General features: G+C 73.2%; 97 protein-coding genes, 2 tRNA genes and 1 pseudogene (1 of these 100 running past the window's edge). 52 read left to right on the plus strand and 48 right to left on the minus strand.

All coding sequences use genetic code 11. The features are described from left to right. Positions 1 to 779 precede the first annotated feature (779 nt). Both J4557_RS37695 and J4557_RS52275 read left to right on the plus strand, forming a co-directional pair. On the plus strand, positions 780 to 971 hold the full coding sequence (locus tag J4557_RS37695) for a hypothetical protein (RefSeq protein ID WP_208271595.1): 192 nt from the start codon (positions 780 to 782) through the stop codon (positions 969 to 971). A 30-nt stretch (positions 972 to 1001) separates the two neighbouring features. Beyond that, entirely contained in the window at positions 1002 to 1649 is a 648-nt protein-coding gene (locus tag J4557_RS52275; RefSeq protein WP_372442577.1) for a Crp/Fnr family transcriptional regulator, read from the plus strand. Positions 1650 to 1965: 316 nt separating this feature from the next. On the opposite strand, the gene J4557_RS37705 is transcribed toward J4557_RS52275, so the two are convergent. From J4557_RS37705 to J4557_RS37715, 3 genes are all read right to left on the minus strand, one after another. Next, positions 1966 to 2784 (minus strand): phosphotransferase family protein, encoded by an 819-nt coding sequence (locus tag J4557_RS37705; RefSeq protein WP_208271597.1) that lies wholly within the window; start codon positions 2782 to 2784, stop codon positions 1966 to 1968. Between the two features lie 21 nt (positions 2785 to 2805). After that, positions 2806 to 3279 carry a UCP032817 domain-containing protein gene (locus tag J4557_RS37710; protein WP_208271598.1) on the minus strand — a complete coding sequence of 158 codons (474 nt, stop codon included), beginning with the start codon at positions 3277 to 3279 and terminating at the stop codon, positions 2806 to 2808. Positions 3280 to 3913: 634 nt separating this feature from the next. Then, complete coding sequence (locus J4557_RS37715) at positions 3914 to 4165, minus strand: hypothetical protein (RefSeq protein ID WP_208271599.1); 252 nt, start codon at positions 4163 to 4165, stop codon at positions 3914 to 3916. Positions 4166 to 4837: 672 nt separating this feature from the next. Here J4557_RS37715 and J4557_RS37720 point away from each other — a divergent pair. From J4557_RS37720 to J4557_RS37745, 6 genes are all read left to right on the plus strand, one after another. Further along, a complete protein-coding gene (locus tag J4557_RS37720; protein ID WP_243776988.1) occupies positions 4838 to 6046 on the plus strand; it encodes a helix-turn-helix domain-containing protein in 1209 nt (402 codons plus the stop codon). Positions 6047 to 6059: 13 nt separating this feature from the next. Then, positions 6060 to 6644 (plus strand): HD domain-containing protein, encoded by a 585-nt coding sequence (locus tag J4557_RS37725; RefSeq protein WP_208271600.1) that lies wholly within the window; start codon positions 6060 to 6062, stop codon positions 6642 to 6644. Positions 6645 to 7079: 435 nt separating this feature from the next. Next, positions 7080 to 7499 (plus strand): plasmid mobilization protein, encoded by a 420-nt coding sequence (locus tag J4557_RS37730; protein ID WP_208271601.1) that lies wholly within the window; start codon positions 7080 to 7082, stop codon positions 7497 to 7499. After that, positions 7496 to 9043 (plus strand): relaxase/mobilization nuclease domain-containing protein, encoded by a 1548-nt coding sequence (locus tag J4557_RS37735; protein WP_208271602.1) that lies wholly within the window; start codon positions 7496 to 7498, stop codon positions 9041 to 9043. The genes J4557_RS37730 and J4557_RS37735 overlap by 4 nt, the downstream gene beginning before the upstream one ends. Positions 9044 to 9238: 195 nt before the next feature. Then, positions 9239 to 9778, plus strand: coding sequence for a hypothetical protein (locus J4557_RS37740; RefSeq protein WP_208271603.1), 540 nt, complete (start codon positions 9239 to 9241; stop codon positions 9776 to 9778). 12 nt (positions 9779 to 9790) lie between these two features. Then, on the plus strand, positions 9791 to 9988 hold the full coding sequence (locus J4557_RS37745) for a helix-turn-helix domain-containing protein (RefSeq protein WP_208271684.1): 198 nt from the start codon (positions 9791 to 9793) through the stop codon (positions 9986 to 9988). 242 nt (positions 9989 to 10230) lie between these two features. On the opposite strand, the gene J4557_RS37750 is transcribed toward J4557_RS37745, so the two are convergent. Continuing rightward, positions 10231 to 10301, minus strand: a tRNA-Gly gene (locus J4557_RS37750). A gap of 156 nt (positions 10302 to 10457) precedes the next feature. Here J4557_RS37750 and J4557_RS37755 point away from each other — a divergent pair. After that, positions 10458 to 10531: transfer RNA gene (locus J4557_RS37755), tRNA-Pro, on the plus strand. A 258-nt stretch (positions 10532 to 10789) separates the two neighbouring features. On the opposite strand, the pseudogene J4557_RS52280 reads toward J4557_RS37755, so the two are convergent. After that, positions 10790 to 11239, minus strand: a pseudogene (locus tag J4557_RS52280) (ATP-binding cassette domain-containing protein); the annotation flags it as partial. A 152-nt stretch (positions 11240 to 11391) separates the two neighbouring features. On the opposite strand from J4557_RS52280, the gene J4557_RS37765 reads away from it, so the two are divergent. Next, positions 11392 to 12432 (plus strand): NAD(P)-dependent alcohol dehydrogenase, encoded by a 1041-nt coding sequence (locus J4557_RS37765; RefSeq protein ID WP_208271604.1) that lies wholly within the window; start codon positions 11392 to 11394, stop codon positions 12430 to 12432. A 170-nt stretch (positions 12433 to 12602) separates the two neighbouring features. Beyond that, complete coding sequence (locus J4557_RS37770; protein ID WP_208271605.1) at positions 12603 to 13682, plus strand: hypothetical protein; 1080 nt, start codon at positions 12603 to 12605, stop codon at positions 13680 to 13682. A gap of 70 nt (positions 13683 to 13752) precedes the next feature. Here the strand turns inward: J4557_RS37770 and J4557_RS37775 are convergent, their stop codons facing one another. The 3 genes from J4557_RS37775 to J4557_RS37785 all read right to left on the minus strand — a co-directional run bounded on the left by J4557_RS37775 (position 13753) and on the right by J4557_RS37785 (position 16743). Further along, positions 13753 to 14493 carry an SDR family NAD(P)-dependent oxidoreductase gene (locus J4557_RS37775; protein WP_307800438.1) on the minus strand — a complete coding sequence of 247 codons (741 nt, stop codon included), beginning with the start codon at positions 14491 to 14493 and terminating at the stop codon, positions 13753 to 13755. 104 nt (positions 14494 to 14597) lie between these two features. Continuing rightward, entirely contained in the window at positions 14598 to 15110 is a 513-nt protein-coding gene (locus tag J4557_RS37780; RefSeq protein ID WP_208271685.1) for a Dps family protein, read from the minus strand. Positions 15111 to 15303: 193 nt separating this feature from the next. Continuing rightward, positions 15304 to 16743 carry an FAD-binding oxidoreductase gene (locus tag J4557_RS37785; RefSeq protein WP_243776989.1) on the minus strand — a complete coding sequence of 480 codons (1440 nt, stop codon included), beginning with the start codon at positions 16741 to 16743 and terminating at the stop codon, positions 15304 to 15306. A gap of 226 nt (positions 16744 to 16969) precedes the next feature. Here J4557_RS37785 and J4557_RS37790 point away from each other — a divergent pair, with 226 nt between their 5' ends. Beyond that, positions 16970 to 17770: a class I SAM-dependent methyltransferase gene (locus J4557_RS37790; RefSeq protein WP_307800439.1), complete on the plus strand. Its 801-nt coding sequence runs from the start codon at positions 16970 to 16972 to the stop codon at positions 17768 to 17770. Here the strand turns inward: J4557_RS37790 and J4557_RS37795 are convergent. Both J4557_RS37795 and J4557_RS37800 read right to left on the minus strand, forming a co-directional pair. Then, positions 17767 to 18405 (minus strand): TetR/AcrR family transcriptional regulator, encoded by a 639-nt coding sequence (locus J4557_RS37795; protein WP_208271609.1) that lies wholly within the window; start codon positions 18403 to 18405, stop codon positions 17767 to 17769. The two genes, J4557_RS37790 and J4557_RS37795, sit on opposite strands and share 4 nt — an antisense overlap. A gap of 73 nt (positions 18406 to 18478) precedes the next feature. Continuing rightward, positions 18479 to 18952, minus strand: coding sequence for an RrF2 family transcriptional regulator (locus tag J4557_RS37800; RefSeq protein ID WP_208271610.1), 474 nt, complete (start codon positions 18950 to 18952; stop codon positions 18479 to 18481). A gap of 87 nt (positions 18953 to 19039) precedes the next feature. Between J4557_RS37800 and J4557_RS37805 the strand changes: the two genes are divergently transcribed. Then, the gene (locus J4557_RS37805; protein WP_208271611.1) at positions 19040 to 19780 is read left to right on the plus strand and encodes an SDR family oxidoreductase; all 741 of its coding nucleotides are present in this window, start codon (positions 19040 to 19042) and stop codon (positions 19778 to 19780) included. A 19-nt stretch (positions 19781 to 19799) separates the two neighbouring features. Here the strand turns inward: J4557_RS37805 and J4557_RS37810 are convergent, their stop codons facing one another. Further along, complete coding sequence (locus tag J4557_RS37810; RefSeq protein WP_208271612.1) at positions 19800 to 20759, minus strand: alpha/beta hydrolase family protein; 960 nt, start codon at positions 20757 to 20759, stop codon at positions 19800 to 19802. A gap of 108 nt (positions 20760 to 20867) precedes the next feature. On the opposite strand from J4557_RS37810, the gene J4557_RS37815 reads away from it, so the two are divergent. Then, on the plus strand, positions 20868 to 21251 hold the full coding sequence (locus J4557_RS37815; protein ID WP_372442576.1) for a MerR family transcriptional regulator: 384 nt from the start codon (positions 20868 to 20870) through the stop codon (positions 21249 to 21251). Here J4557_RS37815 and J4557_RS37820 read toward each other — a convergent pair whose 3' ends face one another. The 3 genes from J4557_RS37820 to J4557_RS37830 all read right to left on the minus strand — a co-directional run bounded on the left by J4557_RS37820 (position 21252) and on the right by J4557_RS37830 (position 23200). Further along, a complete protein-coding gene (locus J4557_RS37820) occupies positions 21252 to 21572 on the minus strand; it encodes a DUF3237 family protein (RefSeq protein ID WP_208271613.1) in 321 nt (106 codons plus the stop codon). It abuts the gene before it with no gap. 47 nt (positions 21573 to 21619) lie between these two features. Beyond that, complete coding sequence (locus tag J4557_RS37825) at positions 21620 to 22585, minus strand: helix-turn-helix transcriptional regulator (protein ID WP_372442578.1); 966 nt, start codon at positions 22583 to 22585, stop codon at positions 21620 to 21622. Between the two features lie 78 nt (positions 22586 to 22663). Then, a complete protein-coding gene (locus tag J4557_RS37830; protein WP_208271615.1) occupies positions 22664 to 23200 on the minus strand; it encodes a cysteine hydrolase family protein in 537 nt (178 codons plus the stop codon). A gap of 171 nt (positions 23201 to 23371) precedes the next feature. Between J4557_RS37830 and J4557_RS37835 the strand changes: the two genes are divergently transcribed. Together J4557_RS37835 and mftR are read left to right on the plus strand one after the other, a co-directional pair. Continuing rightward, complete coding sequence (locus J4557_RS37835) at positions 23372 to 25237, plus strand: bifunctional metallophosphatase/5'-nucleotidase (RefSeq protein WP_208271616.1); 1866 nt, start codon at positions 23372 to 23374, stop codon at positions 25235 to 25237. Between the two features lie 80 nt (positions 25238 to 25317). Further along, positions 25318 to 25959, plus strand: coding sequence for a mycofactocin system transcriptional regulator MftR (gene mftR, locus J4557_RS37840; protein WP_307800440.1), 642 nt, complete (start codon positions 25318 to 25320; stop codon positions 25957 to 25959). A gap of 38 nt (positions 25960 to 25997) precedes the next feature. Here the strand turns inward: mftR and mftG are convergent, their stop codons facing one another. Beyond that, positions 25998 to 27536: a mycofactocin dehydrogenase MftG gene (mftG, locus tag J4557_RS37845; protein WP_208271617.1), complete on the minus strand. Its 1539-nt coding sequence runs from the start codon at positions 27534 to 27536 to the stop codon at positions 25998 to 26000. 138 nt (positions 27537 to 27674) lie between these two features. On the opposite strand from mftG, the gene mftA reads away from it, so the two are divergent. From mftA to mftF, 6 genes are all read left to right on the plus strand, one after another. Continuing rightward, a complete protein-coding gene (gene mftA / locus J4557_RS37850) occupies positions 27675 to 27797 on the plus strand; it encodes a mycofactocin precursor MftA (protein WP_190865215.1) in 123 nt (40 codons plus the stop codon). A gap of 10 nt (positions 27798 to 27807) precedes the next feature. Further along, the gene (gene mftB, locus J4557_RS37855) at positions 27808 to 28095 is read left to right on the plus strand and encodes a mycofactocin biosynthesis chaperone MftB (RefSeq protein ID WP_208271618.1); all 288 of its coding nucleotides are present in this window, start codon (positions 27808 to 27810) and stop codon (positions 28093 to 28095) included. Beyond that, positions 28092 to 29333, plus strand: coding sequence for a mycofactocin radical SAM maturase (gene mftC, locus J4557_RS37860; RefSeq protein WP_208271619.1), 1242 nt, complete (start codon positions 28092 to 28094; stop codon positions 29331 to 29333). Before mftB ends, mftC begins: the two co-directional genes overlap by 4 nt. A 62-nt stretch (positions 29334 to 29395) precedes the next feature. Then, on the plus strand, positions 29396 to 30586 hold the full coding sequence (gene mftD, locus J4557_RS37865) for a pre-mycofactocin synthase MftD (RefSeq protein ID WP_208271620.1): 1191 nt from the start codon (positions 29396 to 29398) through the stop codon (positions 30584 to 30586). 1 nt (position 30587) lies between these two features. Beyond that, positions 30588 to 31361, plus strand: a complete 774-nt coding sequence (mftE, locus tag J4557_RS37870) for a mycofactocin biosynthesis peptidyl-dipeptidase MftE (RefSeq protein WP_307800441.1) — start codon at positions 30588 to 30590, stop codon at positions 31359 to 31361. Continuing rightward, positions 31358 to 32875 (plus strand): mycofactocin biosynthesis glycosyltransferase MftF, encoded by a 1518-nt coding sequence (gene mftF / locus J4557_RS37875; protein ID WP_208271621.1) that lies wholly within the window; start codon positions 31358 to 31360, stop codon positions 32873 to 32875. The genes mftE and mftF overlap by 4 nt, the downstream gene beginning before the upstream one ends. A gap of 10 nt (positions 32876 to 32885) precedes the next feature. On the opposite strand, the gene J4557_RS37880 is transcribed toward mftF, so the two are convergent. The 3 genes from J4557_RS37880 to J4557_RS37890 form a co-directional block, all read right to left on the minus strand. Further along, positions 32886 to 33692: a mycofactocin-coupled SDR family oxidoreductase gene (locus J4557_RS37880; RefSeq protein WP_208271622.1), complete on the minus strand. Its 807-nt coding sequence runs from the start codon at positions 33690 to 33692 to the stop codon at positions 32886 to 32888. A 161-nt stretch (positions 33693 to 33853) separates the two neighbouring features. Next, complete coding sequence (locus J4557_RS37885) at positions 33854 to 34042, minus strand: hypothetical protein (protein WP_208271623.1); 189 nt, start codon at positions 34040 to 34042, stop codon at positions 33854 to 33856. 157 nt (positions 34043 to 34199) lie between these two features. Next, positions 34200 to 34781 (minus strand): N-acetylmuramoyl-L-alanine amidase, encoded by a 582-nt coding sequence (locus J4557_RS37890; protein WP_208271624.1) that lies wholly within the window; start codon positions 34779 to 34781, stop codon positions 34200 to 34202. A 147-nt stretch (positions 34782 to 34928) separates the two neighbouring features. On the opposite strand from J4557_RS37890, the gene J4557_RS37895 reads away from it, so the two are divergent. Continuing rightward, a complete protein-coding gene (locus J4557_RS37895; protein ID WP_208271625.1) occupies positions 34929 to 35450 on the plus strand; it encodes a DUF1269 domain-containing protein in 522 nt (173 codons plus the stop codon). Between the two features lie 52 nt (positions 35451 to 35502). On the opposite strand, the gene J4557_RS37900 is transcribed toward J4557_RS37895, so the two are convergent. From J4557_RS37900 to J4557_RS37915, 4 genes are all read right to left on the minus strand, one after another. After that, positions 35503 to 35817 (minus strand): hypothetical protein, encoded by a 315-nt coding sequence (locus J4557_RS37900; protein ID WP_208271626.1) that lies wholly within the window; start codon positions 35815 to 35817, stop codon positions 35503 to 35505. Positions 35818 to 35827: 10 nt separating this feature from the next. Next, complete coding sequence (locus J4557_RS37905; RefSeq protein ID WP_208271627.1) at positions 35828 to 36658, minus strand: hypothetical protein; 831 nt, start codon at positions 36656 to 36658, stop codon at positions 35828 to 35830. 172 nt (positions 36659 to 36830) lie between these two features. Next, positions 36831 to 38270 (minus strand): MFS transporter, encoded by a 1440-nt coding sequence (locus tag J4557_RS37910; protein ID WP_307800442.1) that lies wholly within the window; start codon positions 38268 to 38270, stop codon positions 36831 to 36833. Continuing rightward, on the minus strand, positions 38267 to 39475 hold the full coding sequence (locus tag J4557_RS37915) for a M20 metallopeptidase family protein (RefSeq protein WP_208271628.1): 1209 nt from the start codon (positions 39473 to 39475) through the stop codon (positions 38267 to 38269). Before J4557_RS37915 ends, J4557_RS37910 begins: the two co-directional genes overlap by 4 nt. Before the next feature lie 70 nt (positions 39476 to 39545). Here J4557_RS37915 and J4557_RS37920 point away from each other — a divergent pair, with 70 nt between their 5' ends. From J4557_RS37920 to fdh, 6 genes are all read left to right on the plus strand, one after another. Continuing rightward, complete coding sequence (locus J4557_RS37920) at positions 39546 to 40643, plus strand: Lrp/AsnC family transcriptional regulator (protein WP_208271629.1); 1098 nt, start codon at positions 39546 to 39548, stop codon at positions 40641 to 40643. A 124-nt stretch (positions 40644 to 40767) separates the two neighbouring features. Beyond that, a complete protein-coding gene (locus J4557_RS37925) occupies positions 40768 to 41307 on the plus strand; it encodes a MarR family winged helix-turn-helix transcriptional regulator (RefSeq protein ID WP_208271630.1) in 540 nt (179 codons plus the stop codon). 216 nt (positions 41308 to 41523) lie between these two features. Then, on the plus strand, positions 41524 to 42771 hold the full coding sequence (locus tag J4557_RS37930; protein WP_208271631.1) for a PP2C family protein-serine/threonine phosphatase: 1248 nt from the start codon (positions 41524 to 41526) through the stop codon (positions 42769 to 42771). A 32-nt stretch (positions 42772 to 42803) separates the two neighbouring features. Then, complete coding sequence (locus J4557_RS37935; protein ID WP_208271632.1) at positions 42804 to 43547, plus strand: SCO6745 family protein; 744 nt, start codon at positions 42804 to 42806, stop codon at positions 43545 to 43547. A gap of 146 nt (positions 43548 to 43693) precedes the next feature. Continuing rightward, a complete protein-coding gene (locus tag J4557_RS37940; RefSeq protein WP_243776990.1) occupies positions 43694 to 45457 on the plus strand; it encodes a hypothetical protein in 1764 nt (587 codons plus the stop codon). Positions 45458 to 45549: 92 nt separating this feature from the next. Further along, on the plus strand, positions 45550 to 48798 hold the full coding sequence (fdh, locus tag J4557_RS37945; RefSeq protein WP_208271633.1) for a formate dehydrogenase: 3249 nt from the start codon (positions 45550 to 45552) through the stop codon (positions 48796 to 48798). 67 nt (positions 48799 to 48865) lie between these two features. Here the strand turns inward: fdh and selD are convergent, their stop codons facing one another. From selD to selA, 3 genes are read right to left on the minus strand one after another with little or no spacing between them, the layout of a single operon-like run. Next, entirely contained in the window at positions 48866 to 49879 is a 1014-nt protein-coding gene (gene selD / locus J4557_RS37950) for a selenide, water dikinase SelD (protein WP_208271634.1), read from the minus strand. Further along, complete coding sequence (locus J4557_RS37955) at positions 49876 to 51639, minus strand: SelB domain-containing protein (protein ID WP_208271691.1); 1764 nt, start codon at positions 51637 to 51639, stop codon at positions 49876 to 49878. Before J4557_RS37955 ends, selD begins: the two co-directional genes overlap by 4 nt. A 2-nt stretch (positions 51640 to 51641) precedes the next feature. Then, positions 51642 to 52979 carry an L-seryl-tRNA(Sec) selenium transferase gene (gene selA, locus J4557_RS37960; RefSeq protein ID WP_208271635.1) on the minus strand — a complete coding sequence of 446 codons (1338 nt, stop codon included), beginning with the start codon at positions 52977 to 52979 and terminating at the stop codon, positions 51642 to 51644. Positions 52980 to 53137: 158 nt separating this feature from the next. On the opposite strand from selA, the gene J4557_RS37965 reads away from it, so the two are divergent. From J4557_RS37965 to J4557_RS37975, 3 genes are all read left to right on the plus strand, one after another. Further along, a complete protein-coding gene (locus J4557_RS37965) occupies positions 53138 to 53707 on the plus strand; it encodes a MarR family winged helix-turn-helix transcriptional regulator (RefSeq protein ID WP_208271636.1) in 570 nt (189 codons plus the stop codon). After that, positions 53704 to 54564 carry an EamA family transporter gene (locus J4557_RS37970; protein ID WP_208271637.1) on the plus strand — a complete coding sequence of 287 codons (861 nt, stop codon included), beginning with the start codon at positions 53704 to 53706 and terminating at the stop codon, positions 54562 to 54564. Before J4557_RS37965 ends, J4557_RS37970 begins: the two co-directional genes overlap by 4 nt. A gap of 272 nt (positions 54565 to 54836) precedes the next feature. Continuing rightward, positions 54837 to 56177: a PucR family transcriptional regulator gene (locus J4557_RS37975; protein ID WP_243776992.1), complete on the plus strand. Its 1341-nt coding sequence runs from the start codon at positions 54837 to 54839 to the stop codon at positions 56175 to 56177. Positions 56178 to 56196: 19 nt separating this feature from the next. On the opposite strand, the gene J4557_RS37980 is transcribed toward J4557_RS37975, so the two are convergent. The 3 genes from J4557_RS37980 to J4557_RS37990 all read right to left on the minus strand — a co-directional run bounded on the left by J4557_RS37980 (position 56197) and on the right by J4557_RS37990 (position 60423). After that, a complete protein-coding gene (locus J4557_RS37980) occupies positions 56197 to 58002 on the minus strand; it encodes a fatty acyl-AMP ligase (protein ID WP_208271639.1) in 1806 nt (601 codons plus the stop codon). A 32-nt stretch (positions 58003 to 58034) separates the two neighbouring features. Then, positions 58035 to 59051: an acyl-CoA desaturase gene (locus J4557_RS37985; protein ID WP_208271640.1), complete on the minus strand. Its 1017-nt coding sequence runs from the start codon at positions 59049 to 59051 to the stop codon at positions 58035 to 58037. 97 nt (positions 59052 to 59148) lie between these two features. Beyond that, the gene (locus J4557_RS37990; protein ID WP_208271641.1) at positions 59149 to 60423 is read right to left on the minus strand and encodes a lipase family protein; all 1275 of its coding nucleotides are present in this window, start codon (positions 60421 to 60423) and stop codon (positions 59149 to 59151) included. A gap of 174 nt (positions 60424 to 60597) precedes the next feature. Here J4557_RS37990 and J4557_RS37995 point away from each other — a divergent pair, with 174 nt between their 5' ends. Continuing rightward, positions 60598 to 61197 carry a MarR family winged helix-turn-helix transcriptional regulator gene (locus tag J4557_RS37995; protein ID WP_208271642.1) on the plus strand — a complete coding sequence of 200 codons (600 nt, stop codon included), beginning with the start codon at positions 60598 to 60600 and terminating at the stop codon, positions 61195 to 61197. A 25-nt stretch (positions 61198 to 61222) separates the two neighbouring features. Here the strand turns inward: J4557_RS37995 and narI are convergent, their stop codons facing one another. The 4 genes from narI to J4557_RS38015 are packed head-to-tail and all read right to left on the minus strand — an operon-like array spanning position 61223 to position 67998. Then, positions 61223 to 61993: a respiratory nitrate reductase subunit gamma gene (gene narI / locus J4557_RS38000; protein ID WP_208271643.1), complete on the minus strand. Its 771-nt coding sequence runs from the start codon at positions 61991 to 61993 to the stop codon at positions 61223 to 61225. After that, on the minus strand, positions 61990 to 62661 hold the full coding sequence (gene narJ / locus J4557_RS38005) for a nitrate reductase molybdenum cofactor assembly chaperone (protein ID WP_208271644.1): 672 nt from the start codon (positions 62659 to 62661) through the stop codon (positions 61990 to 61992). The genes narI and narJ overlap by 4 nt, the downstream gene beginning before the upstream one ends. Continuing rightward, positions 62658 to 64262: a nitrate reductase subunit beta gene (narH, locus tag J4557_RS38010; protein WP_243776993.1), complete on the minus strand. Its 1605-nt coding sequence runs from the start codon at positions 64260 to 64262 to the stop codon at positions 62658 to 62660. The genes narJ and narH overlap by 4 nt, the downstream gene beginning before the upstream one ends. 1 nt (position 64263) lies before the next feature. Continuing rightward, positions 64264 to 67998 carry a nitrate reductase subunit alpha gene (locus J4557_RS38015; RefSeq protein WP_208271645.1) on the minus strand — a complete coding sequence of 1245 codons (3735 nt, stop codon included), beginning with the start codon at positions 67996 to 67998 and terminating at the stop codon, positions 64264 to 64266. A gap of 597 nt (positions 67999 to 68595) precedes the next feature. Here J4557_RS38015 and J4557_RS38020 point away from each other — a divergent pair. The 4 genes from J4557_RS38020 (at position 68596) to J4557_RS38035 (ending at position 71426) form a co-directional block, all read left to right on the plus strand. Further along, positions 68596 to 69687, plus strand: a complete 1092-nt coding sequence (locus J4557_RS38020; RefSeq protein WP_243776994.1) for an RNA-guided endonuclease InsQ/TnpB family protein — start codon at positions 68596 to 68598, stop codon at positions 69685 to 69687. Further along, entirely contained in the window at positions 69639 to 69998 is a 360-nt protein-coding gene (locus tag J4557_RS38025; protein ID WP_208271646.1) for a hypothetical protein, read from the plus strand. Before J4557_RS38020 ends, J4557_RS38025 begins: the two co-directional genes overlap by 49 nt. A 101-nt stretch (positions 69999 to 70099) precedes the next feature. Continuing rightward, positions 70100 to 70378 carry a hypothetical protein gene (locus J4557_RS38030; protein WP_208271647.1) on the plus strand — a complete coding sequence of 93 codons (279 nt, stop codon included), beginning with the start codon at positions 70100 to 70102 and terminating at the stop codon, positions 70376 to 70378. Between the two features lie 40 nt (positions 70379 to 70418). After that, positions 70419 to 71426: an LLM class flavin-dependent oxidoreductase gene (locus J4557_RS38035; RefSeq protein WP_208271648.1), complete on the plus strand. Its 1008-nt coding sequence runs from the start codon at positions 70419 to 70421 to the stop codon at positions 71424 to 71426. Positions 71427 to 71549: 123 nt separating this feature from the next. Here the strand turns inward: J4557_RS38035 and gabT are convergent, their stop codons facing one another. Next, the gene (gabT, locus tag J4557_RS38040; protein WP_208271649.1) at positions 71550 to 72902 is read right to left on the minus strand and encodes a 4-aminobutyrate--2-oxoglutarate transaminase; all 1353 of its coding nucleotides are present in this window, start codon (positions 72900 to 72902) and stop codon (positions 71550 to 71552) included. A gap of 115 nt (positions 72903 to 73017) precedes the next feature. Here gabT and J4557_RS38045 point away from each other — a divergent pair, with 115 nt between their 5' ends. Together J4557_RS38045 and J4557_RS38050 are read left to right on the plus strand one after the other, a co-directional pair. After that, on the plus strand, positions 73018 to 74511 hold the full coding sequence (locus J4557_RS38045; protein ID WP_208271650.1) for a PucR family transcriptional regulator: 1494 nt from the start codon (positions 73018 to 73020) through the stop codon (positions 74509 to 74511). A gap of 4 nt (positions 74512 to 74515) precedes the next feature. Then, positions 74516 to 75943, plus strand: coding sequence for an aldehyde dehydrogenase family protein (locus tag J4557_RS38050; protein WP_208271651.1), 1428 nt, complete (start codon positions 74516 to 74518; stop codon positions 75941 to 75943). A gap of 71 nt (positions 75944 to 76014) precedes the next feature. Here J4557_RS38050 and J4557_RS38055 read toward each other — a convergent pair whose 3' ends face one another. Both J4557_RS38055 and J4557_RS38060 read right to left on the minus strand, forming a co-directional pair. Next, the gene (locus tag J4557_RS38055) at positions 76015 to 77046 is read right to left on the minus strand and encodes an alpha/beta hydrolase (protein WP_208271652.1); all 1032 of its coding nucleotides are present in this window, start codon (positions 77044 to 77046) and stop codon (positions 76015 to 76017) included. 123 nt (positions 77047 to 77169) lie between these two features. Continuing rightward, entirely contained in the window at positions 77170 to 81813 is a 4644-nt protein-coding gene (locus J4557_RS38060; RefSeq protein ID WP_208271653.1) for a serine/threonine-protein kinase, read from the minus strand. A gap of 597 nt (positions 81814 to 82410) precedes the next feature. On the opposite strand from J4557_RS38060, the gene J4557_RS38065 reads away from it, so the two are divergent. Next, on the plus strand, positions 82411 to 83346 hold the full coding sequence (locus J4557_RS38065) for a LysR family transcriptional regulator (RefSeq protein WP_307800445.1): 936 nt from the start codon (positions 82411 to 82413) through the stop codon (positions 83344 to 83346). A gap of 1180 nt (positions 83347 to 84526) precedes the next feature. On the opposite strand, the gene J4557_RS38070 is transcribed toward J4557_RS38065, so the two are convergent. Together J4557_RS38070 and J4557_RS38075 are read right to left on the minus strand one after the other, a co-directional pair. Next, positions 84527 to 85792 carry an HNH endonuclease signature motif containing protein gene (locus tag J4557_RS38070; protein WP_208271654.1) on the minus strand — a complete coding sequence of 422 codons (1266 nt, stop codon included), beginning with the start codon at positions 85790 to 85792 and terminating at the stop codon, positions 84527 to 84529. A gap of 1059 nt (positions 85793 to 86851) precedes the next feature. Next, positions 86852 to 87370 carry an APC family permease gene (locus J4557_RS38075; protein ID WP_208271655.1) on the minus strand — a complete coding sequence of 173 codons (519 nt, stop codon included), beginning with the start codon at positions 87368 to 87370 and terminating at the stop codon, positions 86852 to 86854. 184 nt (positions 87371 to 87554) lie between these two features. Here J4557_RS38075 and J4557_RS38080 point away from each other — a divergent pair, with 184 nt between their 5' ends. The 3 genes from J4557_RS38080 to J4557_RS38090 all read left to right on the plus strand — a co-directional run bounded on the left by J4557_RS38080 (position 87555) and on the right by J4557_RS38090 (position 89952). Beyond that, positions 87555 to 87878, plus strand: a complete 324-nt coding sequence (locus J4557_RS38080) for a hypothetical protein (protein ID WP_208271656.1) — start codon at positions 87555 to 87557, stop codon at positions 87876 to 87878. Between the two features lie 207 nt (positions 87879 to 88085). Beyond that, on the plus strand, positions 88086 to 88658 hold the full coding sequence (locus J4557_RS38085; RefSeq protein ID WP_208271657.1) for a MarR family winged helix-turn-helix transcriptional regulator: 573 nt from the start codon (positions 88086 to 88088) through the stop codon (positions 88656 to 88658). A 1075-nt stretch (positions 88659 to 89733) separates the two neighbouring features. Continuing rightward, positions 89734 to 89952: a hypothetical protein gene (locus J4557_RS38090; protein ID WP_208271658.1), complete on the plus strand. Its 219-nt coding sequence runs from the start codon at positions 89734 to 89736 to the stop codon at positions 89950 to 89952. Between the two features lie 313 nt (positions 89953 to 90265). Here J4557_RS38090 and J4557_RS38095 read toward each other — a convergent pair whose 3' ends face one another. Then, positions 90266 to 91756, minus strand: coding sequence for a carboxyl transferase domain-containing protein (locus tag J4557_RS38095; protein ID WP_208271659.1), 1491 nt, complete (start codon positions 91754 to 91756; stop codon positions 90266 to 90268). Positions 91757 to 91878: 122 nt separating this feature from the next. Between J4557_RS38095 and J4557_RS38100 the strand changes: the two genes are divergently transcribed. Further along, positions 91879 to 93303: an amidase gene (locus tag J4557_RS38100; RefSeq protein WP_243776995.1), complete on the plus strand. Its 1425-nt coding sequence runs from the start codon at positions 91879 to 91881 to the stop codon at positions 93301 to 93303. A 16-nt stretch (positions 93304 to 93319) separates the two neighbouring features. Here the strand turns inward: J4557_RS38100 and J4557_RS51235 are convergent, their stop codons facing one another. Further along, complete coding sequence (locus J4557_RS51235) at positions 93320 to 94684, minus strand: sensor histidine kinase (RefSeq protein ID WP_208271660.1); 1365 nt, start codon at positions 94682 to 94684, stop codon at positions 93320 to 93322. A 406-nt stretch (positions 94685 to 95090) separates the two neighbouring features. On the opposite strand from J4557_RS51235, the gene J4557_RS38110 reads away from it, so the two are divergent. Then, positions 95091 to 96401: a serine/threonine-protein kinase gene (locus J4557_RS38110; protein ID WP_208271661.1), complete on the plus strand. Its 1311-nt coding sequence runs from the start codon at positions 95091 to 95093 to the stop codon at positions 96399 to 96401. Between the two features lie 57 nt (positions 96402 to 96458). On the opposite strand, the gene J4557_RS38115 is transcribed toward J4557_RS38110, so the two are convergent. After that, complete coding sequence (locus tag J4557_RS38115) at positions 96459 to 97577, minus strand: PP2C family protein-serine/threonine phosphatase (RefSeq protein ID WP_208271662.1); 1119 nt, start codon at positions 97575 to 97577, stop codon at positions 96459 to 96461. A gap of 139 nt (positions 97578 to 97716) precedes the next feature. Here J4557_RS38115 and J4557_RS38120 point away from each other — a divergent pair, with 139 nt between their 5' ends. After that, positions 97717 to 97944, plus strand: coding sequence for a hypothetical protein (locus tag J4557_RS38120; RefSeq protein ID WP_208271663.1), 228 nt, complete (start codon positions 97717 to 97719; stop codon positions 97942 to 97944). A 58-nt stretch (positions 97945 to 98002) separates the two neighbouring features. On the opposite strand, the gene J4557_RS38125 is transcribed toward J4557_RS38120, so the two are convergent. The 4 genes from J4557_RS38125 to J4557_RS38140 form a co-directional block, all read right to left on the minus strand. Beyond that, positions 98003 to 98479 (minus strand): ribose-5-phosphate isomerase, encoded by a 477-nt coding sequence (locus tag J4557_RS38125; protein WP_208271664.1) that lies wholly within the window; start codon positions 98477 to 98479, stop codon positions 98003 to 98005. 122 nt (positions 98480 to 98601) lie between these two features. After that, a complete protein-coding gene (locus J4557_RS38130; RefSeq protein ID WP_208271665.1) occupies positions 98602 to 99783 on the minus strand; it encodes an MFS transporter in 1182 nt (393 codons plus the stop codon). 45 nt (positions 99784 to 99828) lie between these two features. Continuing rightward, entirely contained in the window at positions 99829 to 100776 is a 948-nt protein-coding gene (locus J4557_RS38135) for an ATP-binding protein (RefSeq protein WP_208271666.1), read from the minus strand. Between the two features lie 134 nt (positions 100777 to 100910). Next, positions 100911 to 101525, minus strand: coding sequence for a mycothiol-dependent nitroreductase Rv2466c family protein (locus J4557_RS38140; protein WP_208271667.1), 615 nt, complete (start codon positions 101523 to 101525; stop codon positions 100911 to 100913). Positions 101526 to 101700: 175 nt separating this feature from the next. Here J4557_RS38140 and pepN point away from each other — a divergent pair, with 175 nt between their 5' ends. Then, positions 101701 to 104235, plus strand: coding sequence for an aminopeptidase N (gene pepN / locus J4557_RS38145; protein ID WP_208271668.1), 2535 nt, complete (start codon positions 101701 to 101703; stop codon positions 104233 to 104235). Positions 104236 to 104314: 79 nt separating this feature from the next. Then, positions 104315 to 105313: a hypothetical protein gene (locus J4557_RS38150; protein WP_208271669.1), complete on the plus strand. Its 999-nt coding sequence runs from the start codon at positions 104315 to 104317 to the stop codon at positions 105311 to 105313. On the opposite strand, the gene malQ is transcribed toward J4557_RS38150, so the two are convergent. Then, positions 105294 to 107438 (minus strand): 4-alpha-glucanotransferase, encoded by a 2145-nt coding sequence (gene malQ, locus J4557_RS38155; RefSeq protein WP_208271670.1) that lies wholly within the window; start codon positions 107436 to 107438, stop codon positions 105294 to 105296. The genes J4557_RS38150 and malQ overlap by 20 nt on opposite strands. A 51-nt stretch (positions 107439 to 107489) precedes the next feature. Then, on the minus strand, positions 107490 to 108914 hold the full coding sequence (locus J4557_RS38160; protein WP_208271671.1) for an amidase: 1425 nt from the start codon (positions 108912 to 108914) through the stop codon (positions 107490 to 107492). A gap of 223 nt (positions 108915 to 109137) precedes the next feature. Here J4557_RS38160 and J4557_RS38165 point away from each other — a divergent pair, with 223 nt between their 5' ends. From J4557_RS38165 to J4557_RS38175, 3 genes are all read left to right on the plus strand, one after another. Next, a complete protein-coding gene (locus J4557_RS38165) occupies positions 109138 to 109965 on the plus strand; it encodes a nuclease-related domain-containing protein (RefSeq protein WP_208271672.1) in 828 nt (275 codons plus the stop codon). A 426-nt stretch (positions 109966 to 110391) separates the two neighbouring features. Beyond that, the gene (gene ilvD / locus J4557_RS38170; RefSeq protein ID WP_208271673.1) at positions 110392 to 112242 is read left to right on the plus strand and encodes a dihydroxy-acid dehydratase; all 1851 of its coding nucleotides are present in this window, start codon (positions 110392 to 110394) and stop codon (positions 112240 to 112242) included. A 146-nt stretch (positions 112243 to 112388) separates the two neighbouring features. Beyond that, positions 112389 to 112742, plus strand: a complete 354-nt coding sequence (locus J4557_RS38175; protein WP_208271674.1) for a DUF1330 domain-containing protein — start codon at positions 112389 to 112391, stop codon at positions 112740 to 112742. Positions 112743 to 112791: 49 nt separating this feature from the next. Here the strand turns inward: J4557_RS38175 and J4557_RS38180 are convergent, their stop codons facing one another. Both J4557_RS38180 and J4557_RS38185 read right to left on the minus strand, forming a co-directional pair. Further along, entirely contained in the window at positions 112792 to 113010 is a 219-nt protein-coding gene (locus J4557_RS38180; RefSeq protein WP_190864213.1) for an FmdB family zinc ribbon protein, read from the minus strand. Positions 113011 to 113042: 32 nt separating this feature from the next. Next, a complete protein-coding gene (locus J4557_RS38185; protein WP_173095744.1) occupies positions 113043 to 113552 on the minus strand; it encodes an HNH endonuclease in 510 nt (169 codons plus the stop codon). A 299-nt stretch (positions 113553 to 113851) separates the two neighbouring features. Between J4557_RS38185 and J4557_RS38190 the strand changes: the two genes are divergently transcribed. Next, positions 113852 to 115085, plus strand: partial view of a prolyl oligopeptidase family serine peptidase gene (locus J4557_RS38190; protein WP_208271675.1) — the 5' portion only. The gene runs 845 nt beyond the window's last position; the window shows 1234 of its 2079 coding nt (coding positions 1–1234); it begins with the start codon at positions 113852 to 113854; its stop codon lies off the right edge, out of view.

Consider the following 115085-nt stretch of genomic DNA (forward strand, 5'->3'; position numbering starts at 1 on the left):
CTGGTTGGACGGAGGGTTGTGAGAGATCAACCGTCCTACCAGGGGCTCCTTGACGTTCCGGGGCAGATGCACCGACCGCGACCATCATGTGATCAACAGTCACCACACCGCTGCTGAAAAAGGCTCACTGGTGAACGCAACGAGGCGGACGCGTCCGCAAAGAAGCTGAGAGCTGGTGATCCCCTGGAATGCTTCATGAAGATGACCGGGGACCCAACAACACCATTCTCATAACCTCTGAGTTCGCTCACATGCGCCCACAGATGGGATCGAAGTTATCGGTCTTGCCTCTATCGGGAGAATCAACCGCTCGCATCTAATGTGAGGGGCGCTCCCCTGGACGCATCTGAAGCCAGGAAGCCTCACGGCTCCTGGCCCTCCGCGGGCCAGATGGCATGCCCCCGCGCCAATCCACCTGTCACGGGCGTGTCACCGTACCCCTCGGCCGACCCCCGGGACAGGGGTGCATGCTTAACAGCGATGCCGTACTGGTCGGAGGCCCGTGCGGACATGTCTGGGCGGTCCCGATCCTGCCAATGATCAGACTGCGTCTAAAACGTAATTACGGGTGCCCGAATCTTTACGGATCAACTTTTTTCCTCTGCATTGCCGCAGGTCACTCAGGTGCTGGCATGTATTCGTATCACCGGAGATGAGGATCTCGTTCCAGTGATCCGCCATGTGGCGAACGGTGCCCCAGTGATGAGAGCAGAGTCATAGCGTGTCCAAGGAGAGGTTCGCGGAAGGCGGTACCTCACAGTGGCAGCGCGGAGGAGATCTTGAGGTTCGAAGTGATGATGGCGTTCGGTGCGGCCTCTATTACGCTTGCCTTTATCGGCCTGGCTGCTTATGTAGTAGCCAAGGTCTCTGCTCACACTCCCGAGCATCTGCCTCGCTTGTTCGTGTCGATGGCCGTATTCTTCAGTGCCGTTCCAGCTGTGATCTATGCCCTCTACGCTCTTGCGGGATGAGAGATGTATGACGAAACGTTTTGGGCACAGATGCCAGTGGGCGTTAGGCGCGACCTAATACAATGTGGATACGAGCGCGCTTTTCGATCTAATGAAGCATTCCTGTGTCGGGGGGACAAAGCTGAAAAGGTACTAATACTACGCCTGGGGTGGGCTAGGGTCGTAGCCTATCCTTCTCCCGGAACCAGCTTGGTCGTTCACGCCGCATGCGAAGGTGAACTATGTGGCGACTATGAGGCTCTGAACAGTGATCGATATGAATACGACTATGTGGCAGGCGGGGGTGGGGCAACAGTTCTCTCCGTCCCCCTGCGCGCCTTCTCTGGGATGTGCCATAAGTATCCCGACATTCTGATGGCGATACTAAAGACCACCGCTAATCGACTCCAGCGGTCGGAGCGACTGCGCGCCACAAACGACATACGTACACGAACGGCAATTATCCTTAAGATGCTCTGCGTGAGATTTGGAATAGACCTGAATGATCTCCAAACGGAGATTCGTCTAGCAGGCTTCACTCGCGATGACCTCGCTGCACTTGCTGACACTTCGGCCCGATCGCTGGATCGAGCTATTTCTTATCTCTATGCTCAGGGAATCCTACTCGAAGCTAGAGGCGTGTTTGTAGTTGACAGACGAGCCTTATGGCATTTCGTAGGAGAAGAAGGCCCATTTTAGCTAGATGGCTTACAATAATTTCTCGGGTTTGATAGAACCGTAGCCTTTCCAGCCCAACGCAGGCCGAAGCGTGGCAGTCGATGGACATAGGTCCAGGTCAGACTGATTCGGTGGTACCACTGTGAATTCGCCGACCTGGCGGCCCGAGCTGGCCAAACCTGTACTGTTTTCCTGCTGCACTTGCCCAGATGTGCCAGCTCCTGATCGTAGGCTCGCGGACCTGCTCTTCGAGGTGGCCTTAGCTTCTCTGGTCCTACCGAGAACACTCTTTTCGGCGGCCTCGGCACACCCTGTTGCCGTTGCCGTGTGAGGTGATTCAGGGGGAAGAAGAGTGGGCACATCGGTGCGACGCCCACATCTGTGCTGCGGTCGCGTGGGCGAGTGCCCAAGCCTCATTGGTGGTGGCGAGGTTGACTTGCCATTTGCCGGCGAAGGCGCGTGCGAAGAGGTCGATGGTGGCTGGGGCGGTGGTCGTCCAAGCGGGGAACTGTGAGGCCCAGTGTTCGGCTTCGGTCGGGGTGTGGCCGGCCTTGAGTAGCCAGGGGATGAGGAGTGCTAGCTCGAGGAAGGCGGCGCCGCGTCCGGCGAAGGTCCAGTCAACGACGTAGGCGGTGTCGCCGTCGCCGAGGAGGACGTTGGCGGGGTTGAGGTCGGCGTGCAGCAGGGTGTTGCCTGCCAGTGGGGTCATGTCCCCCATCGATTCCCAGCGGCGCTCGACGCGCTTGCGTTCCAGCACATCGGGGAGCGGATGTGCCTGCAGGCTGTCGACGATCTTCGTGAGGATGTCCAGGTCCGGTGAGCCGGGGGTGTAGTCGGCGTGCCGGGCCTGGACGTGTTCGAAGGCCAGGACGAGCCACCCGCCCGCCTCCACGGTGAAGTGGAGGCGGGGGGCGTACTGGGTGACGTGGGGGTTGATCGCGGCTTCCCAGCGCAGCGACCGGACTTCCGGGCCGTCGGTGTCCGGCGCGGTCTTGCGTGCGGCCTTGACGAACAGCCGGCCGTCCGCGGTGTGGATGGTCGCGGCGATGTCGGCGTGGTTGCCGGCGGGCGCGGGCTCGACCCACTGGATGGGGCCGGTGCGCGCCGTGACCGCGCCGAGCACCTCGGGTGGCAGGTCGGACCAGTGGCTGCGCATGGATCAATCCCCGTGGTGGTGTCAGGCGTTCATCGGCGGCTGCGCGCAGTTCTCCGGGCAGCAGGACTCGCCGTCCATCCACCATTCCAGATCGACCCGGTACCCGGTGGCGCGCATCGCCGCCAGGCCGCGCTCGGACGCCTGCCCGGACCGGATGTCCTCGTCCATGATCGGCAGGTGGTGCATGAACCGGCCCGCGACCATGTCACAGACGGCCGCGAATGTGCGCGTGCGCATCATGGAGCGGTGCCAGATCTTGTCGACGGCGGGCGAGGGCGCGAACTTCACCCAGGCGCGGGCGTCGCCGCCGACTTCGGTCATGGTGTCTCCCCACGCCTTCATGAAGACGAGGAACTGCTCGACGCCGCGCTCGGCGTAGGGGCGGGTGACCTTGTCGAAGGTCACCACGTCGTTCACCATCTGGTCGAACAGTTCGGCTGTGACGAGGCCGCGTGGATCTTTGGTGGCGACGGCCAGGTCGGGAGCGAAGGTCATGTGCACCTCCGACGCGCGTTGTGGTTGGTTCTCTCGGCCCAGGTGCGCGTCTGTTGACCTGGGCCGGAGGGCTTTAATGGGGCGGGCGAGCGCCTGGATGCCGTTCTGCCGCGTGCCGCTCCCGGCTTACGGTGCGGATTGCTGGAGAGCGATGTCCGTTGGATCGGCGATCGACCAAGGCGCGGCCTTGTCGTTAGACCGTGTGGAGGGGCTTGGAGCCCCCGGCGGTTGGTCGTGGTCGTGGTCACGCGCCCGCGTGCGGGCGGCGGCACGCTCGATGATGTTGCCGAGGTACTCGATCCGCTCGGGATCTCGCGTCTGCCCAGTAGGTAGTACTGCGATTCGGGAACGACTTCCTGTTCCATGAGCCGGCGGTAGGAGCCCAGCGCGGCGGCCAGTTCTCGCGCCTGGCCGGGATCAAGAGGCACGATGTCTCCTAGCCGAGGGATGTAGGGCGGAGTCGTAGACCACCGAGGTGACGAGGTCAGCCAGGGCCCGCTGAGTTGTGCATGAGGCCATGGGGGTATGGGGGCGCGGCGGCTTCCGAGGGGTGAAGGCCGCCGCGCCCTGTCGCGCATCGCCCTCACGCCGGAGCGGCGATCTGAGGTGGATGCGCGACGACTGGGCCTGCTGGTCATCGCATGAGTCCCAGCGTGTGGATGATCTGTGCTTCGAGCGCCGCCAGAGTGGGGGCGTCCAGGAGCCGGCGGGGGCCGGGAAGCATGACCCACCACGCACGGGTGTAGTGCCCCCACCAGACGATCGCTCCGTATTGGCGGGAGAGGCGGCCGAGTTCGGCATCGCGGATCGACCTGGCGTCCATCCGGCTGGTTGCGGTGCGCAGCTCGTCGGCGGGGACGTGCTGTGGGTAGCCAGCGGGGTTCATGGGGCGGCCACCTCCGAAATGAGGCTGCTGCTTGTGGTGGTCTGCCTGCCGCCTGAGGGGTTCGGGACGCAGGCCTCCTGAGCGGTGAGTCCCTCGATCAGGGCGGCCTCGATGTTGGTCCTCGTGCAGTTATCGGCAGGACGGACGAGCAGGAGCTTGCGTTGAGAGCGCCGCCAGGCCGCTGGACCCTTGATGGCTTCGCACAGCTCACGAGGGTTGGCCGACTCCAGCAACCCAGGTCCGTCCGACAAGGGGACGAGCGCCCGCCAGGCCCTCGTGGCCCGCCGGTACCAGGTCACCGGGTCGGGCGAGGAGTTACCCATGGGCCCGCCCAGCGAGCTTTCCCTTGACCGCTACGACCACCTCGTGCAGGTGTGCGTCATCGGCCGGTGCGATGACGCCACCATCGGAGAACCAGAACCACGGCTCACCGCTGCAGATCGCGCGCAGGTCGCATCGCACCAACACCGGGGAGGAGAAGGCGGCAGGGATCACAAGCAAGGGCTCAGACTCGGCCACCTCTACCGCATAGCCGTGGGACTTGAGCGTCTGGGCGAGCGCCCACACGCGCAACCGGCGCGTCTCTAGCGCTTTCGATGTATCCGTTGACATTACGAGCCCTCTTACCTAGAGGCGTGAATAGTGATCTTCAGTTAAGCTTTTCCTAACGCTATGGCGTTGATTGATGCCGATGAACTGACGGCGAGTACGAGTACGAACGGCGGTAGTGGACTCATGGCGCCAGGTGGACGAGAAACCCTGACTGGCAGTCGGGGTTTCAACGACAGCCCCCGCGAAGGTCGTATTTCGGGCTACCTTCTCAAGGTCATCCGTGAATCGATCGGATTCACTCAGGACGGACTGGCCGAAGACCTTGGAGTCGATCTCACGACTGTGCAGGGCTGGGAGTCTGGGCGTCGGCCTCTCGTCGCCGTGCCCACGGGAAGTTTTCTGGCGATTCGTGCACGATTGCTACGACTCGGGGCGCAGCCGAACTTGCTCGCTCAACTCGAACCGGCGCTTGAGGCTGATCACTTCCTCGCGCAGGTCTTGAGTACCGCACCAGCGAAGGTTCCGCCGGATGAGCATCCGCTCTCCGCGTGGGTGATCACGCGGCCGTTCACTGACATGACCTCATGGGCGGTGTCCGGTCAGCGGCCGTCCTTCCTGGACGATGTTCCGCGTAGATCTTCCCGTCGCGGTCCGGTTTCGAGCGGGCCACGCTTGGCGGTAGACGAGCGGGCTCACTTCTTCGAGCACCTTAAGAGCGCCGCAGAGAGAGCCGATGTCGGCACTGTCGACGGGATGCTGCTTCGTAGGCAAGCACATTACGTCGCGAGCTTCGATGATTCCGTAGAGACGGCGGAATGGCTGGCGGGAATGCAGCGCCAAGAGGAGCGCAGGTCTCAACGATCCGCTGACTGGTCGCTGTCCTGGGCTGTTGTGCGGTCCGGGGCGCACTCCCTTGCTCGCAAGGGAGACCCCGAGGCGCTTCAAGCGTTCATCGGCCAGGCGATGAAGACCGACAGGTGCGAGACGGCCAACCTCAACTACTGGGCGTACTGGCTGGGGGAGATCACCGAGCCGCAGACAGCCGACACGTTCATGGTCGAGTTGCCCACTCGGTCCTGGAGAGGCACGAAGCTGCTTGCTCATCTGGTGGGCAAGCTGGAGCCGAAGAACGTCTACATCGATGTCGTCGCTCATACGGTCTGGGCGCTTCTTCAGCACCGCCCCGCTATCGTCCACGACGAGCCCGGCACGCTCGGTCGGTTGCAGGAACGGGCAGCGCGGGTCCTGGACGAAGCTGCGGTCTCCGTCCAGTCGCGACGGGAGTTGGAAGAGGTCCTCTACGGTCTACGTATCGCGGACGGGCGTTGAGAGAAGGGTGAGCATGGCGAACGAGACGGAGCGGCTGGCGGGTTTCCTGTACGAGATCGGGCTTCTGAAGCGCTACAAGCGCACCGGGTGGCTTGTAGCGGGCGTCAACGATCCCGAGAGCATCGCCGATCACTCGCTCCGTACGGCGATCATCGCGAGCGTCCTGGCCGCGATGGAGGGGGCCAACCCCGAGCGTGCTGCACTACTCAGCCTCTTTCATGACAGCCAGGAGACGCGCCTCACCGACATCCCTTATGTGGCCAAGCCGTACGTGAAGAAGGCGTCCAACGAGCAGGTCACCGAGCGCCAGACCCGCGGTTTGCCGGAGGTGGTCACCGCAATGATCACGGGTGTCGTCGCGGAGTACGAAGGCAAGGCCAGCGCCGAGGCGATGTGCGCCCGTGACGCGGACAAGCTCGAGTGCCTCATTCAGGCCATCGAGTACCGAGAGCACGGCAATCAGAACACCCAACCGTGGGTGGACAGCTCACTCGCCCAACTCCAGACCGCGTCCGCCAAGCGACTCGCCGAGGAGGCGCAGAAGACCGGCTCTCTCGAGTGGTTCATGCGAGCGTTGAACGGCGACGAGGACGCGTAGAGGCGTCCTCGTCCCTAGGGTCCCTGGCCGACATCTGCGGCTTGGCCGAAGCTGGGAAGCTCGTCGGCGGGAGGACCGGCGTGGCTGCCCCTCCTCCTCCTCGCAACCTGTGAGGGCTGAAGCCCTCCCTCATCGGATCGACTGGCCGATTCTGACACCGGAGACGTTCCCGGCGATTCCTGTTCTTGCTGCGCGGACCGGATAGCGAGGAATTTGGCAGCAAGCTGAAGGATGCGATACCGCCCGACAGTAAGCGTCAGAATGGCTCGTCAATTGATACGAGTCGACCTTCGCGAACCGACGCATTATCAGCTCAGTGCGGGATGCAAGATAGCTGGTAGAGCGCTACCTGTTGTGGATAACTTCCGCTCGGAAGATCACACTGGCCGGGCGGGGGACCGAGCGCGGTCGCTCAAAAGCCAGGAGCGGAGGTGCATGACGACATCCAAACGAGGCAGCGACGGGGCGGAGCCGCTGCAGCGCCGAGCGAAGCTCGGTGGAGGGCGGCGGCGAGATCGGGAACTGAGAATCCGCGTCTGCGACCAGGAGTACGAAGAGTTCCACGAGGCGGCGACGCGAGCCGGTCTCGCGTGTAGCGCCTTCGTCGTAAAGACGGTTCAGACTGCGATTCGCGAGCAGCGGCCTGTGGACGGAGCGCTCGTCGCGTTGCATGCCGAACTGCGAAATGCCAGCCGTCAGGTGAACGCGGTCGGGGTCAACCTCAACCAGCTCGTGCGCCATGCCAACGCCTACAACGAGGTTCCGGAGTCGGTGGCGTGGTTGGCGGCGTACTGCTTTCAGGTGGTGCGGCGGGCCGAAGCCGTCATCGTCGAACTCGGCAGACGGCTGCCGTGATCGCCAAGGTCACGCGCGGCGCGGATGTCGGGAACCTGCTGCGGTACCTGTACGGGCCGGGCAAGCGCAACGAGCACGCCAACCCCCACCTCGTCGCCGGATACCGGCACCCGGCCGCACTGGAACCAGCGAAACGCGCGGACGGCAAGCGCGACCTTCGGCCGCTGGGCGAGGCGCTGCGGTCTCCGCTGGACACGATGCGGCGAAGCCGGCCGGAGATGCCTGTCTGGCAGTGCTCGTTGCGGACGGCCCCCACCGACCGGGCTCTGACCGATGAGGAGTGGGCCGACGTCGCCGAGGAGTTGATGCACCAGACCGGCATCGCACCACGCGGAGATCCGGAGGCGTGCCGGTGGATCGCCGTGCGGCACGCCGACGATCACATCCACGTCGTGGCCACGCTCGCTCGAGAGGACGGCCGGCGGCCGAACATCACCCGCGACTACCTCAAGGCGCGGAAGGCGTGCCAGGTCGTCGAGGAACGGTATGGACTTTGCCGTACCGCGCCCGCGGACCGGACAGCGGCGCCCCGACCCTCACGTGCTGAGATGGAACGGGCCGAACGCGCCGGGTTTGAGGAGCCGCCTCGTACCGCGTTGCGTCGGCAGGTGGCCACGGCCGCTGCCTCGTCCGACAGCGAAGACGCGTTCTTCGCCGGCCTGCGCGAACGCGGGCTGACGGTCCGGCTGAGATTCAGCGTCCGCACGCCCGGCGAGGTGACGGGATACGCCGTTGCCGTGCCCGAATACACCAACTCGGAGGGGGCGCCGGTCTTCTTCTCCGGCGGCAAGCTCGCCGATGACCTCACCTTGCCCAAGCTGCGCCTCCGGTGGAACGACGGCGCAATCCGTCGGCCCGCTGCCCCCTCGCGCCGGTGGGCACCGGGTTCGTCCGCCGACCACCGGTTGCAGACCGCGGCCTATCGGGAGGCCGCTCAAGGGGCCGGTACGGCGGCTTGGCAAATGCGCGAGTTCCGCGATCCTGGCGTCCGTGCCGATCTGGCAGCGGCGGCCTCTGATGTCCTGCACGTCACTGCAGACATCACCGGCAACCGCAAACTGGCCAAGGCTGCCGACTTCTACGACCGCGCCACCCGAGAACCGTTCGGCCGCCCGCCACCGGTCACCCCGTACGGAAACGCCCTGCGCGCGGTAGCGCGCACACTCGCGATCACTAACGTTCACTGGGAAGATCGACGCGAACACAAAAGGAACCTCACCGCCGACCTGCTGTTCCTCATCGCCAACCTCGCCGATCTCATCGAAGCGACGGCCGAGCACCGCCTGGCCCAGCAACGCCTCGCCCAAGCCGATGCCGCACGCCAGGCCGCAGGGCGGCTACACGCCGTCCGACGGACGGTGACTGGGCCGACCGCACCGGTGCCGCCACGCGTCGCGGAAACCCTCGACGAGGGCCGGGCGATGGCGAGGCTTGCGGCCGAAGCCTTCCCCGTACCGCTGGCCGAAGGACTGGGCTCGACCGCCGCATCCTCTGCTCGTCCTCCCCAGGTGCCGCAGCGTCGTAGCGGCGGGCCCAAGCGCTGACTTGCCGAGGGCGAGACTCGCCGGTGCCCCTGCAGTGCTGGAGTCAAGATCCAGGCACGGGCACAATCACGGAGCGTAAACAACCTCATGAAGCGGCAGAGCATCTATCTGCCGCTCCTCAACAGGAAGGACGGGCCATGTCCACGAACAGCTCTGGCCCTCCTACAGAGGGTCTGCACCCCAAGGAGTGCACCCATGACCTCCAACCCCAGCGCGATCAGCCGTAACGCCCAGGTTGACCACGAGCCCGAACAGCTCGCTGAGGATCTGGAACGAGCCGTCCGCTCGCTGAAGCAGGCCGTGGAGGAGCCGGACGGCCTTGCCGGACCCGCGACCGTCCACGCCGTTCTGGACGCCGTCCACACAGCCGTCACCGAGCTCGACCACCTTCTCCTTCAACTCGAACGCTTCCTCACGCGCCAGCACGCGGACGGACACCTCGTCCGTGACCACGGCGGGAGCCTCGACGGGGCACTCGACGACTTCGGCCGCGCCATCCTCCACGCCCGCCACCTGGGCGCCGGATGCGGCGAAGCCATCAACCAGGCCCGAAGCGCGATCAACCACGTTCACGGCACAGGATCGCCGCCCGCAACCAGCGCACCACCACTCGGCGGCACTGCCACCGAACCGGCTCCCACGGCCCCGATCCGAAGAGACGCGCCACGGGTGACGCCTCCGGATTGCCGAGGGCTACGGGCGAGATGGTTCGGCATCTTCCGGAAGGGGGTCTGAGCCGTGAAGCAGATGAGCCAGGACGAGCTCCTCGCCCTCCCCACCACCATCAGCGTCGACACCGCCGCCCGAGCCATGGGGCTCGGACGCACGCGCGCCTACCAGCTCGCCCGCCGAGGCGAGTTCCCCTGCAAGGTCATCCGCATCGGCGCCAGCTACCGCGTCGTGACGGTCGACCTCCGCCGGCTTCTCGGGATTGAGCCGAGCTAGCGGGACGTCCGGCGAGCAAAGGTCCGGTTCTCCGTTGGAGGGCCGGGCCTTCGGCGTTGAGGTGCCGGGTCCGTGCCTGTGGTGATCTTTGCCGAGTGTCGCCAGGCCATGATCGTGAAGGTTCGCAGATGAACCAGGATGGTGCTCAGGCGTGCTCGATCCCAGTGACAAATGGGTGACAAATGATCTTGGAAGAGGCTCTCAAGATCGCCCCACGAGGCTCTGACCTGGGAAAACGAGAGAGCGGGCGACGGGAATCGAACCCGCGTAGCCAGTTTGGAAGACTGGGGCTCTACCATTGAGCTACGCCCGCGAGGGGTTGGAGGGCCGGCTGGGCCCTCGATCGTCAACGCTAGCGTACCGGGTGACGGGGAGCGAACGGGTCCGCGGTCGCAATGCCGGGTTGAGCGAGGCGGACGGGCCTGATCGGCATTAGACTTCACGGGTCGCCGGGGACGGCGGCGTGTCGCGGGCTGTAGCGCAGTTTGGTAGCGCACTGGCTTTGGGTGCCAGGGGTCGTGGGTTCGAATCCCGCCAGCCCGACAGTGGAGTGCGCGGGCCGGGCAGGTCCGTGCCCGGGAGCGCGCCGCCCTTCCGGGCGTCGAGGATGGCGACCGCGGGGTACTTCCTCCTAGAGGCGTTTCGCGGGCGGAAGGCGTCCAAGCGCGTGGTGCGGTCCGCCTGGGCGGCTTCGGCGGGGTCGCGGGTGGTCAGCAGGATGGCGGCGCCCGCGCCGGCCAGCGTGCGCAGGGCGCGCCGGACGCGTTGGACCGTTCCGGAGTCCAGGCCGGCCATGGGGTCGTCGAGGAACAGGACGTCCGAGCGGTTCACCAGGGCGAGCGTCAGGTCGAGAAGGCGGCGCTCGCCGGCGTCCAGGCGCTCGAACGGGGTCGTGGAACGGCCGGTCAGACCGGTGAGGAGCAGAGCCTCCTCCCGGGTCAGCGGGTCGAGGGACCAGCGCCGCCAGGAGTCGACGATCTCGGCGGGGGTGAGGCCGGGGAACAGGCCGCCGTCGCGCCAGACGCTGCCGAGGCGCAGGCCGTCCCGCCGGTCGTAGGGGTCGACGCCCTTGACGCGGATCGTGCCGGAGAGGGGGCGGCGGAGCCCCGCCGCCGTTTCCAGCAGCGACGTCTTGCCCGCTCCGGCCGGGCCGAGCAGGGCGTGGATCTCGCCCGCGGCGACGGTGAAGGACAGGCCGTCGGACGGTCCGCCCTGGACGTGGAGGCAGGTGGCCTGTATCGCGGTTCCCATGCTGGTCCCTTCAAGATCACTCGTTGTCCGATCCAACGGGCATCCGCCGCGATTCGCTTCACCGGACGCCGTGGCGTTCGAGGTTCGTAAGAAATCCGGGACGCAGGTGTCGCGCGGTGGGGAGGGGGGATCTCGAGTGGGGAGGGGGTGCCATGAAGGCGTTGCAGTATCGCGAGGTGGGCGGGGCGCCGGAGGTCGTGACGGTGCCGGACCCCGTCGTGGGGCCGGGGCAGGTGCTGCTGAAGGTCACGGCGGCGGGCGTCTGCCATTCCGACATCGTGGTGATGAGCTGGTCGGCGGAGCAGCTCATGTTCCCGCTGCCGCTGACGCTCGGGCACGAGGGCGCCGGGACGGTGGAGGCGCTCGGGGAGGGCGTCGAGGGGGTGGCGATCGGGGAGTCGGTCGCCGTCTACGGGCCGTGGGGGTGCGGGGCGTGCCTGATGTGCGCGCAGGGCAAGGAGAACTACTGCCTGCGGGCGGAGGAGCTGGAGATCCGGCCGCCCGGGCTGGGCGCGCCCGGGGCGATCGCCGAGTACCTGCTGGTCGATGACGCCCGCCACCTGGTGCCGCTCGGCGGGCTGGACCCGGTGCGGAACGTCCCGCTGACGGACGCGGGGCTGACGCCGTACCACGCGATCAAGGGGGCGCTGCCGAAGCTGGTGCCGGGCAGCGCCGCGGTGGTGATCGGGACGGGCGGGCTCGGGCATGTGGCGATCCAGGTGCTGCGGGCGCTGAGCCCGGCGCGGGTGATCGCGCTGGACGTCTCGGAGGAGAAGCTGGAGCTGGCCCGGACGGTCGGCGCGCACGAGACGGTGCTGTCGGACGAGCGGGCGACGGCGCGGGTACGGGAGCTGACCGGCGGGCTCGGGGCGCAGGCGGTGTTCGACTTCGTCGGGGCCCCGCCGACGGTGGCGACGGCGACCGCCGTCGCGGCCGTGGAGGCGGACGTCCTGATCGTCGGGATCGGCGGCGGCATCGCGCAGGTCGGTTTCGGCGTCGTCCCCTACGACGCGTCGGTGCGGGCGCCCTACTGGGGAAGCCGCGCCGAACTGATCGAGGTGCTGGAGCTGGCGCGGTCCGGGGTGGTGGACGTGCACGTCGAGACGTACTCGCTCGACGAGGCACCGGAGGCGTACGAGCGCCTGCACGCGGGCCGTGTCAACGGACGCGCGGTGATCCTCCCGAACGGCTGACCCGGCCCGCGCGCCGGCTGGTAAGGGCGCGGTACTCCCCCGGCCCGATGTGTCGGGGGATGGCGGCGGCTCTCGTCGATCCGGCGGGGTACGAAGTGCCTTGGGCGGTCGTTCAGGTCGCGGTTCGTCCTGCTGGATGGCAGCGTAGGTGGCGGCGAGGGAGGGGAGCCGTGACCACTTACGCCTTCGACGAGGAGCGTCACGCGATCGTCGCGTTCTGGGAGACGGGCTCGGGCTGCACGGCCTCCACCTTCGCCGAGCTTCCGGGTGACGTCCCCGCCGGCGCGGTCCAGCATCTCGCTCGGGCCCTGACCCGGTTGTCCGTCCAAGCCTGGCGCACCTATACCCATCCGGCCTCTGCCGCGGACGCGCAGGAGGTGGACAGCGAGGGCTGGCGTCACCGGCAGGACCGGGAAGCGTTCGGGACCGTGGCGGAAGCTCTGGCCAAGCCGAACCTGCCCTCCGACGGCATGCTCACCGTGTCGTACGACCCCGTTGAGGAGTGCGCGCACCGGGTCGGCCGTGCCTTGCACGACATCGGCGATGCCGAGTTGAGCAGGCGGGTCGGCGTTGAGGTGCGGGACGAGCTGAGGGCGATCGAACAGGCCGAGCTCGGTGACCTCACCGGGCGCGCCCGCCAGGTCCTCGCTCTCACGCGCGCCGACGCCTCACCCGTCCAGGTCCAGGCCGCCGACAAGATCCTTCATGCGGACCCGTTCGGCGGCCCGAGCCTGTTCACGGAGGTCGAGCCCGCGGCCGCCGCCATCGCGGCGGCGCACTGGCTCCAGGCGGCCGCCGACGTCACGTCCGAGACGACCGGCTACGCGACCACGGAGATCGTCCAGGAGGCGGACGGCATCGAGGCCCTGGCGCACGAGACCCCGACCCTCGTGCTGGAGCGGCTCGAACTCGGTCTCAGCCCGTACGAGACGGTCACCACCCTGATCCGGGGCGCGATGATCGTCGCGGAGGGCCGGATCCCCGACCTCGACGAGCTCCTGGAGCACGTCACCGAAGCCGAGATCCTCGCCCGGCATCACCATGATCCGGGGTTCCGGAGCACGCTGCTCAAGAGCCTCCGCACCACTCCCCTGGACCCCGAACGTCCCGCGCACGACCTCCTGGAAGACATCCTCGACGGCATCCGCGGCTGCTGGCTCATCTACCAGGAGGACGCCTCGGAGGACGACGGCGACTTCGTCGACGAGGTCCGTGCGGAGGCCAACGCCAACCGCGAGCGGCTGACCTGACGCTTCGAGGGGCCGCGATCCGAGATCATGCTCGCCGGGGCGTCCGAGGCCGCCGAGTCCGAAGACCTCGTCACCATGTCTGGGCGCCGGCGCGGACCAGCATCTCGTTCACGGCGACACGGCGGTCGCGGGTCACGATGTAGGCCACCGCCTCGGCGATGTCCTCGGGGAGGAGCTTCTCCATGCCCTCGATCTGCCGTGCGACGGCCTGCTGGATCTCCGCCCGCACGTGAGTGGTCAGTTCGGTGTCCACGGTGCCCGGTTCGACGACGCCCACGCGGACGCGCTGCGGCAGCAGCTCCTTGCGCAGCGCCTCGGTGAGCGCGACGACACCGAACTTGGTCGCGCTGTAGACGGCGTTTCCGATCCCGGCCACGCGCCCGGCGGTGGAGCTGATGTTGACGATGTCCGCCACTCGCCGAGAGCCGTTCTCTGCCGCGCTCACCAGATGCGGCTGCGCGGCCTGGGTGACGTAGAGAAGCCCTTGCACGTTCACCGCGAGCATGCGGTCCCATTCCTCGGGCGGTGCCTCGCCGAACGGTCCGAGGAGCATGAGGCCGGCATTGTTCACCAGCGTGTCCAGGCCGCCCAGTGCGTTCACCGTGCCCGCGACGGCCGCCTGCGCCGAGGCCGCATCGGTGATGTCCGCCTCGACCGCCAGCGCGGTTCCGCCGGCGGACCGGATCGACTCCGCCGCCTGCTCCAGCCGGTCGCGACGCCGGGCCACCAGCGCCACGGCCGCGCCCTCGGCGGCGAGAGCGCGTGCCGTCGCCTCGCCGATGCCGCTGCTGGCGCCGGTCACCAGCGCCACCGTTCCGTCCAGCCTGCCGTCGGCCATGCCCCTCCCTCGTCCGTTCACGGGCCGGCGAACCGGCGGCACGGACCCGTCCCCGCGGCGCCGGTCAGCGGCCGGGGTCAGCGGGAGCGGCCGTTGTGCGGGGCCTCGACGAGCGGGGTGTCGACCAGGTGCTCGATGAGGAACCAGGCCTGCAGCTCACCGGTGCGGATGACGTCGGAGACCAGGAGGTCGTTCGTGCCGTCGTCGCCCATCTCCTGGGCCCTGGCGGCGACCTCGTGGGCCGTGACGAGGATCGTCTCGTGCGCCTCGATCAGCCGCGACAGCATCGCGGGGACCTCCTCGGCGCCGTTCGGCGGACGCGGGACGGCGGTGATCTCCGCGACGTGGCGGGGGTCGCCGACCGCCACGCCGCCGAGGGTCTGCACCCGTTCGGCGATCAGGTCCACCAGCTTGAGCTGCTCCTCCGCATGCTTGTCGAGCAGCAGATGGAGCTGGTAGAAGGTCGGCCCGCGCATCAGCCAGTGATGCTTCTTGTAGAGGCTGTGGAGGATCTGGGTGTCGGCCAGGACCTGGTTGAGCCGCTCGCAGGAGTACATCCGGGCCTCGAACGACAGGCCGAGCGGGAACATCCGGACCGTGCCGAACTTCTGGATCTCGCGGCCATCGGCATGCACCCATGGCTGGCTTCCCGTCTTTGCGGCGGGCTTTCGGCTGGTGCGTTGGGTGGGCACCGGGCAACTCCCCTCACGATCAAGGCGCGGACAGCGTGGTGGTGATTTCCCGAATCCCCGCGATATCGCCCCGGCCGCGGCCAACAGGGCATCAAGAATCCTTGGGCCGCGCGCCGTCCACGTGGTGGGCGGGCGTGATGTTGTGGTTCATTCGGAAGAGGTTGCGCGGGTCGTAGCGCTTCTTGACGGCGGCGAGACGGTCGTACCGTTCGTGGCCGTAGATCGCGCGCAGGGCTTGCGGAGTGGCGCCTTCCCGTGCGCCGAGAAGATTGGGCATCCGCTCGTCCGACGTCCAGGGGGCGAGCGCGCCCACCAGGGTGTTCAGTTGCTCCTCGAAGAGCGCGGCCTTCCCCGCGTCGCCCCCGCCGATGCCCAGCACCGACCATCCCGCGTCCCGGCCGGGAACCGCGTTGGGGACCGCAGGCGGCCCTTCCATGGCCCCTCCGAGGCGGCGCACTTCGACGAGGCTGAGTTCGCTCTCCGCATCGGGACCCGCCACGGCGAGGAGGGCCTCGGCCGCCTCATCGGGAAAGTCCCGCAGCATTCCCGAGCGCTCGACCCAGGGAAAAGGGCCGGGCGGGTCCAGGAAAAGCGAAACGGCCTCACGGTAGGGCTGCTCGCCGGCCGATTCCATCAGCGCCGGCGCGACCCGGCGCATCGGTTCGAGGACGCGTTCCGCCTCGTCCCGCGGTCCGAGCGAGGTGAACCGCAGGTGCATCACGAACCGTCCGCGGAGGGGCTCCGGCATCGCGGGCAGAGCGCGCTGGAAGGCGAGGGAGGTACTCATCTCCGCCGGCAGGCCGCATGCCCATTCCCGCCAGGCGTGCAGCGCCCGCGCCATGTGCTCGCCGGCGAAGTGGAGCCCGGCGGCGTAGAACCGCCGGACCGGGAAGAGCGCGAACTCCAGGGCGGTGACCGCGCCGAAGTTGCCCGTCCCGCCGAGCAGCCCCCAGAACAGGTCCGGCTCGGAGGACGCGGTGACCCGCCGCGCCTCGGCGTCCGCGGTGACGACCTCGATCGCCCGCACGTGGTCGGCGGCGTATCCGTGGCGGCGGCCCATGATCGGGCTCGCCCCGCCGCCGAGGTGGTAGCCGACGACGCCGACGCCGGCCGAGCCCCCGCTGATGGGAGCGAGGCCGTGGGCGCCGGCCTCGTCGAGCGTCCCGCGCCAGCGGGCTCCGCCCTCGACCCGTGCGGCCCTCCGCTCGGGGTCGACGCGGGCCGCGCCCATCCGGGACATGTTGATCAGTACCGCCCCCTCGGCGGAGCGGGCCATCTGGTGTCCGGTGGCGAGGACGGCCACCGGCAGGCCCCGCTCGGCGGCGAACCGCACCGCGGCCCGGACGTCGTCCGCGCCGCTCGCGCCGATCGCGACCGCCGGGTGCACCGGGGTGAGCAGGTTGAAGGTGGCGCATTCCGCCGCGTAACCGGCGTCGCCGGGCAGCGCCACCGGGCCGCCGACCCGGTCCGCGAGATCCGCGATGTCGGCCCGGCTCAGCGGAGCCGTGCGCACCGGTTCAAAGGAGGCCATCTCGACCCGCCTTCCGTTCCCCGTCCCGCGCGCAGTCGCCATCGGTGAGGGAGAACCTGCCCCGTGCGCGTCCGGCGACACGAAGCACTCGGTTCCAACTGCGGGCAGGCCGGCGACGCCGCCCGGTCCGCCGGAGCCCGGCTTGTCGGAGCCGGGTGCCATCCTGGTGGACGCCGGTTACCGCCGACGACGCCTCGGCGGCTCCGACCACGGCGAAGGGGCAGTGGTGCGACATTCCTCCGGTGACCATGCGCTCGACCCCGGCGGGTACGACGCCGAGCTGCGGCGGCACGAACCGGTGCTGCGCCGGGCCTGCGGCGTCCGGCTCCACGACCACGTCCTCGACATCGGATGCGGGACGGGGCGGACGACCCGGGCGGCCGCGCGCGCGGCCCGGGCGGGCGGCGCGCTCGGGGTCGACATCTCCGCGTCCGCCATCGGGCGCGCCCGCGAACTGGCGCGGGCCGAGGGGCTCGGCAATGTCGCCTTCGAGCACGCCGACGCGCAGGTCCACCGCTTCCCGCGCGGGCGCTTCGACCTGGCGGCCAGCAGGTTCGGCACGATGTTCTTCGACGACCCCGTCGCCGCGTTCGCCAACGTCGGACAGGCGCTGCGCCCGGCCGGACGGCTGGTGATGATGGTCTGGCAGCCCGCGGAACGCAACGAGTGGGAGGTCGCCGTCCGCCGATCCCTCGCGGGGGCCGAGGAACGGGTGGCCGCGGACGAGGGGCCGGACGCGTTCTCGCTCGGCGACCCGCCGACCGTGCGACGCGTCCTCGACGAGGCGGGCTTCACGGACATCGCCTTCACCGGCGTGCACGAGCCGGTCTACTACGGTCCGGACGTGGAGGCCGCCCTCGGCTGGGTCCGCCGCTTCGCCTCCACCGGCGCGGCGTTGGAGCGGCTCGACCCGGCCGGCGCGGCGCGCGCGATCGAGCGGCTGCGCGAGACGCTCGCCGCGCACCTGGCCGACGACGGTGTCTGGTTCGATTCCAGCGCCTGGCTCGTCACCGCCCGTCGCCCTTAAGGGAGGGGCCGGCCGCCGCGAGTCCCGGTGGCGACGAAGGTGGAGTGCAGGAGGCGGGCCATGCGGTCGCCCATCTGCTCCGGCGTCCAGCCGCGGTCGGCGAGGAGGGTCTCGCCGACGCCGTTGGAGACGAGCGCGAGCAGCATGTCGGTGGCGGTGTCGACGGTCCAGCCGGGCGCGAGGACGCCTTCGGCGTCCAGGCGGGCGATGAGCGCCCGGTTCGTCGCGTAGCGCCAGGACATCGCGGCGGCCCAGTGCCGTGCCGCGTCCGGGTCGTCGCCCGCCTCCCGCTCCACCGCGCGCGACACCGCGAGGATGCGCGGCAGGAACGCGGCGTGCCGGTGCGCGAAGCGCTCGAGGGCGGCCACCGCGTCGGGCGCGTCGCTCACCGGGGCGAACCGGCCCTCGATGTCCTCGACCTCGCTCACGTAGTCGAAGAGTTCGCTGATCAGCTCGGCGCGGGACGCGAAGTGCAGGTAGACGGCGCGCCGCGACACTCCCGCGCGTTCCGCCACGGCCGCCATGGTCGTCGCCGCCATGCCGTGCTCCTCGACGAGTTCGCGCGCCGCGCGCAGCAGCGCCGCCCGCGACCGGCGGCTGCGCGCGTTCCGCGGCTCCTCGATCGACCTCGCCATGCCCCCATGCTCTCAGCCGGCCCCGACCTTAAGTGCACGCTATGTGAATTTTGTGACGCCGCAGCGCCCCGGGCTACGCCGTACCCGCCATGCGCCGGCGGGTCCGGCCGGGGGTGGACGCGGGCAGGGTGGCGAGGATGTCGGCGAGCGAGGTGGCGTCGAGGGTCCGCCGCCAGGCCTCGTGCGCCTCGGCCATCTTCGCGGCGAGGATGCAGGTCTCCCGGCAGTCCTCGGGGGGCAGGGCCCCGCGCCCCTGCTGCCGGATCTCGCGGCACTCGTAGGGCGAGGACGCCCCGTCGACCGCCTCGACGATCTGCAGGAGCGTGATCTCCGAGGCGGGACGGGCCAGCCGGAACCCGCCCCGGGGGCCCGTGGTCGCCGCCAGGACGCCGCTCTTCACGAGCGTCTGGAGCTGCTTGGCGAGGTAGGGCGCCGGCAGGTCGAAGTACTGCGCGAGCTGGGCCGCCGAGGCGGTGGAGCCCGGGTCGAGCTGGGCCAGTGTCGCGGCGCAGTGCAGGAGCCATTCGGTGCTCACGGGCAGCTTCATGGCCCGATGATACCCAATCGACGATATTGCGGATCCCTTTAGTCCGAGATATGGTGATGCCCGGTCCAGAGACGAGGAGTGAACATCATGCGGATCGCCGTAGCGGGCGCGACCGGGAACATCGGGGCGCTCACCGTCACCGCTCTCCGGAAGGCCGGGCACGACGTCGTGCGGATCAGCCGCTCGCTCGGCGTCGACCTGGTGACCGGCGACGGGCTCGACGCGGCCCTGAACGGCGTCGACGCGGTCGTCGACGCGACGAACGCGACGGCGGCCGACCCGGCGGAGACGGTCGCCTTCTTCGGCGCCGCCACCCGGAACCTGCTCGCCGCCGAGGAGCGCACCGGGGTCGGCCACCACGTCCTGCTGTCGATCGCCGGGGTCGATCGCGTCGAGGGGAACGCGCACTACGCCGGCAAGCGCGAGCAGGAGCGGCTGGTCACCGCGGGACCGGTGCCGTGGTCGATCGTCCCGGCCACCCAGTTCCACGACTTCGCCGCGATGCTCGCGGGCTGGACCGAGCGGGACGGCGTGGCCACGATCCCGCCGCTCCTCGTCCAGCCGGTCGCGCCCGCGGACGTCGCCGACGTCCTCGCCGAGGTCGCCGCGGGCACGCCGCAGGGCCGCTGCCCCGACCTCGCCGGGCCGGAGCCGCAGGACCTGGTGGACATGGCCCGCCGCACCCACCAGGCGCGCGGCCGCACGGTGAAGCTCGTGCCGACCTGGGCGGGGCCGCTCGGCACGGACATGGCGGGCGACGTCCTCCTGCCCGGCGAGGGCGCCCGCATCGCGCCGACCACGTTCGAGGAGTGGCTCGCGACGGCGTGAGCGGCGCGCACGCGGCGCTTCACCTGGATTCGACGCGCCCGAGCGGATCGTCGACGTCCAGCAGGTCCCTGCACGCCGCCGCCCAGCCGGAGTCGTCGATGCCGAGCGCGTGGCGGAGGTAGGCCGTGGTGAGCCGCTGGACGACGGCGAGCCGTTCCGGGCTCTCGTCCGTCGTCTCCCGGGCCTCGTAGCCGGGGATCCCGCCGAGCGAGTGCTCCGCCCCGAACACCGTGAGCAGGCTCTTGCCGCCGGGGCTCAGGTGGTACGGGTCGGCCGTCCAGTCCGGCCCGCGGACGGTCAGCGGGAGGTCGTCCCGGTCCCCCATGACCACGAGGGCCGGCGTGGTCATGTGCGTGAAGGTCGGGTTCATGAACGGGTAGTGCTCGGCCGCGAACGGCGTGAGGTCCGCTCCGCCGCGTCCGGCGGTGGCGAGCAGGACGCCCGCCTTGACCCGGGGATCGGAGAGGTCCTCGCCCTCTCCGGTCACGGGGTCGAGGACGCGCAGGCCCAGCAGGTTGCCGGCCGTCTGGCCGCCGAAGGAGTGCCCGGCCGCGGCGACGCGGTCGCGGTCGAGGCGTCCGGCGAGGCCGGGGACGGCGGCCTCCACCGCGTCGAGGTGGTCGAGGACGCGCTTCAGGTCCTCGACCCGGAACCGCCAGATCCGCGGCGTCCGGGGGTCGTCCTCGGGCAGGCCGACCGTCCTCGAGTCGAGGTGGGTGGGCTGGATCACGACGAACCCGCGGGCGGCCCAGTGGTCGGTCAGGGGGCCGTAGCCCTCCAGCGACGACCCGAAGCCGTGCGAGAAGACGATGACCGGCAGGGCATCGCCGGTCGCGGGCGCGGAGACGCGCACGCGCAGGTCCTCCCCGCGCGGGTCCTTCCCGGGGCCCGGCGCCGGCAGCACCACCGGCTTCACCGAGACGACGGGGGCGGGCCGATCGGCGGCGATGTCGCGGATCGGTGTTTCGGTTCTGGTCATGGCTCTTCCCTTTCGACCGCTTCGCGCGGGGCTGCGACGTCGCGGCTACGCTAAAAGCTGACGCTGACGTCAGAGGCAAGGGACGTGGCCGGGGTCACACCGGGAGGCATGATGCGCATCGGCGAGCTCGCCGCCAGGACGGGCGTGAGCGTCCGCGCCCTGCGGTACTACGAGGAGCAGAACCTGCTCGCCGCGGAACGCAGCGCCAGCGGCCAGCGGCACTACCCGGACGGCGCGGTCGACCGGGTCGCGCTGATCCAGCAGCTGTACGGCGCGGGGCTGTCGAGCAGGTCGATCCTGGAGCTGCTGCCCTGCGTCGTGGACGGCGAGGCCACGCCGGAGCTCCTCGACCGGCTCGCCGTGGAACGCGAGCGCATCGACCGGCGGATCAGCGACCTGTCCGGCACCCGGGACAGGCTCGACACCGTCATCACCGCCGCCACCGCGAACCTGCGGACCGGCGAGCACTGCCCCGCCCGCCGAACGGACTGATCACCGCCTGCGGCGGGCGTTCCGGCGGGTGCGGGGACGCGCTTCGGCGGGACGGGTCAGAGGAGGGCGTACATGCGGATGAAGACGGCCTCCGGGTCCGAAGCGCGCGCGAGCCCGACGAAGACGGTCCGGGCGACAGTCGCCGCCGCCCGGCAGGACGGTCCCGCGCAGCAGCGGGCCGTCGACCGTGCCGCCGGTGATGGGGGTGAACTCGGTCCTCTCCCCGGCGCCGTGCCCCACGTGCAGGGTCGGGGCGAGGTCGGCGCGGATCTCGAAGGCGAAGGTCAGGGCGGGCGCGAAGGGGGACGCGGTGTCGGGCATGGCGGCAGGTCAGCGAGGGTCCGACCGATATACAACGGCGTTGTACATCATCGTTGCATCTCGTCCGGCCCGGCCATCGCCGCGAGGCGGCGGGCGAGGCGGGCGGCCGCCTCCCGCAGCTCGGGCGGCTCCAGCACCTCCGTCTCGAAGCCCAGGCGGGCGACGTGCACGGCGATCCGGTCCAGGTCGTCGGCGCCGACGACGAGCACGCACCACCCGTCGCCGCCGTCCTCCACCCGGCCCACCTCGGGCGGCACCAGCTCCCGTACCCGGCCGGGACGGGCGTGCACGCGGATCCGGGCGAGGTGCCGGTACGGCGCCTCGGCCACCGACCGCCGCACGTAGTCGACCGGGTCCGGATGCTCCCTCGCCGCGAAGCGCCAGGTCGTCGCCGTCACCTCGCGCATCCGGTCCAGCCGGAAGGTCCGCCAGCCTTCCCGGTCGACGTCCCAGGCCATCAGGTACCAGCGCCGGCCGGTGGCGACCATCCGGACCGGCTCCACCGTGCGCTCGCCCTCGGCGCCCTCGCGGGCCACGTACCGGAAGCGCACCCGCAGCGCGTCGCGGCAGGCCCGCGCGAGCGTCACCAGCACCTCCGCGTCCACGACGGCCCCGGGCCCGACGAGGGTCTCGGTGGCGCCGTGCACCGCCCGCACCTCGGCGCGCAGCCGGGGCGGCATCACCTGGTCGAGCTTCGCGAGCGCGCGCAGCGCCGCCTCCCCCGCCCCGGCGACCGTCCCGCCCGCCGCCAGCCGCAGCGACACCGCCGTCGCGATCGCCTCCTCGTCGTCGAGGAGCAGCGGCGGCAGCCGGGTGCCCGCGCCGAGCCGGTAGCCGCCGCCGACGCCCGGCACGGCGCGGACGGGGTAGCCGAGCGCGCGCAGCCGCTCCACGTCGCGGCGCACCGAGCGGTCGGTGACGCGCAGCTCCGCGGCGAGCTCTGCGGCGGTCCAGGACGGCCGGCGCTGGAGCAGCCCCAGCAGCCGCAGCACCCGCTCGGTCGTCGCCTCCACGGTCACGCGCTCATCGTTCCACGGGCCGCGGAACGCCCCTCCCCGCCACCGAGCGGCGCCCGCCGCGTCCCGGCCCCGTCAGAGGCACTTGGCGGCGGTGACGATCTCGGCACGCATGTTCAGGTCCATCATGCGGAGTGCGGCGTAGCCGAGATCGGGATGGATGTGGGCGACCGCGTCGCGGACCACCTTGATCTTGAAGTGCCGGACGTAGGCGTCCAGGGCGCTGTAGAGCACGCACTGCTCGGTGACCTGCCCGGCGAGGATGATCTCCTCCACGCCTTCGCGGGAGAGCAGGTACTCCAGCGCCGTCCCGTAGAACGCGCTGTGCCGGACCTTGGCCAGGAAGGCGCAGTCGTCCGGCGGCAGGATCGGCTCCACCAGGTCGGGCCGCTCGCCGTCCAGCGCCCGCTGGACGAGGTCGTGCCGGTCGGCGGTGAAGTCACCGTAATTGTCGTTGACGTACAGCAGCCGCACGTCGTCGCGGTCGCGGGCGCGCTCCAGCAGCCGCCGCAGGGGTTCGATCGTCCGTTCCACGCTCGCCGTGAGCAGGCCCGCGTCCCGGTGGCCGTAGGGGTTCAGCATGTCGACGACGATCAGCGCGCTGGTGCTCACGGGCGTGCTCTGCCCGGTCAGGGCCGTCGCACACCTGGTCCGGGCGGTGGGGCGCAAGGACGGGGATTGCCAACGATCGGGGCCGAGGATCGGGGATTCTCACCGGCTCCGGTCCGGCGCGGCGGGCTTATGGTTGCGGGTCGTCTCCCCTGATCCTTGGAAGGACGTGCGATGGACGAACCGCAGGGACCGGCGCCGCGCTGGTGTTCGTGCCGGGTGCCGGACGAGGCCGGCGACGGCCACGGGCACCGGCCCGGCATCAGCCGCCGGCAGGCGCTCGGCGGGCTGACGGCGGCGGGCGCGCTGGCCCTCGCGGGATGGCCCGGGACGGCGGAGGCCGCGGCGCCGGGAAGGCGGCCGGGACGGGACGTGACCATCACCGTCATGGGCACGTCGGACCTGCACAGCCACGCCGTGAACTGGGACTACTACAAGGACGCCGCGTACAGCGACAGCGCGGGGAACGTGGTCGGGCTGGCGCGGGTGTCGAGCCTGGTGAAGCAGATCCGCGACGCGCGCGGGCGGGAGCGCACGCTGCTCTTCGACGCCGGGGACACCATCCAGGGCACCCCGCTGGGCTTCTACTACGCGACCGTGGAGCCCATCACGAAGACGGGCCTGACGCACCCGATGGCGCTGCAGATGAACGCCATCGGATTCGACGCGGTGGCGCTCGGCAACCACGAGTTCAACTACGGGCTGCCGTTCCTGAACGCATGGATCGGCCAGATGGACGCGCCGGTGCTGGCGGCGAACGCGGTGCACGCGGGCACCACCCGTCCCGCGTTCCGCCCGTACATGATCAAGCGGATGCGCGTGCCGGGGCATCCGCCGATCAGGGTCGGGCTGCTGGGGCTGACGAATCCGGGCGTCGCGATCTGGGACAAGGCGAACGTGTCCGGGAAAATCGACTTCCTGGACCTGGTCGAGACGGCGAAGAAATGGGTCCCGATCGTGCGCGCGCAAGGCGTGGACGTCATGGTCGTGAGCGCGCACGCGGGCGACAGCGGGCTGTCGTCCTACACCGGCGACATCCCGGTGGAGAACGCGTCCGCGATGGTCGCCCAGCAGGTCCCGGGGATCGACGCGATCCTTTTCGGGCACGCGCACGTCGACGTCCCCGAGCGGTTCGTCACCAACGAGGCGAGCGGCGAGACGGTGGTGATGAGCGAGCCGAAGTGCTGGGGCGAGCGGCTGTCGGTCTTCGACCTGACGCTGCGGCACGAGCGGGGGCGGTGGAAGGTCGTCGGGAAGTCGGCGACGACGGTGAACACGAACACCGTGGAGGAGGACCCGGCGCTCGCCGGGCTGGTGAAGAAGCAGCACGACGCCGTGGTCGCCTACGTGAACCAGGTCGTGGCGACCTCCACCGAGGAGATGTCGGCGGCGGAGGCGTGCTGGAAGGACACCGCGATCCTCGACTACGTCAACGCGGTGCAGACCGCGAAGGTCACCGAGGCGGTGGCGGGCACCGAGTACGCGTCCCTTCCGGTGGTGTCGATCGCGGCGCCGTTCAGCCGCGCCGCGACCTTCCCCGCCGGAGAGGTCACCATCAAGGACATCGCCGGGCTCTACATCTACGACAACACCCTGCTCGGCAGCGTCCTGACCGGCGCGCAGATCAAGGACTACCTCGAATACTCGGCGCGCTACTACAAGCAGGTCGCCGCCGGGGACCCCGTCGATCCCGCGTCGTGGACGAACGCCCACGACCTCCCCGACTACAACTACGACCAGTTCTCCGGGGTCACCTACGACATCGACATCGCGCAGGCGGAAGGGGCGCGGATCCGCAACCTCGCCTTCAACGGGACGGCGGTCGCGGACGACCAGAGATTCGTCGTCGCGGTGAACAACTACCGCCAGTCCGGCGGCGGCGGCTTCCCGCACATCACGACCGCCCCGGTGGTCTACAACGCCCAGGTCGCGATCCGCGAGGCGATCGTGGCGTACGCGTCCGCGGCGGGCACCATCGACCCGGCGTCGTTCCACGTGGCGAACTGGAGGCTGGTCCGCGACGGCACGCCCGTCTTCTGACGGCGGCCCGCCCGTCCTCTCGGCGCGGCCCCGCACGGCTTCCGGATGCGGACCCGTGCGGGGCGTGGGACCCTGGTGCCGTGACCTCGGAAGGCGGGACGGCCGGTCCCCAGCGGGCCATGGGCAGGCCGCGCGCGACCTCGCCGGCCGTCCTGGAGCGGCTGGCGTTCGAGCTGTTCGCCCGCAAGGGGTTCGACGAGACCACCGTCGACGACATCGCCGCGGCGGCGGGGATCGCGCGGCGGACGTTCTTCCGCTACTTCTCGTCCAAGAACGACCTGGTGTGGGGCGACTTCGAGGGGCAGCTGCGGAGCCTGCGGGAGCTGCTCGACGAGGCGGACCCGAACGTCCCGATGATGGACGCGGTGCGCCGGGCCGTCGTCGAGTTCAACCGGTTCGACCCGCAGGACGTGCCCTGGCACCGGCAGCGGATGCAGCTGATCCTCGGGGTGCCGACGCTCCAGGCGGACGCGACGCTGCGGTACGCGTCGTGGCGGTCGGTGATCACGGCGTTCGTGGCCGAGCGGACCGGCGCGCCGGTGACGGCGCTGGTGCCCCGGCTCGCCGGCAACGTCGTGCTGTCGGCCTGCGTGTCGGCGTACGAGTTCTGGCTGGCGTCCGGCGAGGAGACGGTGCTCGCCGACGTGCTGGACGAGGCGCTGCGGCAGGTGAGCGCGGGCCTGTCGGCGGTGCTGGACGGCGCCGGCTCGGTGTCGGCGTAGCGGGAGGCGCGGCGGGCGGGAGGCGCGGCGGGCGGGCGTCAGCCGCCGGCACGGACGGCCCCGGCGATCACCTCGCCGATGAGGACGGCCGTGGCGGCGGGCCCGCGCAGCGGCGCGTCCGGGAGGACGGACGTGTCGGCGACGCGGAGCCCGGTCAGGCCGTGCACGCGGCCGTGGCCGTCGACGGCGGCGCCCATCGGCACGGTCCCGCAGGTGTGCTGGGACGTGCCGAGCCGGGCGAGGATCCACGCGTCGAGCAGGCCGTCGTCGTCCAGCGGGCCGGGCGGCGGGTCGGTCAGGCCACCGGAGACCTCGCCGAACGCGTCGGCCGTGACCACGGCGGCCGCGGCGCGCACGGCCTCGCGCATCCCGCGGCGGTCGGCGCCGGTCTCCAGGTAGCCGTAGGTGATCCGCGGCGGGACGTCGGGATCGGCGGAGACGGTGCGGAGCGTCCCGCTCGCGCGGGGCGCCAGCGCCGAGACGAGCAGGGGCAGGGGCGCGCCGGGGGCCGCCGCCTCCCCGCCGACCAGGCCCATGATCGGCACGAGTGACTGGAGGATCTCCAGGTCGCCCGCCGCGGCACCGCCGGTGGAGGGCAGGTGGAGGGCGCCGCCGAGCCAGTTCCCGGACGGCGGCGGCAGCGGGCGCCGGGGGGCCCATTCCACGGTGACCTGGGGATGGTCGCTGAGCGCGGCGCCCACGGCGGGCAGGTCGTGGACGACGGGGATGCCGTGGCGGGCGAGGTCGTCGGCGGGGCCGACGCCGGACAGGTGCAGCAGGTGCGGGGAGGAGAGCGAGCCCGCGCACAGGACGATCTCCCCCGCGTCCAGGACCGTCCGCCGCCCGCCGTGGTCGAGGACCGCGCCGGTCGCCCTGCCGCGCCTGATCTCGACCGAGCGCACCGCGCAGTCGCCGAGGACGGTGAGGTTGGGCCGGCGGGCGGCCTCGCCGAGGAGGTAGGCGACCCCGGTGTTGATCCGCCGGCCGTCCACCGTGTTCGACGGCACCGGGCCGGCCCCGGGCGCGGCCTGGGCGTTCTTGTCGGGGTCGTCCGGGTGCCCGAGGGACCGGGCGGCGGCGTGGAACGCGGCGGCGGCGGGATGGCTCAGGTCCGTGCGGCGGACGGGGACGGGGCCGCCGCCGCCGTGCAGCGCGGTGGCGCCGAAGTCGAGGTCGGTCTCCAGCGCCCGCATGAGCGGCAGCACCCGGTCGTAGGACCACAGGTCCCCGTGGACGGACCAGCGGTCGAAGTCCTCGCGCCGCGCCCGGACGAAGTAGCCGCCGTTGACGGTGGTGGACCCGCCGAGGAACCGCCCGCGCGCCGCCGCGTAGGGCAGGCCGGGCGCGAGGAGGGCCGGGAACGTCCGGACCGCGGCGTTGCCCGGTTGGGCGCCGGGCACGAGGCGCGCGTCCAGGAGGCCGCCGGGGAAGTCCGAGAGCGCGCGCGGGACCGGCCCCGCCTCGGCCAGCAGCACCTCGCATCCGGGGTCCTCACTGAGCCGGGCCGCCAGGACGGCGCCGCTGCCGCCCGCCCCCACCACGAGCACGTCGGGGCGGCGCGGGGCGGGCGTGCTCACGCGGGAATCCGGCGGATCATGAAGCGGGACCTTCCTTTATGGCACTCGATGCATTTACTATCCGTCCAGGACCGATGGTACGAGCCGCCCCGCCAGCCGGGGCGGCCGGGCCGTCGCACGCCGCACGAGGGAGGACCCATGGAGAGCAACGCTCCGCAGAACCCGCCGGCCGACCAGGCCGACGACCGCGCCCAGGACGCCGACGTCGCCGAGTCGCTGATCGAGGAGGTCTCGATCGACGGCATGTGCGGCGTCTACTAGGCCGCACGCCATGGCCCAGCCCGTGCCGGACCTCGACCTCGACCGCGCCTGGGACCTGCACCCGCAGGTCTCGGTGCGGCCCGAGCCCTTCGGCGCGCTCCTCTACCACTTCGGGACGCGCAAGCTGTCGTTCCTGAAGGACCGCCGCCTCCTGGAGGTCGTGCGGTCCCTCGGGGAGGCGCCCACCGCCCGGGAGGCGTGCACCCGCGCCGGCGTCCCCGCGGCGGACCTGCCGAGGTTCGGCGCGGCGCTCGGCGCCCTCGCCGGCTCCTCCATGCTCGTGGAAAGGACCCCATGACCCTCGCTCCGCAGAGCCCCGCGCAGCGGCCCGGGACGCGGCTGGTCGACCTGTTCGAGTACGGGCTCGACGCGCCGATCTGCCTGACCTGGGAGCTCACCTACGCCTGCAACCTGTCGTGCGCGCACTGCCTGTCCAGCTCGGGACGGCGCGACCCGCGCGAGCTGAGCACCGAGGAGTGCAAGGCCGTCATCGACGAGCTGGAGGCCATGCAGGTCTTCTACGTCAACATCGGCGGCGGCGAGCCGACCGTCCGGCCCGACTTCTGGGAGCTGCTGGACTACGCCACCGCCCACCACGTGGGCGTGAAGTTCTCCACCAACGGCGTCCGGATCACCCCGGAGGTCGCCGAGCGGCTCGCGGCCAACGACTACGTGGACGTGCAGATCTCGCTGGACGGCGCGACGCCCGAGGTCAACGACGCGGTTCGCGGCGCCGGCTCCTACGACACCGCGATCCGCGCGATGCGCAACCTGCGCGACGCGGGCATGAAGAACTTCAAGCTGTCGGTGGTGTGCACCCGCCACAACATCCCGCAGATGGACGCGTTCAAGGCGATCGCCGACGAGTACGGCGCGCAGCTGCGGCTGACGCGGCTGCGCCCGTCCGGCCGCGGCGCGGACGTGTGGGACGAGCTGCACCCGCGCCAGGAGCAGCAGCGCGAGCTGTACGACTGGCTGGTGGCGCACGGCGACAGCGTGCTGACCGGCGACTCGTTCTTCCACCTGTCGGCCTACGGCAAGGCGCTGCCCGGCCTGAACCTGTGCGGCGCCGGACGGGTGGTGTGCCTCATCGACCCCGTCGGCGACGTGTACGCCTGCCCGTTCGCGATCCACGACGAGTTCCTCGCGGGCAGCATCCGGCAGCCCGGCGGGTTCGCCCGCGTCTGGCGCGAGTCGGACCTGTTCCGGAACCTGCGCGAGCCGCAGACCGGCGGGGCGTGCGCGTCCTGCGGCTTCTACGACACGTGCAAGGGCGGCTGCATGGCCGCCAAGTTCTTCACCGGCCTGCCGCTGGACGGTCCCGACCCCGAATGCGTGCAGGGGCACGGCGAGAAGCTGCTGGCGCGGCGTCCCGAGGACCGGGCCGGCATCCCGAAGCCGTCCGCCGACCACTCGCACCGCATTTCGCCGCCGCGCCGGCGGCCGGTGCCGGTCACGCTCATGAGCCGCCCGCCGGAGCGCCCGCCGGTGAGCGCCTGCGAGGAGAACCCGCTGGCCGGACTCCGGCTTTCCTAACGGTTCCCCTGGCGGTTCCTCTACCGGACCCTCCGGGGTCCGCCCATTCAGGAGACATCGACATGTTCAAGAACCCGTGGTTCGAGACCGTGGCCGAGGCGCAGCGCCGGGCCAAGCGGCGGCTCCCGCACATGGTCTACGGGGCGCTGGTCGCGGGCTCGGAGCGCGGCCGCACCATCGACGCCAACACGAAGGCGTTCGGCGACCTCGGCTTCGCGCCCCGGGTCGTCGGGCACAAGGCGCAGCGCGACCTGTCCACCACCGTGATGGGCGTGGAGACCTCCATGCCCGTGCTCATCTCCCCCACCGGCGTGCAGGCCGTGCACCCCGACGGGGAGGTGGCGGTGGCTCGGGCCGCCGCGAACCGGGGCGTCATCATGGGGCTCAGCTCGTTCGCGAGCAAGCCCGTGGAGGAGGTCGCGGAGGCCAACCCGAACGTCTTCTTCCAGATGTACTGGAGCGGCGACCGCGACGCGATGGTCCAGCGCCTCGACCGCGCGAAGAAGGCGGGCGCGAAGGCGCTGATCGCCACGCTCGACTGGTCGTTCTCCAACGGCCGGGACTGGGGCAGCCCCATGATCCCGGAGAAGATCGACTTCAGGACGGCCGCGAAGCTCGCGCCGGGCGTGCTGCCGCATCCGGGCTGGCTGTGGAAGTTCGCCAAGGAGGGCCGCATCCCGGACCTCACCACCCCGAACCTGAAGCCGCCGAACGGCCCGGCGCCCACCTTCTTCGGCGCGTACGGCGAGTGGATGCAGACACCGCCTCCCACCTGGGAGGACGTCGCGTGGCTGCGCGAGGAGTGGGGCGGCCCGTTCCTGCTCAAGGGCGTCACCCGCGTCGACGACGCCAAGCGCGCCGTGGACGCGGGGGTGACGGCGCTGTCGGTGTCCAACCACGGCGGCAACAACCTCGACACGACGCCCGCCACGATCCGGGTCCTGCCGTCGATCGCCGAGGCGGTCGGCGACCAGATCGAGGTGCTGCTGGACGGCGGCGTGCGGCGCGGCGGCGACGTCGCCAAGGCCCTCGCGCTCGGCGCGCGCGCCGTGCTGATCGGCCGCGCGTACCTGTGGGGGCTGGCCGCCAACGGGCAGGCCGGCGTGGAGAACGTCCTGGACATCATGCGCGGCGGCCTCGACTCCGCCGTGCTCGGGCTCGGCCACGCCTCGGTGAATGAGCTCGGCCCCGACGACCTCGTCATCCCGCCCGGCTTCGCGCTGACGCTGGGCGGCGGCGGCTCGGCCGGCTGACGTGCCCGGTGCCGGAGACCTTGCCGGTGGCGGAGACCCGGCAGGCGCCGGAGACCTGGCCGGGGCCGCCTGGACGGACGTCCGGGCGGCCCCGCTCGTCCTGGTGCCGGTCGGGTCGACCGAGCAGCACGGGCCGCACCTCCCGCTGTCCACCGACACGATGATCGCGGAGGCGGTCGCCGCACGCGCGGCGGACGCCCTGCGCCCGGAGGCGGGCGGGCAGGTGCTCGTCGCGCCGGCGATCGCGTTCGGGGCGAGCGGCGAGCACGCCGGCTTCCCCGGCACGGTCTCGATCGGGCACGAGACGCTGAACGCGGTGCTGGTGGAGACCGTGCGGTCGCTCGCGCTCTGGGCGGGACGCGTCGCCTTCGTCAACGGGCACGGCGGCAACGTCCCCACCCTCGACGCCGCCGCCGGCCGGATGCGCGCCGAGGGGCACGACACCGCCTGGGTCGGCTGCGGCGTGCCCGGCGGCGACGCGCACGCCGGGGTCACCGAGACGTCCGTGATGCTGCATCTGGCCCCCGGCCTGGTGCGTCCGTTCGGCGGCGTCACCGGGGAGACCCGCCCGCTCGCCGCGATCATGCCGGAACTGGTCGCGGGCGGCGTCCGCGCCGTCTCGCCGTCCGGCGTGCTCGGCGACCCGGCCGGAGCGTCCGCGGGACGGGGCCGCGAGATCGCCGCGGAGATGGTGGCGTCGGTCGTCCGCCGGATCGGCCGCTGGCGGGCGGACGAGCACGGCCGCCTCCTCGACCCCGCCGCCGCGCGGCCATGAGCGCGCCGAAGGATCGGTTCCGGCTGCCCGCCGGCCTCCCCGTCGCGCTGGCCCGGGACACCTCGCTCTGGTCGGGCGGGCGCGTCGCCACCGGCGGCGCTCCCTGGAAGGTGGTGCGGCTGGCGGACGCGGCGCGCCCGCACCTGGCGGCGCTGCGCCGGGCGGGCCGGTCCGGCCTCGCCGACCCCTCGCCGCTCGGGCGGGCGCTGGCCCGCAGGCTCCTCGACCTCGGCATGGCCGACCCGCTCCCCGCGCCGCGTCCCGGCCCGCACGACGTGACGGTGGTGATCCCCGCCTACGAGCGGGCCGACGAGCTGGAACGGTCCGTGGCCGCCGTCGGGGACGTGCCGGTCGTCGTCGTGGACGACGCGTCGCCCGACCCCGGACCGCTGCGGCGGGTCGCGGAGGCGCACGGCGCGCGGCTCGTCCGGCACTCCCGCAACCGGGGCCCGGCGGCGGCGCGCAACACCGGCCTGCGCCTGGTCGAGACCCGGTTCGCCGCGTTCGTGGACTCCGACTGCCGCCCGATGGCGGGCTGGCTCGACGTCCTCGTCCCGCACTTCGACGACCCGCGCGTCGCCGCCGTCGCCCCCCGGATCGTGCCGATGTCGGACGACACCGGGCTGCTGGCCCGCTACGAGACCGCGCGGTCGGCGCTGGACATGGGCCTGCGGCCCGCGCTGGTCCGGCCCGGCGGCCGGCTCGGGTTCGTGCCGACCGCGACGCTGCTGATCCGGGTCGCGGCCGTCCCGGACGATCCGTTCGACGAGGACCTGCGGCTTGGCGAGGACGTCGACTTCGTCTGGCGGCTGGGCGACCGGGGGTGGAACGTCCGCTACGAGCCCGCCGCGCGGGTCGCGCACACGCCGCGGCTGCGCCCGGCGGCCTGGGCGCGGCGGCGGCACGAGTACGGCACGTCCGCCGCCGACCTCGCCCGGCGGCACCCCGGCCGGCTCGCGCCGGCCCGTCCGTCGCTGTGGAACCTCGCCGTGCTCGGGCTGCTCGCGCGCGGACGCCCGGGCGCGGCCGCCGGCGTCGCGGGAGTGGCGGCGGCGCTGCTGGCCAGGCGGCTGTCGCGGCTGCCCGCCGACTGGAGCCTGGCCGCCGCGATCGTCGGCAAGGGCGTCACCGCCGACGCCGCCGCCCTCGGGCACGCGCTGCGGCGCGAGTGGTGGCCGCTCGGCCTGGTCGCGCTCGCCGCCTCGCGCCGGAGCCGGGTCGCGCGCGCGGCGGCCGCGGCCATGCTCGCCCCCATCGCGCTGGAATGGCTGCGGCAGCGTCCGGTCGTCGATCCCGTCCGCTACACGGTCCTGCGGCTCGCCGAGGACGTCGCCTACGGGTCCGGTGTAACGGCCGCGTCCGCCCGCGCGCGCTCGGCCGCTCCCCTGCTCCCGGACGTCCGGTTCCCCGAGTCGTTCCCGGCCGCCGCAGAACGGGCGCGCAAGGCCGCCGGACGGTGGATCGCGGCCGTCCGCCCGGCCGGCCGCGATCCGCGCTCACGCCTTCCGCGCTGAGACGCCGGAGTCAGCGGTTGAGGGCGCCGAGGTCGACCGGCAGCTGGGCGCCGGTGATGTACTTGCCCTCGTCGGAGGCCAGGAACGCGACGATGTTCGCGATGTCCTCCGGCTCGACCATCTCGTAGGGCAGCGTCGCCATGTAGATGGGCGCGAGCAGCGGGGTCTGCTCCAGCAGCTCGGTCATCGTCCCGGCGGTCATGCCGGTCCGCACCCCGTGCGGGTGGACGGTGTTGACCCGGATGTCGTGCTCGCCCAGCTCGTTGGCCAGCACCTTCGCCAGGCCGACGACGCCGTGCTTGGACGAGGCGTAGTGGGCGAGGAACGGCAGCCCCTTCAGGCCCGCCACCGAGCTGGTGATGATGATCGAGCCGCCCTGGCCCTGCTCGATGAGCGTCGGGACGGTGGCCTTGACCGTCTTCCACACCCCCGTGAGGTTGGTGTCGATGATGTCCTGCCACTGCTCCTCTTCGAGCTCCCAGGTGCGGCCGTAGTTCACGATCCCGGCGTTGGCCACCACGACGTCCAGCCGGCCGAGCTCGGCGACGCCCTCGCTGACGGCCGACTGGAGCGCGGCGAGGTCGCGCACGTCCGCCTTGCGGGCCACCACGCGGCGCCCCTGGGCCTCCACGAGCTTGGCGGTCTCGTCCAGGTCGGACTGGGCGGAGGGCTCGTAGGGGACGTACGAGCTGGCCGACCCCACGAGGTCGACCGCGATGATGTCGGCGCCCTCGGACGCGAGCCGGACGGCCTCCGCGCGCCCCTGCCCGCGCGCCGCACCGGTGATGAAAGCGACCTTGCCTGTCAAACGCGCCATGGCTTACTTCCTCCACATGGGTCAGACCCGGCGACGCAGAGGTGGAAGGCCTTTTCGGGCGGACAACGGCTGCGCTGCCATCGGGCCGATAAGCGGTCCAGGCCATAGTGGCACTCAGTGTCAAAAGGAGCAAGGGCCTGCTCGCACCGCATCACCACCGGTCACGGGACGCGGACGACGGCGGCGTGTACTTCGTCGCCCTCTCCGGCCTGTCCGAGCCGACACTGCTGGCGCAGGCGATCTGCGACGCGCTCGGCCTCGCCGAGCAGGGCGGCGAGCCCGCCGCGTCCCGGCTGGCCGACCATCTCGCCGACCGGCGGGTGCTGCTCGTCCTCGACACCTGCGATCACCTGCTCGACGAGTGCGCCGCGCTGGCCGAGGCGCTGCTGCGGAGCGCGCCTGGGCTGCGAGCAGGGCGTCTCGGCGCGGGACGTTCCGGCGGAGGCCCGCCTGCCGTACTGAAGACGTCCCCCGCCGGCCCGGGCCGATCGAGGTCCGCGCGCCGGTTCAGGCCGGGTCGGTGCCGGTCAGGCGCTCCCAGTGGCGCCGGACGTCGGCCCAGGGGAAGCGCGGGCCGGGGTCGATGCGGCGCCGCACCAGGACGCCGGGGTCATCGGACGCGGGGACCATCTCCCGGTCCAGGTCACTGTGGCGCACCAGGCGGACGAGCGCCGGGTGCGTCTCCGTGAGGACGGTCAGCAGATCCATCAGCGCGGCCGTCTGCTCCGGCGGGAAGTCCTCGGAAGGGATCTGCGACCGCGAGTGGAAATGGTCGGGGTGGCGGCCGGTGTTGACGAGCTCGATCCCGATCGACGGGGTGTTGTGCCCCGCGGCGTGGGCGGCGATCCGGTCGAGCGGCACGAAGCGGTGGCAACCGCCGTCGCGGTCGACGTAGAGGTGTCCGCACACCCCGGTCCCGTCGTCGGTCCCGGCCGCGCTCCGTTCGGCGTAGTCCCATGCCTCGGACAGCGTCGGGATCTCCGTGGCGTGCAGGACGACGGTCGTGATGGACTCCGGGGACCTCCGCTTCAGCGACCCCCACCAGGAGACGAGCCGGTCGTCCACGGGAGGACCTGCGGGCGCCGTCATGATCTCCATGCTAACGGCGACAAATGACGCAAAAGGCATCTATATCAATAGCTTGCCGTTCTTTGGCGATATGACAGCGAAGATGGCATCAACGCATATCGGAGCGCCAGCGGGGACTCCCCTGGCGCCGGAGCATCGGGGGATGCCGTGAGCGATCTGATCGCCGTCGCCTACCCGGACGTGGACACCGCCGTGACGGTGCGCGACCGGCTGATCGACATGCAGCGCCGGAAGCTGATCACGCTCGGCGACGCCGCGGTGGTGGAGAAGCGGCCGGACGGAAAGATCAAACTGCACCAGATCCACAGCACCACGCGCGCGGGAGCCCTGTGGGGCGGCGTGTGGGGCGGCCTGCTCGGCATGCTGTTCTTCGCGCCGCTGCTCGGCGCGGCGGTCGGCGCCGCCGCCGGGGCCGCCGGGGGCTCGATGACCGACGTCGGCGTGGACGACTCGTTCATGCGGGAGGTCGGCGCGAAGCTCCAGCCGGGCGGCGCGGTGCTGTTCCTGCTGGTCATCTCCGTCACGCCGGACCGGGTCATCCCGCAGATCGCCGAGTACGGCGGCGAGGTGATGCAGACCTCCCTCAGCAACGAGGCCGAGGCCCACCTCCGCGAGACCCTGGAGGCCGCGAAGCAGGCGCACCAGCCCGCCGGGGCGTCCGTGCCCTGACCCGTGACATCCGGCGCCGGGGCCGGGGCCCACGGGTCCCGGCCCCGGCGCGTCACCTGTCGCCGGGCTCGTCGTCGTCGCGCTCGGCGGGCTCGTTGTCGCTCGGCTCGTTGTCGGCCGGCTCGTTGTCGCTCGGCTCGGCGCCGGTCAGGCGCGCGCTCAGACGATGCGAGACGCGGACGTCGCGGTAGGTCACGTTCGGCTTCACGGGGCGGGGCAGGTTCCGCCGCTCGGTGCTCGCGCCCGACTCGCCCTCCGGGTCGGCGCCCGCCCGCTCGGTGACGTCCGGCGTCTCGCGGAAGACGACTTCGTCCGCCTTCACGGAGGCGCCGATCTCCACATCCGGTTTCCGTTCCGGTTCCGGCATCGCTCCCCCTTCACATTCCCGGCAACCGCTTGAGGACGCCGCCGATCAGGTCCCGGCCGGCGCGGACGGACTTCCTGGTCAGCGCCGCCGCCAGCTCGCCCGCCGCGAGGTCGTCCGGCCTCTCCGGGACGTCCCGCGCCGCCTGCCGGTCCCGCTCGTCATGCGCCGCCCGCGGCTCGCGCTCGTGCCGCCGCTCGCGCTCCCGCTCGTCCCGCCGCCGCTCCTGCTCGTCCCGGCGGGGCGGTGGCCCCGGGGCGGGCGGCGGTGTGCTGGGGCGCGACGGTTCCGGTCCGGGCTCGCGCCCGACGTGCGGACGGCGGGGCGGCCTGTGGGCCTCCGTCCCGTTCCGCGCCCGGTTTTTCACGTCGCCGCCCGGCGCGCGGGCCGCCCGGCCCGCGTCCAGGCCCTCGATGGCCCGGCCCGCTCCCCTGCCGGCGTCGTCCACCGCGCGCGCCGTGCCCGCGCCGGCGTCCCGGAGCGCGCCGCCCGCGCCCCCGCCCAGCTCGCCCGCCGCCGCGCCGGCGCCGCGCGCCGTCCCGGCGAGGAGCTCGGGGTTCGCGTCGACCGTCTCCAGCACCCGGTCGATGATCCGTGCGACGTTGTCGAGCCGCACCTTGAGCAATGCCTGCGCCTCCACGCCCTTGAGGACGAGGCTGACCCGGCCGAGGGTCACGTCGGCGCCGACGCCGAGGGAGAGGACGTCGAGCACGGCGGCGTGCAGCGACACGTCGGCGCGCAGCTCGTCGACCTCGAGCTCGATCTCGTCGACCTTGACGACCGGGACGTCCAGGAGGACGTCCGGGTCCTCGCCGGGCGCGCCGCCGGCGGGCGGCTGGTCCATGGCTTCTCCTCGGGTGCGCGCGTGCGGCCGTTCCGACGTCCCCTTACCGGCGGAGGCCGGCGCGAACCCTGGCCGGTGCGCGGTTTTGCCCGGATATGGCGAGGAGATTCCGTGATCATCGGGGAACGGCGCGTGGACGTCCGCCGGCGGGCCCGGCGGGACGTCCGGCGCGTCAGACCTCGCGCCTGCGGGCCGCCGCCGCGAGCAGCGCCGCCACCAGTGCGAACGCGGCACCGATCAGCCAGACCGCGACGTAGCCGCCCTCGCCGGGGTCGTCCCGGCCGGCGGGCGCGGCGAGCAGCGTCCCGAACAGCCCGCCCGCGACCGCGCCGCCGACCGTCTTGACGTTGTTGTAGACGGCGGTGGCGACGCCCGTCCGGGACGGGTCGGACGCCTCGGCGATCACCGTGGGCATCGCACCGAGCGCGGTGCCCATCCCGAGGCCCATCAGGGTCAGCTCGGCGACCACTCCCCACAGCGCGCCGTGCGCCGCCGCGAACGCGACGAACCCGACGCCGACCAGCAGGAACGAGCCGATCAGCGCGGTGCGGTAGCCGACCTTCGCGGCGATCCGGGCGGCGCACGCGGAGCCCGCGATGCTGGCGATCATGGCGGGCAGCGTGGCGAGCGCGATCGACAGCGAGGACAGCCCGAAGCCGTAGCCGGCCTCGTCCCGGTCGGTGGCGAAGAAGGTGGCGTTCGGGGACTGGCCTCCGAAGTAGACCACGCCGAACGCGAACGAGGCGAAGTAGAACGGCGCGACGTGCCGTCCCGCCATGGCGCGCAGGTCCACGAGCGGCTCGGCGGTGCGCAGCTCGACGAGCGTCCAGGCGCCGAGCAGGACCAGGCCCGCCAGGGTGGGGACCAGGACGCGCGCGCTCAGCCAGCCGTGGTCGCCGGCCGACGACACCCCGGCGAGCAGCCCCAGGACGGCGAGGCCGAGCAGCACGACGCCGGGCCGGTCGACCCGTCCGGCGGCGCGGGTCACCGACTCGGGGATCGCGACCATCGAGACGGCCACGCACGCCAGCGCGAGCACGGCGGGGACGGCGAGGGCGATCCGAACGTCGCCGAAGACCTTGCCCGCCGCGCCCATCCCGACGGCGCCGAGCAGGCCGCCGAGGGTCAGCGCGCCGACCAGCCGGGCGATCGCGCGGCGGGCCGGGCCGACGGGGAGCCGGTCGCGGATCAGCGCGATCTCCAGCGGCAGCAGTGCGACGAGCGGGCCCTGCAGGAGGCGCCCGAGCAGCAGCACCGGGAAGGCGGGTGCGACCGCGCAGAGCACCGAGCCGGCCGCGACGCAGGCCAGCGCGATCCGCAGCATCCGGCGGTGGCCGTGCAGGTCGCCGAGCCGCCCCAGGGCGGGCGCGCAGACCGCCGCGGACAGCAGCTGGACGGACACGACGAGCGCGACGGTGGAGTCGGAGACGCCGAAGGTGTCGCCGATGCTCGGCAGGATCGGCGCGATCCCGGCCTGCAGGAACCCGCTGACCAGCTCGAACAGCACCAGCAGCCCGACCACGGCGGTGACGGACCGCACCGGCGGCGCGCCCGCGTCCGGCGTGCCCGCGTCCGGCGCCCCGGACGCGGCGCCGGCGGCGGGGGCCGTCACGCGTCCGCCAGGCGGCGCACGGCGAGCTCGGCCAGCAGCGCCGCCGCGTCGGGCAGGACGGCGTCGTCGTAGGCGGCCTGCGGGGAGTGGTTCATCGGCGCGGTGGCCGGTTCGCGGTCGGCGGGGCAGGCGCCGAGCCCGATGAACGCGCCGGGGACCTGCTGGAGGACGAACGAGAAGTCCTCGGAGCCGGCCATCGGGCGCGGGATGTCGAAGACGCGCGCGCCGCCGAACAGGTCGCGGGCGGTGCCGAGCGCGAACGCGGCCTCGTCCGGGGCGTTGACGGTGACGGGGTACTGCTCGGCGTAGTCGATGTCGGCCTCGACGCCGTGGGCGGCGGCGATCCCGCGCACGGTCCGCTCGACGCCCGCGCGGACCCTGCGGTGGGCCTCCTCGGAGAACGACCGCACGGTGACGTCCATCGACGCGGTCTCGGGGATGACGTTCCCGGCCGTCCCGGCGTGGATCGAGCCGACGGTGACGACGGCGGGGTCGAAGATGTCCAGCTCGCGGGTGACCATCGTCTGGAGCGCGCCGACCATCGCGGCGAGCGCCGGCACCGGGTCCTTGGCGCCGTGCGGGGACGAGCCGTGCCCGCCCTTGCCGCGGACGACCACGTGGACGGCGTCGGACGCGGCCATCGCCGTCCCGCTCCGGCTGACGATCGTGCCCTGCGGCAGTCCGGTGGAGAAGACGTGCAGGGCATAGGCGGCGACGGCGCCCTCCCCGGCCGCGTCCAGCACCCCCTCGTCGATCATGATCTCGGCGCCGCCCATCCCCTCCTCGCCGGGCTGGAACATCAGCACCACGTCGCCGGCCAGCTCGGCGCGGCGCGCGGCGAGCAGCCTCGCGGCGCCGACGAGGCCCGCGACGTGCAGGTCGTGCCCGCAGGCGTGCATGCGGCCGGGGATCCGCGAGGCGTAGTCGAGGCCGGTGTCCTCCTGGACGGGGAGCGCGTCCATGTCGCCGCGCAGCAGCACGGCGGGGCGGCGGCCGTCCGCGCGGGCGGCGCCGCCCCGCAGCACGGCGGTGACCGAGCTGAGGCGCTCACCGGTGGTGATCTCCAGCGGCAGCCCGTCCAGCGCGGCGAGGACCTTCTCCTGGGTGCGCGGCAGGTCGAGGCCGATCTCGGGCTCCCGGTGCAGGGCGCGGCGCAGCTCGGTCAGTTCTTCCCGCAGGTCAGCGGCATCGTCACAGACAGACATGGGGGTATGGTGCGGAAGCGGACCCTTTCCGCCCGGCTTCTGCCGGTATCCACCGCGAGAGGCCGCCCGGATGCCGACATCGACCACCCTCGACGAGCTCGACCACCTGCTCGTCACCGCGCTGCAGACCGCTCCGCGCGCCGACTGGCGGCGGATCGGCGCCGCGATCGGCGCGGACGCCTCCACCGCCGCGCGCCGCTGGGCGCGGCTGACCGGGGCGGGGCTGGCCTGGCTGGCGTGCTTCCCGGCCGCGGTCGACTGGCTGACCCCGGTGGTGGCGTTCATCGAGATCGACTGCGTGCCGGGCCGGCTGCACGCGGTGGCCGCGGAGATCGCCGAGGACCCGCACGTGTTCAACCTGGAGCACGTCACCGGCGGCCGGGACCTGCTCATGACCGTGGTGGTCCGCGACAACGCGGAGCTCGCCCGCTATGTCGGCTTCCGGCTCGGCCGGCTGGACGGCGTCGCCGCGACCCGCACGCAGATCGCCACCACCCTGCACTCCGAGGGCAGCCGGTGGCGGCTCGACCGGCTCGGCCGCGAGCAGCGGGACCTGCTGGCGGGCGACCGCCCGCGCGGTCCGGGCGAGCCGGGCGGGTGGGTGCTGCGCGCCGAGGACCAGGCGCTCGCGCGGCTGCTGGTGGAGGACTGCCGGCAGCCCGTCGCGCGGCTCGCCGAGCGCACCGGCCTCAGCCCGACCACCGTGCGGCGCCGCCTCGCCCGGATGCACGGCGGCGGCGCGCTGATGTACCGGTGCGAGGTCGCGCGGTACCTGTCCGGCTGGCCGGTGACGGTGTACCTGTGGGGCGCGGCGCCGCCGGACGAGGTGGCGCGGCTCGCGGCGCTGCTCGCCGGGCTCCGCGAGACCCGGATGTGCGCGTCGCTGACCGGGTCGGACAACGTGCTGTTCACCGTGTGGCTGCGGTCGGTCGAGCGCGTCCAGTCGTTCGAGACGGCGCTGCGGCGGCGCTTCCCGCAGCTGACGATCACCGACCGGGCGGTCGCGCTGTGGCAGGTGAAGCTCGCCGGTCAGCTGCTCGACCCGCAGGGCCGGCACCTGCGCACCGTCCCGTTCTGGACCTGGGACGACCCCGGCACCGAGGACGCGCTCGGCGACCTGGTCGCGCGGCTGCGCGAGGGGCCCGGCCCGTCCGCCTCCGCCCCCTGACGGGCGTCGTCGTTTATCGTGGTCTACCGCCCGCCACGCGCCCTGTTCCGTCCCGCCGCGGCGGGACGCCCGAGCCTGTGCCGTGGGCGGCGGGGCCAGGGAACTCCATGAGAAAGGCGGGGGCGTGACTCAGCGACGACCGCGGCTCTCGGCCGACGACCCGGCGAAGGAGGAACCGGTGGGCGGCGGCACGGGCGAGGTGCCGGACGACGTCACCGCCGCCGTGGAGCGGGTGCTGAGCGCGGCCGCGCTGCTGTGGAACCGCGCCGACCAGGGCCTGGAGCCGGCGGTGTCGCCGATCCAGCTGCGCGCCGTGGAGGCGATCGCCCGGTTCGGCCGGCCGAACCTCGGCCGGCTGGCCGAGGAGCTCGGCGCGATCCCGTCGTCCGCGAGCCGGCTGTGCGACCGGCTGGAGGCGGCGGGCCTGGTCGTGCGGGAGCACGCGGTCGCCGACCGGCGGGAGATCCTCGTCCGGCTGAGCAAGCAGGGCGAGCGGCTGCACTCGGAGCTGACCCGGCGCCGCCGGGCGGCGGTGCGCGAGGTCCTCGCGCAGCTGTCGCCCGCGTCCCGGGGGCGGCTGATCGACGCGCTCACCGAGTTCGACATGGCGCGCGAGCGGCAGGACGCGGGCGCGTCCGAGGCGCTCGACTCGCGGACGGCCTGACGCCGCCGCCCGCGCCCCGCTTCCCGCCCGCGCCGCCCGCCGCCCGCGCCGCCCGCGAGGTACCGGAGGGAATTCGGGTGCTCCTCGACATCAAGTATTTGCCATGTGGCAAGCTTTTTGGCAGTCTTCCCCTGCGTCGTCCGTCCCGGTCCGGACGAGCCGCGGGGGGACCATGCCCCCGGGAGGTGACGGCCCGGACAACGAGATGGGGTCGCAATGAGCACGCACGGCCGCGCGGCCGAGGTCGAACGGGCGCTGCGCACCGCCCCGGCGCATGCGCTCCCGGAGACGCTGGCCGCCCTCCTCCAACGGGAGCTCCCCCGGATCCGCGGCGCACGCCTCCTGGTGAACGACTACCACTCGCGCCTCCTGCTCCCGGTCGAGCCCTTCCCCACCGCACCGGCGCGGCCGGCCGGAGGGGAGCCGGCCGCGCCGGTCAGGATCCACGGCTCCGCGGCGGGACGCGCGTTCGTCTCCCGGCGGCCCGTCGTCGAGCCCGTCCCCGGCGGCGGCTCCAAGCGGCCGGACGGCATGGACGCCCGGGTGTACTCGCCGGTCACCGCGCGGGGCGAGCGGCTCGGCGTCCTGGAGTTCGGGTCGTCGGGCGGCGGCTGGGACGACGGCGAGCTGGCCGAGCTCGCGGAGATCGGCGCGGTGTTCGGGTCGGCGCTGCGGGTCGCCTGGAACCACACCGACCGGTACGAGCGGGCCCGGCGCAGCCAGCGGCTCACGCTCGCCGCCGAGCTGCAGTGGCAGCTGCTGCCCGGGCACGCCTGCACCGGGGACGGCTACGCCCTGGCCGGGCACCTGGAGCCCGCCTACTCGATCGGCGGCGACAACTTCGACTGGTCCGCCGAGCACGACCACCTCGCGCTGAGCGTCACCAACGGGTCGGGCACCGGCATCCAGGCGGCGCTGCTGACGTCGCTGACGGTCGGGGCGCTGCGCAACGCGCGCCGGTCCGGCGCCGACATCGGCGAGCAGGCGAGCCTGGCCAACGACATGGTGCACGTCCGCTACGGCGGGCGAGAGTTCACCGAGACGCTGGTCATGCGGATCGACCTGGCCGACGGCGTGGTGCACGTCATCGACGCGGGCTCGCCGCGGATCCTGCGGATGCGCGGCGCCGAGGTGGCGCCCGTCCCGCTGGAGCAGCAGCTCCCGCTCGGCATGTTCCCCGACACCGAGTACCGGCCGCAGCGGTTCCGGCTGGAACCCGGCGACCGGCTCGTCATCGTCAGCGACGGGGTGTTCTCCGCGCGGTCCGCGCGCGGCGAGTTCGGCACGCACGCGCTGGAGCAGGCGACCCGCCGCAGCCGCCTGCAGGACGTGGTGGAGGTGCCGCTGACCATCATCAGCGAGCTGATCGAGCACCACGAGGGCACCGACCTCGCCGACGACGCCGTGGTGGTCTGCCTGGACTGGCACGGCCCCGCCGCGCGCCCCGCCGCCGAGCCGGAGTAACCTCCCGCTTACCGAGCCGAGGAGGAGGCGCGATGGACGGGCTGGACGCGATGGAGACCGTGCGGGCGGCCGACGGGATCATCCACGACGTGGGCGCGGCGTGGATGCTCGACCCGGCGACGCCGGAGCGCGGGAAGCAGACCGGATACGACAACCCGTTCGCCTTCTACTTCGCGGGCCGCGGCGGCGTCCTCGGGGACGTCGACGCCGACGTGGTGGCCGCCGCGATGGGCTGGTTCCCGCCGCAGGTCGTCCGGCTCTTCTGGGACGAGGGCGTCGCGGTCGCCGGGGCGCGCGAGGCCGCCCGGCGGTACGCGGTGACGTGCGCGCAGTGGGGCCGCGACCACATCGGCGACGCCGGCGGCGAGCGGCTGTGCGAGCTGGCCGGCCGCGTCGTCGACGCCGCCGAGGGCTCCGGGCTGCCGCTGTTCTGCGGGTGGCGGGCCGAGCCGCTGGTCGACGACGTCCCGGGCCGCACCGCGCAGCTCGTGCACGTGCTGCGGGAGTGGCGGGGCGCGCTGCACCTGGTGGCGACGACGGCCGCCGGGCTCGCGCCGCTGGAGGCCGTGCTCGCCGGCTCCGACGAGGGCCGGGCGCGCTTCCTCGGCTGGCGCGGCGACCTCCCCGACTGCTCCGGGCTGAAGGGGCGCCGCGCGGAGGCGGAGGAGGCCACCGACCGGCTCGCCGCCGCCGTGTACGAGCGGGCGCTGTCGCCCGCCGAGCGCGCCGAGTTCGCGGAGCTCGTCCGCGCGGTCCGCGCCGCCGCGCTGGGCTGAGCACCGGGCCGAGAGCCGGGCCCACGCGCTTTTTGTCGTCCGGGGCACAAGAACCGTCCGGCGATTGTGTCAGCGGGCGACTGTCGCGGCGGCGGGGCGGCGTCCATTGTTGCCCCGTATCCGTCCGCGTCCGGAAGGAGAACGTGATGGGGCGACCACCCCACCCCGTCGTTCGCCGCCCGTCGCGCCGGCTCGGCGGGCTCGCCGTGCTGGGCGCGTCGGCGCTCGTCGCCGCCGCGGCGGCGCTCCCCGTCCGCGCCCTCGCCGCCGCCCCCGCGGCCGATCCGGCCGCCGACCGGGTCGAGACGCCGGTCGCCACGGGTTCGCCCGTCACCGGCGTCACCGAGACCATGGTGCGGGTGCGGGTCCCGCTGCCGTCCTCGGCGGGCCCGCGCCCGGAGGCCTGCGACTGGCTGTCGTACCTGCGGTTCCGGGACTCCGCCGGCCCCGCGGCGTCGGCGCGGGCCGACAGGATCCTCGTCGCGCAGCCCGGCATCCTGGAGGGCGCGGGCGCCTTCGACAGCGTCGCCCGCAACACCGTCGCGGCCGCCGCGAGGAACGGGAAGCACATCGAGTTCTGGGCGCTGGACCGCAGGTCCAACTGCCTGGAGGACCACACCGGGGTCCAGGCCGGCCTCGCCGCCAAGGACGTCCACCTCGCCGTCGACTACTACTACCGGCAGAAGGAGGTCGACGGCCGGAAGTTCGCCGGCTACCAGACCAACGACCAGGTGACATGGCTGCAGAACGTCGGGCTGGAGCAGACCGTCCGCGACCAGTACGACCTGATGGTCCATGAGCTCCCTGACCAGACGGCCCGCAAGCAGAAGATGCTGTGCGGCGGCCATTCCCTCGGCGGCATCCTGACCGCCTTCTTCGCCGAATGGGACTTCGACGGGGACCACGCCACCACCGGAGACGCGGGCTACAACCAGTGCTCCGGCTACTTCGCGCTCGACACCCGCATCAGCACCGGCCTGCCCGGCATGGACGGCCAGATCCCGACCGACCTGATCCCGCTGCTGAAGTTCGGCGCGAGCGCGGTCCAGGCCGGGCTGGAGAGCGGCGTCGTCCCGCGCTCGCTCTCGGCCCCGGCGCTGATCAACACCGAGACGATGAACCTGCTGTCGATCGCGGGCCTCGCCGCCGACCTCGCCCCGGACGGCCCGTCCGACCTCGCGGCCTACGTGCCGTCCTCGTTCAACACCGACACGACCTACCGGCTGCTGTTCTCCAAGGACTACCCGACGTTCGTCAAGGGCTCCCCCACGGTGAAGGACTTCCGCTTCACCAACGCGGCGGCGCTCGGCGGGCTCCTCGACGACAACTCCCAGCCGCTGGCGTTCATGCAGGCCAGCGTCGGGTTCTGGGACGGCGGGAAGATCGTCGACAAGGAGTTCCCGGCGCCGAACGACCTGGACTCGATCGGGCTCGGCGGCCTCGCCCAGCTGCTCGGCCCGGACAAGAAGGCCATCCCGGACGAGCCGAACGGCCCGCTCTACGGCTGGCGGAACTACGACCGCGTCGGCGACGGGGTGCCCGCCTCCAAGGACGGCACCCCCTTCACGTCCGCCGCCAAGGAGGTCACCGACATCGGCGAGCTGGCCCGCAGCCTCGCCGAGCAGCCGCTCGACTTCACCGAGCACTACTTCCCCACCAGGATGGTCACCGACATCGCGCTGGCCGCGTCCCCCGGCATCGCCGACGACGCCGTCCACACGAACGGCCCGGCCGCCAACCCGATCATCAACCTGGAGGCCGGCGACGGGCTCGGCGGCCGCGACCCCCAGCCCGGCGACGTCGTCGCTCCCGGCTACCAGCACATCGACGTCCTCACCGCCGCCGCGGCGCAGAACGACGGCAGGCCCGAGGTCGTCTCCACGAACCTGGCGGCCTTCGCCGCGAAGTGACCCGCCGCCCGCCCGCGTCCCGCGCCCCGCGCCCGGTGTTTCGGGGTGCGGGGCGCGGGTACGAGGGCGCCCGACGAGGTGAGGGGGTCGAGATGGGCGTCCGCCAGTGGATCGGGTCGTGGCCGGTGTACCGGCAGGTGACCGGGGACGACCCGCTGGGCCGCGGGGCCGCCGCCAAGAGCGGCGTCAGCGAGCGGCTCAAGCCGCGGGTGAGCATCGCCGACCAGGTCGTCAAGTCCGTCTGCCCGTACTGCGCGGTCGGCTGCGGCCAGAACGTGTACGTGAAGGACGAGAAGGTCGTCCAGATCGAAGGCGACCCCGACTCCCCGGTCAGCCGCGGCCGGCTCTGCCCGAAGGGGTCCGCGAGCCTCCAGCTGACGACCGGGTCCGCGCGCGAGCAGCACGTCCTCTACCGCCGCCCGCACGGCACCGATTGGGAGCGGCTCGACCTCGGCACCGCCATGGACATGATCGCCGACCGCGTCATCGCGGCGCGGCGGCACGGCTGGCAGTGGGAGCAGAACGGGAGCCGGACGCGGCGCACCCTCGGGTTCGCCAGCCTCGGCGGCGCCACCCTCGACAACGAAGAGAACTACCTCATCAAGAAGCTGTTCACCGCGCTCGGCGCCGTACAGATCGAGAACCAGGCCCGAGTTTGACACTCCTCCACCGTTCCCAGTCTGGGAACCTCGTTCGGACGCGGCGGCGCGACCACCTTCCAGCAGGACCTGCAGAACGCCGACTGCATCGTCATCCAGGGCTCGAACATGGCCGAATGCCATCCGGTCGGGTTCCAGTGGGTGATGGAGGCGAAGGCGCGCGGGGCCAAGCTGGTGCACGTCGACCCGCGGTTCACCCGCACCAGCGCGCTCGCGGACCTGCACGTCCCGCTCCGCGCGGGCAGTGACATCGCGTTCCTCGGCGGGATCATCAACCACGTCCTGGCGAACGAGCGGTACTTCCGCGAGTACGTGCTGGAGTACACGAACGCGTCGGTGATCCTGGACGAGGGCTTCCGCGACACCGAGGACCTCGACGGCGTCTTCTCCGGCCTGGACCCCGAGTCCCACAGCTACGAGCAGGCCACGTGGCGGTACGAGGGCCTGGAGGTGCAGGCCGCCGCCGGCGAGCGCGACATGGAGTACGAGGACCGCGTCGAGGCGTCGACGTCCGGGCACGGCGAGGCCACCGGGTCCGGCGGCCCGGCGCTCGGCGAGGGCGACCCGAGCCGCGACCCGTCCCTCGAGCACCCGAGGTGCGTGTTCCAGGTGCTCAAGCGGCACTTCTCCCGGTACACCCCGGAGATGGTGGAGCGGATCTGCGGCGTCCCGCGGGACCAGTTCCTGCAGGTCTGCGAGCTGGTCACGGAGAACTCCGGCCGCGACCGCACCACCGCGTTCGCGTACGCGGTCGGCTGGACGCAGCACACCGTCGGCGTCCAGTACATCCGGACGGCGGCGATCCTCCAGGCGCTGCTCGGCAACATCGGGCGGCCCGGCGGCGGCATCATGGCGCTGCGCGGCCACGCCTCCATCCAGGGGTCGACCGACATCCCGACGCTGTTCAACCTGCTGCCCGGGTACATCCCGATGCCGCACGCCCACGCCAACGAGAACCTGGACGCGTTCATCGCCGCGGAGGCCGCGAAGAAGGGCTTCTGGGGCGAGATGCGCTCCTACTTCGTCAGCCTGATGAAGTCCTACTTCGGCGACGCGGCGACCGCCGGCAACGACTTCTGCTTCGACTACCTGCCGCGCCTCACCGGGTCGCACAGCACGTACGAGACCGTGACGGCGCAGATCGAGGGCACCTGCAAGGGCTACTTCCTGCTCGGCGAGAACCCGGCGGTCGGGTCGGCGAACGCGAAGATGCAGCGGCTCGGCATGGCGAACCTCGACTGGCTCGTCGTCCGCGACTTCTCCCTCATCGAGTCGGCGACGTGGTGGAAGGACGGCCCCGAGATCGAGTCCGGGGAGATGCGCACCGAGGACATCGGCACCGAGGTGTTCTTCCTGCCCGCCGCCGCGCACACCGAGAAGGACGGCAGCTTCACCAACACCCAGCGCATGCTCCAGTGGCACCACAAGGCCGTCGAACCGCCCGGGGACGCGCGCAGCGAGCTGTGGTTCATATACCACCTCGGCCGGATCATCCGGGAGAGGCTCGCCGGGTCGTCCGACGAGATGGACCGGCCGGTGCTCGATCTGACCTGGGACTACCCGGTGCACGGCGGCATCGGCGAGCCCGACGCCGAGGCGGTGCTGGCCGAGATCAACGGCCGCGGCGCCGACGGGAACCCGATCTCGTCCTACACCGAGCTGAAGCCGGACGGCTCCACCTCCTGCGGGTGCTGGATCTACGCGGGCTGCTACGCCGACGGCGTCAACCAGCCCGCCCGCCGCAAGCCCGGCGGCGAGCAGAGCTGGGTGGCGCCCGAATGGGGCTGGGCGTGGCCGATGAACCGCCGCATCCTGTACAACCGGGCGTCCGCCGACCCCGACGGCAACCCGTGGAGCGACCGCAAGGCGCTCGTCTGGTGGGACGCAGAGAAGGGCAAGTGGACGGGCCACGACGTGCCGGACTTCGTCGCCGACAAGGCGCCGGACTACAAGCCGCCGCACGGCTCGACCGGTCCCGACGCCCTCGCCGGGAACGACCCGTTCATCATGCAGGCGGACGGCAAGGCGTGGCTGTACGTCCCCGCCGGGCTCATGGACGGCCCGCTGCCCACCCACTACGAGCCGCAGGAATCGCCGTTCGACAACCCGCTGTACCGGCAGCAGCGCAACCCCGTCCGGCAGATCATCAAGCCGCATCCCGCGAACCTCTACCAGCCGAGCGGCGACCGGCCCGGCTCCGAGGTGTTCCCGTACGTCACCACGACGTACCGGCTCACCGAGCACCACACGGCGGGCGGCATGTCCCGCTGGCAGCCGTACCTGGCCGAGCTCCAGCCGGAGTTCTTCTGCGAGGTGTCGCCGGAACTCGCGGCCGAGCGCGGTCTCGAACACGCCGGCTGGGCCACCGTCGTCAGCGCCCGCGGCGTCATCGAGGCCCGCGTCATGGTGACCGAGCGGATGTCCCCGCTGCGGATGGACGGACGCACCCTGCACCAGATCGGCCTGCCCTACCACTGGGGCGCCAACGGCTACAGCCGCGGCGACGCCGCCAACGAGCTGCTCCACCTCGCCCTGGACCCGAACACCCACATCCAGGAGGCCAAGGCCCTCGCCTGCGACATCCGCCCGGGCCGCCGCCCCCGCGGCGAGGCCGCCCTCGCCCTCGTCCGCTCCTACCGCGAGCGCGCCGGCATCACCGACCGGACCGGCACCGAGATCTGACCCGGACCCCGTTCACCCGCGGCGTGGCGCCGTCGTGGGACGCGTCATCACGACGGCTCGCCGCAGGTCAGCGGATGAGGAGAGGGTGGTCGGCGGCGGGGATGAGTTCGCCTATGACGGGGTGGTTCGGGAGTTCGGCGGCGACGAGGAGGCCGCCGGAGGTCTGCGCGTCCGCGAGCAGGAGGCGGTCCTCCTCGGAGGCCGTGCCGAAGTCGGTGTGCGGCGCGACCCAGTCGAGGTTGCGGCGGGTGCCGCCGCTGACGTGGCCGGCGCGGACGGCGTCGCGGGCGCCCTCTAGGTAGGGGACGGCGGCGGCGTCGACGACGGCGGTGACGCCGGACGCCCGGGCCAGCTTGTAGAGGTGGCCGAGCAGGCCGAAGCCGGTGACGTCGGTGGCGCACTCGGCGCCGGCGGCGAGCGCGGCGGCGCAGGCGTCGCGGTTGAGGGCGGCCATCGACGCGACGGCGTGCGGGAAGACCTCGCCGGTCGCCTTGTGCCGGTTGTTCAGGACGCCGACGCCGAGCGGCTTGGTCAGGGTGAGCGGCGCGCCGGGCTTGCCGGTGTCGTTGCGGAGCAGGCGGGCGGGGTCGGCGACGCCGGTAACGGCCATGCCGTACTTGGGTTCGGGGTCGTCGACGCTGTGGCCGCCGCCGACGTGGCAGCCGGCCTCGGCGGCGACGTCCAGGCCGCCGCGCAGCACCTCGCGGGCCAGGTCGAACGGGAGGACGCCGCGGGGCCAGGCGAGCAGGTTCACCGCGACGAGCGGGCGGCCGCCGACGGCGTACACGTCGGACAGGGCGTTCGCGGCGGCGATGCGGCCCCAGTCGTACGGGTCGTCGACGACGGGGGTGAAGAAGTCGGCGGTGGCGACGACGGCGGGCCCGCCCGGGGCGCCGGGGAGGGTGACGACGGCGGCGTCGTCGCCGGTGTCGAGGCCGATGAGGAGGTCGCCGTTCGGGTCGGCGGGCACCGCACCGCGACTCGCGGTGAGGCCCGCGACCACGTCCTCCAGCTCGCCGGGCGGGATCTTGCAGGCGCAGCCGCCGCCGTGCGCGTACCGGGTCAGCCGTTCACCGGTCATGAGGTCCTCTCTGTGCAGCGCCGGCGCAGGTCGTCCACGCGGACGGTGTAGCCCTGGTCGTCGAGGTGCTCCAGCAGCGGGACGGCGACGCGGCGCGTGGTGCCGAGCGCGCGGCGCGCCTCGCTGAGGGTGAACGGCGGGTCGAGCTTGGCCAGCAGCGCGGCGACCTCGGCGTCGGCGCCCGGCAGGAGCACGATCCCGTCGGCGACCTTGAGCAGCGCGCCGGCCGCGGCGGCGGCGGCGATCAGCTTCGGGGTGAGGCCGAGTTCGGCGAGCCGGCCCGCGTCGGGGGCGTTGAACGGGGCGCCGGCCAGGTCGCGGCGGACGGCGTCGACGGCCCGGCGGACATGGGGCGGCAGTTCGGGGGCGGTGGCGGTGCCGTAGAGCCGGCCGTCCCGGCGGTGCAGGCCGGTGGCGAGCGCTTCGACGAGGGCGCGGTCGGGCAGGCCGAGCGCGCGGCGGGCGGCCTCCGCGGGCAGGCCGGGGTCGGTCGGGTGCGTCCTGGCGTGCTCTTCGACGGCGTCGCGCAGGCGGCGGCGCAGGCCGTCCCAGTGGCCGGGGTCGGCGAGCCAGTCCCCCGCGACGGGTTCGGACGGCGGCGGCACCCCCATCGCGATCAGGTCGGCGCGGCGGGCGAGGCCGCGGCGGCGCAGCTCGGCGGCGCCGTCGGGGCGCGGCCCCATGGCGGCCAGCTCGCGGGCCCGCGCGGCGGCGGCGCCGCGCCGGGTGAACGGCTCGGGCCGCACGTCGAGCACCGCGACCCCGGCCGGGACGCGGTGCCGGCCGGGGTCGCGCAGCAGGGCGGCGTCTCCGGCGCGCAGCGGCAGGGGCCGCTGCAGCGCGAGCCGCGCGGTGTCCTCGCCGAGGGCGCGGACGTGCACCGGGACCGCCGCGGAGCCGGCGTGCAGGACGAGCCGCCGCGGCAGGTCGCGCGCGGGGTCGCCGTGCAGCCGGACGTCGACGAGTTCGGTGGGGAGCCACCGTCCGGGGGTGAGCAGCGCGTCGCCGCGGCGGAGCGCGCCGGCGCCGCCGTGCAGGTTGACGGCGACGCGGGCGACGGCGCCGACCTCGTCGTACTGCCGCTTGAGGCTCTGCAGGCCGCGGACCCGGACGGTCTCGCCGCCGGCCTCGAGCCGGTCGCCGACGCGGAGGGTGCCGGCGCCGAGCGTGCCGGTCACGACGGTGCCGCGGCCCTGGACGGTGAAGACCCGGTCGATCCACAGCCGGACGTCGGCGGTCCGGTCGGGCTCGGGCAGCGCGGCGGCGAGGTCGCCCAGCGCGGCGCGCAGGGCGTCCAGGCCCTGCCCGGTGGCGCCGCTGACCTCGACCGCGGCGACCTCGCCGAGGGAGGTGGCGGCGATCCGCTCCAGCGCGTCGTCGCGGACGCGCGCGGCGGTCGCGGCGTCGGTGAGGTCGCGGCGGGTGACGGCGAGCAGGCCGTGCCGGACGCCGAGCGCGCCGAGCACCGCGAGGTGCTCCTGCGACTGCCGCTGCCAGCCCTGGTCGGCGGCGACGACGACCATCGCGGCGGGGACGGGCCCGACGCCGGCGAGCATGGTCGCGACGAACCGCTCGTGGCCGGGGACGTCGACGAAGGCGACGGGCTCGCCGCCGGGAAGGTCGGTCCAGGCGAAGCCCAGCTCGATGGTGAGGCCGCGGCGCCGCTCCTCCTCCAGCCGGTCGGGCTCCATCCCGGTCAGCGCGCGGACGAGCGTGGACTTCCCGTGGTCGACGTGGCCCGCGGTCGCGACGACGTGCATGCTCACCGCCCTTCCGCCGCGGAGACCACCGCGCGGGCGACGGCGTCGTCCTGGCCGGGCGGGACGGCGCGCAGGTCGAGCAGGCAGCGGCCGTCCTCGACGCGCCCCATCACCGCGGGCGAGCCCCGCCGCAGCCGCGCGGCGTACGGTTCGGGCAGCGCGACCGCCGCGCTCGGCAGGACGACGCCCGGCGCGCCGCCGCCGCCCACGGCGGCCTCGCTGTCGACGGACGCCGCGTCGACGCCCGCCTCGCGCAGCCGGGCGGCGAGCCGCCGCGCGCGTTCGCGCAGCGACGCCGGGTCGGCGTGCAGCGCCTCGTCGGTGGGGGTGCGGGGACCGCGGACGGTGGCCTCCAGCGCGGCGAGCGTCAGCTTGTCGACGCGCAGCGCGCGCGCCAGCGGATGACGCGACAGCCGCCGCACGTACTCCTCCTTGCCCAGGACGAGCCCGCACTGCGGGCCGCCGAGCAGCTTGTCGCCGCTCGCGGTGACGAGGTCGGCGCCCGCCTTCAGCCAGGTGGCCGCGTCGGGCTCGTCCGGCAGCAGCGGCTCGGGTTCGAGCAGGCCGGAGCCGATGTCGGCGACGACCGGGACGCCGAGCCCGGTCAGCTCCGCGACGTCCGCCGAACGTGTGAAGCCGGTGACGCGGAAGTTGGACGGGTGCACCTTGAGGATGAAGCCGGTGCCGGGGCCGACGGCCGCCGCGTAGTCGTCCGGCGAGGTGCGGTTGGTGGTGCCGACCTCCCGCAGCCGGGCGCCGGTGGCGGCGAGCAGCTCCGGGATGCGGAAGCCGTCGCCGATCTCCACCATCTCGCCGCGGCTGACGATGATCTCGCGGTCGCCGGCGAGCGCCGTCGCGGCCAGCACCAGCGCCGCCGCGCCGTTGTTGACCACGTGCGCCGCCTCGGCGGCCGGGACGGCGTCCAGCAGCGCGGCCAGCGCGGACCGGCCGCGCCGCGCCCGGGCGCCGGTCGCGAGGTCGAGCTCCACGTCGGTCGCGCCGGACGCCACGAGCATCGCCTCGCGCGCGGCGTCCGACAGGAGGGCGCGCCCGAGGTTGGTGTGCAGCAGCACGCCGGTCGCGTTGACCACGGGCCGCAGCCCGGCCGCGGTGACCGGCAGCGCGCCGGCCGCCGCGTCCGCGACCGCGCCGGCCGGGATCTCACCGGCCCGCGCGCGGCGCTGCGCCGCGACCACCGCCGCCTTCACCACGCCGCGGCCGAGGCGCGCCGCCGCCTCGGCGAGCCGGGGATCGGCGAGCACCGCGTCCGTGCGGGGGATGCGCCGCCGCCCGTCCCGCTCGCCGGCGGGCGCCGGAACCGGCGCGGGTCCACGATCCATGCGGCGACCTCCGTTGCGGGCGGCGCCGCAGGAGATCGGGTGCGGCGCACGAGACCAGCAGTTACCCCTCAGGGGCGCACGCCAAACGACTCCGCGCGGGTCTGCGGCCCCCGCCCGCCGGGGTTGCGCCGTCCTGCGAGGCTTGTTATGCATGAGTCATGCATGACCGACTCGCGAACCTGCTCGGCGCCGCCTCGCTGGCGGTCACCGACCTCGCCCTCGCCGGCGCGACCCGGGCCGCCGGGGTGAGCGCCAGCGGCGCGGGGGCGCTCGTCGTGCTCGCGCACGCGCCCGGTCTCGGCGTCACCGAGCTGGGGCGGCGCGTCGGGCTCACGCAGTCCGCCGCCGCCCGCATGCTGGACGGCCTGGAGGCCGCGGGGCTCGCCCGGCGGGAGCGCGGTCCGGGACGCGGCGTCCAGGTGCGGCTGACTCCGGCCGGCGAGGAGGCGGTGGGCGCCATGCTCGCCGCGCGCGGCGCGCCGCTCGCCGCCGCGCTGGCCGGCCTCGACGCGAGCGAGCGCGACCTGCTGGGCGCCCTGCTCGGCAAGCTCCTGGCCCGCCTCTACACCGAGATCGGCGACGCGGACGTCATGTGCCGCCTGTGCGACCGCGGATGCTGCACCGACGGGGCCGCCTGTCCCGTGGGGCAGGCCGAACGGGACGCGCTCGCCGAGCGGGACGCCCGTGCGAGACGGAACGGCGAGGGGAGCGCGCCGGGCGCGTCGTGACGGGCGCGCTCCTCGCCCTCGCGGCGGCGCTCTGCTACGGCGTCGCCGACGTCGCGGGCGGGCTGCTGTCGCGGCGGGCGGACTTCCGCACGGTCGCGTTCCTCGGGCAGGCCGGCGGCCTGGCCTGCGCGGTCGCCTTCTCCCTTTTCGTTCCCGTGCGGGAATTCGCGTGGCCCGCCGTCGCGTGGGGCGCGCCGTCCGGAATCGGGACCGGAATCGCCATGGTGTTCCTTTACCGGGGCATCGGTAGCGGGACGATGAGCGTGGTCGTCCCCGTGAGCGCCGTCGGCGGCGTCGCCCTTCCGATCCTGGTGGGCGTGGCGTTTCTCGGAGACCGGCCGTCGGCCATGGCATGGGCGGGGATCGCGGTGGTCCTGCCCGCCCTATGGCTGGTGTCCCGGTCCCGGACGGACGAACGCGACCGGGTGCGGTCGGCGGTCGTCAACGGGCTCGTGGCGAGCGTCGGCATCGGCGTCCAGTACCTGGCCCTGGCACAGGCCGGTGGCGATGCGGGCCTGTGGCCGGTTGCGGTCGGGCGCGTGACGGCCCTTCTGACGATCGCGCCGATGCTCGTGCGCCCGCGCGCCGGAGAGTCGCGGGCGCCGCTGCTTCCCGGCGCGCGGGCCACGGCGTGGGCGGTCGCGACGGGCACCGTCGCGGCGGCGGCGCTCGCGTTCTACCTGCTCGCCACCGGGCGCCAGCTCGTGGTGATCGCGGTGGTCCTGTCGTCGCTGTATCCGGTGGTGCCGGTGCTGTGGGGCGTCACCGCGCTGCGCGAACGGCTGTCGGGCGGGCAGGTCGCCGGGCTGGCCGCCGCCGGCGCGGCCGTTCTGCTCCTCACGCTGCCGCCCCTGTAGCCGGCGGCGCCCGGCGGGGAATCGGATGAAGATCCGGCGTCGGGAGCGCTACCGGCTGTAATCTTCCAGCGCCCCTTTCCATGAAAGGTGACAAAACACTACGGCGTTTCTTGTGCTCTCCTGCCCGGAAACCGATGGCCTTCTTATTCCGCTGCGCGAAATCAATCCGTCCCGTACCAAGCGCGGGCCCGGGTTGTCACTCCGGTGAGTGTCGCGGGAAACGCGGGATATCTAGCCTGGCGGCCCGGGTGTCCGCTCACGGAGGTGACACTTTGACGGAGCTGTACGAAGGGTCGGCCGAGACCGACGATCTGTCGTCCCAGCCCTGGCGCGACGTCCCGCGCGAAGAGGCCCGGTGGATGCGGCCCCACCTGCCGGAACTGGTCGACACCATGGTCGAGGGAGTGCTGCGCAACGTCCCCGAGTACGCCCGGCCGGACGACCCCGTCTACACCGACGTGATCCGGAGCGCCGTCGCGCAGGGCATGGGCCACTTCGTGCGGATGATCGCCGACCCGGACACGCCCTGGCAGGAGGTCCACCAGGTCTTCTTCGACATCGGCTACGGCGAGGCCGTCGAGGGGCGCAGCCTGGAGCACCTGCAGAACGCGCTGCGCATCGCGTCCCGGACGGCCTGGCGGTACCTGTCGCGGGAGGCCGAGCGGCTGAAGAAGCCGCGCGAGCTGGCGATCGCGCTGACCGAGGTGAACTTCGCCTACCTGGACCTGCTCGCCTCCGCCGCCGCGCAGGGGTACGCGCGGGCGCGGGAGAAGGCGGCCGGGGAACGGGAGCAGCGGCGCGGCCGGCTGCTCAGCCTGCTGCTGTCGCATCCGCCGGCCCCCCGCGACATCGTCGTGGAGCAGGCCGGGCTCGCGGGCTGGACGCTGCCGGAGCGGATCGCCGTCATCGTGCTCGACCCGCGCCCCGGCAGCGGCGGCGAGGGGCCCGCCGGGCTGCCGCCGTTCCTGCTCGGCGGCGTCGACCGGGGCCGCCCCTGCCTGGTGATGCCCGACCCCGACCGGCCCGGCGGCGCCGACCGGCTCACCGCCACCGTCGCCGGATGGACGGGCGCGATCGGCCCGTCGGTGCCGCTGGAGGAGGCCGGGGTGTCCCTGCACTGGGCGCACCGGACGCTCGACCTGATGGCCGCCGGACGGCTCGGCGGCGCCGCGAACCCCGCCGGAGAGCAGGACCCGCCCTCCGGGAGAGCCCCCGGGCAGGACGGGCCCGGCGGCCGGACGCGGCGGAGCGGCGCCCCCGCCGGACGGCTCGTCCGCGCGGACCGGCACCTGCCCGAGCTGCTCCTCCAGGAGGGCTGGACGCTGGCGGAGGCGACGGCGCGGCGCCGGCTCGCGCCGCTCACCGAGCTCGGCCCGCACCGCGGCGGGCGGCTCGCGTCGACCCTGCTCGAATGCCTCAAGCACGGTTTCAACGCCACCGACGCCGCCGAGGCGCTGTGCGTGCACCCGCAGACCGTCCGGTACCGGCTCGCGCAGCTCCACGACCTGTTCGACTACGACATCGAGGACCCGGCGCTGCGGCTGGAGCTGATGCTGCTGCTCCCCGTCTGGCTGCGCGACGCCGGCGACGGCACCGGCGACGGCGAGCGGTGACGGGGAGCGGCGACGGCGGCTACCCCTCCCGGGCGGGCAGGGTCACGTACGGCAGCGTGCGGTCGAGGTAGGCCCGCCGGCACGCCGACCGGGCGATCTTCCCGCTGCTGGTGCGCGGGATGCCGCCCGGCTCGATCAGCACGAAGTCGTGGACGCGCAGGTCGTGCTGCTGCTTCACGGCGGTCCGCACGGCCCGCGCGACCTCGTCGACGTCCAGCAGCGCGACCGGCACCCGCCGGTTCCGCTCGGCGACCACGACCAGGCCCTCGGTGTCGCCGGTGTCCACCGCCACCGCGGCGGTGTACTCGCGGCGGATGCCCTTGTGCGCGTTGGACACGGTGAACTCGATGTCCTGCGGGTAGTGGTTGCGGCCGTCGACGATGACCAGGTCCTTGATCCGGCCGGTGACGAACAGCTCGCCGCCGTGGACGACGCCGAGGTCGCCGGTGCGCAGCCACGGCCCGCGCGGCAGGCCCCCGGTGTCCCCGTGCTCCTCCTGGGGGGACGACCCCCCAGACCCCCCGGAACCGCCTTTGAGCTCGGCCTGGAAGGTCTCCTTCGTCGCCTCCGGACGCCCCCAGTAGCCGGCCGCGACGTTCGGGCCGTGCACCCAGATCTCGCCGACCGAGCCGTCCGGCTTCCGCACGCCCGTCTCCGCGTCCACGATGATCGTGTGCTGGCCGAAGGACGTGCCGCACGCGATCAGCTGGATCGCGCCGGGCGCGTCCGGGGCGCAGGGCTCGGCGGTGCCGCGGCGCAGCGCCTCGTGGTCGAACGCGGCGCGGGTCGGCTCGCGGAACCGCGACGACGCCGACACGTAGACGGTCGCCTCGGCCAGGCCGTACGCGCACACCTGCGCCTCGGGCCTCAGCCCGCAGTCCTTGAACGCCTCGTAGAACCCGGTGAGGGTGCTCTCCCGGATCGGCTCGGCGCCGTTCATGAAGACCTGCACGCCGCTGAGGTCGAGTCTCGCCTTCTCCTCCTCGGTGACCTGCGCGGTCAGGTACTCGTAGGCGAAGTTCGGGCCGCCGGTGAAGGCGTGCTTCTGCCGGCTGAGCAGCTCCAGCCACCGGACGGGCCGCATGACGAACGCGACCGGGTCCATGATCACGCCGGGGTTGCCGTAGACCAGCGGCAGCGCGACCGTCGTGACCAGGCCCATGTCGTGGAAGACCGGCAGCCAGTTCACCCCGGACGACTCGCGCGGGATCCCCTCGAACGTGCGCCACAGCTGCTCGGCGTTGGTCGCGAAGTTCCCGTGCGTGATGATCACGCCCGCCGGGGTGCGGGTGGACCCGGACGTGTACTGCAGGTAGGCGACGTCGTCGGGGTCGATCGGCTCGGGCGTCCAGTCGAGCGCGGCGTCCACCTCGTCCGCCACGATGATCTCGGCGGGCTCGCGGACGCCATCGCCGGCGAGGAACGTGCGGACGGCGGGCAGCGACGCGCTCGTGGTGATGACGACGTCGGGCTCGGCGTCCTGGTAGACGGCCAGCAGCCGGTCGCCGTGGCCGGGCAGGTCCGGGGAGAACAGCGGGACGCCGATGACGCGGGCGTACATCGCGCCGAGGAACCCGGTGACGTAGTGCAGGTCCTGCGGGGCGAGCAGCGCGACGCGCCGCCCCGGCGAGGTGGCCCGGCGGATCGCGGCGGCGATCGCGCGGGCGCGCCTGTCCAGCTCGCCCCAGGTGACGTCGGTGGCGACGCCGTCCGGGTCGGTCATGTAGTCCATGAACGTGTAGGCCCGGTCGTCGGGGAAGTCCTTGGCGAACCGGGCGAGCCGCTCGATCAGCGGGGTGCGGTCGAGCGCGGGGAGGTCGGTCATGCTCACGAAGCTCCTGGTACGGGAGGGACGAGTCAGGAGGAGACGGCGTCGGCGGCGGCCGGCGCCCCGGCGGGATCGCCGGCGGGTCCACCGGTGGGTCCACCGCGGCGGACGCGGCGGGTCTCGAGGCGCTCGCGGTCGGGCCAGCGGACGTCCCAGACCCAGCCGAGCCGCTCGAAGATCCAGATGACGCGGGCGCTGATGTCGATCTGCCCCTTCAGCACCCCGTGCCGGGCGCAGGTCGGGTCGGCGTGGTGGAGGTTGTGCCAGGACTCACCGAACGACGGGATGGCGAGCCACCACACGTTGCGGGCCTTGTCGCGGGTCCGGAAGTCCTCCTTGCCGAAGACGTGGCAGATCGAGTTGATCGAGAACGTGACGTGCTCGCCGACGAACACCCGCATCAGGCCCGCCCAGAACAGCGCGGTCACGGCGCCGTGCCAGGACCGGGTGAGCAGCGCGCCGAGGCCCATCGGGACCAGGAACGTCGACAGCACGATCACCGCGTAGACGGGGTCGAGGGACAGGAACCGGATGTCCCGGTCCTTGAGCAGGTCGGGCGCGTACTTGCTGCGGGACGTGCGCTCCTTGCCGAACAGCCAGCCGATGTGCGCGTGGTACAGGCCCTTGGTCAGGCCCCGCACGCCCGGCCCGTACGCCCACGGGGAGTGCGGGTCGCCCTCCTGGTCGGAGTACTTGTGGTGGCGGCGGTGGTCGGCGACCCACCGGACGACCGACCCCTGCATCGCCTGCCCGCCGAGGACGGCGAGCGCGATCCGCAGCCACCGCTTGGCCTTGAAGCCGCCGTGCGTGAAGTGCCGGTGGTAGCCGACCGTGATCCCGAGGGCGTTGAGCGGATAGAGGAAGGCGAAGATCGCGATGTCCGTCCAGCCGATCCCCCAGCCCCAGAGGAAGGGGACGGCCGCCAGCAGCCCGATGATCGGCGCGGCCACGAACACCACGACCGCGATGCGCTCGGGCAGCGGCACGGTGCCGGAGATGTCGGGCTGCGGGGTTCGGCTGCGAACGTCGGCGACACCCGCTGTCATTGCGGACTCCTTCGAGACATGAGTGCGGAGGCCCCGGCCGCGGGTCCCGGGCGTCCGGTCGTCCCGGGCGTCCGGGCCCCGCGGGCGGGGCGGCGGTTCAGCAGTTGCTCTGGACGGGCTTGCCGGCGAACCGGTCGCCGAGGAAGTTCGTCACGTCCCCGGCGGCGCCCCAGTCGGTCGACAGGTGCTCGGTCGGGTAGGTGTTCTTCCAGGTCGTGTTGATTCCGGCCTTGCAGTAGGCCGCGCGGGTACCGTCCTCGGTCTCGTGGGGGATGATCTCCTCCAGCCAGCCGCGGTACTGGAACACCGGGAAGCCGATCTTGTACGTGGCGCCCGAGGACGGGGTGCCGACGCCGGCGCCGAGCTTCTGCCGGTCGACGATGTCGCCCCACGTGGTGCCGTCCGGGCCCTTCAGCCCGTAGATCTGGTCGAGGGACAGGCCCTGCTTGCTGAAGTTCTCGACCTTCGCGCCGAGGAACACCGCGAGCGTCCCGTACAGGCAGTTGGACTTCACGTCCTTGATCGCCTGCGCGCCCCTGTCGTTCATCAGCTCGTCGAACGGCATCTCCGGGTAGGCGGCGTGCAGGCCCACCAGCGCGTCCGCGAGGAACCCGGCGAACAGGCTGCCGTTGAGCTGCTTCGCGGTCAGCTTCAGGTCGCCGGGCACGCCGCCCGCCGCCGCGCCGACCACCTTCAGCTCCGGCGCGTAGGACGCGGCGAGCTGCGCGCCCCACAGCGCGGCGGCGCCGCCCTCGGAGTAGCCGGAGATGCCGACCTCGCCGTCCGCCGTCAGCGTCCCGCCGGGGATCTGCCGGGACGTGCGGACGATGTCGAGCAGCGCGTGCCCCGCGTTCGCGCCGATCATGTAGGTGTGCACCTGGCCGTCGAGGTAGCCGACGCCGTCGGTGGCGGCGACCGCGTACCCGGCCTTGAGCATCAGCTGCAGGTTGCCGCCCTCGTACATGTCGACGTACTCGCCGGCGAGCTGCTTGGAGAACGCGCACTGCGGGCCGGAGCCGAGCGTCCCGGGGTTGAAGGCGACCGTGGGGCGCGACCCCCCGCCCTTCCACTCGGCGTCCGGCACCGCGACGGTCCCGGACACGGCGATCTTCTGCCCCTTGGCGTCGGTCGAGACGTACCTGACCTTCCAGGCGTGCATCGGCACGTCGCCGGGGATGTTGGTGAGCTTCGCCGGACGGCAGGCGAGCAGGTCGCCCGGGTTCCCGGTCACCGCCGAGGACGCGCCGTAGATCTGCGCGTCCGTGGCGTCGCAGCCCGGCGGCGCGGCCATGGCCTGCGGCGCGGTCGGCACCGCGGGCACGGCCAGGGCGGCCCCCAGCGCCGCGGTGGTGAACAGGGTCCGAAGTCGCATTCCTCGCTCCTGGGATGGGTCCGGAAAGTGAATGCTGATGACTGTCCCCCAGGGGCGGCGCGCCGCGGAATGAAGATGCGTCACAGGGTCGGGCGCCCTTATTAGCAACCAAGTCAAAAACGAGCGGGTTAGGGTGAACGCCAGTTGACGTCCGGGTACGGGGGGACAACTCCCATGACAGACCGAAGTACCGAGCCTCCTGAGCCGTCCCGCGCCGCGCTCGGGCGCACCGGTGAGGACGGGCTCGCTCAGGAGGCCGAAGAGGTCACGACGGCCGTGATGGCGGCGTCCCGGCTGCTGCTGGCGATCTCCGCGCGGGCGCTGGCGTCCATCGACGACTCGCTGACGCTGCCGCAGCTGCGCACGCTGATGGTGCTGGCCGGCCACGGGCCGGTGAAGATGGCGCTGCTGGCCGCGGCGCTCGGGGTCAACCCGTCCAACGCGATGCGGATGGTGGAGCGGCTGGAGTCGGTCGGGCTGGTCGACCGGCGGATCAACCCCCGCAACCGGCGCGAGGTGCTGCTCAGCCTGACCGGCCGCGGCCGCGACCTGGTGCGCCGGGTCGCGGCGCGGCGCGGCGCGGAGGTCGGCGCGCTCGTGTCGCGGCTCGCCGAGGAGGAGCGGGCGGCGCTGGTTTCGGCGCTGCGCTCGCTCACCGCGGTGGCCGGCGACCCGGCGGTGGACCCGTTCGAGGAGGTCCGCCGGGTCGGCGGGCTGGTCGAGGACCCGCTCGGGCTCTCCGGTCCCGGCGTGCGGCGGGCCCGGGCGCGCTGAACGGCGCCGGCAGAACGCCTCCCGCCTACCGCGCGGCCCGTCCCGTCCCGGCGGGCCGGGCGTCCGGGAGAGACCCCGTGGTGGGATGCGCGGTGGGGTGCGCGGCCGGGTGCCGGTATGGGACGGCCCGCGAGCGGTAGACGACGTAGGGCCGGGCCAGGTACCAGACCGGCGCGGTCAGGGCGTGGACGAGCCTGCTGAACGGCCACAGCGCGAACAGCGCCATGCCGAGCAGCGCGTGCAGCCGGTACACCAGCGGCGCGTGCGCCATCGCGGCGACGTCCGGGTCGAGGTCGAACAGGCTGCGGAACCAGACCGAGACGCCGAGCCGGTAGTCGTAGGGGTTGGCGAGGCTGGACGCGGTGGCGGCGAGCCCGCCCAGCAGGGCCGCGGCGAGCAGCGGGTAGACGGCGCGGTCGGTGCGGTTCGTCGCGCGGCGCACCGCCGCGACGCGCAGCCGCCGGTACAGCAGGATCGCCAGGCCGGCGGCGGCGGCGAGGCCCGCGCCGCCGCCCATGACCAGCGCGACGTCGTGGTAGGAGTTCTCGCTCACGTCGAGGCGGTCCGTGACCATCTCGGGGACGAGCAGCCCGGTGACGTGCCCGCCGATCACGAACAGCAGCGCGTAGTGGAAGAGCGGCCCGCCGACGCGCAGCAGCCGCGACTCGTGGATCTGGCTGGACCGGGTGGTGAAGCCGAACCGGTCGTAGCGGTACCGCCAGGCCGAGCCCGCGACGAGGACGACGAGGACGACGTAGGGCAGCGCGCCCCACAGGGCGATGTCGAGATGGGTCACCGGACGCCTCCTCGGGCCGGGCCGGAGCGGGTGAACGGTTCGAGTCCGACGGTCTCCACGGGCGGGCCGCCGAGCGCGAGGTCGCGGACGGCGGCGCGGTCGGCGGCCGTCGGGCCCGGCCCGGGGAGCGCGTCGCGGACGGCGAGCAGCACGTCGGTGTAGGGGCTGCCGTAGGCGTCGAGGGCGTGCCGCAGCAGGTCGAGGCCGGGCCGGTGCTCGCGGAGCAGCCGTTCGCCGGGGTCGGGGCAGCGGGCGGCGAACTCCAGCAGCACGGGCAGGAAGTCGGGCAGCCGCCCGCCTCCGGGCTCCCAGCCGTGCTCGTGCAGGACGCCCTTGAGCCGGGCGAGGGAGCCGCCGCGGCGGCGGGTGTCGCCGTCGGTGTAGTAGGTGAGGTCCAGGGTGCGGCGGCGGGTGCGGTCGAAGGTGGCGACGTAGCGCGCGGCCAGGTCCAGGGGCGCGACGCCGTCGACGTTCCGGCAGAAGCGCAGCAGGGCCTCGGCGCACCCGGCGGGTGACCCGTGGAGCACCGCGGGGTCGCTCAGGACCGTGCGGACCGCGTCCACCCGCCGCGGCCACGTCTCGGGGTCGGGGTAGGTGAGCAGCAGCGACGCCGCCTGGTAGACGGGGGCGCTGGAGCCGGAGGCGCCGGAGACCGGTGCGCCCTTCACAGCCCGTTCTCCTCGGAGCGGCGCGGGAACAGGCCGCGCGGGCGGCCCCGCCCGTTCCAGTCGAGCAGGTTCACCCGCCCGCCGGACTCCGCCGGGACCGGCTCGCGCTGCGGCGGCATGTGGAACCGCTCCGCGTCACCGGGGTACATGCCGGGGCCGCCCTCGCCGTCGAGGCTGCATCCGGCGCCGGAGACGTCGTCGGGAACGGTGCCGTTGTACGTCGTCGGGATGACGTACCGCTCCTCGTACTTGGCGAGGGCGAGCAGCCGGTACATCTCCTCGATCGCCCGCTCGTCGAGGCCGACGGCGCGGGCGATGGCGGGGTCGCGCTCCTCGCCGAGGTTGACGCGGCGCATGTGCGCGCGCATCGCCGCCAGGCGGCACAGCGCCGCCTCCACGGGGGCCGTGTCGCCGGCGGTGAACAGGTGCGCGAGGTACTCCAGCGGGATGCGCAGCGAGTCGATCGCGCCGAACAGGTTCGCCGGGTCCTCGCCGTCGTGGCCGCCCGCGGTGACCGCCTCGACGACGGGCGAGAGCGGCGGCACGTACCAGACCATCGGCATCGTCCGGTACTCCGGATGCAGCGGCAGCGCCACCCGGTACCGGCTGATCAGCGCGTGCACCGGGGAGCGGCGCGCGGCGGTGATCCAGTCGTGCGGGATGCCGGACTCCTCGGCGGCGCGCGCCACGTCCGGGTCGCCGGGGTCGAGGAAGCAGCCGAGCTGCGCCCCGTACAGGTCGCGCTCGTCGGGCGCCTTCGCGGCCTCCCCGACCCGGTCGGCGTCGTAGAGCATCACGCCGAGGTAGCGCAGCCGCCCCACGCACGTCTCCGAGCAGACGGTCGGCGCGCCGGCCTCCACGCGCGGGTAGCAGAACGTGCACTTCTCGGCCTTGCCGGTCTGATGGTTGAAGTACACCTTCTTGTACGGGCAGCCGGACACGCACATCCGCCAGCCCCGGCACCGGTCCTGGTCGACCAGGACGATGCCGTCCTCGATCCGCTTGTACATCGCGCCGGACGGGCAGACCGCGACACACGACGGGTTCAGGCAGTGCTCGCAGATCCGCGGCAGGTAGAACATGAACGCCTGCTCGTACTCCAGCCGCACCCGGTCGTTCATCTTCCGCAGGACGGGGTCGGCGGCGAGGGCGTCCGGGCCGCCGCCGAGGTCGTCGTCCCAGTTCGGCCCCCAGGTGACGGCGGCGGGGCGGCCGTCCACGAGCGAGCGCGGGCGGGCCGTCGGCACGTCGTCGCCGAGCGGCGCCGAGATGAGGGTCTCGTAGTCGTACGTCCAGGGCTGGTAGTAGTCGTCGAGCGACGGCATCTCCGGGTTGGCGAACAGCCGCGCCAGCCGCCGCGCCCGGCCGCCCGCGCGGGGGACGAGCCGGCCGTGCTTGAGCTCCCAGCCGCCCTTCCACCGGTCCTGGTCCTCGTGGCCGCGCGGGTACCCCTGGCCGGGCCGCGTCTCGACGTTGTTGAACCAGGCGTACTCGGTGCCCTCCCGGTTCGTCCAGGTCTGCTTGCAGGTGACCGAGCAGGTGTGGCAGCCGATGCACTTGTCGAGGTTCATCACCATCGCCACCTGGGCCATCACGCGCATGTCAGTACTCCACGTTCTGCGAGCGGCGCCGGATGACGGTGACGGCGTCGCGCTGGTTTCCGGTGGGTCCGTAGTAGTTGGGCGCGAAGGAGAGCTGGCCGTACCCGCCGACGAGGTGGGTCGGTTTGATCAGCAGGCGGGTGAGGGCGTTGTGGACGCCGCCGCGCCGGCCGGTGGCCTCCGACCTCGGGACGTTCACCAGCCGTTCCTGGACGTGGTACATGAACACGGTCCCGGCGGGCATCCGGTGCGAGACGACCGCGCGCGCCACCACGACGCCGTTGGGGTTGACCGCCTCGATCCAGTCGTTGTCGGCGGCGCCGATCGCCGCGGCGTCCGCGACGCTCATCCAGATGACCGGGCCGCCGCGCGCGAGCGTCTGCATCAGCAGGTTCTCCTGGTACTCCGAGTGGATCGACCACTTGGAGTGCGGCGTGACGTACCGGACGGTGACGGAGCGGCCGTCCCCGCCGGGGGCGGGATCCCCGCAGACGGCGGCGGCGTCCAGCGGCGGCCGGTAGACGGGCAGCTGCTCGCCGAGCTCGGCGATCCAGTCGTGGTCGAGGTAGAAGTGCTGGCGTCCGGTCAGGGTGTGCCAGGGCTTGCGGTGCTCGGTGTTGACGGTGAACGGCGAGTAGCGGCGGTCGGGCGCCTCCTTGCCCGACCACTCGTAGCTGGCGCCGACCTGCACGGGGCGCTGCTGGGCGTCGCCGAACACGACGCGGCGTTCGGCGACCGACTCGGCGAGCGCGTCGAGGCCGCCGCCCGGCCCGCAGCGCCGCGCCAGCCGCTCGAAGCCCTCGGCGCCGAGGCGCCCGTTGGTGGTGCCGGACAGCGCGAGGATCGCCTCGCACAGCTTCACGTCGGTGTCGAGGAGGGGCCGTCCGAGCGTCGTCTCGTGCGCGGACGTCCCGCAGCGCGCCGCCAGCCAGCGCGCCTCCGGCTTCGGGTGGACGGTCACGCCCTTCACCGTCATGCCCTGCTCTTCGGCGAGCGGCCCGAACGCCGCGAGCTTCGCGGCGACCGCGGTGTAGTCGCGTTCCACCAGCGTGAAGGCCGGCAGGTTGAAGCCGGGGACGGGGTCGTGGCCGGCCCGCCAGTCGGGCACGCGTCCGCCGGGCTGCGCGGTCTCCCCCGGCGTGTCGTGGTGCAGCGCCGTCGCGACGAGGTCGCAGGCGGTGTCCAGGCGCCCGGCGGCCAGCTCGCCGAGCCGCTCCGCGAGCCCGTGGAAGATCTCGAAGTCGGTGCGCGCCTGCCACGGCGGGCTGATCGCCGGGGAGAACGCGTGCACGTACGGGTGCATGTCCGTGCTGGACAGGTCGTGCTTCTCGTACCAGGTCGCGGCCGGCAGGACGAGGTCGGCCATCAGCGTGGTCGAGGTCATCCGGAAGTCCAGCGCGAGCAGCAGGTCGAGCTTGCCGCGCGGCGCCTCCTCGCGCCAGGCCACCTCCAGCGGCCGGTGCCCCGGCGGCGCCTCCCGCGCGGACGCGTTGTCGCCGGCGCCGAGCAGGTGGCGCAGGAAGAACTCGTTGCCCTTCGCGGACGAGCCGATCAGGTTGGCGCGCCACACGGTGAGGACGCGCGGCCAGTTGGCGGGGGCGTCGGGGTCCTCGCAGGCGAACTCCAGGCGGCCCGCCCTGATCTCCTCCGCCGCCCACTCGCCCGCCGGGCGGCCGTCCTCGCGGGCGCGGCGGCCGAGGTCGAGCGGGTTCGCGGAGAACGTCGGGTAGGACGGCATCCAGCCGAGCCGCGCCGACCGGGCGACCAGGTCGGCGGTGTGCAGCCCCGCGAAGAGGCCGCGCCCGGTCGGCGAGGCGAGCGCGTCCGCGCGGTACCGCTCGTACCGCCACTGGCCGGTGTGCATGTACCAGTACGGGGTGCCCGCCATCTGCCGGGACGGCCGCACCCAGTCCGCCGCCGTCGACAGCTGCTGCCAGCCGGTGAGCGGGCGGACCTTCTCCTGGCCGACGTAGTGCGCCCAGCCGCCGCCGTTGACGCCCTGGCAGCCGGTCAGCAGCAGCAGCGACAGGAACGACCGGTACACGGTGTCGGAGTGGAACCAGTGGTTCGTGCCGGCGCCCATGAGGATCATGCAGCGCCCTTCGGTCCTCTCCGCCGTGTCCGCGAACTCCCGCGCCACCCGGACCGCCGCGCTCGCCGGGACGGATGTGATCGCCTCCTGCCACGCCGGGGTGCAGGGCCGCGACGCGTCGTCGTAGTCCCGCGGCCAGTCGCCGGGGAGCCCGTCGCGGCGGACGCCGTACTGCGCCAGCATCAGGTCGAAGACCGTCGTCACGCGCCGTCCGGCGACCGTCCGGACCGGGACGCCGCGGCGCGCCGTCCCGCCCTCGTCGTCGAAGCGGGGCAGCAGGACCTCGGCCGCCTCCGCTCCCGGCCCGTGCAGCGTCAGCAGCGGGTCGATGCCGCCGAGGTCGAGGTTCCAGCGGCCCTCGCCGCGCTCCGACCAGCGGTCGCCGAGCGTGCCGTTCGGCGCGACCGCACCGCCCGTCGCCGCGTCCATCACCACCGGCCGCCACGCCGCGGCCTCGCCGCCGTCGCCGAGGTCGGCGGCCGTGACGAACTTGCCGGGCACGCACGTCCCGTCGCCGCGCTCGTCCACCTCCACCAGGAAGGGCAGGTCGGTGAAGCGGCGCGCGTAACCGGTGAAGTACGGCACCTGCCGCCGGACGAAGAACTCGGTGAGGATCACGTGGCCCATCGCCATGGCGAGGGCGCCGTCCGTGCCGGGGTGGGGGTGCAGCCACTCGTCGGCGAACTTCGTCGCGTCGGCGTAGTCGGGCGAGACCACGACGACCTTCTGCCCCCGGTAGCGGGCCTCCGCCATCCAGTGCGCGTCCGGCGTCCGGGTGACCGGGACGTTCGATCCCCACAGCACCAGGTACGCCGCGTCCCACCAGTCGCCGGACTCCGGGACGTCGGTCTGGTCGCCGAACACCTGCGGCGACGCGATCGGCAGGTCGGCGTACCAGTCGTAGAACGACACCATCGGCGCGCCGATCAGCGACATGAACCGCGCGCCGACCGCGTGCGAGGCCATCGACATCGCCGGAATCGGCGAGAACCCGGCGACGCGGTCCGGGCCGTACTCGGCGATGGTGTGGACGTGCGCCGCCGCGGCGATCTCCAGCGCCTCGTCCCAGCCGACGCGCACCAGCCCGCCCCGGCCGCGCGCCGCCTGGTAGCGGGCGCGCCGCGCGGGGTCGCCGGTGACCTCCGCCCACGCCGCGACCGGGTCGCCGGTCCGCGCCTTCGCCTCCCGGTACATCTCCAGCAGCACGCCGCGCGCCATCGGGTAGCGGATGCGCGTCGGCGAGTAGGTGTACCAGGAGAACGACGCCCCGCGCGGGCAGCCGCGCGGCTCGTACTCGGGGCGGTCCGGCCCGACGGAGGGATAGTCGGTCTGCTGCGTCTCCCAGGTGATGATCCCGTCCTTGACGTAGACCTTCCAGGAGCAGGAGCCGGTGCAGTTGACGCCGTGCGTCGACCGGACGACCTTGTCGTGGGCCCAGCGCTCCCGGTGCGGCGCGTCGTTGACCTTCTGGTCGGCGCGGTAGACCGCCCGCAGGTCGGGCGTCGTCGGCGTCCGCCGTAGCAGGCCGCCCGCCCGCAGCAGGTGCTCGGCGGCGGCCGCGGCCGCCCGCTCCCCTCGCTCGACCGCTCCCCGACGCCCCACCTCGCGCACCCCTTCCGCACGTCCGACGGCGTACCGCGGCATGCCGCGGACGGCTGGACACGGCGGGATGGGAGCGCGGTCCGGTCGCCCGCGAACACGGCGGGTCACCGATTGCGTCCGGAACGTTACTCTCCATCATTGCTCTGAGCAACGGTTTCTACTAGGCGAGTAGTAGATCGTCGGCCGCCGACTTCACTGGAGGATGCGCGTGAAGGTCAGGGTATTGGTCAAGGCTACTCCGGTCGCGCCGCAACGGCGGCCTCCCCGTGCCCAATTGCGACAAGCCATTGCAAATTGGTGGAGTCTTCATTAATGGTTCGCCGGTGCGGGGCGGCCGGGCCGTACCGTCCCGCGCATGCGCCGAACAGCAGCAGCACTCGCGGCCGCCGCACTGAGAATCGGAGTCGTTTTCCAATTTAATGGCATAGGCCCGCCGTCAACGGTTTAGGGTGTCGATCGTGAGGTTAGTGATGCAGGTGAAGCTGCTGCCGACGCCCGAGCAGGCGGCGGCACTGCACGCGACCCTGCACACCTGCAACAAGTTGGCCAACCAGATATCGGGCCAGGCGTACGAGAAGAGGGTGTTCTCCCGGACTGGGCTGCAAAAAGCTCGCCTACGCCGAGCTGAAGGCGGCCGGGTTGTCGGCGCAGCCGGCGTTGCATGTGATCCGCAAGACCGCCGATGCGTACACCACACTGCGCGCCCAGATCGTCGCCGGGCTGCTCGGCGGCGAGAACTCCAAACGGCGCCGCAAGGCCGAGTCCAAACCCGTCACGTTCCGCCCCGACGCGGCCCAGCCTTTCGATGATCGGTGTCTCAGCTGGCAGACGGACGCGCGCACCGTGTCGATCTGGACCGTCCACGGCCGGGTCCAGGGCATCGCGTTCACCGGCAAGCCGTCCCACCTGAAGACACTGGCCGAGCACCGCAAGGGCGAAACGGACCTGGTGTACCGGGACGGCAAGTGGTTCCTGCACGCCACCTACCAGGTCGACGAGGCCCCGCTCAACACCGAGCCGACCGACTGGATCGGGGTTGACCGCGGGATCGTGAACCTGGCCACCACCTGCGACGGTACGAACCACCAGGGCAAGGACCTGAGCAGGTACCGGAGGGCACAGGCCCGGCGCCGCTCAGAGCTGCAGAAGAAGAAGGCCGCCGGGTCGCGCTCGGCGGCCCGCCGCCTGGCCCGGCGCAAGGCGCGGGAGGGCCGGCACGCCGCGAACGTCAACCACAAGATCGCCAAACAGATCGTGGCCGATGCCCAACGCACCGGACGCGGGATCGCTCTCGAAGAGCTGAGCGGGATCCGCGGCCGGGTACGGCTCAGGCGGCACCAGCGGGCCACGCTCTCCACCTGGCCGTTCCACCAACTCGGCACCTGCATCGCCTACAAAGCCCAGCGGGCCGGGGCACCGTTTCTGGAGGTCGACCCGGCCTACACCTCGCAGACCTGCCTCAGGTGCGGGCACGTCGCCCGAGGCAACCGTCCAGACCGGGACCGTTTCTGCTGTCGTCGGTGCGGGCTCGCTGGCCCCGCCGACCACATCGCCGCCGTGAACGTCCGCCGACGGGCGCGCACGGCGTGGGCATTCGTCAGCATGCCCGGCCCGCCCCCCGCCCAGGGGAAGGGTGATGCGACCCCAACGCGGCAGCCAGCCGCGACGGGGAGCGCAACGAGGTGCGAACGACCGAGCCACCAGGCCGGCCGTCCACGACCGAGGAGCTGACCAGCTACACCGCCGAGGACCCGATCAAGGTGCTGACCGGCGCCGGGCTCGCCGGGCAGACCGAGCGGTTCGTCCGCCCCGAGCAGCGCTACTCCTACGTCTTCGACGGCATGTCCGGCGAGCTCGACCACGTGCTCGCCGGCGCCGCCCTGGCGAAGCGGGTGACGGGCGCGACGATCTGGCACGTCAACAGCGACGAGCCGACGTTCCTCGACTACAACACCGAGTACAACCAGCCGCGCTTCTACCGGCCGGACCCGTTCCGGTCGTCCGACCACGACCCCGTCCTGGTCGGGCTGCGCCTGCACTGATCCCCGGGGGCCCGGCCGTCCGAACCCGGACGCCCGGGCCCCTTGCGCAGCCGCTCACGGAGCGTATGATCCAGGTCACTCTCCTAGTGATCGGTGCGCCCATGAACGAAGCAGCTCCCCGCCTGGCGTTCGGGATCGGCCCCGACGGGACCTACACGCGGGTCGGTCAGACGGTCGCGTTCGTCCTGGGCCTGCTCACCACGTTCGCCTTCCTGCCGCTGGTCGTCGTCGGCGCCGTGCTGTACACCAAGGCCGAGGGCGTCTTCCCCGCGGACGCGGCACGGGCGCGCCGGCTGGTGAACTGGTCGTGGATCAGCATCACCGTGCCCGTGGTCATCGCGGTCGCCGCCGCGGCGGCGGTGGCGGTACTGCGGGGCTGACCCGGGAAGAGGGCGGAGCCCCCGCGGGTTTGCACTCTTTATGAGCATCCCCTTCTCCGTCCTCGATCTGGCGCCCGTGGTGAGCGGCGCCACGTCCGGCGACGCCCTGCGCAACACCCTCGACCTCGCCCGCAGGACCGAGGGCCTCGGCTTCCACCGGTACTGGCTGGCCGAGCACCACACGATGCCGGGCATCGCGAGCTCGGCGACGTCGGTCCTGATCGGGCAGGTGGCGGCGGCGACGTCCCGGATGCGGGTCGGGTCGGGCGGGGTCATGCTGCCGAACCACGCGCCGATGGTGATCGCCGAGCAGTTCGGGACGCTGGAGGCGCTGTTCCCCGGGCGCATCGACCTCGGCCTCGGCCGGGCGCCCGGCACCGACCAGGCGACCGCGCGGGCGCTGCGCCGCTCCCCCGAGGCGCTGTCGGTCGACGACTTCCCCGAGCAGGTCATCGAGCTGCGGGGCTACTTCGCCGAGGACAGCACGGTGACGCCCGCGGCGGGCAACGAGCCGCCGGTGTGGCTGCTCGGGTCCAGCGGGTACAGCGCGCGGCTGGCCGGGCTCCTCGGGCTGCCGTTCGCGTTCGCGCACCACTTCAGCGCGGAGAACACGCTGCCCGCGCTGGCGCTGTACCGCGACTCGTTCCGCCCGGGGATGCTGGACGCGCCGTACTCGATGATCGGCGTGTCGGTCACGGCGGCGGAGTCGGACGAGCGGGCCCGCGAGCTGGCGGCGCCGCAGGCGCTGGCGTTCCTGCGGCTGCGGCAGGGCCGCCCGGGCAAGATGCCCACCCCGGAGGAGACCGCCGCGCACCCGTACACGCCGCTGGAGCGGCAGATGATCGACTCGCGTCTCGCGGACCAGGTCATGGGCGGTCCCGAGACCGTCAGGCGGCAGATGGACGCGCTGATCGAGAAGACCGGCGTCGACGAGGTCATGGTGACCACGCAGGTGTTCGACCACGCCGACCGGATCCGGTCCTACGAGATCCTCGCGGACCTGTACGACCTGAAGGCCGCCGAGCCGCCGGCCGTCAGCGGCCTCTGACCTCGAAGCCGAAGGGCGCGGCCCGGGGCCGGGGAGCGCGCCGGCGGTCCCGCCGCGCACGCGGGCATGCGGGAACCGCCGGCGCCGGACCGGGCGCCGGCGGCACGGCCGGGCGTCGCGCGGTCAGCCCGCGAACGCCACCTCGATGACGTCCAGCCCCTCGTCGAGCAGGTGCTCCGGGATGACCAGCGGCGGCAGGAAGCGCAGCACGTTCCCGTACGTCCCGGCGGTCAGCACCAGCACGCCCCGGGCGTGGCAGCGGCGCGCGATCTCCGCGGTCAGCTCGGGGTCGGGGTCCTTCGTGCCGGGCCGCACCAGCTCGATCGCGATCATCGCGCCGCGGCCGCGCACGTCCCCGATCGCCTCGTGCCGCGCCGCGAGCGCGCGCAGCCGGGGCAGCATGATCTCGCCGATCCGCCGGGCCCGCTCGGTGAGCTTGCCCTCCTCGATCTCCTCCAGCACCGCGAGCGCCGCCTCGCAGGCGAGGGGGTTGCCGCCGTACGTGCCGCCGAGCCCGCCACCGTGCACCTTGTCCATGATGTCGGCGCGCCCCGTGACGCCCGCCAGCGGCAACCCGCCCGCGATGCCCTTCGCGGTGGCCACGATGTCCGGCACGATCCCCTCGTGCTCGCAGGCGAACATGTCGCCCGTCCGCGCGAAGCCCGTCTGCACCTCGTCGGCGATGAACAGGATCCCGTTCGCGCGGCAGAACTCCGCGATCGCCGGCAGGAACCCCGGCGCCGGCTCGATGAACCCGCCCTCGCCCTGGATCGGCTCGACCAGCACCGCCGCCACGTTCGACGCGCCGATCTGCTTGCTGATCTGGTCGATCGCCTGCGCCGCCGCCTCCGGCCCGCAGTTCTCCGGCCCGGTCGGCCACCGGAACGGGTAGGCGAGCGGCATCCGGTACACCTCGGGCGCGTACGGGCCGAACCCCTGCTTGTACGGCATGTTCTTCGCGGTCAGCGTCATCGTCAGCAGCGTCCGGCCGTGGTAGCCGTGGTCGAACGCCACGACCGCCTGCCGGCCCGTCGCGTACCGGGCGATCTTGACGGCGTTCTCCACCGCCTCCGCGCCGCTGTTGACCAGGATCGACCGCTTCTCGTGCGCCCCCGGCGTGATCCTGTTCAGGTTCTCGCACACCGCCACGTACGACTCGTACGGCGCCACCATGAAGCAGGTGTGGGTGAACCGGTCCGCCTGCTCCTTCACCCGCGCGGCGACCCGCGGATTGGCGTTGCCGACGCTCGTCACCGCGATGCCGGAGCCGAAGTCGATCAGCGAGTTGCCGTCCGCGTCGACGACCACCCCGCCGCCCGCGTCCGTCACGTACACCGGCAGCACGCTGCCGACGCCGGGCGCCACCGCCGCGGCGCGGCGCTCCTGCAACTCCCGGGACCGCGGCCCCGGGATCTCGGTCACGACGCGTCGCTCCTGCGGCAGGCGATCGCCGCGGCTCAGGTTCTGGCTGGTCATGGCGCGAACATAAGCCGAACGGCCCCTACGATGAACCGTACGGGACGGCGAAATCCGTCCAAAGATTTGGACGTGCTGAACACAAGAGGGACGAACACGGGACGGAGGGGTCCGGGTGCCGCCGACGCTCGCCGCCGTGGCGGCCCTCCCGCAGCTCGGCCTGCGCTCCCTCACCGGCCCCCTGCCCGACGCGCCCGTCGTGTGGGTCGCGGTCAGCGAGCTGGAGGACCCGACCCCGTTCCTCGAAGGCGGCGAACTCGTCCTCACCACCGGCATGCGGCTCACCGCCGGCGGCGCCGCCGGCTACGTCGACCGGCTCGTCGGGCGGGGCGTCGCCGGCCTCGGCTTCGCGGTCGGCGTCATCCATCCCGGCGTCCCGCCCGAGCTGCTCGCCGCCGCGCGCGACCGGGGCCTCGCCCTGCTGGAGGTGCCGCGCCCCACCCCGTTCATCGCGATCGGCAAGGCGGTCTCGCGGATGCTGGCCGCCGAGTGGTACGAGGACGTCACCCGCGCCTTCCAGGCCCAGCGGGAGCTGACCCGCGCCGCGCTCACCGGGCCGGGCGCGCTCGTGCGGCGGCTGGCGCGGCTGCTCGGCGGATGGGTGCTGCTGCTGGACGCGTCCGGCGCCGTCCGGCACGCCGACCCCGCCGCCGCCCGCGACCGGGCCGCCGCCCTCGCCCCCGAGCTGGCGCGGCTGCGCCGCCGCCCGGCCTCGGGGTCCTCGCCCGCGAGCATCGCGCTCGCCGGGCCCGACGACCACGTCGTGCTCCAGCGGATCGGGCTCGGCGGGCGCCCGCGCGGGTTCCTCGCCGTCGGGACGGCCGCGCCGCTCCCGCACGCCGCGCACACCATCGTCGGCGCGGCGGTCGCGCTGCTCACGCTCCAGTCGGAGACGCCCCGCACCGGCCGGGACGCGCGGGCCGCGCTCGCGGCGCTACTCGCCGGCCTCCCGGCCGCGGGCCCGGCCGTGCCGGGCGGACCGGTCCGCGTCCTGGCCTGCGCGGGCCGCGCCGCCGTCCGCGACGCGCTGGAAGCGGACCCCGCCGGGGAGCGCTGCCTGGCGGCGCCGCTCGCCGACGGCACCATCGTGATCGTCCCCGACGAGTCGGCCGGGGCGGTGACGGCGCTGCTCACCGGCACCGGACCCATCGGCGTCAGCGACCCCGCCGGGACCGGGGCCGGAGCCGGGGCCCTCGCCGGGGCGCTGCGGCAGGCGGAGGACGCGCTGGCGGCGGCGCGCCGCGCCGGACGGCCCGTCCTGCGACACGCGGACCTGCCGGGGCAGGGCGTCCTCGGGCTGCTGGAACCGGAGGCCGCGCGGGCGTTCGCGGGCGCGCTGCTCGCCCCGCTCCAGGCCGAGGGCCTGATCGACACGGTCCGCGCCTACGTCGCCGCCAACGGGCAGGGCGAGGCCGCCGCACGGGCCCTCGGCGTGCACCGGCACACCCTGCGGTCCCGGATGCGCAAGGCCGCCGAGCTGCTGGGCCGCGACCCCGACGATCCCGCCGCCCGCGCCGAGCTGTGGATCGCACTGGCCGTCACGGACAACGGCGGCGGTCCGATTGGCCGTCCTGGAGACTCCCCATCCGGCGCGCCGGAGATAGCGTGAGGTCATGAACGTGACCCCATTCTGGCTGGCCGGTCGCCCCGAGACCGGTGACGGTGAGCTGACCGTTACGCACCCCTACGACGGCCGGGTGGTCGGGACGGCCGCCGTGCCGACGCCCGCACAGGTGGAGGAGGCGGTCGCGGCGGCCGACGCGGTCCGCAAGCGGGCCGCGGCGCTGCCGCTGCACGTGCGCGCCGAGGCCCTCGCGCACGTGTCCGCGCGGCTGGCCGAGCGGGCCGAGGAGGTCGCCCGGCTGATCACCGGCGAGAACGGCAAGCCGCTGCTGTGGGCGCGCGGCGAGGTGACCCGCGCGATCTCCACGTTCCGGTTCGCCGCCGAGGAGGCCCGCCGGTTCAGCGCCACGACGCAGCGCCTGGACACCGACCCCGCCGCCGAGGGCCGGATGGCCTACATCACCCGCGTGCCGAAGGGCCCGGTGCTCGGCATCTCCCCGTTCAACTTCCCGCTGAACCTCGCCGCGCACAAGATCGCGCCGGCGATCGCGGCGGGCACCCCCATCGTGCTGAAGCCGGCGCCCGCGACGCCGCTGTCGGCTCTGCTGCTCGGCGAACTGCTCGCCGAGACCGGCCTACCCGCCGGGATGTTCTCCGTCCTGCCGGTCCCGAACGACCGCGCCTCCGCGCTGGTCGACGACCCGCGGCTGCCGATCGTGTCGTTCACCGGGTCCGTCCCCGTCGGCTGGGCGATCAACGACCAGGTGCCGCGCAAGCACGTCACCCTGGAGCTCGGCGGCAACGGCGCCGCGGTCGTGCTGCCGGACGCCGACCTCGACTGGGCCGCCGAGCGGATCGGGCTGTTCTCCAACTACCAGGCCGGGCAGAGCTGCATCGCCGTCCAGCGCGTCTACGTCGACCGGTCGGTGTACGAGGAGTTCGTGCCGAAGCTCGTCGAGCGGGTCGGCGCCCTCGTCACCGGCGACCCGTGGGACGACAAGACGCAGGTCGGCCCGCTCGTCAGCCAGGACGCCGCCGAGCGCGTCGAGTCCTGGGTGGACGAGGCCGTCGCGGCGGGCGCGAAGGTCCTCGCGGGCGGCACCCGCGAGGGCGCGACCTACGCCCCGACCGTCCTCGCCGACGTCCCGGCGGACGCGAAGGTCGCGCGCGAGGAGGTCTTCGGCCCGGTCATGCTGGTCCAGCCGGTCGACGGCGTGGACGAGGCGTTCGCGCTGGTCAACGACTCGAAGTTCGGGCTGCAGGCGGGCGTGTTCACGCGGAACCTCGACATCGCGTTCCGCGCCCACCGCGAGCTCGACGTGGGCGGCGTCGTCATCGGCGACGTCCCGTCCTACCGCGCCGACCAGATGCCCTACGGCGGCGTGAAGGACTCCGGCGTCGGGCGCGAGGGCCTGCGGTCGGCGATGGCCGACTACACCGAGGAGAAGGTCATGATCCTCACCGGCCTGCCCCTCTGATCACGGCACGCCCGGGCCCGTCCCCACCCGGTGGGAGCGGGCCCGCTCGCCTGCGCGAGCCCGCCGCCGGGTCAGAGGAGGCCGGTGCGCAGCGCTCCGGCCGCCTCGGCGAGGGCCTCCTGGAACCGCCCGCCGAGCCCCCACATGTTCGCGAACCCGTGGATCAGGTCCTCCTGCCGCCGCACCGCGACCCGCACCCCGGCCTCCCGCAGCCGCTCGCCGAACGCCTCGCCCTCGTCGCGCAGCGGGTCGAACCCGGCGGTGACGAGGTAGGTGGCCGGGAACCCGCTCAGGTCGTCCGCGAGCAGCGGCGACGCCTTCGGGTCGGTGCGCCGCTCCACGTCCGGGCAGTAGTGGTCGCTGAACCAGACCATGTCGGCGTCGGTCAGGTAGAAGCCGTCCGCGAACAGCTCCCGGGACCGCCGCCGCACCGACATGTCGGTCGCGGGATAGAACAGCAGCGCGAAGTCCGGCCTGCGGTCCGCGAACGCACCGACGACCGCCGCGAGGTTCCCGCCCGCGCTGTCGCCGCCGACCGCGACCGCCTCCGGCGACGCGCCGAGCGCCGCCGCGTTCTCCACCGCCCACGCGTACGCCGCGAGCGCGTCGTCCGCCGCCGCCGGGAACCGGTGCTCGGGCGCGAGCCGGTAGTCCACCGACAGCACCCGGACCTCCGCGTTCACCGCGAGGTAGCGGCAGACCGAGTCGTGGCTCTCGATGTCGCCGATCACCCAGCCGCCGCCGTGGAAGAACACCAGCAGCGGCGACCCCTCGGCCAGCCCCTTCGGCTCGTACAGCCGCGCGGGGATCCCGTCCGCGGCGGCCAGGTCCCGTGTCCGGACCGGCCGCTCGGGCAGCCGGTTGATGTACCGCTGCCCGCGAGCGAGGCCCTGCCGCGCCTCCGGAACCGTAGCCCCGGTGAGGCTCGCGCCCTCCAGGCGCGTCATCAGCAGGAGCAGTTGCGCGTCCAGCGCGAGCCGCTGCCCGTCGCGCACCACCGCCCGCCCGGCGATCAGCCGCCGCACCGGATCGGGGAGCGCGAACACGGCGCGGAGCACGGCGCCCGCGACCGACGGGGGGACCTTCTCGGCGAGCTGCGGCATCGACCCTCCAACCACTCGGACGTTCCGGACACCGTACTCCTCGATGCCCCATCCGGCCGAACATGGTTCGGTCCATGACGAACCCCCGCGAGTCAGGCCGGGTCGACCGGCGGGCGGCGGGCGTCAGGGCCGGCGGCGGGCGGTCCAGGCGTCCTCGAACATCTCGTGCAGGGGGCGCGGGGGCAGCAGGCGCGTGAACGGGCCGCCGACGCTCCTGCCGCGGATCTCCTCGGCGCCGTGGGCGGCGAGCTTCGCGGCCTCCACGGGGAGTTCGGGTGCCTTGAGCACGGTCCACTCGCCGGGGACGAACGCGGTGCGGCCTGCGCGCTGGCGCTTGTCCTGCTGGACGAGGGCGCGGTCCACGAGCTCCGCCTGGGCCGCCCTGTGCCGGGCGGCCGTCCAGCCGTTCCATCGGCGGACGTTGCGGTCGGTCGGGCGGACGAGGGTGAGCAGCTGCAGGTAGAGGACGGCCGCGTCCTCGCTCGTGCCGGTCTCGGCGGCGGCCTCGCCGACCAGGTCCGGGACGCTGAGCAGCGGGTTCGCCTCGTACCCCCCGGGCGGCACGGGGGTGGCGGCGGCCCGGGCGACCATGCGGGCGACCGCCTCGGCGCGCAGCACGGTGCCCTGGACGCTTCGGAGCAGGCGGTCCAGGCCGTGGTCGGCGCAGAGGCGTTCGAGGCGCGCGCGGGCGGCCCGGTCGGCGAGCGCCGACGGGCGCAGGATCACGGGCGCGAGCGACCGCCGGCCGTCGACGATCAGCAGGCCGTCGTCGAAGGCGAACGCGTCGCCGTCCGGTCCGGCGGACACGCCGTCGCGGGTCGCCCTGCGGACGGGGTGGACGTCCGGCCCGAACAGGTCCCTGCGCCGCCCGGGGTCGCCGAGGGAGCAGAGGCCGAGCGGGAGCAGCAGGCCGGGAGCGGCCAGCCGCGCCCGCAGCCGTGCCGCGAGATCGGGCGCGCCGGAGACCGCCGGGTCGCCGACGGGCCGTTCCGTCAGCGCCCAGACCAGCACGGACGCGAGCGGAACGTACGGGTCGTGATCCATGCGCCGCCGGTTCGCCGTGCCGTCGGGCGAGACGGTGTGGACGCCGATGCCGTACGGCTCGTAGTCGGCGACGACGCAGGTCAGGTCGCCGGCGGCGATCGGGGACGCGGCCGGGTCGGCGAGGGCGGCGGCCCAGGAGTCCGGGAGGCCGAGGTCGCGTTCCAGGTCGGCGACCAGGTCCTCGTCCACGGCCGCGCGGCGGCCGAGCAGCCCCGACCACGCCTCCGCCATGCGCTCGGCGGCGGCCGTGAAGCCGCCCGCCGCCCACAGCTCGGCGGGGTCGTCGGGCATGCCGGCGGCGACCACGCGCTGCCGGCCGGCGACGCCGAGGCGGTGGGAGAGGTCCTCGGCCTCCTGCGCGACCTCCTTGGTCGCCGAGTACGGCTTGGCGCGCAGCATCTTCCGGTGGGCGTCGAACCGGGTGACGAGGTCGCCGCCCTCGTAGGCGCGCCGGGGCAGGCCGTCGAGGACGAGGGCCGCGACGGCGCGGCGGACGCCGGTGCGCCCGACGAACGCGGCGACGGCGTCCTCGTCCGGCGCGAGCGGCCCGTTCCGCTCGTACAGGTCGAGGAGGCGGCGGAGGCGGGCGGCGTCGTCGCGGGTGACGGTGACGGTCTCGGTCTTCGTCGCGCCCGCCGGCTCCGGGGCGTCGGCGCGCTGGACGAACCGGTGCGCCCGCTCCGGGGCGATCGGCCCGCCGGCGGACGGGACCGCGCCGACGGCGACGGTCGCGTCCAGCCCGGCGAGGGCGGCCCCGGTCGCGTAGCCGCGCCGCCAGGCGCCGGAGCGGGCGAACGGCTGGTCCGCCCAGGTGCGCAGCAGCGCGGCGAGGGACGCGCGGTCCGCGTCGCTCGTCGACGGCGCGACGAGCCGCCACGCGGCGGCGTCGATCGCGCCGAGCAGCGGCGCCCAGTCGAGGGGCCGCGCGGGCGGGCTGACCAGCCGGGTCGCGTCGTCGATCGCGCCGGCGAGGAACCGGCCGTCGGCGGCGATCGCGGTGACGGTGGCGGGCCGGGGCGACCGCTCCTGCCCGTCGAGGCGGGGCGGCGGGGGCAGCAGGCCGAGCAGCGCGTCGTCGAGGTCGGTGTCGGGGGTCTCGGCGGGCGGCCGCACCGTCGCGCCGGACCGGACCACCTCGACGCGGCGCGACAGCGCACGGCGGCGCCGCAGCACGTCCGCGGCCCGCAGCACCGTGTCGACGACGCCGGAGACGATCGCCGGGTCGGTGACCTCGGGCATCTCGCGGGCCAGCGCGTCCCGCACCGCCTCCGGGGACGGCGCGGCGTCCAGCAGGGCGCGGGCGGCCCGCTCGGTCGTGCCGCGCAGCGCCTGCGACGAGCCGGTGTCGCGCGGGGCGAGGAAGTGCCAGAACGCGGGCGGCGGCAGCATCGGGCGGCCCTGCGGGTCGACGCTCCACTGCGCCTTCCCCGCGGGGTAGGCGCGCCCCTCCCACAGCAGCGTGCCGTCGGACGCGTCGTGGCAGCGGATCGGCACGTAGGCGTTGGAGTCCTCCACCGCCACGACGAGGTCGGGGCCGCCGGGCATGCGCAGGAGGCCCCACGGGTCGCCGACATCACCGGTGTCGCGGAGCGTGGCGCGGCGGCCGTCGGTGCCCTCGATCGTCCAGCCCGCCGGCGCGCCGCCCCTGTCGCTCTCCGTCCTGGCGACGCGGAACCCGGCGAGGCCCCCGGACCGGCCGAGCGGCGACGCGGTCACGCCGCCGGGAAGGCGTACGAGGCTGGACCAGTCGTCGTCCCAGGCGGCGCCGTCCGGCGGGTCGGCCGCGAGGAAGTCCGGCGGCACGGCGGCGGGGCCGCGCTCGCCCGTCGCCGGATCGAGGACGGCCCAGTCCGCCCGCGAGTACGCGTACCGGGGCGCGCTCCAGATGCGGGTGCCGTCGCCGTACTGCCGCTCGTGGTCGCCGATGCCCTCCCGCCCGCCGGGGAGCAGGACGCGTTCACCGTCGTAGCGGCCGCCGCCGACCTCGAACTGGTAGCCCTGGCCGCCACTGCGCAGCCCACGGCAGGCGACCATGCCGAGCTTGTTCTCCGGCTCGAACACCTCGCCGGGGGCGCTCGCCCAGAACGCGCGGTCGACGCCGCGGGCGCCGTCCCGCTCCGACCACCCGACCAGGAAGTCCCCGCCCGCGTAGTGGACGGTGCGGACGCTCGTCCCGGCGGGCAGCGAGAAGGCGCACTCGCCGCGCCGGTCCGCGTGGTCGACCGCGATGGCGCGGCCGCCGCCGTAGACGGTGAGGACGGGCCAGGTGGAGGTGGCGCCGAGGACGTCCTCGCCGAGGTCGGCGAGCGCCGCGTCGAGCGCGGGCCAGCCGAGTTCGGCGATGACGCCGGCGCGGAGCGTGCGGGCGAGCGGGACGGCGAGGTCGAGCGCCGCGAGGGCGTCGCCCATGCCGTCCAGCGCCGCGGCGGTCGGCGGGTCGAGGAGGCCGTCGAGGGCGTGCAGGGCGCGGCCGGCTGCGCCGAGCCCCCCGCCCGCGACCTGGCCGATCAGCGCGGAGAGCCGGTCGTGGACGGCCTTCTCCACGCCGGGCGTCTCGGGCAGCCGCGAGATCGCGGTTCCCTCGCGCAGCCGGGCGTGCACGGTGCCCTCCAGGCGCGGGCCGAGCACCGGGTCGGCGGCGAGCGCCTTCAGGTCGCGGCGGGACTCCGCGCCCCAGAAGTGCAGCGGCGTGCCCCGGCCCGGGTCCTGCACCGGGACGCCCTCGGCGAGGCACGCGTCGACGAGGTCGGCGTCGAAGTGGGCGGCGCCGCGGTAACGGGACTCGTGCAACCGCACCGGGACGGCCTCGGCGCGCAGCCGGGGCGCCAGCCTCGGCAGCGCCGCGAACAACTTGTCCGGCATCCGCTGGCGGCTGATGCCGCCGTACGGGACGCGGACGAAGGAGTAATGCGCGGAGAACGCACCGAGCCAGCCTGCGAGGCCGCCGGACGGCCGGACGTCGCCGGACGCCATCGCGTCGATCACCCCGGCGGCGTCCAGCGCCCGCAGCCAGGCGGCGCCGTCGACGGCGCCGATCGGGAAGACCTCCGCGAGCCCGGCGCGCAGCCCGGGCGGCGGCGCCGCCTTGGCGAACACCTTGGCGGCCCCGTCGAGCAGGCCGTCGGGGACGGCGGTGCCGCGCGCGTCGGCGAGCGCCTGCGCGAGGATCGCCGCGTCCTCGGCGAGCCCGAGGCCCGCGGTCCTCGCGGACTTGCGGACGCGGGCGTGCAGGTCGGCGGGCGGCGCCGCGCCGCCCCTCCCCCACGCGGCCACGAACCGGGCGAACTCGCGGTGCGCACGGTCGGCGGGGTACGTCGCGGCGAGCCATTCCTGGTGCTCGCGGACCCGGGCCGCGCCGATCGCCCCCGCCCGCGCGAACAGCAGGGCGTTGTCCAGCCGGTACTGATCGTCGACCGGCAGCGCGTGCCGGGCCTCGGCGTCGCGCGCGTCCGCGTACGCGGCGGCGGCGTGCCTGGGCGCGATCCCGGCGAGCCGGTGGCCGACGGTGTCCCAGAACCACGGCAGGTGCGCGGCGGGCAGGCCGCGCGCCTCGCGCTTCATGTCGTCCAGGAACCGGCCGGGCCGCTCGTACGCGCGCCCGAGACCGGCGCGGAGGGTAGCGAGCAGCTTCTCCGCGCCCGGCGCGGCGCCGGGATCGGCCTCCTCGACCCAGTCCAGGTAGAGGGTCGACTGTGCGGGATCTGCCGGGAGCAGCGGGGACATGGCGGGCAGTATGGCAGCGTCCCCGGACATAACACACCAGAAACGATCAAGCGGGAGCGACCGTCACCAGCTCCCCGTACATGCGCCCATCTCCGCCCGGCCCGACGCGCCACCGATGCAGAAGTGCACCCTTCGCGCACGCGATGTGGCCGTCCGAGCCTCGCATCACCCCGAACCGGCACGGGTCGGCGAACATGTCCTCGCTGTGGCACGCAGTGCGCGAAAGTGGCAGACGGGCGACGCCCGGCGCAGAAACGCCTCCACGGCGACGCGGGGTTGCGGAACGCCGAAGCTGTCATGGCTGCGCGAACCGTCCGACGGCTTCGTCAACGGCCACCCGAGGCACCTGGCGTCCATCGAACCCAGCGGCCGAGCAGGCCCCGAAGGGCCGCCGACCTGCGACTCTTCGACTCCCTTGTCGGGGAGCCGTCCCGACCGACGGTCGAGAAGCCCATCGCCGCCTCCGCCGGCTGGGCGTCCACGTCCTGGCCTGCCCCCTACTCCAGCGCGGGAAGGCGGACCCCAGGCTCGCCGGCGAGTCGAACATGAGCACGATCAAGTCCCCGATCCGAACCCCCGCGGCTAGGGTCGGGCGGCGTGGACCTCGAAGCCGTGCGCACCTTCACCGCCGCCGCCGATGCGGGCCGCTTCCAGGACGCCGCGGCGGAACTGTCGATCACCCAGCAGGCCGTCTCCAAGCGCATCGCCGCCCTCGAGAAGGACCTCGGCGTCCGCCTGTTCACGCGCACCGCCCGAGGAGCCCGCCTCACCATCGACGGGCAGGCGTTCCTCCCCCACGCCCGCGCCCTCCTCCAGGCCGAGGAGCGCGCCATCGCCTCCGTCGCCCCCGGCCGCCGCGCGCTCCGCGTCGACGTGATCGGCCGACGGCTCGCCCCCGCAGGGCTGCTCCGCGACTTCCACCGCGCCCACCCCGGCACCCACCTCGACGTCGTGACCCTCTTCGACGCCGCCGCCGCGCTCGACGCGATCGCCTCAGGCACCATCGACGCGTCGTTCCGCGCCCTCACCGCCCCCGACCGGCTCCCCGCCGGTCTCGACTCCGCCCGTGTCCTCGACGAACCCGTCCAACTCGTCACCGGCCCGTCCCACCCGTTCGCCGCCGCCCGTGCCGTCCGCCCCGCGGACCTCGCCGGGCACCGGATCTGGATGCCCGGCATCGTCCCCGGCACCGAATGGGCCGCCTTCTACGACGACCTCGCCGCCGCCTTCGGCCTCACCATCGACCCCGTCGGCCCCCACTTCGGCCTGGAACCGCTCCTCGACGCCATCGCCGACTCCACCGCGCTGGCCACCTTCGTCGGCGACCAGACCCGCCTGGTATGGCCCGCCGACTACGGCCTGCGCCGCATCCCCGTCCACGACCCGACGCCCGTCTACCCGCACTCCCTCATCTGGCACCGCGACAACCAGCACCCCGCCCTCACCGCACTCCGCGCCCACCTCGGCTCCCCATCCGCCGCCCCCGACACCTGGACCCCGCACTGGGCGCACCGCGCACCGTCCTCGGCGTAACACCGCATGACGGCGCCACACGTGGTGCTGACGCTTGAGGTTGTCGTCTCGACGCTCAGGCCGGCGCGACCGCCTTCGTCCTGGGGCGTGGTGTGAGCAGGAGTGCTCCCGCACAGTTCTTCACGCTGCCGCTTCCCTCATCGCCGCAGGCCCAAGGCGTTGGATGGGGATGGGGCGGCTTGGTGGGCGTTGATGCACCAGAGGACCTGCGCTCGGGGTGACGGGCACCCGGCGGATACCTGCAGCGCTGGCCACATGACCCAAGAGCCCGGCGTATCAAGCAGAGGCCAGGGCGCAGGAAGGGGCCAGGCGCATCGCGAAAGGTGCGTGTGACGAACGGCGGGGCGGGTTGTCTACGGGTGAACGACGAAACGGCGTGGGGTCGTGTTCAAGAGGTGGTCTTCGGACGTAAAGGCCCCTGGATGCCTGGCGAGAAAGGGGCCGGGAATCTCCGAAGTGGGTGTTCGGGAGATTGGCAAGAGGGGTGTTCGGGTGGCGGGGTGGCGCTGGCGTACGGGGCCGCCCCTCCAAAGTCAAGGGCGCCTTCGGCGTCGCTTCGCGATGGACTTCGTCCACCCTTGACTTTGGAGCCTCTGCGGCCCCTGAGGCAGCGTTAAGGGGCAGGCTCCGCCTGCCCCGCCCCGGGTCGCGCCACCCCACCACCCCCCTCCGTAAGGAACGAAGCCCCCTTCTCGGCAGTTCGCTCCCGGCCGTCGCCAGGCCCGTCGGTGTGAGTCGCTTGTGATCCGGTGTTGGTGATGGCTCTTGCATTGCGGCCTGTAGGGGTGGCGCACTGCGTTCGCCGGGGCGGTCTCGGCCATTGCATCCGTATCGCGCTTCCGTGTTGGCATGGCTCTGTCATGGAGGGAGGCTGGCTCGCCCCTGATGGGGGTGGGTGCGAATGGCCTGGGGCAGGGTGTGGCCGGGTGCCGTGTTGCTGGGGCGGGGTGGTGATGCAGACCCAGTCCAGGGTGGTGTGGGGTGGGTCGGTGCCTGGGCGGTGCAGTGGCCGGGTGGGTTGGGGTGGTCTCTGCTGAGGGGTGTCTGGTGGGGCGCGCACCGGTGTGAGGGGGCGCCGTCGTCTGTGGTGTGGGCATGCCGGGGCCGCCCGTCACCGGGTGGATGCGGGCGGTAGACCGGCGCAGGGCATCACCGGGTCCGGTGTGGCGGGGTGGTGCGGTTATGCGGCCCAGTCGAGCGCGGGGTTGTCGGGTGGCCCGATGCTGCCCGGTGGTCCGGCACCCCTCGTGCCCCGCGCGTCGGCTGGTGGGAGTAGCCGGTAGACGTACCGCCCGTCGTGATCTTTGGTGATCTGGATCTGGTCGGGGTTGGTGTGCTTGAACCGGTTGTGCCACCCGCAGGTGAGGGCGAGCTGGTCGATATCGGTGGGGCTGTTGCCGAGTGCCCACCCGTGGACGTGGTCGACCTCGCACAGTGTCCCGGGCACTTCGCAGCCCCGCACAGCACACGAGGAGTAGAGCGTCTCCAGCACCTGCCGCTGCGCTGCGGAGGCGAACCGCTCCCGATATCCAAGATACAGCGGAGTGTTCCCACGCCCGAGCAGCAGGGGCGATACCCCAGCGGCCAGGGCGATGCGTCGCGCCTGCGCGGCGGGGATCGGAGTGCCGTCGGTCAAGCGGGCCGGGGCGTTACCACCGGTCAGCGTCTCCAGGTCGCAGATCACGGTCACCTTGGAAGCCTTGTGCCCGCCCGACAGGACGCTGGACAGTGCCGCTGCGGTGCGTTCGGGGAGGTCACGGCGGTCGTCGGGCCTGGCCGGCTTGGCCAGCGGCGCCAGAGTGCCGTCCCAGATCGCAGCGTCCTCAGGGTTCAGCCACCCCTTCACATACCGGCCACCGTCCAGAGAACGCGTGGTCGTGAGCCACGACTTGTCGTAACCGCGCTTGGTGTCCTCATCCGGCGCATCTTCGCTGTCGTCGCGGTCGGCGATGAGGTCACGGATACGCCGCCCGAACGCGGCGACCTTCCCCGCCGAGAACCCCTGATCGACGAAGCCGAGCAGGGTCGCCTCCGCCTCGGCGCAGTCGGTGTCGTCCAGGCGCGAGACCGAGTCGGCGACGGTGACGGCGTAACCGTAGGACAGGTCACCGGAGGCGAGTTGGACGCAGACCTCGGGCAGACGATGCCGCTGCCGCGCCAGCACCAGACGTTCCTTCACGCGGTTGTCGCGCATGCCGAGCCGGGACCGCAGCCATGCTTGGGTGGAGGGATATCCCCACCGGGCCTGCTCCCCGCAGGCGTCGACTCGGCCGATGAAACCGGCGAGCGCGCTTTCCTGCATATCGGACGCGGCCACGAGGGTTTCGGTGAGTTCCAGGCATGCGGCCGCCGATTCCGGGGCTTCCCTTGAGGCGAGTTCAGTGGCGATGACTGAGAGCGCGTTCACCAATTCCATGGTGGACGCGACCTCAAGGTCGACCGTCACTGATTGCATACATAAATAGTACCCTGCGTGACTGACATTCATGGCCGTTCACGCCACATTCCATCCGGTATTTTTTTTCGGCGGGAAAGATCGGCGGGCCTTGCAACCTTTGTTCTTTGGAGCACCCCCCGAGCGGCCCTGGTCCCTGATGGAGGGGGGTGGTGGGGTGGCGCGACCCGGAGCGGGGCAGGCGGAGCCTGCCCCTTAACGCTGCCTCAGGGGCCGCAGAGGCTCCAAAGTCAAGGGTGGACGAAGTCCATCGCGAAGCGACGCCGAAGGCGCCCTTGACTTTGGAGGGGCGGCCCCGTACGCCAGCGCCACCCCACCACCCGAACACCCATCCCCCGTATCGAAGAACACCCCCCGAAGGACATCCGAGCAGCGTCTCCAAGGACTACTCGAACACCCCTCCTCGCCACTTCCCCACCCGCCCGAAGAATCTTGTGCCACCAGCGCACTGCCCAATCCCAAGGAGCGTCGCCCCGCCAAGTCCCGGAAGCCACCCAGCCCCCAACGAGGCTCCGGTCGCTTGGCGTTATTAAGCCGCTCTTGATCAGACGGGCGGTCCATGGTCGATCGAATGTTGAGCAATGCGCAGATCGACGAGGTCACCGTCGCGGCACCACCCGCCGCCGACAAGCGCAGGATCCACTTCCACTTTCTCGACACGGCGCGCCTCACATCGACGCCGCCGATGCCGAGCCGACCGGCGGTCCCATCCGCGACACCATCACCATGCTTGCCGGGACCCCTTGATGACCGACCAGCTCAGCGAGAACTCCGGAAATCTGTGGGTCTGGCCGGGCACTCATCCAAGGCACGCCGGATATTTCCGCCGGCACAGCCCGTGGATGTTCTGCGCGCACCCGAGGATCGCCCCCCAGAGCCCCTGAAGATCACAGGGCGCGCAGGAGATCTGCTGCTCGCGCATTATCTCCTCGGCCATAATATCGGCGGCAACGACGAATCCGATCGGGGTCGTGCGCGCCCCATTTTTCAGCTCAGCTATGCAAGGCCCGCGAACCGTCGAGAATAGTTCCTTCGGGACGTCTGGCTGGACTACGAGGCGATCTCTTCGGCCGACCCTCCGATGCGGGCATAGGAGCCAGGACGGGTCAGGCGGAGGTGGACCGCGAAAGCCCATGCCCAAAAGGGCGGCGGCGAGAATAATTTCGGACAGCACCCATGTGAGTGCAGAGCGCTCTTCGGCGCCGAGCAGGGCGTCGCAGCTGAACAGGCTGGCGACGAATACGGCAGCCAGTCCCAGCAGGCGACGGGCGGGGCGACTAGGCAATTCCAGGCGTTCTCGCCGTGGTGGTCGTCCGCGAAGGAGGCCACGGCTGCCGCCGACGACAGGGTCAGCAGGAGGATGGCGTCGAGCACGCCCAGGTTGGTGAGCCAGTTGAAGAGCGCGGGGCCGAGGTTGTTGCCGGAGAAGGCGAAGACCGTCACGACGACTGCGGCGAGCACGATCTGGGTCAGCCGTCCGATGTGAGGGGAGCCGTGTGCGGTGTGGACCCGGCTCGGCGGAGCAGGCAGGACGCCTTCGCGGCCGAGTGAGAAGAAGTGCCAGGCCACGGCGTTGTGGGAGTGCCGCGAAGAGGCTGGCGACCAGGGAGATGTAAGCAAGGTCGACGAAGAGCCTCCCGACGTGATCTTCGGAGTGGCATTCCTCGCTGTAGAGAGCGGCCACCTCTAGTTGCATGAGGCTGGCCATGGTGTAGCCGAGCGGGGCGAGCGACACACCGGATGGGGCGTCCGCGTGCTGGGCCAGGTCGGATATCAGGACGGTGAGGAAATCGGCGGCGAGCAGCACGCCGAGGACGCGGGCGTTGAGGTCGGCGCGCCGGAAGCCGAGGACGGCGACGCCGAGCAGCGCCGTCGTCCACCAGGACGGGTCGAGGCTGGTCCTGAACTTCAGGAGGTCGGCCTTGGAGAAGCCGAACAGCCCGTACAGGCCGATCTGCATGGTGTTGTACGAGATGAGGGCGGAGACGAAGCGTCCAGGCCCGTGAGTGATGAGGCCACCGGCGGTGGGGCGGGCGACGACAGAGAACACGATCTCGGGGGACGCCGATGCGGCTGAGTCCAGTGCCGGAGGGCGAGGGGGGACACGACTTCGCCGATCGCCAAGTGCAGATCGCGGTGCCGGTGCGGGCCTGCGAGTACACAGATCGCTCGGGCGCGCAGGAGTTTCCTCGCCAGGTCGTATGGCCTCAAATGAAATGCCGACGAGGGTAGATTCGCAGTCGGCCCGCGCGGAGGCGCCGGGCCGCATCCGGGGAGGAACGCCGTGACCGGCCATCACACACTGCAAGAGACCGAGCAGGCGATGCAGCGGCGGCTCGGCGACGTGCCGCTGCGCCATGACGCGATGATGGCGGTCTCGAACATCTACCGCGCGGCCGCCGCGATCCGGCAGCACTTCGAGAGCTCGGTGCTGCGCGGCGCGGACCTCACCTGGACGGCGTTCGTCGTGCTGTGGGTCGTGTGGATCTGGGACGAGATGGAGACCCGGCACGTCGCCGAGGAGGCCGGGATCTCCAAGGGAACGCTGACCGGGGTGGTCAAGACCCTGGAGGGGCGCGGGCTGATCGAGCGCGGCTCGCACGCGACGGACGGGCGCCTCGTCCTGCTGCGGCTGACCGACAAGGGCCAGGAGCTGATGCGCGGGCTGTTCCCGGCGTTCAACGCTGAGGAGGCGTTCGTCGTGGAGCGGCTGAGCGGCGACGAGAACCGGGCGCTGGCGCAGACGCTGCGCTCGATGGTCGAGCACCTGGAGGAGGAGGGCGACGCGCGGCGGGAGGCGCTGCGGACCGAGTCGCCGTTCCCGCCGCGCCGCTCGGGCCGCCGCCCCCGCGCCTGACCCCCACGCATCTGGCTAGCGCACGCGCCTGACCCGCACGCCCCCGGTTCGCGCGTCGTCGCGCCGCTCCTCATCCGCGACCTCGTCATGCTCGACCTGCTGGCGGAGGGCACCTTGTCGTCCAGCCGACGGTGACTGGAGCCGCGACGAGTACGCGGCGCTCGGGCGCGGCGTGATTTTGGACGAGCAACTGGAAAGACCTGGGACCTGCTGTGGCGCGGCTCGCCCGTCTCCTACCAGGAAGCGCTTGGCGTTCGAGGACGTCTACTTCGAGCCCCGCGTCCGGACGGCCCGCAGATATGGTGCGGCGGGCAGCACCTGCGCGACCGTTTCGTCCACTACAGGCGCACGGTTTCCATCCGCTGGGCCGCCCGGCCCGGACGAGTTGGAGCGCCTGCGTCCGGGCGGGACGCAGCGGGGCCTGGAGATGATCAGCGGCTGCCGTCCGGTGCTCCCCGGCGACCACTCGGGGCCGCCCTGCCTCAGCGTGGCGGCGCGGCGATCGCCCGCGCGGTCGGCACCGAACCCGTGAGACTGATCCGCCTCACGTCCGGGTGCGCGCCGAGGCGGTGTTGCCGGCGAGCGGTGACGCGGTCGGCCGCGTCCACTCGGCGGGCTTCAGCACGACGCGTCTTCGGCGCCGAGCGCGGGCGTGATCTTCCACGTCGCCGCATCAGCGGCGTGTTCCGCGAGGTGATGAGCGCGTAGACGCCGGCGCCGGAGTCCAGGTCGCATGGTTGGGGGCGCCGGAGGCGGCCGTGTTTCCAGCAGGCAGCCATGCCCCAGAAGGGCACCCGTGATTGCAGGAGGGCGACCGACGTCCCGTACCGGAAGTGGCCCGACCGAGCGAGGGCGCCGGCCGCCACATCGACGGCGAGTTCCGGGGACGCCACGTCGCGTCCGCCGGGTCCCTAGAGGTGGCCGTGCGTGCGTCCATGCGCCCTTGACCAGCCGTGTGACCTCCCGCACTCCGCAGCGTTGTAAGAGTTCACCCCGATGCAACGCGTAGTCGTGCCATGACATGCTGTGGCCAAGAGGGCGTCAGGGGGATCCCTCAGAACAGGAAAGCGATCACATGCCGGACAACACCGAGCCCGGCCGCCCGGCCGTCCGGGACCTGGTCTCCACACGGAACTGCAAGGCCCACAGGCTCGCCGCGTGGACGTTCGCGGCGCTCGCCGCCCTGGCCGCGCTCGCGGCGGTCCTCGCCTCGACCGTCCCGCGCCGCCGGCGAGGCACCCGGCACCGCCCTTCCGAGCGGAGGTTCCCGCGCCCGGGCCCCCGCAGCGGCTGATCCCCGGCGGCGGCCGCAGGGTGGTCGTGGTCCGCCCAGCCGATCTCGGGACGGGGTGCACGCTCGACGCGGCCGCCGATCGCGGCGGCGATGGCCTGGCCGCCGAAGCAGACGCCCGGCAGCGGGGCGCCTCAGACGCCGGGATCGGTCATCGACCACGGCGTGCCCGTCGGGACGATGAAATCCCAGTCGAGGGGGGACTCCGGGCGCACGTCCGGCGTCAGGTGCCGTTCGGCGGACACGACACAGCCGATCTCCCGACGTCGTGACCGCGCGCGGTGACCGGGTCGGCGGGCGAGACGTGGTCGTGGGGTCAGCGGGACGGCCGGTAGCGGGCCTGACGCGCCGCGGCGGTGCCCGGGGCGAGGCCGGTCAGCTCCCGCCCGATCGCGGCGGCGGCGCGCCGGCAGAACTCCTCCGGCTCGTCGGCGGCGTCGGGACGCTCGTCGACGACGGCGTCCACCAGGCCGTCCCGCAGCAGGTCGGCGGAGCGGACGCCCTGCGACGCGGCCATCTCGGCGGCCCGCGACGGCGTCCGGTGCACGATCACGGAGGCGCCCTCGGGCGGTAGCGGCGCGAGCCAGCCGTGCCGGGCCGCGAGCACCCGGTCGGTGGGCAGCAGCGCCAGCGCGGCGCCGCCCGTCCCCTCGCCCATCAGCAGGCACAGCGTCGGCGCCGCGAGCGTGATCAGGTCGGCGAGGCAGCGGGCGATCTCCCCCGCGAGCCCGCCCTCCTCCGCCTCCGCGGACAGCGCCGCGCCCGGCGTGTCCACGACGGTGACCAGCGGGAGCCCGAGTTCGGCGGCCAGCCCCATGCCGCGCCGCGCCGCGCGCAGGCCGTCCGGGCCGAGCGGGTGCCCGGCGCGCTGGCCGTGCCGGTCCTGCCCGACGAGCACGCACGGCGCACCGCCGAACCGGGCCAGCGCGAGCGTCAGCCCCCGCCCGGCCTCGCCCTGCCCGGTGCCCGACAGCGGCGTGACGTCCGCGGCGCCGTACCGGAGCAGTTCCCGCACGCCGGGACGGTCCGGGCGGCGGGACCGTTCGATCGACTCCCAGGCATCGTCGCCGGCGGCCGCGCCGCCCGGCGCCTCCCCGCCGTTCTGAGGCGAATGCCCGCGCCGGGCGGGCGCCGCGCACAGCACGGACAGGGCGCGCGACGCCACGTCGGCGAGGTCGTCCAGGCCCACGACGGCGTCCACGAGCCCCTTGGCCGCCAGGTTCTCGGCGACCTGGACGCCGGGCGGGAACGGTTCCCCGTACAGGCCCTCATAGACGCGCGGCCCGAGGAACCCGATGAGCGCGCCGGGCTCGGCGGCCGTCACGTGCCCGAGCGACCCCCACGACGCGAACACCCCGCCCGTCGTGGGATGCCGCAGGTACACCAGGTAGGGCAGCCCGGCGGCGCGGTGCGCCATGACGGCGGCGGTGATGCGGGCCATCTGGACGAACGCGGCGGTCCCCTCCTGCATCCGCGTCCCGCCCGAGGACGGCGCGGCGAGCAGCGGCAGGCGCTCGGCGGTGGCGCGCTCGACGGCCGCGACGATCCGGTCCGCGGTGGCCGCCCCGATCGACCCGGCCAGGAACCGGAACTCCGACACGACGAACGCGACCCGCCGGCCGCGCAGCAGCCCCTCCCCGGTCACGACCGCCTCGTCGGTGCCGGCGCGGTCGCGGGCGGCGGCGAGGTCGTCGCCGTACGGGGTGCCGGGGGCGGGCTGCCCGGCGGGCGGGTCGTCCCATGACGTCCAGCCGCCGCCGTCCAGCACGCGCCGCAGCAGTTCCCGAGCGCCGACCCGTTCCGTCACCGCACCTCCCCCGGCCTTCCAGGATGATGACCGCCTTCCCAGAATGATGACCGCGTACGCGGCCGGACGGTCACCCGGGGTGGAGACTGGGATCGCCCACAGTTCAGGGAAGGGAAACGCCGTTGCCTCCGGAACGCGACGAGATCTGCTTCTCCTCCGCCCGCGACCTCGCCCGCCGCGTCCGCGGCCGCGACCTGTCCGCGCGGGAGGTCGTGCAGGCTCACCTCGACCAGATCGAACGGACGAACCCGCACGTCAACGCGGTCGTCACGCTCGTCCCCGAGCGGGCGATGGACCAGGCCCGCGCCGCCGACGAGCGGCTCGCGTCCGGCGCGGAGCCGGGGCCGCTGCACGGGCTGCCCGTCGCGCACAAGGACACCCACGCCACCGCCGGGATCCGCACCACGTCCGGCTCGCCGATCTTCGCCGACCACGTCCCGGACGCCGACGAGCTCGTCGTCGAGCGGATGCGCGCGGCGGGCGTCATCACGCTCGGCAAGACGAACGTGCCGGAGTTCGCCGCCGGGTCGCACACCTTCAACCCGCTGTTCGGGCTGACCCGCAACCCCTACGCCCCGTCGCGGTCGGCGGGCGGCAGCAGCGGCGGCGCGGCGGCCGCGCTGGCGTGCGGGATGCACCCGCTCGCCGACGGCAGCGACATGGGCGGCTCGCTGCGCAATCCGGCGTCGTTCTGCAACGTGGTCGGGTTCCGGCCGTCGCCCGGCCGGGTGCCGTCGTGGCCGGTCCCGGCGGGCTGGTCGACCATGGGCGTGCAGGGACCGATGGCGCGGTCGGTCGCGGACGCGGCGCTCCTGCTGTCGGTGCTCGCCGGCCCCGATCCGCGCAGTCCCATCGCCCTGGAGACCCCCGGCTCCGCGTTCGGCGTCCCCCTCGACCGGGACATGTCCGGCGTGCGGCTGGCGTGGTCGCCCGACCTCGGCGGCGCGGTCCCGGTCGACCCCGCCGTCACCGCCGTCCTCGAACCGGCCGTGAAGGTGTTCGCCGACCTCGGCTGCGTCGTCGAGGAGGCGTGCCCCGACCTGACCGGCGCCGACGAGGTGTTCCGTACGCTGCGCGCCTGGCACTGGGACGTCGTCCTCGGCCCGCTGCTGGACGAGCGCCGCGCCGACTTCAAGGCGTCCCTCGCCCGCAACATCGAGGAGGGCCGCGCCCTGACCGCCGCCGACGTCGGGCGCGCCGAGGTGCTGCACACCGCGCTGTTCCACCGCGTCCGGGAGTTCTTCGGCCGCTACGACGCGCTGCTGGCGCCGGTCAGCCAGGTGCCGCCGTTCGCCGCGGACCTGGAGTATCCGGACGAGGTCGCCGGGCACGCCATGCCCGACTACCTGGAGTGGATGCGGTCGTGCTTCCTGGTGTCGGCGACCGGTTCGCCGGCGCTGTCGGTGCCCGCGGGGTTCACCTCGGGCGGCCTGCCCGTCGGGCTCCAGATCGTCGGCCCGCACCGCGCCGACCTCGCCGTCCTGCGGATCGGGCACGCGTTCGAGCAGGCCACCGGGCACGCCCGCCGCCGCCCAGCCCTCGCGTGAGAGCGCGTGGCCGCCGCTAGTCGTCCTCGGCGGGGATGCGCAGGACGAACCGCGCGCCGCCGTCGCCGTCGGCGGCCACCAGCGTCCCGCCGTGCGCGCGGGCGATGTCGCGGGAAATGGTCAGGCCGAGGCCGGTGCCGCCCTTGTCGCGGCGCCGTCCCTCGGCCAGCCGTTGGAACCGCCAGAAGATCCGCTCCCGGTCCTCGGGCGGGATGCCCGACCCGTCGTCGCGCACTTCCAGCACCGCGTCCGGACCGTCCCGCGCCGCGGTCACCCAGATCCGCGACCTGGTGTGCCGCTCGGCGTTGTCCAGCAGGTTCGTCAGCAGGCGGGCCAGCTGCTCCGGCGCCGCCCGGACCGCGATCCCCTCCGCCGCGTCGATCTCCACCGGGACGCGCCGGTCCCGCCGCGCGGCCTCCGTCCGCACCAGCGCCCCGAAGTCGACCCGCTCCCGCTCGACGGCCACGCCCGCGCCCAGCCTCGCCAGGATCAGCAGGTCGGTGACGATGCCCTGCAGCCGGTCGGCGTCCGCCAGCGCCGCCCGCGCCACCGTCGGCCAGTCCTCGTCCTCCGGGTGCTGCAGCGCCAGCTCCAGCTGCGCCCGGAGCCCGGTCAGCGGGCTGCGGAGCTCGTGCGAGACGTCGCCGACGAACCCGCGCTGCCGCTCCATCGTGCCCTCCAGCCGGTGCAGCGTCAGGTTCACCGACTGCGCCAGCTCCGACACCTCGTCGGCCGTCTCCGGGACGGTGACCCGGCCGGGCTCGCCGCCGGTGATGTCCGCCAGCTCGCCGCTCATCTTCCGCACCGGCCGCAGCGCCCGCCGCACCGCGCCCGCCACGATCCACGCCACCAGCGCGGTCCCGGTGACGGCGGCGCCCGCGAGCAGACCGATGAAGGAGCCCTTGCTGCGGGTCAGTTCGGTGAGCGGCGCCGCGACGTAGAGCGTCCGGAACCCGAACGACGTCCGGATGCGCTCCTCGACCAGGTACACGTCCGCGTTGATGTGCGGCGCGGGGACGATGTGGTCCTCTGCGCGATCCAGGGAGGCCGGAGGCGGCGCCTTCAGCGCGCGCCGCCCGCGCAGCGCGTCGCTGTAGGCGATGACCTGGCCGCGCTGGTCGAGGACCTGCAGCAGCGAGAAGTCGGGGTCCTCGACGCGCAGCAGCCCGTGCGGGTCGGTGTCGCGGACGAGCGTCGCCAGGTCGTCGACGACGAGGGCGCCGCGCTGGTGCAGCCCCCCGTACACGGTGCGCTGGACCAGTGAGTAGAACACGAGGACGCCGGTCGCGAGGACGAGGCCGACCATCAGGGTCGCGGCGGCGGTGATCCGGGCACGGACCGACCAGCAGGAGGGCGACAGCCTCTTCCCGAGAACCCGCACCCCGGCGCTCTCCCCCTCCCGTCACGCGGACGCCGGCGCAGCGCCGCGTCCCAGCGCCCGGGAGGAGTGCGCAGAACTGGTTGTTACCGGACCATTGCCCAGTGAAACCTTGCGCCGCGCGGGTGGCCGATGCCCGCACGGACGGCGCCTCCCACCCCTGGGGTGCCGCCCGCGCGGGCATCGCCTTCGATGCCGCCAGCGCGCCCTCCGCCCGCGCGCCGAGGAGGATTTCCGACGGGATCGGACTCGCTGTCGAACGAGTCCCACTCTGCCCGTCCCCTGTGGACTGGACGCTACATCGACGTGACGATCACGTTTCCAGTTCTTCCTGGGGGAACGCGCCATAATCTGCCGATGAATGGGGATGGGTGGACGCAGGAGACGCAAGGGAGTCGGGATCACCGCCATGGACGGAGACATTCGGCCGCTCGAGCCGGCGGACCCGCGCACGGTCGGCGGGCTCACGCTGCTGGGCCGGCTCGGCTCGGGCGGCATGGGCACCGTGTATCTCGGTACCGACCCGGTGTCCGGCGGGCGCGTCGCGGTGAAGACCATCCATCCGCACCTCGCCGGGGACGAGTCGTACCGGCGGCGGTTCAAGGACGAGGCGGACCTGGCGAGCCGGGTCGCCTCCTTCTGCACCGCACGGGTCCTCGCGCACGGCGAGGACGACGGCCGGCCCTACCTCGTCACCGACTACGTCGGGGGCATCTCGCTGCACCAGCGGCTCAGCTCGGGCGGGCCGCTGCCGCCCGCCGACCTGCACGGCGTCGCGGTCGGCGTCGCCTCGGCGCTGGCGGCGATCCACGCGGCGGGGCTGGTGCACCGCGACCTCAAGCCCGCCAACGTGATGCTGACGCTGTCGGGATGCCGCGTCATCGACTTCGGGATCGCGCGCAGCCAGGACTCCGGCGGCGTGACCGCGGCGACCGGCAAGGTGCTCGGCACGCCCGGCTGGATGGCGCCGGAGGTGCTGCGCGGCGGCCCGGCGACCCCGGCCGCCGACATCTTCGCGTGGGGCTGCCTGATCGCCCACGCCGGCACGGGCCGGATGCCGTTCGGCGGCGACCCGGCGGCGCTGCGGGTCACCGACGCCGCGCCGGACCTGTCCGGGCTGCCGGAGCCGCTGCTGCCGGCCGTCCGGTCCGCGCTGTCGCCTGACCCGGCGGACCGGCCGAGCGCCTCGGACCTGCTGCTGAGGCTGGTGGAGCAGCCGCAGGCGGGCGACTGGCCGGCGGCCCCGCCGAACGGGGCGCCCGCGGCGGTGTCCTCGTCGCCGCCGGGCGGCACGCGGTACAGGGGAACGCGGTCCAGGACGACGCCGCCCGACGGTCCGCAGGGAAAGGCGTCGCACCGGTCCAGGGCGGAGGACGCCGCGTCCACCGACACGCGGGCGTTCAACCCGATGGGCATCGCGGGCACGCTGTCCATCAACCGCACCCGGCTGCTCGCCGCGGCCGGGGCCGCCGCGGGGACCGTCCTGGTCGGCGCGGTCATCCTCGGGCTGACGCAGGCCAAGGGCGATCCGCACGGGCACGCCTCGACGCCGGTGAGGCCGACGGCGTCCGCGCACGCGACGAAGAAGGCGCGGACGACCGCGCCGCGGCCGACCAGGCGGGCGACGGTGCGGGCGCACACGCCGAAGCAGGCACCGAAACCGGTCACGAAGCACAAGGCCAAGCACGCGAAGGGCAAGGGGAAGGGCAAGCAGCACTGACCCGCCCGCTGCGGACCCGCCCGGTGCCGGCCCTGTGCTCTCCCGCGCTCGTTGGGCCTACGTGCGCCAGATGAGGACGAGGGCGCAGTCGTCGTCGCGGGCGGCCGCCATCCTCTCGACCAGCTCCCGGGCGCCCGTTCCGAAGCCCTGCGGGACGAGCCGTTCGGCCTCGCCCAGCAGCCGGTCGATCCCGGCGTCCAGGTCGCTGCCGGGCGACTCGACCAGGCCGTCGGTGTAGAGCATCAGGGCGTCGCCGGGGCGGAGCGTCCCGTGGTCGGGGACGCAGTGCAGTTCGGGCACGATGCCGAGGACGACGCCCTTGGCCGGGCTGACCTGCCACGCGCCGCTGCCCGCGTCGAACTGGACGGCGGGCGGGTGCCCGGCCGAGCCGACCGTGTACTCCCCGGTCTTCAGGTCGACGACGACGTGCACCGCCGTGACGAACCCCTCGTCCCAGCGCTGCTTCTGGAGGTAGACGTTGCAGGCGGGAAGGAACCGGTCGGGTTGGAGCGATCCAAGCAATCCCCCGAAAGCGCCCGACAGCATCAGCGCCCGGGTGCCGGCGTCCGTGCCCTTCCCCGACACGTCGACCAGCGCGACCTCCAGCGTGTCGCCCTCCAGCGAGGAGACCACGAAGTCGCCGCCGAAGGACGAGCCGCCCGCCTGCAGCATGACGACCTCCGCCGCCCAGCCGTCCGGCAGCTCGGGCATCTCGCCCTGGCGGCGCAGCCGGTCGCGCAGCTCCAGCAGCATCGAGTCGCCGCGCAGCCCCTGCACGCCCAGCTGCTGGCGGGTGCGGGCGAGGGTCAGCGCGAGCACCGCGGTGATCGACAGCGTCGCGACGATGCCCGGGCCGATCGACTCGACGCCCCGCCACGCGTCGTAGCACACCATCGCGATGACGACGGCCAGCAGCGCGAGGAGGCTGCGGACCTTCAGCAGCAGGCCGCCGCCCAGCACGATGAGCACCAGCGCGCCCGACGGCGCCAGCCCCCGGGCGTCGTGCCCCGTCGCGATCCCGATCGCGATCGCCGCCACGGCCAGCACCGCGAAGACGTACCGCTCCCTCGTCAGCTTCCCCTGCCGCATCGCCCGGTACAGGGCGACCAGCGGCGGAATCCTGCGCAGGAAGGCGCGGATCCGCGGCGGAAGCATCTGCACCAGTCGTTGAAGCATGACTCGGGCACTGTATCGAGCATTCGCGACGGCGGGCGGGCATCCGGGCGACCGGTGACGTGTTGCAACGGTCCAGCTCCGTTCTCTGTGGGTAAGACCACGTTCGAGCCGGAGTTCGGAAAAGCGAGGGAGGCGGCATATGGGGCAGCCGGGAATGCGCATCACGGTGACCGCGGCGATGCGGGCGCGGGACGTCTCGCGCCCATGGCCCGACGGCGCCGAGGCGTCCCCGCCGGGCGCCGACCCCGGCGACCGCGGCGAGTCCCCGCGCGCCGAGCCGGCCAAGCGGTCCCGGGCCGCGAAGAACGAGCGGCGCCGCCTCGGCAAGCGCGGCGGCGCCCGGAAGGCCCCGGAGAACGAGCTTTAGGCCCCGCCCCGGCGGGGCGGGAGCCGCGTGTTCCCGGAGGTAGGCGTGTTCGGGGAGGTCAGCCCTCGTCCGGCAGCGGCGGCAGCTCGCCGGTCCGCTCGTAGTCGCCGAGCATGGTGATGCGGCGGGTGTGCCGCTCCTCACCCGAGTAGGGCGTGGTCAGGAACAGCTCGACGAACCGCGTCGCGGTGTCCGCGTCGTGCTGCCGCGCGCCCAGGCTGATCACGTTGGCGTCGTTGTGCTCGCGGGCGAGGGTCGCGGTGTCCTCGTTCCAGACCAGCGCGGCCCGCACGCCCTTGACCTTGTTGGCCGCGATCGCCTCGCCGTTGCCGGAGCCGCCGATCACGATGCCGAGCGCGCCCGGCTCCGCCGCCGTCCGCTGGGCCGCCCGCAGCACGAACGGCGGGTAGTCGTCCACGGCGTCGTACGCGAACGCGCCGCAGTCGACGGGCTCGTGCCCGTTGGCCTTCAGCCAGGAGACCAGGTGCTCCTTCAGTTCGAAGCCGGCATGGTCGGTTCCCAGAAACACGCGCATGGGCCCGATTCTCGCAGGCCCGCGGACCCGGCGCGCGCCGGGGTCATGAGGCCCTTTTCACACGCGGAGGGCGGTGCCGCCCCCGCGGGCGGCACCGCGAGCGGAACCGCCGGCGTGCGCGCTCACTGGGGCGGGGGCATCGGGCCGGGGTCGCGGGGGAGGTCGGGCTTGCGGTCGACCATCGTCCGGTCGGCGAGGTCGTCGTCCTCGTCGTCCTCTGCATCCTCCTCGCGGGCCGCGTTCTCCTCGCGGGCCGCGTTCTCCGTGGCGGCGCCCGCGGGGACGGCGTCCTGCGGCGCGGACTCCTCGGGCTCGTGCGCCGCCGGCTCCTCGCCGCCCTGTGCCGCCGCTTCCGGCTCGGGCGCGGGTACGGGCGCCTCCGCGGCGGCCTCCGGAGCCGGAGCCTGGGCCGGGACGCCGGGCTGCGGCTGGACGGGCGCGCCGTCCCATCCGGGCGACTGCGACGGGCGGGCAGGCGGGACGTACGGGACGGCGGCCGGGTGCTGCGGCGGCAGGCCCGGCCGGTCGTTCCCCGTCGACATCGGCATCGGCTGCGGCGCACCCTGCGGCAGCCCCTGCGGCGCACCCTGCGGCAGCCCCTGCTGCACGCCCGGCGGCATCCCCTGCGGCGGGACGCCCGGCTGCTGGCCGTAGGGCTGCTGCCCGTACGGCTGCGGAGCGTACGGCGGCTGCATCGGGCCGGCCTGCTGTGGGGCGTACGGCTGCTGCACGCCGTACGGCTGCTGCGGCGCGTACTGCCCGAACTGCTGCGGGGCGGCCTGGCCCCGGGGCCGGCTCAGCAGGAAGCCCGCGAGCGCGCCGATCCCCGCGAGCCATCCGTACAGCAGGCCGGAGGCCGCCCCCGCCTGGAGCGACTCGAAGAAGTTGCGGCTCACCGAACCGTTGGAGTACTTGACCGACCAGTTCAGCAGCAGCCCGGAGACGCCCCCGGCGAAGCCGCCCGCGACGACCGCGGCCCACCAGCCGGTGATCAGCGCGCCGAGCAGGCCGCGCTCGGGATCGATCGTCCGGGCGCCGGCCAGCACGAGGACCGCCACCACGGCGAACAGCAGCAGCGTGGTGAAGTCGTCCGACACGACGAAGCGCCAGTCCAGGCCGCGCGGCGGAGTGAAGCGCCAGGCGACGAAGAGCAGCCGGGCCACCAGCGGGCCGAGGCCCTCGTCGTACTTGAAGTCGCTCTTGTTGATCGCGTCGATGACCCACTGGTTGCCGACGAGCAGGGCCAGCACCAGAAGGGGCACCAGCGAGCCGCCCGACATCATGAACATCCGCCGCGTCGTCATGGCGGGCAGATTAGTGCGGTTCACGGGCCGCCGGTAGGCCCGGCGTCACCCCGCGTAGGCGACCGGGAACCGGAACTCGGGATCGACCTGCGCGGCGAGGTCCTCGCCGGTCGCGCGGTTCGCCCAGCTGCGCGCGTTCTTGAGGTGGAACTCCACGGCCTGTCGCTGGAACCGGTCCCAGTCCTTGGGCCGCGCGTCGACCTCGGCGAGCATCCGGCCGAGGGCGGCCTCGTTGCCGTCCTCCAGCACCGCGCCGGACCGCCCCTGCTCCATCGCCCGGACGGCGGCGGACTGGCCGAGCCAGACGAGCAGGTCGTCGCCGACGTGCTCGCGCAGGTAGGCGACGTCGTCCTCGGACTGCACCTTGTTGCCGACGACGCGGATGGCGACGTCGTAGTCGCGGGCGTACTCGACGTACTGGCGGTAGACGCCGACGCCCTTCCGGGTCGGCTCGGCGACCAGGAACATCAGGTCGAAGCGGGTGAACAGCCCGGACGCGAACGTGTCGGCGCCCGCGGTCATGTCCACGACGACGTACTCGCCGGGGCCGTCCAGCAGGTGGTTGAGGTAGAGCTCGACCGCGCCGGTCTTGGAGTGGTAGCAGGCGACGCCCAGGTCCTCGTCCTCGAACGGGCCGGTGACCAGCAGCGTCACGCCTCCCACCTCCTGCCCCAGGGCGTGCACCGGGTCGTCGCCGCGCAGCCGCAGCAGCCGCGACCCGGTTCCCGCCGGGGTGGTCTTGACCATGGTGGACGCGGAGCCGATGCGCGGGTTGTCGCCGCGCAGCCAGTCCTTGATCTCGGTGAGGTGGGCGCCCAGTGCCGGGATCTTCGCGGCCTGGTCGTCGTCCATGCCGAGCGCCGTGCCGAGGTGCTGGTTGATGTCGGCGTCGATGGCGACCACCGGCAGCCCGCGCAGCGCGAGGTGCCGGACGAACAGCGACGAGAGGGTGGTCTTGCCGCTGCCGCCCTTGCCGACGAACGCAACCTTCACGAATGCCCCCGTTTCGGATATGAAAACCGTTGCCATTTTCTCGGAAGCACCGAGTCTGGCGGAGGGGCACCGGCGAGGCAACCGGAACGGCCGAAGCCGCGCCGATCCGTCCGCGGATCGGCGCGGAGACCGGCTCAGTCGAAGATCGGGTCCCGGGTCCGGGTGCGCTTCAGCTCGAAGAACCCGTCGGTGGAGGCCACCGCGACCACGCCGTCCCACAGCTTCACGGCCGCCTCACCGCGCGGGATCGGCGACAGGACCGGGCCGAAGAACGCGCTGCCCTCGACCTCGATCACCGGGGTGCCGACCTCCTGGCCGACCCGGTCGATGCCGTCCTTGTGGGACGCGCGCACCGCCTCGTCGTACGCCGTGGACTCGGCGGCGTCGGCGAGCGCCGGGTCGAGGCCCGCGGCGGTCAGCGCGGCCTCGAAGTACTCGCGGTCGAACTTCTGCTTCTCGTGGTGGCGGCGCGTGCCCAGCTCCGTGTAGAGCCTGCCCAGCACCTCGCTGCCGTACTTCTGCTCGGCGGCGATGCAGACGCGCACCGGCTTCCAGGCGTCGGCGAGGCCCTTGCGGTACTCCTCCGGGACGTCCTTGTCCTCGTTGAGGACGGCCAGGCTCATCACGTGCCAGCGCACCTCGATCGGGCGCTGCTTCTCCACTTCCAGGATCCAGCGCGAAGTGATCCACGCCCATGGGCACAACGGGTCGAACCAGAAGTCCACGGGTGTGGGAGCGTCCTGCGGCAACGTCGCCTCCTACGGCTGCTCGAGCGTCATCGGTGAGATCTCCCCACCGACAACCCGGCCCCCACCGCACTGATTCCCGTCCGCGGGCGCGGAAAGGCCGTGGCGTGCGGACCTCCTACCCGGCCGGTTGGTAGACATGAGGTCAGCAAAGAAATAAGCCGACCAAGGAGTACATGTGGCAGGCAACCTCACGCGCGACGAGGCGCGGGAACGGGCCCGGCTGCTCACCGTCGAGTCGTACGCGGTCGAGCTGGACCTCACCACCGGCGAGGAGCGGTTCGGCTCGACCACCGCCATCCGGTTCGGCTGCGCCGAGCCGGGCGCGTCGTCCTTCGTCGACCTGCACGGCGCCGTCGTCCGCGAGGCGACGCTGAACGGCGAGGCGCTGGACCCCGCGTCCTACGACGGGGAGAAGGGCCGCCTCCCGCTGCCCTCCCTGGCCGCGCAGAACGAGCTCCGCGTCGTGGCGGACTGCGCCTACTCCCGCTCCGGCGAGGGCCTGCACCGGTTCGTCGACCCGGTGGACGGGAGCGTCTACCTCTACACGCAGTTCGAGACGGCCGACGCGCACCGGATGTACACGTGCTTCGACCAGCCCGACCTGAAGGCGACCTTCGAGCTGGCGGTGAAGGCGCCGCAGGACTGGCAGGTCGTCACGAACGAGACCCCTGAGACCGTCGAGGGCGGGACGTGGCGCTTCCTGCCCACGCCGCAGATCTCCACCTACATCACCGCGCTCATCGCCGGGCCGTACCACGCCGTCCGCGACGAGTACCGCCGCGACGACGGCACCGTCATCCCGCTCGGCGTGTACTGCCGGGCATCGCTCGCCGAGCACCTCGACGCCGAGGCCATCGTCGACGTCACGCGGCAGGGCTTCGCCTACTTCGAGAAGGTGTTCGGCCGCCCGTACCCGTTCGGCAAGTACGACCAGCTGTTCGTGCCGGAGTTCAACGCGGGCGCGATGGAGAACGCCGGCGCCGTCACGTTCCTGGAGGACTACGTCTTCCGGTCCCGGGTCACCGACGCCTCCTACGAGCGGCGCGCGGAGACGATCCTGCACGAGATGGCGCACATGTGGTTCGGTGACCTGGTCACCATGCGCTGGTGGGACGACCTGTGGCTGAACGAGTCGTTCGCCACCTACATGAGCGTGCTGTGCCAGTCCGAGGCCACCAAGTGGACGGGCTCGTGGACGACGTTCGCGAACCTGGAGAAGGCGTGGGCGTACCGGCAGGACCAGCTGCCGTCCACGCACCCGATCTCCGCCGACATCCCCGACATCCGGGCCGTCGAGGTGAACTTCGACGGGATCACCTACGCCAAGGGCGCGTCCGTCCTGAAGCAGCTGGTGGCCTATGTCGGCCGCGAGAACTTCCTCGAGGGCGTGCGCCGGTACTTCGACCGGCACGCGTGGGGCAACACCGTCCTCACCGACCTGCTGGACGCGCTGGAGGAGACGTCCGGCCGCGACCTGGCGTCCTGGTCGAAGGAGTGGCTGGAGACCGCCGGCGTCAACACGATGCGGCCCGAGTACGAGGTCGACGGCGACGGGAACTTCTCCTCGTTCGCCGTGCTCCAGGAGGCGAAGGCCGACTACCCGACGCTGCGCTCGCACCGCCTGGCGATCGGCCTGTACGACCGCACCGGCGACGGGCTCGTCCGGCGCGAGCGCGTCGAGCTGGACGTGGTCGGCGCCCGCACGGAGGTGCCGCAGCTCGTCGGGCAGAAGCGTCCCGACCTGGTGCTGGTGAACGACGACGACCTCACCTACGCCAAGGTCCGGCTCGACGCGCACTCGCTGAAGACGCTGGTGGAGCACATCGGCGACATCAAGGAGAGCCTGCCGCGGGCGCTGTGCTGGTCGGCGGCGTGGGACATGACCCGCGACGCGGAGATGGCGACGCGCGACTACGTCCGGCTCGTCGCGAAGGGCATCCGCGGCGTCACCGACATCTCGGTCACGCAGACGCTGCTGCGGCAGGCGCGGACGGCCGTCCAGCAGTACGCCGACCCGTCCTGGCGCAAGGAGGGCCTGGCGCTGCTCGCCGACACGCTCTTCGAGCTGGCCCGGGAGGCCGCGCCCGGCTCGGACCTGCAGCTGGCGTACACGCAGGCGTTCGCGGCGTCGGCGGTCAGCGAGGAGCACCTGGCCTACGTCCGGGCCCTGCTGGACGGCTCGCAGACGCTCGACGGGCTGACGGTCGACACCGACCTGCGGTGGGCGCTGCTGCGCCGGCTGGTCGTCACCGGCAAGGCCGGTGAGGGCGAGATCGACGCCGAGCACGAGCGGGACCGGACGGCGGCGGGCGAGCGGCACGCCGCCGGCTGCAAGGCCGCGATCCCGACCGCCGAGGCCAAGGCCGCCGCGTGGGACCGGGTCATCGGCGGGACGCTGCCGAACGCCGTCTACCGGGCGACGCTCGGCGGGTTCGTCGAGCCCGACCAGGCCGAGCTGCTCGTCCCGTACGTGGACAAGTACTTCGCCGAGGTCGGCCGGGTGTGGAAGGAGTGGACGAGCGACATGTCCCAGACGTTCGCGGAGGTCGCCTACCCGTTCCTGGTCATCGAGCAGTCCACGATCGACCGCACCGAGTCCTACATGGCCGGCGAGAAGCCGCCCGCGGCGCTCGCCCGACTGCTGTCGGAGGGCCGTGACGGCGTGGCGCGCGCGCTGCGCGCGCGGGCGAAGGACGCCGCCGCGGGCTGACGCCGCCGCCCCTGTCGCAACCCCCGTGGCCATGCGATCGTTGCAGGGTCACGGGGGTCCGCGGAGAGGGGTTGGTGGCGTGGAGACGGCGCGGGACGTGCTGACGGCGCTGGCACGGCGGTACGCGTTCGGGGACCTGGAGGCGCTGATCGCCGGCGGGACGCTCGTCCCGGACGGGCGGGCGAAGGCCGTCGCGCCGCTGTGCGCGTTCGGGCAGCGCGTCCTGGACCTGGACGCCGAGGACTTCGGGATGCCCGAGGCCGCCGGGGAGGTGCCGCGCGACCTGCTCGACCGGGCCCGCGCGAGCCGGATGCCGCAGGCGCCCAAGGAGCGGCCGCGCGGCGCGCTGGCGAGCCTGCGGCCCGCCTACGCGCTGCTGCTGGAGGTCATCGCGATCCGCTGGCACCGGCGCGACATGGCCGCGCTGGTCGCCGCCGTGCACATCGCCAGCGAGTACCTGCCGCTGCTGGCGTGGGAGCCGGTCCTCGGGCACGCCGGCGACCCGGCGCTGATCGGCGCGTCGGTGAACGGGGACGGCAGCCGGTTCGGCGTCCCGATCGTGCCGGGCTCGCCGCGCGAGTGCGACCACACCCGCCCGGAGCGGTCGGCGTGCGAGCGGACGCTCCGCGTCGCCAAGGAGCCGCCGCCCGGCTGGCGCGCCTACCTGGACCGGCAGCACAGCCAGGTCGCGGCCGCCCTGGGCGACTGCGCGGCCCGCTGCCGCACGCCGTGCACCGTCATGACGCGGCTGGACGATCCGGTCCGCGACGACCTCATCGAGCGCTGCCGGCTGGCGGCGGAGTTCACCGACGGCGCGCTGGTGAGGCTGCGGCACGCCGCGCCGGTCGGGCACGGCTTCGGCGTCCCCTCCCCCGAGGAGGTCGAGACGGCCTGGGCCCGGGCCCGCAGGTCCCTGTCCCACCAGCCGCTGGGGAAGGCGGCCCTGGACGGCTCGGACGACGACGGCTACCCGCTGCCGGGGCTGCCCGCGCTGTTCTCGGCGATCGCGGCCGCGCCGATCGTGCCGGACACGCTCCTGTACGACGTCACCAGGCGGATCACGAGGACTCTCGGCTGATCCGCTCCAGCACGGCGCGGACCCGCGGGTCCGCGACGAGGTCGTCGAGGACGACGGGCCGCCCCCGCGCGTCGGCGAGGGGGACGCGCCAGTTCGGGTACTCGTCGACGGTGCCGGGCTGGTTCTGGGTGCGGCGCTCGCCGACCGCGTCGGCGAGCGAGACGCCGATGAGGCGGGCGGGGGTGCGGCCGAGGAAGGCGTGGAGGGCGGCGACGACCTCCCGGTCGTAGGCGTCCGAGCCGTCCGCGAGCGCCCGCAGCACCTCGTCGGGCGGGTCGGGCAGCAGGCCGCCGGCGTGGAGCACGCCGAGCCAGGCGGCGAGCTGTTCGCGGTGGTCGGCGGTCTCCTCGGCGAGGGGGCGGGTGAGCAGGCCGAGGCGGTCGCGCAGCGCGATGTGGTCGCCGTGCAGGAACCCGGTGATCGGCGGCATGTCATGGGTGCCGACCGTGGCCAGCGACAGCTCCCGCCACTGCTCCGCGGGCTTCGGGCCCCCCTTCGCGCCGCGCTCGAACCAGAGCAGCGACGTGCCGAGCACGCCCCGGTCGGCGAGGTCGTCGCGGACCTCCGGCTCGACGGTGCCGAGGTCCTCGCCGACGACGAGGGCGCCCGCCCGGTGGGCCTCCCACACCAGGCAGCCGAGCATCGCGTCGCGGTCGTAGCCGACGTACGTCCCCTCGGCGGGCGAGGCGCCCTCGGGAATCCACCACAGCCGGGACACCTGCATCGCGTGGTCGAGGCGGAGCCCGCCGCCGTGCCGCAACGCCGCCGCCAGCATCTCCCGGTACGGGACGTAGGCGTCCGCGGCGAGCGTCGTCGGCCGCCACGGCGGCTGGCCCCAGTCCTGGCCGCGCTGGTTGAACTCGTCCGGGGGCGCGCCGACGCTCATCCCGGACGCGAGTTCGTCCCGGTAGATCCAGGCGTCGGCGCTGCCCTGCGCCACCCCGACGGCCAGGTCGTGGACGATCCCGGCGGGCATCCCCGCGTCGCGGGCGGCCTTCTGGGCGCCGGCGAGCTGCTGGTCGAGGCGCCATTGCAGCCACGCGTGGAAATCCGCACGGGCGTGGTGGCGCGGCTCGTCCATGACGGCGTGCCCGTGCGCGTCCCGCAGGGCGGACGGCCATCGCCGCCAATCGGTCGTGCCCCGCTCCTCGCTGATCGCGCACCAGGTGGTGAAGTCCCGCAGCGCGGCGCCGTGGCGCTCGCGGAAGGCGGCGAAGGCGGGGTCGTCGCGGACACCGGGCGACGACCGGTACATCGCCTCCAGCGCCTTCAGCTTCGCCGTCCACACGGCGTCCCTGTCGAGCGGACCGTCGAGCGAGCGCAGCCGCGCCGCCGTGGCCGCGAACCGCTCCCTCCCTTCGGGAGGCAGGGCCGCGTACTCCGGCATGTCCTCGATCCGCAGGTAGAGGGGGGCGGGGAAGCGGCGGCTCATCGGCGAGTACGGCGACGGGCTGACGGGCGGCATCGGCTCCGCGGCGTGCAGCGGGTTCGCAACGACGAAGCCCGCGCCGAGGTCGCGGCCCGCCCAGGCCGCGAGGTCGGCGAGGTCGCGCAGGTCGCCGAGCCCCCACGACCCGTGCGAGCGCAGCGAGTACAGCTGGACGGTCAGCCCCCACATCCGCGGCGGGCGCGGCAGGGACGCGGGCGCCACGAGCAGCGCCGCGCCGTCCTCCCGGTCCCCCTGCCGGACGCGGAGGCGGTGCCATCCGAGCGGGACGTCGCCCTCGGCTCCGCCGAGCTCGTTCCCGTCCAGGGGCACGGCCCCGCCGCGGGCGCGCTCGGCGGACGGCTCCGCCAGGACGTCGGGCCCGCCGGGCTCGATCCGCACGTCCAGGTCGCCGGCGGGCCGCATGGTCCGGCGCAGCAGCGCGCGGATCCTGTCGGCGGTGCGCCCGCCGCCCGCGTCGCGGCGGACCACGATGGTCGGCGGCAGCGTCCGCGCGCGTTCCCGGTGCCGCTCCAGTTCGGTGCGGACGGCGGACGGGGACGAGGCGTCCACTCCGAGCGCGCCGAGGACCGCGACCAGGGTGCCGGGCGGGACGTCCGCCGCCCGGCCCCGCCAGTCGGTGTACCGCGTCGCGACCCGGTGCAGCCCGGCCAGCCTGTTCAGTTCGTCGTCAGCCACGCCTGCACCCATGCCCCGGCGGCGCCGGGGCAAGCGCGCGCCGGGACGGGCTCACGCGTCCCAGATGGGCGGCTTGCGGCCCGCCCAGGGGCGCGCCTCCTCCAGCTGCGCGGACAGCGAGATCAGCGTCCCCTCGCCGCCGAGCCGCCCCGCGAGCATGATCCCGATGGGCAGCCCGTCGGCGTTCCAGTGCAGCGGCACGTTGACGGCGGGCTGCCCGGAGATGTTGTAGGCGGCGCAGAACGGGGTGAACAGCGTCTGCCGCCGGAAGTTCTCCTCGGGCTCCTGGTCGTGGAAGTGGCCGACGGGGACGGGCGGCTGCGCGAGCGTCGGGTGCAGGATCGCGTCGAACCCGTCCATGACCGGGAACGCGGCGCGCAGCGCGGCCTGCAGGGCGGCGTGCGCCCGGAACAGCTGCGGCGCGGTCGTGGCGTTCCCGCGCTCGCGGAGCCACCGCGTGAGCGGCTGGAGCAGGTGCTCGCGCCCGTCCGGGACGGGCGTCATCGTGGCCATGACGCCCCAGAGCAGCTCGAAGTGCGGGACCATCTCGGGCCCGAACACCGGCGGCAGCTCCACGACCTCGTGCCCGAGCTCCTCCAGCAGCGCGGACGCCTCCTCGTAGGCGGCGACGCAGTCCGGATGCACCTCGGCGCCGGGCACGGCGGGCCGAGCACTGCGGGCGATGCGGAGCCGTCCCGGCGGCCGGCCGGCGTACGACAGGAACGTGCCCTCGACGGGCGGGGCCGCGTAGAGGTCGCCGGGCATCGGCCCGGCCATGACGTCCAGCAGCAGGGCGGCGTCCTCGACGCTCCGGGCGATCGGCCCGTTGGTGGACAGGCCGAACAGGTCGGGGACGATCGGCCCCTGGGAGATCCGGCCGCGGGTCGGCTTGATCCCGAACAGGCCGCAGACGCTGCTCGGGATGCGGATGGACCCGCCACCGTCGCTGCCCTGCGCGACCGGGGCCAGCCCCGACGCGACGGCCGCGGCGGCGCCGCCGCTGGAACCGCCCGCCGACCTGGCCGTGTCCCACGGGGTGCGGGCGGGCGGCGCGACGTCGCCCTCGGTGTAGCAGGGCAGCCCGAATTCCGGCACGGCGGTCTTGCCCGGCATGACCGTTCCGGCCGCGCGCAGCAGCCGCACGACGCTGTCATCCGTAAAACCGGTCAAATCGGCAAAAACGGATGAACCAGAAGTCATCCGCACGCCGTCCACCATGTTCAGGTCCTTGACCGGTACCGGCACCCCGTGCAGCGGCGGCAGGTCCTTCGGGTCCGCGGCGTCCAGCACCGCCTTCTCGGCCCGCGCGGCCTGCTCGCGCGCCGCCTCCGCGGTGACCGTCACGTACGCGCCCACCTGCGGGTTCAGTCGTTCGATGCGGTCCAGGTAGTGGTCGGTCAGCTCGACCGGAGACAGCCGCCCCGAGCGGACGGCGTCAGCCGCCTCCCTAGCGCCGAGGTCATGGAGATGTGTCACGAACCGGAACGCTAGACCGCTCGCGCGCGGGCATCAAAAAGCAGAGACTCTCTGCCAGGGAAGAGGTGGTAGAAGACTCACATACCCGTCCTGCGCGGAAGTCAATCACTCACGTGCGGCGACAAAAGATTAACCCTGCATGACTAGTCGCCGACACGCATGATGATTACTCTGCGCACGGAGGATCATGCCCCCCATGGGAAAGGAATACGGAGCGTCACTTATGGCGATCACGGAGCGGGGCGACACACAGCAGGCACGGGGCCAGCCCGCGGACGGCCCCGAGCAGCGGGACGAGGCGCAGGAGCAACCCCCCATGCAGGAGCCGGAGAAGCGCCCGCCCGGCGACCGGACGCCCACCGCGATGCTCGCCGACCCCGGGGTCCGCACCTGGGCGTGGCGGATCGGCGTCGCGCTGGCGGTGCTCGTCGTCGGCACCCTGGTCTTCGGCGGCAGGCTCGGCATCACCGCGGCGGTCCTCGTGGTCGTCGTGGACGTCGTCCGCCGGTCCCGCCGGGACTCCAGCATCCCGGCCTGGCAGAAGTCCTCGGCCGCCGAACGGCGCACCGAGAAGCAACTCAGGTCGCTGCAGCGCAACGGCTACCTCGTGCTGCACGCCCGGGCCGTCCCGCGCGACGACGAGGGCGTCAGCGACGGGCGGATCGACCACCTGGTGATCGGGCCGAGCGGCGTCTACGCCATCGACTCCGAGAAGTGGGACAAGCGCCTCCCCGTGCGCACCCTGTCCCACCGCAAGCTCTTCCACGGCCCCTTCAACAAGAAGGACCGGCTGGACGAGGCGCGCTGGGAGGCCGACCAGGCCAGCAAGATCATCGGCGGGCAGGTCGGGTTCGAGGTGCCCGTGCAGCCCTCGGTGGCCATCTACGGGCCGTCCATCCCGTGGAAGGTCATGCGGGTCAGGGACGTGGACGTGTACGCGGGCAACCGGGCCCGCTCGTACCTGCGCCGCCGTCCCAAGATCCTCACCGACACCGACGTCCAGCGGATCTTCCAGGCAGCGGAGAAGGCGCTGCCGCCCAAGTACGGCTGATCCCGCGGCGGCGGTTCCCGTCACGACACCGGATCCCGCAAAGGCGCGGGACTCCGGCACCCGGGGCGGCCCCGTCCCTGGGCCGCCCGAACGCTCGAAGCCGAGCCCACCGGGCCCCTCGCGGGCCCGGCTCCTTCCCGCCGGGCCTTCGAGCCCGCCGGCCGCCCGGCTCGCCGAGCCGCCCCTCCGGCATCCGGCTCCCTGAGCCGATCTTCGCCGTGCCCGGCTTTTCCAAGCTCCGGCCCCGACCTTGTAGCATCGGATGACACAGGCCGGCCCGCGCGCGACCTCCGCTGAGCCGGCGGCAGCGTCGCGATCCGCCGCTGAGAGCTTCCCACCGCGCACCGCTCGCTCCCGCCCGCCGACCCCGGCGCGGCGACGCGTCCGGCGACACGGCACCACGGCACAGGTTGGAGAGGTCACAGGATGCCCCCGCTCAGGTCACGTACGGTCACCCATGGCAGGAACATGGCGGGCGCCCGCGCGCTCATGCGGGCCAGCGGCGTCGAACGCGAGGACTTCGGCAAGCCGATCGTCGCGGTGGCCAACAGCTTCACCCAGTTCGTGCCCGGCCACGTCCACCTCGACGAGGTCGGCAAGGTCGTCGCCGGCGCCGTCCGCGAGGCCGGCGGCGTGCCCCGCGAGTTCAACACGATCGCGGTCGACGACGGCATCGCGATGGGCCACGACGGCATGCTGTACTCGCTGCCGTCCCGCGAGGTGATCGCCGACGCCGTCGAGTACATGGTCAACGCGCACTGCGCCGACGCCCTCGTCTGCGTCTCCAACTGCGACAAGATCACACCGGGCATGCTGCTGGCCGCGATGCGGCTGAACATCCCCACCGTGTTCGTCTCCGGCGGCCCGATGGAGGCCGGCAAGCCCGTCGAGGGCGTGATGGGCGGCAACAAGCTAGACCTGATCGACCCGATCATCGCCTCCGCCGACGCGTCGCTGGCCGACGACAAGCTGCTGGAGATGGAGGAGAGCGCCTGCCCGACCTGCGGGTCCTGCTCCGGCATGTTCACCGCCAACTCGATGAACTGCCTCACCGAGGCGATCGGGCTGGCGCTGCCCGGCAACGGCACCGTCCTCGCCACCCACACCGCCCGCCGCCGCCTCTACGAGGACGCCGGCCGCACCGTCGTGGAGATCGCCCGCCGCTACTACGACGGCGACGACGAGTCCGTCCTGCCGCTGAACATCGCCACCCGCGAGGCGTTCGAGAACGCCATGACCCTCGACGTGGCCATGGGCGGCTCCACCAACACGATCCTGCACCTGCTGGCCGCCGCCTACGAGGGCGGCGTCGACTTCGGCCTCACCGAGATCGACGAGCTGTCCCGCCGCGTGCCGTGCATCTGCAAGCTCGCCCCGGCGACCGGCAAGTACCACGTCGAGGACTGCCACCGCGCCGGCGGCATCCCGGCCCTGCTCGGCGAGCTGCACCGCGCCGGGCTGCTGAACGACGCGACGCACTCGGTCCACTCGGCGTCGCTGAGCGAGTTCGTCGACAAGTGGGACGTCCGCTCCCCGAACGCCCTGCCCGAGGCCGTCGAGCTTTTCCACGCCGCGCCCGGCGGCGTCCGCAGCACCTCCGCGTTCTCGCAGAGCGCCCGCTGGGAGGAGCTCGACCTCGACCGCGAGAACGGCTGCATCCGCTCCGCCGAGCACGCCTACACCGCCGACGGCGGCCTCGCCGTCCTGCGCGGCAACATCGCCCCCGACGGCGCGATCGTGAAGACCGCCGGCGTGGACGAGGAGCTGTGGACCTTCACCGGCCCCGCCGTCGTCTTCGAGTCGCAGGACCAGGCCGTCGAGGGCATCCTCGGCGGCAAGGTCAAGGCCGGCGACGTCGTCGTGATCCGCTACGAGGGCCCCAAGGGCGGCCCCGGCATGCAGGAGATGCTGTACCCGACGAGCTTCCTGAAGGGCCGCGGGCTCGGCAAGGCGTGCGCGCTGATCACCGACGGGCGGTTCTCCGGCGGCACGTCCGGGCTGTCCATCGGGCACGCCTCCCCCGAGGCCGCTGGCGGCGGGGTCATCGCCCTCGTCGAGGACGGCGACCAGGTGGTGATCGACATCCCGAACCGGACGCTGGAGCTGGACGTCCCGGCCGACGAGCTGGAGACCCGCCGCGAGAAGCTGCTCGCCGACCTCGGCGGCTACCGGCCGCGCGACCGGGACCGCAAGGTCAGCGCCGCGCTGCGGGCCTACGCCGCGATGGCGACGTCGGCGTCCACCGGCGCGGCCCGCGACGTCTCGCAGCTGTACTGACGGCGATCAGGTCACGCGGTCGCGCGGCGGCCGAGGCATTACCCGCCGGGTAATCGCCGCCATTCCCCTCCCCCGGCCATAGTGGATCACGTCAGCGGGGCCGCCCCTCCGGGCGGCCCCGGGACCCACGACCCGGAGGAGTCACGATGACCGCCTACGTCCTCGGCCACCTGCGCCCCCAGCCGCCGCTCCACGACGACGTGTTCACCTACATGGAGCGCATCCAGGCCACCATGGACCCGTTCGGCGGCCGCTTCATCGTGCACGGCGAGACCCCCGACGTGCGGGAGGGCACGTGGGAGGGCGATCTGATCCTGCTGGAGTTCCCGGACATCGACAGCGCGCGGGCCTGGTACGACTCGCCCGCCTACCAGGAGATCAAGCACCTGCGCGCCGACCACATCCCGGGCACGATCATGCTGGTCGACGGCTGCGGCCCCGACCACGACAGCGCCGCCATGGCCGCCGGGATCCGCGCCGCGGTCGCGCAGCAGGGCTAGCCCGGCCCGGGACCGGGACGGCGCGGGATGGACGGCGCGGGGGCGGGCTCTAGGAGCAGCAGCCCCCGCCGCAGCAGCCGCCGCCCGCGCTCGGCGGAGGCGCGGGAGCGCCACCGCGGGACGTGCCGGTCACGGCGACCGTGGACAGCAGCTTCACCGTGTCGTCATGGCCGGCCGGGCAGGTCGCCGGGTCCGACGCGTTGATCATCGGGCGGGAGACCTCGAACGTCGACCCGCACGCGCGGCAGCGGTAGTCATAGCGTGGCACGAGGACAGGATACGGTCACGCGGCCGATCCGGTCACGCCGCCGGCTCGGTCACGTACGGCGCCCACTGGGGGTCGCCGTCGTGGACGATGCCGATCAGCCGCCAGTGCGCGCCGCGCGGGACGCCGGGGGTCATCCCGAGCGTCCAGCCGAGTTCGGACAGCAGCCGGTCGGCCTTGCGGTGGTTGCAGGTCATGCAGGAGGCGACACAGTTCTCCCAGACGTGCTTGCCGCCGCGGCTGCGCGGATGGACGTGGTCGATGGTCTCGGCGCGGCGGCCGCAGTACACGCACCGGAAGTTGTCGCGGCGCATGAGGGCGGCGCGGGTGAGCGGGACCCGCGTCCGGAACGGGATCCGGACGTAGCGGCGAAGCCGGATGACCGACGGGACCTCGACCTCCATGGTCGCCGAATGAAGGGTGGCCCCCGAGACGTCGTGGTGGACGATCTCGGCCTTCTCCCGGAGCACGAGGCAGACCGCCCGCCGCAGCGGGAGCGTGGTGAGTGGTTCGTACGTCGCGTTCAGGAGAAGGACCTGTCTCATCAGACGGCCTCCGCCGGCGTGTCGGGGTTCGCCTCGGCGGACGCGGCTGACCGCGCCTCGCACCGAGGCCCGAATATTGTCTCCGGCACCTGCGCACTCGCCATGAGGACCTCCCCAGAGGCGAACCGACCTGGAATCAGTGTGGCGGCTGGGGCAGCCCGACCGCTACCCCAAATATCCCCATCGAAGGGCCAGATCGAACGCAAAAACCCAGGCGTTGCGCACCGGACGCCGCGCCGGGCAGCGTGCCGGGCGGCCTGATCGGGCGGATGACCCGCACCGGTGAATACAGTGCATCCATGACCGGAACGCCTTATCCGCCCGCGCGGCGCCAGGACATCGTCGAGGACATCCACGGCCACCGGGTCGCCGACCCGTACCGGTGGCTGGAGGACGCGGAGAGCGACGAGACCCGGGAGTGGCTCGCCGCGCAGGACGAGCTGTTCCACAAGGTCACCGACGCGTACCCGGGCCGCGAGCGGCTGCGCCGCCGGCTCGGGGAACTGCTCGGCGCGGGCAGCGTCGGCTCCCCGCTCTGGCGCGGCGACCGGCGGTTCTTCACCCGGCGGACCGCCGAGCAGGAGCACCCCGTGCTGTACACCGTCGATGCGGACGGCTCCGAGCGGGTCCTGGTCGACCCGATGGCGCTGGACCCGGCCGGCACGACGACGCTGGACAGCTGGCAGCCCGACAAGGAGGGCCGGCTGCTGGCGTACAAGATCTCGACCGGTGGGGACGAGGAGTCGCTGCTGTTCGTGATCGACGTCGCCACCGGCGAGCGGGTGGAGGGGCCGATCGACCGGACTCGGTCGTCCGGCATCGCCTGGCTCCCCGGCGGGGAGGCGTTCTACTACACCCGGCGGCTGCCCGCACGGTCCGTCCCGGAGGGCGAGGAGCAGTACCACCGGCGCGTCTACCTGCACCGGGTCGGCACCGAACCGGAGACCGACGACGTCCTGATCTTCGGTGAGGGGATGGACAAGACCAACTACTACAGCGTCGGCGTCAGCCGCGACGGGCGGTGGCTGACGGTGTCGGCCTCGCAGGGGACGGCGCCGCGCAACGACCTGTGGGTGGCGGACCTGTCGACCTCGCCGCTCGAACGCCCCGAACTGCGGCCGGTGCAGGTCGGCGTCGACGCCGAGACGTGGCTGCACGTGGGGCGGGACGGGCGCGCCTACGTGTTCACCGACCGGGACGCGCCGCGGTCCCGGCTGTGCGTGACCGACCCGTCCGACCCGTCGTACGAGTCGTGGCGGGACCTGATCCCGCAGGACCCCGAGGCCGTCCTCACCGACTACGCCGTCCTCGACGATCTCGAGTCGCCCGTCCTGCTCGCCGGCTGGACGCGGCACGCGATCAGCGAGATCACCGTGCACGACCTGGCGTCCGGCGAGCGGCTCGGGACGGTCCCGACGCCGGGGCTCGGCTCGATCGGCGGGATCGTCGAGCGGCCGGAGGGCGGCCACGAGGCGTGGTTCGGCTACACCGACAACGTCACGCCGTCGTCGGTGTTCCGCTACGACGCCCGGA

Source organism: Actinomadura nitritigenes, assembly GCF_017573545.1.
GTDB classification, from domain to species: Bacteria; Actinomycetota; Actinomycetes; order Streptosporangiales; family Streptosporangiaceae; genus Spirillospora; species Spirillospora nitritigenes.

Coding starts and splice junctions, on each gene's coding strand:
- J4557_RS38035 (WP_208271648.1), top strand. CDS start 70,419: ATGAGCATCCCCTTCTCCGTCCTCGATCTGGCGCCCGTGGTGAGCGGC.
- J4557_RS38165 (WP_208271672.1), top strand. CDS start 109,138: ATGGCGATCACGGAGCGGGGCGACACACAGCAGGCACGGGGCCAGCCC.
- J4557_RS38060 (WP_208271653.1), bottom strand. CDS start 81,813: ATGTCCCCGCTGCTCCCGGCAGATCCCGCACAGTCGACCCTCTACCTG.
- J4557_RS37785 (WP_243776989.1), bottom strand. CDS start 16,743: ATGGCCTCCTTTGAACCGGTGCGCACGGCTCCGCTGAGCCGGGCCGAC.
- J4557_RS38175 (WP_208271674.1), top strand. CDS start 112,389: ATGACCGCCTACGTCCTCGGCCACCTGCGCCCCCAGCCGCCGCTCCAC.
- J4557_RS37965 (WP_208271636.1), top strand. CDS start 53,138: ATGCATGACCGACTCGCGAACCTGCTCGGCGCCGCCTCGCTGGCGGTC.
- J4557_RS37980 (WP_208271639.1), bottom strand. CDS start 58,002: ATGACCGACCTCCCCGCGCTCGACCGCACCCCGCTGATCGAGCGGCTC.
- mftA (WP_190865215.1), top strand. CDS start 27,675: ATGGAGAGCAACGCTCCGCAGAACCCGCCGGCCGACCAGGCCGACGAC.
- J4557_RS38130 (WP_208271665.1), bottom strand. CDS start 99,783: ATGACGACGCGGCGGATGTTCATGATGTCGGGCGGCTCGCTGGTGCCC.
- J4557_RS37810 (WP_208271612.1), bottom strand. CDS start 20,759: ATGACCAGAACCGAAACACCGATCCGCGACATCGCCGCCGATCGGCCC.
- J4557_RS38055 (WP_208271652.1), bottom strand. CDS start 77,046: ATGCCGCAGCTCGCCGAGAAGGTCCCCCCGTCGGTCGCGGGCGCCGTG.
- J4557_RS37955 (WP_208271691.1), bottom strand. CDS start 51,639: ATGCACGTCGTCGCGACCGCGGGCCACGTCGACCACGGGAAGTCCACG.
- J4557_RS37720 (WP_243776988.1), top strand. CDS start 4,838: ATGGCGTTGATTGATGCCGATGAACTGACGGCGAGTACGAGTACGAAC.
- J4557_RS38015 (WP_208271645.1), bottom strand. CDS start 67,998: ATGCCGCGGTACGCCGTCGGACGTGCGGAAGGGGTGCGCGAGGTGGGG.
- ilvD (WP_208271673.1), top strand. CDS start 110,392: ATGCCCCCGCTCAGGTCACGTACGGTCACCCATGGCAGGAACATGGCG.
- J4557_RS37795 (WP_208271609.1), bottom strand. CDS start 18,405: ATGGCGAGGTCGATCGAGGAGCCGCGGAACGCGCGCAGCCGCCGGTCG.
- J4557_RS37725 (WP_208271600.1), top strand. CDS start 6,060: ATGGCGAACGAGACGGAGCGGCTGGCGGGTTTCCTGTACGAGATCGGG.
- J4557_RS37745 (WP_208271684.1), top strand. CDS start 9,791: ATGAGCCAGGACGAGCTCCTCGCCCTCCCCACCACCATCAGCGTCGAC.
- J4557_RS37995 (WP_208271642.1), top strand. CDS start 60,598: ATGACAGACCGAAGTACCGAGCCTCCTGAGCCGTCCCGCGCCGCGCTC.
- J4557_RS38115 (WP_208271662.1), bottom strand. CDS start 97,577: ATGCTTCAACGACTGGTGCAGATGCTTCCGCCGCGGATCCGCGCCTTC.
- narH (WP_243776993.1), bottom strand. CDS start 64,262: ATGCGCGTGATGGCCCAGGTGGCGATGGTGATGAACCTCGACAAGTGC.
- J4557_RS38120 (WP_208271663.1), top strand. CDS start 97,717: ATGGGGCAGCCGGGAATGCGCATCACGGTGACCGCGGCGATGCGGGCG.
- J4557_RS37710 (WP_208271598.1), bottom strand. CDS start 3,279: ATGACCTTCGCTCCCGACCTGGCCGTCGCCACCAAAGATCCACGCGGC.
- J4557_RS37890 (WP_208271624.1), bottom strand. CDS start 34,781: ATGACGGCGCCCGCAGGTCCTCCCGTGGACGACCGGCTCGTCTCCTGG.
- J4557_RS37730 (WP_208271601.1), top strand. CDS start 7,080: ATGACGACATCCAAACGAGGCAGCGACGGGGCGGAGCCGCTGCAGCGC.
- mftD (WP_208271620.1), top strand. CDS start 29,396: ATGTTCAAGAACCCGTGGTTCGAGACCGTGGCCGAGGCGCAGCGCCGG.
- J4557_RS52275 (WP_372442577.1), top strand. CDS start 1,002: ATGCCAGTGGGCGTTAGGCGCGACCTAATACAATGTGGATACGAGCGC.
- J4557_RS37915 (WP_208271628.1), bottom strand. CDS start 39,475: ATGTCTGTCTGTGACGATGCCGCTGACCTGCGGGAAGAACTGACCGAG.
- J4557_RS37880 (WP_208271622.1), bottom strand. CDS start 33,692: ATGGCGCGTTTGACAGGCAAGGTCGCTTTCATCACCGGTGCGGCGCGC.
- J4557_RS37740 (WP_208271603.1), top strand. CDS start 9,239: ATGACCTCCAACCCCAGCGCGATCAGCCGTAACGCCCAGGTTGACCAC.
- J4557_RS37930 (WP_208271631.1), top strand. CDS start 41,524: ATGAGCACGCACGGCCGCGCGGCCGAGGTCGAACGGGCGCTGCGCACC.
- J4557_RS38050 (WP_208271651.1), top strand. CDS start 74,516: ATGAACGTGACCCCATTCTGGCTGGCCGGTCGCCCCGAGACCGGTGAC.
- selD (WP_208271634.1), bottom strand. CDS start 49,879: ATGACCGGTGAACGGCTGACCCGGTACGCGCACGGCGGCGGCTGCGCC.
- J4557_RS38125 (WP_208271664.1), bottom strand. CDS start 98,479: ATGCGCGTGTTTCTGGGAACCGACCATGCCGGCTTCGAACTGAAGGAG.
- J4557_RS37800 (WP_208271610.1), bottom strand. CDS start 18,952: ATGAAGCTGCCCGTGAGCACCGAATGGCTCCTGCACTGCGCCGCGACA.
- mftB (WP_208271618.1), top strand. CDS start 27,808: ATGGCCCAGCCCGTGCCGGACCTCGACCTCGACCGCGCCTGGGACCTG.
- mftC (WP_208271619.1), top strand. CDS start 28,092: ATGACCCTCGCTCCGCAGAGCCCCGCGCAGCGGCCCGGGACGCGGCTG.
- gabT (WP_208271649.1), bottom strand. CDS start 72,902: ATGACCAGCCAGAACCTGAGCCGCGGCGATCGCCTGCCGCAGGAGCGA.
- J4557_RS37820 (WP_208271613.1), bottom strand. CDS start 21,572: ATGCCCGACACCGCGTCCCCCTTCGCGCCCGCCCTGACCTTCGCCTTC.
- J4557_RS37715 (WP_208271599.1), bottom strand. CDS start 4,165: ATGAACCCCGCTGGCTACCCACAGCACGTCCCCGCCGACGAGCTGCGC.
- J4557_RS37940 (WP_243776990.1), top strand. CDS start 43,694: ATGGGGCGACCACCCCACCCCGTCGTTCGCCGCCCGTCGCGCCGGCTC.
- J4557_RS37835 (WP_208271616.1), top strand. CDS start 23,372: ATGGACGAACCGCAGGGACCGGCGCCGCGCTGGTGTTCGTGCCGGGTG.
- J4557_RS37815 (WP_372442576.1), top strand. CDS start 20,868: ATGATGCGCATCGGCGAGCTCGCCGCCAGGACGGGCGTGAGCGTCCGC.
- J4557_RS38090 (WP_208271658.1), top strand. CDS start 89,734: ATGCCGGACAACACCGAGCCCGGCCGCCCGGCCGTCCGGGACCTGGTC.
- J4557_RS37985 (WP_208271640.1), bottom strand. CDS start 59,051: ATGACAGCGGGTGTCGCCGACGTTCGCAGCCGAACCCCGCAGCCCGAC.
- J4557_RS37990 (WP_208271641.1), bottom strand. CDS start 60,423: ATGCGACTTCGGACCCTGTTCACCACCGCGGCGCTGGGGGCCGCCCTG.
- selA (WP_208271635.1), bottom strand. CDS start 52,979: ATGGATCGTGGACCCGCGCCGGTTCCGGCGCCCGCCGGCGAGCGGGAC.
- J4557_RS37905 (WP_208271627.1), bottom strand. CDS start 36,658: ATGGACCAGCCGCCCGCCGGCGGCGCGCCCGGCGAGGACCCGGACGTC.
- J4557_RS38185 (WP_173095744.1), bottom strand. CDS start 113,552: ATGAGACAGGTCCTTCTCCTGAACGCGACGTACGAACCACTCACCACG.
- J4557_RS37805 (WP_208271611.1), top strand. CDS start 19,040: ATGCGGATCGCCGTAGCGGGCGCGACCGGGAACATCGGGGCGCTCACC.
- J4557_RS37705 (WP_208271597.1), bottom strand. CDS start 2,784: ATGCGCAGCCACTGGTCCGACCTGCCACCCGAGGTGCTCGGCGCGGTC.
- J4557_RS38110 (WP_208271661.1), top strand. CDS start 95,091: ATGGACGGAGACATTCGGCCGCTCGAGCCGGCGGACCCGCGCACGGTC.
- J4557_RS37780 (WP_208271685.1), bottom strand. CDS start 15,110: ATGTTCCCGCTCGGCCTGTCGTTCGAGGCCCGGATGTACTCCTGCGAG.
- J4557_RS37900 (WP_208271626.1), bottom strand. CDS start 35,817: ATGCCGGAACCGGAACGGAAACCGGATGTGGAGATCGGCGCCTCCGTG.
- J4557_RS37935 (WP_208271632.1), top strand. CDS start 42,804: ATGGACGGGCTGGACGCGATGGAGACCGTGCGGGCGGCCGACGGGATC.
- J4557_RS37765 (WP_208271604.1), top strand. CDS start 11,392: ATGAAGGCGTTGCAGTATCGCGAGGTGGGCGGGGCGCCGGAGGTCGTG.
- mftF (WP_208271621.1), top strand. CDS start 31,358: ATGAGCGCGCCGAAGGATCGGTTCCGGCTGCCCGCCGGCCTCCCCGTC.
- J4557_RS38030 (WP_208271647.1), top strand. CDS start 70,100: ATGAACGAAGCAGCTCCCCGCCTGGCGTTCGGGATCGGCCCCGACGGG.
- J4557_RS37920 (WP_208271629.1), top strand. CDS start 39,546: ATGCCGACATCGACCACCCTCGACGAGCTCGACCACCTGCTCGTCACC.